Below are 105,237 nucleotides of genomic sequence, written 5' to 3' on the forward strand. Positions count from 1 at the left end.
GGCCCGAGGGAGCTTCACAGCCTGTCGATGTGCCTGGTCAAGGAGGTGCTTCACGGCTCACATGCTAGGCGGCGAGGGTGGTGGTCCCGTCGGTGACCCGGGCGCGCGGGGGCGGACGGGCCGCCCGGCGCGGCGCGGCTTATCGCTTAGGCCGCCGGGTACGGATCGGCTGAACTGGAGAAACGAGAATGGGGGCGATTGATCTCGTTGAGAATATGTGACATATTACTGACGTACCGGGTTGGAAGCGAGGTGAGTCATGCCGGACGTCGTGGTGATCGGTGCCGGAGCCGTTGGCGCCGCCTGCGCCTACTACGCGGCACGCGCCGGGCTGGACGTGGTCGTCGTCGACCGCGGGCCCGTGGCCGGTGGGACGACCGGCGCGGGAGAGGGCAACGTCCTGGTCTCCGACAAGGAGCCGGGGCCCGAGCTGGATCTGGCCCTGCTCTCCAACGGCCTCTGGCGTGACCTGGCCGAGCACGACGGGTTCGAGTTCGAGCCCAAGGGCGGCCTGGTGGTCGCCGAGTCCGGAGGGGTGCTTGACGTCCTCGTCGCCCTGGCGGCCAAGCAGGGGGTCGAGCACACGGTGGTCACCCCGGAAGGGCTCGCCGACTATGAGCCCCACCTGGCCAAGGGTCTGGCCGGAGGTGTGTTCTACCCGCAGGACGCCCAGGTCCAGCCCATGCTGGCGGCGGCCAGGCTGATCCAGAGGGGGGCCGAGCGGTTCGGCCGCGGCGCGCTGATGCTGCGCACCGGCGTCACCGTGACGGGCTTCGTCCGCGACGGATCCCGGATCACCGGCGTCATGACCGATCATGGTGACATCCTCGCAGACGCGGTCGTCAACGCCGCCGGCACCTGGGGCGGTGAGATCGCCGCGATGGCCGGCGTGCACGTCCCGGTCCTGCCCAGACGCGGCTTCATCCTGGTCACCGAGCCCATGGACGAGGTGCTGATCAGGCACAAGGTCTACACCGCGGCCTACGTCACCAACGTGGCCAGCGACTCCGAGGGCCTGGAGACGTCCGCTGTGGTGGAGGCGACCGCCTCGGGCCCGGTGCTCATCGGCGCCAGCCGCGAGCGTGTCGGCTTCGACCGGAGGATCTCGGTGCCGGTGCTGGAACGCCTCGCCCGGCAGGCCGTCGCGCTCTTCCCCGTGCTGGCGGAGCGCCGGGTGATCCGGGCCTACTGCGGGTTCCGGCCCTACTGCCCCGATCACCTTCCCGTGATCGGGGAGGACCCCCGGGCCCCCGGGCTCCACCACGCCTGCGGCCACGAGGGCGCGGGCATCGGCCTGGCCCCGGCCACCGGCCACCTGATCGCCCAGACGCTGACCGGGGTCCAGCCCGACCTGGCCCTGCGCCCCTTCCGCCCGGACCGCTTCGAGGAGGCGCGTTCATGAAGCAGCCGTACAGCCTGGTACGGGCGCGCCCCGAGCCGGAGTTCGAGATCAGTGTGGACGGCGCCCCCGTCCCGGTGATCCCCGGCCAGACCATCGGCGCGGCCCTGCACGGCGCGGGCGTCCGCACCTGGCGGACCACCCGGGTCGCCGGGCGTCCGCGTGGGCTGTTCTGCGGCATCGGCGTCTGCTTCGACTGCCTGGTCACGGTCAACGGCAGCCCGTCCCTGCGGGCCTGCCTGACCGAGGCCCGTCCCGGAGACCGGGTGAGCACCGGCCGCGAGGCCGGACCGCGCCGGCCCGAGGGCGGGCCCGGCGGTGAAGCCGGCGGCGGGTCCGCGGGTGAGCCCGGCCGTGAACTCGGTGGTAAGGCCGTCGGTGAGGTTCACGGTGAGCCCGGCGACGGGCGGAACCACGGCCCGCGCGACGGGCGGGGCACGGTGAACGGCCGATGAGCCACGTTCACGACCTCGCCGTCATCGGCGCGGGGCCGGCCGGGGTGGCCGGCGCGCTCAGCGCCTCCCTGACCGGGCTGGACGTCGTGCTGATCGACGCCGCCCCGCGCCCCGGCGGCCAGTACTTCCGGCACCTGCCCGAGGGCTTCCGCGCCCGCAGGCCCGGAGCCCTCCATCACGGCCTGGACAGGTTCACCCGGCAGTGGGAGGCACTCGGCGAGCGCGCCACCGTGCTCCTCGGTCACCGGGTCTGGGCCGTGGAGCGGGCCGATGAGACGATAACCGTACGGTGCCTGGAGGGGGACCGCGAGGAGCGGCCCCGCACGGTCACTGCGCGCCGGCTGCTGATCGCCACCGGCGCCCACGACCGGCCGCTGCCGTTCCCCGGCTGGGACCTGCCGGGCGTGCTCACCGCGGGCGGGGCACAGGCCCTGCTCAAGGGGAACCTCGTCGTCGCGGGCCGCAGGGTCGTGGTCGCCGGGACCGGGCCCTTCCTGCTCCCGGTCGCCGCCGGGCTCGCCGACGCCGGTGCGGACGTGCGGGGCGTCTACGAGGCCAACGGCCGGTTCGGGCTCGCCAGGCATCCGCTGCTCGCCGCGGGCAAGGCCGGGGAGGCCCTCGGCTACGGCGTTAGCCTCGCCAGGCACCGGGTGCCCTACCACGGACGCCAGGCGGTGATCGAGGCACACGGTGAGGGCGCCCTGACCCACGTCACGGTGGCGAAGCTGGACGCCGCCTGGCGGCCGGTCGCCACCAGGACCGTCGAGTGCGACACCCTCGCCTACGGCTACGGGTTCGTCCCCCAGCTCGAACTCCCGGTCCAGCTCGGCTGCGCGACCCGCGCCGACGCGGACGGCGGCCCCGTCGTGGACGTCGACGCGGGGCTGCGCACCAGCGTGCCCGGCGTCTACGCGGCGGGGGAGTCCACCGGCGTCGGCGGGGCGGTGCTGGCCGAGGTCGAGGGGCGCATCGCCGGCCGCACCGTCGCCGCCGACCTGGGCCGCCGAGTCCGGCCGCTGCCCGTCCTGTCGCGGCGCCGCGAGCGGTTGTCGGCCTTTGCCCGGGCGCTGCTTGAGGCCTACCCGGTACGGCCCGGCTGGCAGGGGTGGCTCCGCCGGGACACGCTGATCTGCCGCTGCGAAGAGGTGCCCCTGTCGGCCGTGCGCGAGGCCCAAGAGCTGGGGGCCACCGACGCGCGCTCCATAAAACTGCTGGCCCGCCCCGGTATGGGCTGGTGCCAGGGCCGGATGTGTGGCTACGCCGTGGCGTGCCTCGCCGGTGAGAACCCTCTGGCGCCCCGGCGCCCGATCGCCCAGCCCGTCCGGCTGGGCGACTTGGCCGCGCTGAACCTATCCCCCTTGGAAGGATGACCGTGATGACGACGACCCGCACGAAACCCTGGCACGGCGTGATGGTGGCCACCGCCCTCCCCCTGGACGAGGACCTCTCGGTCGACCTGGACGGCTACGCCGAGCACTGCCGCTGGCTGGTCGAGAACGGCTGCGACGGCGTGGTTCCGAACGGCTCGCTGGGCGAATACCAGACGCTGACCTCCGGCGAGCGGGCCACGGTCGTGGAGACCGCGGTCGCGGCCATCGGCGGCGACAGGGTCATGCCGGGGATCGCCGCCTACGGCGCGCTGGAGGCGCGCCGCTGGGCCGAGCAGGCCCGTGACGCCGGATGCCAGGCGGTGATGCTGCTCCCGCCGAACGCCTACCGGGCCGACGAGCGGATCGTGATCGAGCACTACCGCGAGGTGGCCAAGGCCGGCCTGCCCGTGGTGGCCTACAACAACCCCCTCGACACGAAGGTGGACCTCACCCCGGCGCTGCTGGCCAGGCTGCACTCCGAGGGCCTGATCGTGGCGGTCAAGGAGTTCACCGGCGACGTCCGCCGCGCCTACGAGATCGCCGAGGTCGCCCCCGGACTGGACCTGCTGATCGGCGCCGACGACGTGATGCTGGAGCTGGCCCTGGCCGGTGCGGTCGGCTGGGTGGCCGGCTACCCCAACGCGCTGCCCCGCTCCTGCGTGGACCTGTACAAGGCGGCCATGGCCGGTGACCTGGCCACCGCGCTCCCGCTCTACCGGGCGCTGCACCCGCTGCTGCGCTGGGACTCCAAGACCGTGTTCGTGCAGGCCATCAAGCTCTCCATGGACCTGGCAGGGCGCAAGGGCGGCCCGAGCCGTCCGCCGAGGCTGCCGCTGGTCCCCGAGGAGGAGTCCGCCGTCCGCGCCGTCACCGAGAAGGTCCTGGCCGAAGGTCTCGGCTAGCCGTCGCCCCCCCGGCCGGGCGTCGTGCGGGCCGCGCCCGGCGAGGGACGCGCCCGGTCGGGGGTCTTGTAGGGTAGGACATCCCTCGGAGGAGAGTCGATGAGGACCAGACGAGTTTTTCATGCGGTGGACTCCCACACCGAGGGCATGCCCACCCGGGTGATCACCGGGGGAGTCGGGGTCATCCCCGGCGCGACCATGGCCGAGCGCCGCCGGTACTTCATGGCCGAGATGGACCACGTCCGGACCCTGCTGATGTACGAGCCGCGCGGCCACTCGGCGATGAGCGGGGCGATCCTGCAGCCGCCCACCCGGCCCGACGCCGACTACGGCGTGCTCTACATCGAGGTCTCCGGCTGCCTGCCCATGTGCGGCCACGGCACCATCGGAGTCGCCACCGTTCTGGTGGAGACCGGGATGGTCGAGGTCGCCGAGCCGGTGACCACCATCCGGCTGGACACCCCGGCGGGGCTGGTCGTCGCCGAGGTGCGGGTCGAGGACGGCGCCGCCACGGCGGTCACCATCACCAACGTGCCGTCCTTCGCCGCCGGGCTGGACCGCACGGTCAAGGTGCCCGGGCTGGGCGAGGTCGACTACGACCTTGCCTACGGCGGCAACTACTACGCAATCCTGCCGATCGCCTCCGTCGGCCTGCCGTTCGACCGCTCGCACAAGCAGGGCATCCTCGACGCCGGACTGGCGATCATGGATGCCATCAACGAGCAGGACGAGCCCGTCCACCCGCTGGACGACGGCATCCGGGGCTGCCACCACGTGCAGTTCACCGCCCCCGGCTCCGACGCCCGGCACTCCCGGCACGCGATGGCGATCCACCCCGGCTGGTTCGACCGCTCGCCGTGCGGCACCGGCACCAGCGCCCGGATGGCCCAGCTCCACGCCCGCGGTGAGCTGGCCCTCGACACCGATTTCGTGAACGAGTCGTTCATCGGCACCCGCTTCGTCGGGCGGCTCACCGGGGAGACGAGGGTCGCGGATCTGCCCGCGGTGGTCCCGGCCATCACGGGCAGGGCGTGGGTCACCGGAACCGCCCAGTACTTCATCGATCCCCGTGACCCGTTTCCCGAAGGTTTCCTGCTGTGATCCCTGTGATGAATCCGATCGAGAGCCGTTCCCCGCACGACCCCACCGACCTCGTCGCCTCCTCCCCCGCCGCGGGGAGATCGGGCGTCGACGCGGCCGTGGCGTCGGCCAGGACCGCGCAGCGCGACTGGGCGGCCCGTAACGCGGCCGTCCGGGCCGCGGCGCTGGCCAGGGCCGCCGACGCGGTGGAGGGGGCGGCCGGCGAACTGGCCGCCCTGGTGGTCCGCGAGGTCGGCAAGCCCGTCGCCGAGGCGCGGGGCGAGGTCGCCCGCTCGGTGTCGATCCTGCGCTACTACGCCCAGCAGGTGTTCGATCCGGTGGGCGCGGTCCACGAGCCCTCGGGGGCCGGGCTGCTGTTCACCCGGCGCCGCCCGCTCGGCGTCGCCGGGCTGATCACGCCGTGGAACTTCCCGCTGGCCATTCCGCTGTGGAAGGCCGCGCCCGCGCTGGCGTTCGGCAACGCGGTCGTGCTCAAGCCCGCCCCGCAGGCGCTGGCGTGCGCGCTGCGCCTGGCCGAGCTGCTGGACCTCGACGCGTTCCGGGTCGTGCCGGGCGACGCCGAGGAGGGGGCGGCGCTGGTGGAGGCCGCCGACGTGGTCTCCTTCACCGGGTCCGCCGCGGTGGGCGCGCTGGTCCGTGCCGCCGCCGTACGGCGCGGCGTGCCGGTGCAGGCCGAGATGGGCGGGCAGAACCCCGCCATCGTGCTGCCCGACGCCGACCTTGAGGTCGCCGCGGCCCAGATCGCGGCGGCGGCGATGGGCTTCGCCGGTCAGAAGTGCACGGCCACCAAGCGGATCATCGCGGTCGGCAACGGCGACGACGTCCGGCAGGCGGTGCTCGCGGCCGTGGCCCGGCTCGGGTTCGGCGATCCGTCCGACCCGGCCGTCGCGGTCGGCCCGCTGATCGACAAGGCGGCCCGCGACCGGGTGGTGGCCGCGGCCTCGGGTGCGGTCGCGTCGGGCGGCCGGATCCTGACCGGTGGCCGGAGCGCCGACGGGCTCGGCGGCTGGTACGCCGAGCCGACGCTGGTGGACCGCCTGCCCGCGGATCACCCGCTCGCCTGCGAGGAGGTGTTCGGGCCGATCTGCGTGGTCCAGGACGCCGCCTCGGCGGACGAGGCGGTGGCGCTGGCCAACGGCGTCCGCTACGGGCTGGCCTCGGCCGTCTACACCCGTGACCTGGACCGGGCCCTGGACATCAGCGCGCGGCTGGACACCGGGCTGGTCAAGGTGAACGCCCCGACCAGCGGCGTCGACTTCTACCTGCCGTTCGGCGGCGAGAAGGACTCCAGCTACGGAGGCAGGGAGCAGGGCAAGGCGGCTCAGGACTTCTACACCTCCACCCACACCGTCACCATCAGCCCGTCACGCTGAAACCGGCCCGCCCGGCCCCGGCACCACCCAGAGGCACCTCCCTTTGCGGAGGTGCCTCTTGACATTTCGGTCCTACCGGCAAAGAAACAGTGTGTGAACGTTAACGGTCTTGTGTCGGCTCTTGACGTGCACATTCTCAACTAGTGCAATGTCACACATCACTCGATGTGAGGAGCCGCACATGCGTGCCATCCCCTTTAAAGCTCTCGCACCGCTGGCCCTCATCGGCCTCCTGACCACCGGATGTGGTCAGGGTCTGCTCGGCGGCGGGGAGGAGACCACCAAGGACGACGGTCCGATCCTTCTCGGCATGCTGATCCCCCAGTCGGGCAGCGAGGCCGCCATCGGTCCCTATATGAGTAACGCGGCACAGCTCGCGGTCGACGAGATCAACGCCAAGGGTGGCGTGCTCGGCCGCAAGCTGGAGCTGAAGACCGCCGACGACGCCTGCGACGCCCAGTCGGCGGCGGCCGGAGCCAACAAGCTGGTCACCGAGGGTGTGAAGGTCTCTGTGGGAGGCTACTGCTCCGGTGCGACGCTGCCCACCCTGCCCATCTTCGGCAAGGCGAACATCCCCATGATCATTCCGGCGGCCAACTCCCAGGAACTGGTCGACCAGAAGCTCAAGCACGTCTTCCTGATCAACGGCACCGGCTCCCAGCAGGCCGCCGCGGCGGAGAAGTGGATGGTCAAGGAGAACGCCAAGAGCGTCGTGCTGATGCACGACAACACCAGCTACTCCAAGGACATCGCGCTCCGCACCAAGGCGCTCCTCGACACCGCGGGCGGCCCCGAGGCCGTGCTGGTGGAGACGGTCACCCCCAAGGAGAGCGACTACAGCGCCAACGTCACCAACGTGCTGGCCAAGAAGCCCGACTTCGTCTACTGGACCGGCTACTTCCAGGAGGGCGGCCTGATCGCCCGCCAGCTCCGCCAGGCGGGATACAAGGGCTCCATCATGGTCGCCGACGGCTCGGTCTCCCCGAAACTGGCCGAGATCGCCGGCGTCGAGGCCGCCGAGGGCGTCTACGCCACGATGACCCAGACCCCGGACACGCTTGAGGGTGCCGAGGGCTGGATCGCGGCCTACAAGAAGAAGTACAACACCGACCCCGGCCCCTACTCCAACCAGGCCTACGACGCCGTCCGGCTGGCCGCGGAGGCGATCACCAAGGCGGGGAGCACCGACGGCACCAAGGTCGTCGCGGCGCTGGAGGCGACCGACGGGTTCCCGATGTTCTCCGGCCCGCTGAAGTTCACCCCCGACCACACCCTGTCCAACGGCGGCTTCCAGATCCTCGTCGTCAAGGGTGGCAAGATCACCCTGCAGGACTCTCTCAAATGACCCAGCTCGTCTGGAACGGTCTGTTCGTCGGCTCGTTCTACGCCCTGGTGGCGTTGGGCTACAGCATGGTCTACGGGATCATCAAGCTGCTCAACTTCGCTCACGGCGACGTGTACATGCTCGGCGCGTTCGTCGGCTTCGCCATTCTCGGCGCGGTCGGCGGCGTGTCGCCCTCGATGGCCCTGCCGGTGCTGCTCGCCGTGCTTCTGGCGACCATGCTGGTCACCGGCCTGGCCGGGGTGGCGCTGGAGCGGATCGCCTACCGGCCGCTCCGCCGCGCCCCCCGGCTCTCCCTGCTGATCACCGCGGTCGGCGCCTCCTTCGCCCTGGAGTACGGCATGCGCGCCGCGGCCGGCCCGGACCCCCGGGTCTACCCGGTACGGCTCGGCGGCACCTCGCTGGAGATGCTCGGCGCCAGGCTGACCCTGCAGCAGCTCGTGCTGGTCGGGGTGGCGGTCGTCCTCATGATCGGCCTCAACCTGCTGATCACCCGGACCCGTGAGGGCCGGGCCATGCGAGCCATCGCGCTGGACCCGCGCACCAGCTCGCTGATGGGTATCGACGTCAACGCGGTGATCTCCCGGACGTTCTTCCTCGGCTCGGCCCTCGCGGGGGCCGCCGGGGTGATGGCCGGAGCCTATTATGGAAAGATTGATTTCCTGATGGGCTTCCTGATCGGGCTCAAGGCCTTCACCGCGGCTGTCATCGGCGGGATCGGCAACATTCCCGGCACGATGCTCGGCGGGCTGCTGCTCGGGCTGCTGGAGTCGTTCGGCACGTTCTGGCTGGGCGGCGAGTGGCGCGACGTCTTCGCGTTCGGGGTGCTCATCCTCTTCCTCACCGTGCGGCCCACCGGCCTGCTCGGCGAACGCGTCACGGAGCGCGTATGACCAGCACCACCAAGGTTCGCCGGGTGGGCGTCGACCGGCCCGTGACCCGGGCGTCGAGGCTGCTGGGCAACCGGTGGGCCGGGCTCGCCGGACTGCTGGTCGCCCTGCTCGCGCCCTTCGTCAACGCCACGCCGTACGCGCTGTCGGTCATGACCAGCGCGGCCATCTTCGTGATGCTCGCGGCCGGGCTGAACATCGTGGTCGGCTACTGCGGCCTGCTCGACCTCGGCTACGTCGCCTTCTTCGCGGTCGGCGCGTACACCAGCGGGGTGCTGGCCACCCGGCTCCACCTGCCGCTGCCGGCCACCGTGCCGATCGTCATCGTGGTCACGGTCATCGCCGGGATCGTCATCGGCGCCCCGACGCTCCGGCTGCGCAGCGACTATCTCGCCATCGTGACACTCGGCTTCGGGGAGATCATCCGGATCACCGCCAACAACCTGGACGTCACCGGCGGCCCCTCGGGCATCTACGGCATCCCGCACCTGACCGACAGTCCGGTGATCTTCTACTACCTCACCGTGGCCGTGGTCTCCCTGGCCGTCCTCGGCGCGGCCCGGCTGGGCCGCTCCCGCCTCGGCCGGGCCTGGCGGTTCGTCCGGGAGGACGAGGACGCCGCCGAGGCCATGGGCGTGCACACCTACCGGGTCAAGCTCGCCGCCTACATCGCGGGCGCCGTCTGGGGCGGCCTGGCCGGGGTGCTGTTCGCCGCCCAGCTGTCCGCGATCTCCCCGACCAGCTTCACCTTCCTGCAGTCCGCGCTGGTCCTGATGGCCGTCGTCCTCGGTGGCATGGGCTCCATCCCCGGGGTCGTCATCGGCGCCGTGGTGATCAGCCTCCTGCCGGAGTTCCTGCGCGACCTCGCCGACTACCGGTTCTTCCTGTTCGGCGTCCTGCTCATCGCCGTCATGCTCCTGCGCCCGCAGGGGTTGTGGCCCGCACGTTCCAAGGAGGTCCCGTGAGCCTGCTGAGTGTGGAGGACCTGCGCCTGTCCTTCGGCGGGCTGCTGGCCATCGACGGGCTCACGTTCTCGGTGGACGAGGCGGAGATCGTCTCCGTCATCGGGCCCAACGGCGCGGGCAAGACGTCGGCCTTCAACTGCGTCACCGGCTTCTACCGCCCGACCTCGGGCCGGATCACCCTGCGCGGCAGGAGCCTCCCGGGGCTCCGGCCGTCCGCGGTCGCCGCGCTCGGCGTCGCGCGCACGTTCCAGAACCTGCGCCTGTTCGGCGAGTTGTCGGTGCTGGACAACGTGCGGGCCGGATCCCACCTGTGGCTCAGGCAGAGCGTCTTCGACGCCCTGCTGCACACCCCCCGCTACCGTCGCTCCGAACGCGAGTGCACCGAACAGGCCCACCACTGGCTGGACTTCGTCGGTCTGCGCGGCGACCGGTACGGCGCCGCGCGGAACCTGCCCTACGGCGAACAGCGCCGCACCGAGATCGCCAGGGCGCTGGCCCGCCGCCCCGACCTGCTGCTGCTGGACGAGCCCGCCGCCGGGCTCAACCACGGGGAGAAGGCCGAGATGCTCGACCTGATCCGGCGGATCCAGGGGCTGGGCGTGGCGATCGTGCTCATCGAACACGACATGGGCCTGGTCATGGAGGTCTCCGAACGCGTGGTCGTGCTCAACTTCGGCAAGGAGATCGCCGACGGCCGCCCCGAGGACGTGCGCCGGAACCCGGCCGTCATCGAGGCCTACCTCGGGAGCGACACCCATGCTTGAGATCCGCGGACTGGACGTCCACTACGGCGGCGTGCACGCCCTGCGCGGCATGTCGCTCACCGTCTCGGCGGGCGAGATCGTCGCGCTGCTGGGCAACAACGGCGCGGGCAAGACCACCACGCTGGCGGCGGTCTCCGGCCTGGTACGGCCCACCGCCGGCAAGGTCCTCTTCGAGGGGGAGGACGTCACCAGGGAGAGAGCGCACAAGATCGCCGCGCGCGGCCTGGTGCACGTCCCCGAGGGCCGCAGGATCTTCAGCACGCTGTCCGTGCACGAGAACCTCCAGCTCGGCGGCTACCTGATCCGCGACCAGGGCGAGATCCGCAGGCGGATCGAGCACGTCTACGAGTTGTTGCCCCGCCTGGCGGAGCGGCGGGCCCAGCAGGGCGGCACGCTGTCCGGCGGCGAGCAGCAGATGCTCGCCGTCGGCCGGGCCCTGGTCACCGGGCCCAGGCTGCTCCTGCTCGACGAGCCCTCCATGGGCCTGGCCCCGCTGGTGGTCGCCTCGGTGATGGAGCTGATCGCCGGCATCAACGCCGAGGGCACCTCGGTGCTGCTCGTCGAGCAGAACGCCACCGCCGCGCTTAAGATCGCCCACCGCGGATACGTGATCGAGAACGGAGAGTGCGTGCTGGACGGCCCCGCCTCCGCGCTCCGCGAGGACGCCCGGGTGGTCGAGGCGTACCTGGGCGGTGGCGGAAACCCCTGATGAAACGGGAGAGCATGATTCACACGATCGACTACCACACCGGCGGTGAGCCCTTCCGGGTCGTCACCGCCGGGGTGCCGGACATCCCCGGCGGCACCGTGCTCGAACGCCGCGAGGCGGCGAGCGCCCCGGGGATCGACCGGGTGCGGCGGCTGCTCTGCCACGAACCACGCGGGCACGCCGACATGTACGGCTGCTTCCTCGTTCCGCCGGACGACGAGGACGCCCACCTCGGCGTGCTCTTCTGGCACAAGGACGGCTACTCCACCGCGTGCGGTCACGGCACCATCGCGCTGGGCGTGCACGCCGTGGAGACCGGCCTGGTCAAGGCCGACCCCGAGGGGGAGACCGACGTCGTGGTCGACGTCCCGTCCGGCAGGGTGACGGCCAGGGTCCGCTGCTCGGCCGGCCGCGTCGAGGCCGTCACCTTCCGCAACGTCCCCTCCTACGTCGTCGCACGCGACGTCGACCTGGGCCCGCTCGCCGGCACCGGCCGGTCCCCGGCGGGTGCCGCCCCCGGCAGGCTCGCCGGGATCAGGGCCGACGTCTCCTACGGCGGAGCCATCTACGCCTCGATCCCGGCCGCCGCGTTCGGGCTGAGCGTGGCCCCCGAGCACCTCACCGAGCTGATCGGGCTCGGCCGGGCCGTCAAGGCCGCGCTGGCGGCTCATCCCGCGGCCCGGCACCCGGACGACGACCGGCTCTCCGGGATCTACGGCGTCGTCTTCCACGACGACCTGGGGCCCGGCCGTCAGCGCAATGTGACGGTTTTCGCCGACGGCGAGGTGGACCGCTCACCCTGCGGCTCGGGCACGGCCGCCAGACTGGCGCTGCTGCACGACGCGGGCTTCACCGGAACCCTCGTCCACGAGAGCATCGTGGGCACCTCCTTCCGGGCCTGGGTGGCCGGGGTGACACCGGAGGGCATCGTCCCGGAGGTGGAGGGCATGGCCTACCGCACCGGGGAGCATCGCTTCACTCTGGATCCGCGCGATCCCGTCGGCACCGGGTTCACGCTCCGATGAGCGCCCTGCCGTACCTCGACGGGGAGACCCTGCGCGCGCTGGTGCCGACCGCGCGGGCCGTACAGGTCCTGGAGGACGCCCTGCGCGGCGGGCTCGACCCCGAGAAAACCCCGCCGCGCCCCATCGTGGAGGTTCCCGCGGGTCAGCTACTGCTGATGCCCGCCTCCTGGGACCGGTACGCGGGCATCAAGGTCGCCGGAGTCGTCCCCGGCAACCCCGCACGCGGGCTACCGCGCATCCAGGGCACCTACCTGCTCATGGACGGGCCGACCCTGGCCCCGCTGGCCGCGCTGGACGGTATCGCGCTCACCTCGCTGCGCACCCCGGCGGTCTCCGCGCTGGCGGTACGCCACCTGGCCGGCCCCGGCGCCGAGACGATGGCGGTCTTCGGCACCGGACCCCAGGCGTGGGGGCACGTCGAGGCGTTCCGCGCGGTCCGGCCGGTGAAACGGGTGACCGTGATCGGCAGGGACCCCCGGAGGGCCGAGGCGCTCGCCGCCCGGTGCGCCGACGAGGGACTCCAGGCGGACACGGCCGCGGGTCCCGGCGCGGCGGAACTCGTCGCCTGCTGTACGACAGCCAGGGTTCCCCTCTTCGACGGTAGGCTCATTCCCGACGGCACTACCGTGGTCGCGGTCGGTTCCCACGAACCGGACGTCCGGGAGATCGACGACGATCTCGTCGCGCGGGCCACCGTGGTCGTCGAGGCCCGCGGTGCCGCCCTCGCGGAGGCGGGGGATCTGATCATCCCACTGCGGAACGGTACGATCACCACTGGTCATCTCGCCGGGAATCTCCGGGAACTGGTCGACGGCCTTGTGCCCCGCGGTTCCGGACCCCGGGTGTTCAAGAGTGTGGGCATGGCATGGGAGGACCTGGTGGTGGCGGCCGCCGCCTACGAGGCGTGGACGAGAGTGAGATGAGAGGCGCGGGAATGGCTCCTTCGGCGGAGGACCGACTCGACCTGCCGGCGGTGGGTGAGCGGCAGAGCCTGCGTGAACAGGTGGCCCACGCGTTGCGGGCCGCCCTGATCACCGGTGAGATGCGGCCCGGCGTGGTCTACTCGGCGCCGGTGCTGGCCGCCCAGTTCGGCGTCTCGGCCACCCCGGTGCGCGAGGCGATGCTCGACCTGGCCAAGGAGGGCCTGGTCGAGGCGGTGCGCAACAAGGGCTTCCGGGTCACCGAGCTGTCCGACCAGGATCTGGACGAGCTCACCGAGATCCGCCGGCTCATCGAGGTGCCCACGGTGGCCCGGCTGGCCGACGTGGGCCGCGCGGAGATCTTCGAGAGGCTCCGGCCGGTGGCCCAGCAGATCGTCGACGCCGCCGAGCGCGGTGACCTGCTCGGCTACGTGGACGCCGACCTCCGCTTCCACGTGGACCTCCTGTCGCTGGCGGGCAACGCGCACCTGGTGGAGGTGGTGCGCGATCTGCGCAAGCGCGCCCGGCTGTACGGCCTCTCCGCACTCTACGCGCGCGGGGCGCTGATGGAGTCCGCCCACGAGCACCTCCGGCTGCTCGACCTGCTCTCCGCCGGTGACGCCGTCGGCTCCGAGCGGCTGATGCACGGCCACATCCAGCACGTCCGGGGCATCTGGGCCAGCAACCCGGAGTAGGCGGCCCGCTCGGCCGCCGTCCGCCCGCCGTACGGCCTCGCGGTGACCGTTGCGGGTTCCGCCGTACGGCCCTTACCGCTGCCCGGATCCGTGCCGCCGGGCCCGTCCGTCCGCTCCGCCCCGCCCGGGCCTGTCCGCCCGGCTCACCCCGGTGACGGGCGCGCGCCGCGGGTCGCGCCCAGGCTGGCGACGACCACGCAGGCGATGGCCGCCCACTCACGCACGTCGAGCACCTCGCCCAGCACCAGCAGCCCGACCATCGCGGCCACCGCGGGCTCCAGGCTCATCAGGATGCCGAACACCTGCTTGGGCATTCTGCGCAGCGCCTCCAGCTCGATCGAGTAGGGGATGACCGACGACAGCAGGCCCACACCGAGCCCGATCATCAGCAGTTCGGGCCTGAGCAGGTCGGCGCCGCCCGTGGCGATCCCCACCGGGGCGACCAGCAGGAACGACACGATCATCGCGAAGGAGAGGCCGGTGGTGCCGGGGAAGTGGCGACCGGCGGCGGCCGACAGCAGGATGTAGCCCGCCCAGCAGGCCGCCGCGACCAGGGCGAACCCGATCCCGGCCCAGCTGATCCGCGACGCCGCCGCTCCCCACGGGGCCAGCAGCGTCACCCCGGAGGCCGCCAGCCCGACCCAGAGCAGGTCCAGGCGACGGCGCGAGGCGGCCACCGCCACCCCGAGCGGGCCGAGGAACTCGATCGCCACCGCGATGCCCATGGGCAGCCGGGACAGCGCCTCGTAGAACGACAGGTTCATCACGCCCAGCGTCACGCCGAACGCCACACCGACCCCGGCTCTGGCGCGGGTCAGCCCTCTCAGCCGGGGCCGGGCGACGGCCCCCATGATCAGCGCGCCCGCCGCGATCCGCAGGAACACCACCGCGCTGGGCGGCAGCTGGGCGAACAGGTCCTTGGCGAAACCCGCGCCCATCTGGACCGACAGGATGGCCAGCAGCACCAGCCCGGAGGGCGGTACCGCGTCGGAGGCGGCCCGCAGCACGGCACCCGGCCTGGCGAGGCCGGGTTTGTACGGCTCAGCGGGCCCATGCAGGGCTTCAGCGGCCACGCGGAACTCCTCGTGTCAGGAACCACACGGTTGTTCACACATTACTAGGCGGCCGGGTCACTCCCAGCGGAACGTCCGCGACGCGAGACCGAGCGAGAGGGCGGCCCAGACCACCAGGACCAGCGCCGGGCCGAGGGGGAGCCCGCCGCCGTCGCCCAGGGCGGAGCGGAGCCCGCCGGTCAGCGCGGTGATCGGCAGCAGCCGCAGCACCGGCTCCACCGAGTCGGGGAAGACCGACAGGGGGAAGACGACCCCGCCGCAGCCGAGCAGGATCAGGTAGACCAGGTTGGCCCCGGCGAGCGTGGCCTCGGCGCGCAGGGTGCCCGCCATCAGCAGGCCCATCCCGCTGAACGCGGCGGTGCCGAGCAGGATCAGTGCGAGCGCGGCCGGCGCGGAGCCCGCCGGACGCCAGCCCAGGGCGATCGCCACGCAGGAGATCAGGGCGACCTGGACGACCTCCACGGCGATCACCGCGAGCGTCTTGGCCAGCATCAGCCCGGTCCGCGACAGGGGGGTGGCGCCCAGCCGCTTCAGCACGCCGTACCGGCGTTCGAAGCCGGTCGCGATGGCCTGCCCGGTGAAGGCCGTGGACATCACGGCCAGCGCGAGCACGCCGGGGGTGATGAAGTCCACCCGGGAGCCGCCGCCGACGTTCACCAGCGGCGCGGCCGAGAACCCGACGAGCAGCAGCACCGGGATGATGAGCGTCAGCAGGAACTGCTCGCCGTTGCGGAGCGTCGCCCGGACCTCCGCCCCCGTCTGCGCCAGCACCATTGCGCGCAGCGGCGCGGCGCCCGGGGCGGGCGTGAGGTCCAGAGGGGCCGAGGGGGTCGGGGGGGTCACTGTGCTCTCCTGTGATCCGGTGCCGGCCGTGCCCGGCGTGCTCTGCGTTCCCGGTGTCCTCTGTCTCCTCGCCGGGGGGTCATCGGAGCTCCCGGCCGGTCAGCTCCAGGAAGACGTCCTCCAGGGTGCGGCGTTCGATGCTCAGGTCGTCGGCGGTGACGCCCTCGGCGGCGCACCAGGCCGTAACGGTCGCCAGCAGCTCGGGCGAGACCTGCCCCTCGATGATGTAGTGCCCGGAGGGCGACTCCTTGGCCGCGCTGCCCGCGGGCAGCGCGGTGAGCAGCTCGTCCAGGGCGAGGCCGGGCCGGGCCCTGAAGCGGAGCTGCCGCTCGGCGCCGGTCAGTGAGTCGGGCGTGCCCTCGGCCACCACCCGGCCGTGGTCGATGATCACCACCTGGTCGGAGAGCTTCTCCGCCTCGTCCATGTGATGGGTGGTGAGCACCACCGAGACCCCGGCGGCCCGCAGGTCGCCCACCAGCTCCCAGCAGGCGTGCCGGGCCTGCGGGTCCAGGCCCGCGGTCGGCTCGTCGAGGAAGACCAGCTCGGGACGGCCGATGACGGCCGCGGCCAGCGACACGCGCTGCTGCTGCCCCCCCGACATCCTCCGGTACGGCGTGCGGGCGTGCCCGGTGAGGCCGAGCCGCTCCAGCAGCGCCGCCGGATCCAGCGGGTCGGCGTGGAAACGGGCCATCAGCCGCAGCCACTCCCCGCAGCGCGCCGCGGGCGGCACGCCCCCGGCCTGGAGCATCACCCCGACCCTGGCCCGCAGCTCCGGACGGGACGGATCGAGCCCGAGGACCCTCACCACGCCGCCGTCGGCTCTGCGGAACCCCTCGCAGATCTCGATGGTCGAGGTCTTGCCCGCGCCGTTGGGGCCGAGGATCGCGGTCACCGCGCCTCGGCCCGCGCTGAGCGTGAGGCCGTCGATCGCGGTCGTTCTGCCGTATCTCTTGACCAGATCGATGATCTCGACGGCTGGGGACTCCATGGCCACGAGTTTAGGGACTGCGCCGGGCGGTCAGGTTGCCGGACCTGCGGCGTGGGACCTCTCATGTCCGGTAAAAGCCTTCGGGCGGATCCCGCCAAGGGTCTTGATCTCCTCCGGGCGCCCCGATCCGCCCGTGCCACGCTGAACGTGTCCCGAATCACGACATGAGGAGGTTCGGCGTGTCCGAGCGGAGCGGCCGTGAATCAGGCGTCCCGTGCTGGGTGGATCTGTCGAGTACGGACGTCACCCTGTCGGTCAGGTTCTACCGGGAGATCTTCGGCTGGGAGGCGGTGTTCGACCCGCGTCCGGAGTCCGGGGGATACGGCCGCTTCACGCTGGGCGGGAAGATGGTCGCGGGGATCGGGCCCAGCTTCGGTGACGGCGTTCCCGCGGTCTGGAACACCTATGTGGCCACCCGGGACGTCGAGGCCGTCGCCTCGCGGGTCCGCGGGGCCGGGGGCAAGGTCGAACTGGAACCCGTGAAGATCTTCGACGAGGGGTCCATGGCGGCCTTCGAGGACCCCTCGGGGGCCCTCTTCATGGCGTGGCAGGCGGATCGGCGCGTGGGCGCGGAGGTCGTCGACGAGCCCGGCGCGCTCACCTGGAACGAGCTGGTGACCCGGGACCCCGCCGTCTGCGAGGTGTTCTACCGGACGGTCTTCGGCTGGGAGGCCGAGGGGGGCGGGCCCGGCGGCGGGCCGTACACCGAGTGGCGGCTGCACGGCCGCCCCGTCGCGGGGATGGCGGAGCTGGGGCCGGTGTTCCCGCCGGACACGCCGCCGCACTGGAGGGCCTGTTTCGCGGTGACGGACGCCGCCGCCACCGTGGCGAGGGTCCTGAGTCTGGGGGGCGCCGTGCTCGCGCCGCTCTCGCGGGCGCCCAGGGGGCGGATGGCGGTGGTGGCCGACCCGCAGTTCGCGCCCTTCGCGGTGATCGAGGCCGTGACCGGAGGGCGGTGACCGCGTTAGAGGAGGCCGCTCCTACCGGCCCGCGTAAACCTCCGGGGGGCGTTATCGCAGATTAGGTAAGGCTTACCTGCGTGATAAATCGCATTCTCCGCATCTTGGGCAACCATTTGTATGCGGGGAAGGAATTAGGCCACACTGATGTTGTGAAATACGTGACCGGGATGCGAGGCACCGAGGAGACCGCCGTTGTGCGGCTCTCCGGCGTGTCCGCCGAGCACGGCACACGCGCGCGTGTCGCCCGGCTCATCCTGGAGCACGGGCCCGTCACCGCCTCCGCCCTCGGCGAGCGGCTCGGGCTCACCTCCGCCGCCGTCCGCCGCCACCTGGACGCGTTGCTGGCCGACGGGCTGATCGAGCCCCGTACGGTCCGCCCCCGCGGTCAGCGAGGCCGGGGACGGCCGGCGAAGCTGTTCGCCATAACCGATGAGGGCCGCAGCGCCTTCGAGCACGCCTACGACGGGCTCGCGGGCAGCGCGCTGCGCTTTCTGGCCGAGCGCGCGGGCGAGCAGGCGGTGGCCGAGTTCGCCCGGTCACAGGTGGCCGGCCTCGTCGGGCGCCTCCGCCGCGAGATGCGCGACGTCCCCGCCGACCAGCGGGTGCGCGTCCTGGCCGAGGCCCTGTCCGCGGACGGTTACGCCGCCTCGGCGAGCAAGGCCGGTCTCGGCGGCGACCAGCTGTGCCAGCACCACTGCCCGGTGGCACACGTGGCCGCGGAGTTCCCGCAGCTCTGTGAGGCCGAGACCGAGGCGTTCGCGCAGATTCTCGGCTCGCCCGTGCAGCGGCTGGCGACCATCGCCCACGGCGACGGTGTGTGCACCACCCATGTGAGTCCTCGCAGGGCGGATGCCGGGCCGGATACGGGGGAGCGGGACGCGCACCGGCAGACAACCGGGGCGGCGCCCTCGGCAACCCATGAAGCGATCGATGAAACGAGCAAGGAGACCGGAAGGTGACTGTCACCGACCGCCCGGAGCTTGAAGGCCTCGGGAATTATAAGTTCGGCTGGGCCGACTCCGACGACGCGGGGGCCACGGCCCGTCGCGGCCTGTCCGAGGAGGTCGTCCGTAATATCTCCGCGCTCAAGAACGAGCCGGAGTGGATGCTCGACCTGCGTCTGAAGGGCCTGCGCCTGTTCGGCAAGAAGCCCATGCCGAACTGGGGCGCGGACCTCGGCGGGATCGACTTCGACAACATCAAGTACTTCGTGCGCTCCACCGAGAAGCAGGCCACCTCGTGGGAGGAGCTGCCCGAGGACATCAAGAACACCTACGACAGGCTGGGCATCCCCGAGGCGGAGAAGCAGCGTCTGATCGCCGGTGTCGCCGCCCAGTACGAGTCCGAGGTGGTCTACCACAAGATCCGTGAGGACCTTGAGGAGAAGGGTGTCGTCTTCGTCGACACCGACACCGCGCTCAAGGAGCACGAGGAGCTCTTCAAGGAGTACTTCGGCACCGTCATCCCGGTCGGGGACAACAAGTTCGCCGCGCTGAACACGGCCACCTGGAGCGGCGGCAGCTTCATCTACGTGCCGCCGAACGTCAACGTGGAGATCCCGCTCCAGGCCTACTTCCGGATCAACACCGAGAACATGGGCCAGTTCGAGCGGACCCTGATCATCGTGGACGAGAACTCCTACGTCCACTACGTCGAGGGCTGCACCGCGCCGATCTACTCCTCGGACTCGCTGCACAGCGCGGTCGTGGAGATCATCGTGAAGAAGGGCGCCCGCTGCCGTTACACGACCATCCAGAACTGGTCGAACAACGTCTACAACCTGGTCACCAAGCGCGCCGTGGCCTACGAGGGCGCGACCATGGAGTGGATCGACGGCAACATCGGCTCCAAGGTCACCATGAAGTACCCCGCCGTCTACCTCATGGGCCGGGGCGCCAAGGGTGAGACGCTGAGCGTCGCCTTCGCCGGCGAGGGCCAGCACCAGGACGCCGGGGCCAAGATGGTGCACCTCGCCCCGAACACCAGCTCCACCGTGATCTCCAAGTCCGTCGCCCGCGGCGGCGGCCGTACCTCCTACCGGGGTCTGGTCCAGATCGAGGAGGGCGCGCACGGCAGCGCCAGCACGGTCAAGTGCGATGCGCTGCTGGTCGACCAGATCAGCCGCTCCGACACCTACCCCTACGTGGACGTGCGCGAGGACGACGTCTCCATGGGGCACGAGGCCACGGTCTCCAAGGTCTCCGACGACCAGCTCTTCTACCTGATGAGCCGCGGTCTGAACGAGGACGAGGCCATGGCGATGATCGTGCGCGGCTTCGTCGAGCCGATCGCCCGCGAACTCCCGATGGAGTACGCCCTCGAACTGAACCGCCTCATCGAACTGCAGATGGAAGGAGCCGTCGGCTGATGGGTCTCGAAACCGCGTCTCCGTCGATTCTGTCGACCCTCCACGAGAAGTCCTCCTACGATGTGGCGGACTTCCCGGTCCCGACCGGCCGCGAGGAGGAGTGGCGCTTCACCCCGCTGTCGCGCCTTCGGGGACTGCACACCGGCGCCGCGGCCTCCGGTGGCGTCGTGGTCGAGGTGGACGCCGCCCCCGAGGTCACCGTGGAGACCGTGGGCCGTGACGACCGGCGGCTCGGCAGGGCCTACGTGCCCGTCGACCGGGTCAGCGCCCAGGCGTACGGCTCCTTCGAGAAGGCCACGGTCATCACGGTCCCGCGCGAGGCGGTCGCCTCCAAGCCGACCGTGATCACCGTGACCGGATCCGGCGAGGGCGCGGCCTACGGCCACACCCTGATCAGGCTTGAGCCGATGGCCGAGGCCGTGGTCGTCCTCGACCACCAGGGCAGCGCGATCTACGCCGACAACGTCGAGTTCGCCGTGGGCGACGGCGCCACGCTCAAGGTCGTCAGCCTGCAGGACTGGGCCGGCGACGCCGTGCACGTCTCCCACCACCACGCCCTGCTCGGCAGGGACGCGACCTTCCGCAGCTTCGTGGTCACCCTGGGCGGCGACCTGGTACGGCTGTCGCCGTCGGTCTCCTACGAGGGGCCCGGCGGCGACGCCGAGCTGACCGGCCTGTACTTCGTGGACGCCGGGCAGCACCTGGAGCACCGCCTGCTGGTCGACCACTCCCAGCCGAACTGCCGCAGCAACGTGACCTACAAGGGCGCGCTGCAGGGCGACGACGCGCACGCCGTATGGATCGGCGACGTCATCATCCGGGTCGAGGCCACCGGCACCGACACCTACGAGCTCAACCGCAACCTCCTGCTGACCGACGGCGCCCGCGCCGACTCGGTGCCGAACCTGGAGATCCTCACCGGCGAGGTCACCGGAGCGGGTCACGCCAGCGCCTCCGGCCGCCTGGACGACGAGCACATCTTCTACCTCCAGGCCCGGGGCATCCCGTTCGAGGAGGCGCGCCGCCTGGTCATCCGGGGCTTCTTCGCGCAGCTCCTGGAGAAGATCGAGCTCGACGAACTGCGCGAGCGGGTGTTCGCCAAGGTCGAGGCGGAGCTTGAGAAGTGACGTTCGAAAAAGTCTGCAAGCTCACCGACATCCCCGACGAAGGCGTGATCGGCGTCGAGGTGGGGGAGACGCCGGTCGCCCTGGTCCGCCGGGGCGCCGAGGTCTACGCCCTGCACGACGTGTGCTCGCACGCCGAGGTGAGGCTGAGCGAGGGCGAGGTCTACGACCAGAGCCTGGAGTGCTGGCTGCACGGCTCGTGCTTCGACCTGCGCTCCGGCAAGCCCACCGGCCCGCCGGCCACCAAGCCCGTCCCCGTCTACCAAGTCAAGATCGACGGCGATGACGTCCTCGTCTCGCTCTCGAAGGAGTCGTAACAGTGTCTGATTCGAGCCGAGTCCGCCCGGGCTCCACCCTTGAGATCCGCGATCTGCATGTCGCCGTGGGGGACAAGGAGATCCTGCGCGGGGTCAACCTCACCGTGAGGGCCGGCGAGACCCACGCCATCATGGGCCCCAACGGCTCGGGCAAGTCCACGCTCGCCTACGCGATCGCCGGTCACCCCAAGTACACCGTCACCGGCGGCCAGGTCCTGCTGGACGGCGCCGACCTGCTGGAGATGTCGGTCGACGAGCGCGCCCGCGCCGGTCTCTTCCTCGCCATGCAGTACCCGGTCGAGGTCCCCGGCGTCAGCGTCTCCAACTTCCTGCGCTCGGCGGTCACCTCGGTGCGCGGTGAGGCTCCCAAGCTCCGCCAGTTCGCCAAGGACCTGAAGTCCGGGATGGACGCCCTGTCCATCGACGCGGCCTTCGCCCAGCGCAACCTGAACGAGGGCTTCTCCGGTGGTGAGAAGAAGCGTCACGAGATCCTCCAGCTCGAACTGCTCGAACCGAAGATCGCCGTTCTCGACGAGACCGACTCCGGCCTCGACGTCGACGCGCTGCGCGTGGTCTCCGAGGGCATCAACCGCTTCCGCTCCTCCGGTGACACCGGGGTGCTGCTCATCACCCACTACACCCGTATCCTGCGCTACGTGAAGCCGGACTTCGTCCACGTCTTCGCGGCCGGCCGGATCGTGGAGCAGGGCGGTCCCGAGCTCGCCGACAAGCTCGAAGCCGAGGGCTACGAGGCGTACACGAAGGTCTCCGCCTGATGAACACGGGCTTTGACGTGGAGAGGATCAGGAAGGACTTCCCGATCCTCTCCCGGGAGCTGCCCGGCGGCAGGCCGCTGGTCTACCTCGACTCGGGCAACTCCGCGCAGAAGCCCACCCAGGTCATCGAGGCCATGCGCGAGCACCTGTCCGCGCACTACGCCAACGTCGGCCGGGCCATGCACGCGCTGGGCGCGGAGTCCACCGAGGCCTACGAGGCCGCCCGCGACAAGGTCGCCGCCTTCGTCGGCGCGCCGAGCCGCGACGAGATCGTCTTCACCAAGAACGCCTCGGAGGCGCTCAACCTGGTGGCCTACGCCTTCGGCAACCCGATCGGCCGCGACCCCAGGTTCCGGATCGGGCCCGGCGACGAGATCGTCATCTCCGAGATGGAACACCACTCCAACATCGTGCCCTGGCAGATGCTCGCGCAGCGCACCGGCGCCACGCTGAGGTGGTTCCCGGTCACCGACGACGGCCGCCTGGACCTGTCGGACATCGAGGAGCTCGTCACCGAGCGCACGAAGATCGTCTCGATCGTGCACCAGTCGAACGTGCTCGGCACGGTCAACCCGGTCGCCCAGGTGCTCGCCAGGGTCCGCGAGGTCGGCGCGCTGATGATGCTCGACGCCTCGCAGTCGGTGCCCCACAAGCCGGTGGACGTCGCCGCCCTCGGCGTGGACTTCCTCGCCTTCACCGGGCACAAGGTCGCCGGCCCCTCGGGGATCGGCGTGCTGTGGGCGCGGGGCGAGCTGCTGGAGGCCATGCCCCCGTTCCTGGGCGGCGGCGAGATGATCGAGGCGGTCTGGATGGACCGTTCGACCTACGCGCCCGCGCCGCACAAGTTCGAGGCGGGTACCCCGCCGATCGTCGAGGCCGTCGGCCTCGGCGCCGCGGTGGACTATCTCTCCGGGATCGGCATGGACGCCGTGGCCCGCCACGAGCGCGAGCTCACCGGCTACGCGCTCGGCGCGCTGGGAGAGATCCCCGGGCTGAGGGTGGTCGGCCCGCGCGACCTCGACGACCGCGGCGGTACGGTGTCTTTCACTCTTGAGGGGATTCACCCGCACGATGTCGGGCAGATCCTCGATGACCACTTCGGAGTGGCCGTACGGGTGGGGCATCACTGCGCCCGGCCGCTGCACCTGAGGTTCGGGATTCCCGCCACCACGCGGGCGTCCTTCTATCTTTACAACACCCCGGCCGAGATCGACGCCCTGGTCCGCGGCCTTCACCACGTGCAGAAGGTGTTCGCCTAGCCATGCCGGAGCAGCCCAGATGATCGCCGAGTCCATGTACCAGGAGCTGATCCTGGAACACTACAAACATCCCCAGGGCCGGGGGCTCCGAGACCCGTACGACGCCGAGGTGCACCATGTGAACCCGACGTGCGGCGACGAGATCACCATGCGGGTGAAGCTGGGCGACGGCGGCAAGATCGAGGACGTCTCCTACGACGGGCAGGGCTGCTCGATCAGCCAGGCCGCCGCCTCGGTGCTGTACGAGCTGACCGCCGGCTCGACGGTGCACGAGACGCTCGCCGTGGTGGAGGAGTTCACCCGGCTCATGCAGAGCAGGGGTCAGATCGAGGCCGACGAGGACGTCCTGGGGGACGCCGTGGCGTTCGCCGGGGTCGCCAAGTTCCCCGCCCGGGTGAAATGCGCCCTGCTGGCCTGGATGGCCTACAAGGACGCGGTCGTGAGGAGTTCCGAATGAGCAAGCCTGTTGAGACGCCGACCACGGCCTACGACGGGGAGGTCACCCTTGACGAGGTCATGGAGGCCCTCAAGGACGTCGTGGACCCCGAGCTCGGCATCAACGTCGTCGATCTCGGCCTGATCTACGGGGTCAACCTCGACGCCGCCGAGGCCGGGACCCCGCCGATCGCCACCATCGACATGACGCTGACCAGCGCGGCCTGCCCGCTGACCGACGTCATCGAGGACCAGGCGCACTCGGCCCTGGACGGCATGGTCTCCGATGTGAAGATCAACTGGGTCTGGCTTCCCCCGTGGGGCCCGGACAAGATCACTGACGAGGGGCGTGAGCAGCTCCGCATGCTCGGATTCAACGTCTGAACCGCCCTCGGCACGGCCCGCGCCCCGCCCGGGTGCGGGCCGTACCGGATTGTGTGAGAGAATGCCCGATGCCGGGAAGAAAAGCCCGGTGCGGAGCGTTGGCTCCGTTGACGGATAAGCGTGCGCCTCGTGCTGGACGCCCCGACTGAACCTGGCACTGCGAACGCCGGGTATGCTTGATCGTGGTTTGACTGCGTGCGGGTAAGCTACACCCGCCCCGTGCGGTGCGCCTCGACTTGCACCGCACTACCGCCCCCACAGTGGGCGTTGATCGAGCGCGGCCTCAGGCCGCGCGTTCCAGGCTCGTCCTTTCGCAGAAGTGACGTGCCCCGTTCTTCTATCGAAAGGCACGAATCTTCGTGACCATGCTTGACGCTGTCCTGCCCGAAATCACCGAGATCTCCGAGGCGCCCGCCGGGCCGTCCGAGTTCGTCCTCCTCGGCCTGCCGAAGCCGCTGGTGACCGGCCTCTCCCGTCAGGGCATCGACAGTCCCTTCCCCATCCAGCGGGCCACGATCCCCGACATTCTGGCCGGTCACGACGTCCTCGGGCGGGGCCAGACCGGATCCGGCAAGACACTGGCCTTCGGCCTGCCCATGATGACCCGCATCGCCGGGGGCAAGGCCCGTCCCGGCCACCCGCTCGCCGTCATCCTGGTGCCGACCCGCGAGCTGGCCATGCAGGTCACCGACGCGCTTGAGCCCCTCGGCCGCGGCCTGTCGCTGCGGATGAAGACCGTCGTCGGCGGCATGTCCATGGGCCGGCAGATCGACGCGCTGCGCCGCGGCGTCGAGGTCGTCGTGGCCACGCCGGGCCGGCTGACCGACCTCATGCAGCAGGGCGAGTGCGTGCTGGACCAGGTCCAGGTGACCATCCTGGACGAGGCCGACCACATGTGCGACCTCGGCTTCTTCCCCGTCGTCAGCGCGATCCTGCAGCAGACCCCGGCCGACAGCCAGCGCCTGCTGTTCTCCGCCACTCTCGACGGCGACGTGGACAAGCTCGTCCGGCGCTTCCTCACCGCCCCGGTGACCCACTCGATGGCCCCGGCCGCCTCCTCGGTCGACACCATGGAGCACCACGTCCTTGAGGTCCACCGCGACGACAAGTTCCCGGTGACCGCCGAGATCGCCAACCGCGAGGGCCGGACCATCATCTTCGTGCGCACCCAGCACGGGGTGGACCGCCTCTGCAAGCAGCTCGCCCAGGTCGGCATCAAGGCCGGCGGTCTGCACGGCGGCAAGCGCCAGAACCAGCGCACCCGCATTCTGGCCGAGTTCAAGGAAGGCCAGATCAGCGTCCTGGTCTGCACCGACGTCGCGGCCCGCGGCATTCACGTCGACAACATCAGCCTGGTGCTGCACGTCGACCCGCCGCAGGACCACAAGAGCTACCTGCACCGCGGCGGCCGTACCGCCCGCGCCGGTGAGAAGGGCACCGTCATGACGCTGGTGCTCCCCAACGAGCGCCGCTCCACCGACGCGATGACCCGTCGTGCGGGCATCAAGCCGTTCCGCCTGAGGGTGACTCCGGGCCACCCGCGCCTGGAGGAGGTCGCCGGTGCGCGCCGGCCCACCGGCGAGCCGATCCCGGTCTGGGAGCCCTCGGCTCCGGCGCCCAAGCAGCGTGAGCGGCGCGGCGGCTTCGGTGGCGGCGGTGGCCGGGGCCCGCGCAGGTTCCGTGACCGTCCCGGTCACGGCGGCGAGGGCCACCAGCCCCGCGAGCGCCTCGCCGGTGACGACAACCGCTCCGGCGAGCGCGGCAACAACGGCAGCGTCAGCGACATGCGGGGCCAGTACCGCTCCGAGCGTCCCGAGCGCCGCTTCGACAGCCGTCCCGACAACCGTCCGGACAGTCGCGGGGGCGCCGGCTACCGCGGTGGCGAGCGCCGTGAGCCGTTCCGCGCCGACCGTCCCGGCGGCGGCTTCCGCGCCGACCGTCCCGCGAGCACCGGCTTGCGCGCCGATCGCCCCGCGGGCGACCGTGACCGCGGTGAGCGCCAGGGCGGCTTCCGCGGTGGCGAGTTCCGCGCCGGAGGCCGTTCCGACGGCCGAGGCCAGCGTGGCGGCGGCCACTACGGCCGCTGATCGTCGCACCGGCCCCCGAAGGGCGCGCGGCTTTCCGGTCGCGCGGCCCCGAAGGGCCAGGTGGATCCCGTAGGAGGGCCGGTACGGCACACGCCGTACCGGCCCTCCGGCGTTCCGCCGACGGCCGCCCGGGACCGGCCGGTGGAGGGCCGATCCGTGTCCGGAGCCTGGACGCGGACCCCCGGAGGTCCGCCGGACCGTTAGGCTTGGCTGCACATCCCACGGAGCCGAGAGAGACCATGAAGACCTTCGAAGAGCTGTACGCCGAGCTGTCCGACAAGGCGCGTACCCGGCCCGCGGGCTCGGGAACCGTGGCCGCGCTGGACGCCGGGGTCCATGCGATCGGCAAGAAGGTCGTCGAGGAGGCCGCCGAGAGCTGGATGGCGGCCGAGCACGAGTCCGGCGAGCGGGCCGCGGAGGAGATCTCCCAGCTCCTCTACCACGTGCAGGTCCTCATGATCGCCAAGGGGATCGGGCTGGACGAGGTCTACAAGCATCTGTGAGCCGGTGAGCCCGGCTCCAGCCGCCCGCAGAGACCGCCACCCAGGTAAGGAAGTCCCGCGTCATGCTCCGTCTCGCCGTTCCCAACAAGGGCGCCCTCACCGAGGCCGCCCAGACCATACTCAAGGAAGCCGGATACCGCCCGCGCAAGGACAGCAAGGAGCTCGTGGTCGTCGACCCCGACAACTCCTGCGAGCTGTTCTTCCTGCGCCCCAAGGACATCGCCGTCTACGTCGGCGAGGGCACCCTGGACGCCGGCATCACCGGCCGTGACATGCTCCGCGACTCCGGCGCGCAGGTCGAGGAGATCATGCCGCTCGGCTTCGGCAGGTCCACCTTCCGCTTCGCGGCCAACCCCGGCGAGTTCGCCTGCGCCGCGGACCTCAAGGGCAGGCGCGTCGCCACCTCCTACGACGGCCTGCTGGAGTCCTACCTCGCCGAGCAGGGGGTGGAGGCCCGAGTGATCAAGCTGGACGGCGCGGTCGAGACCGCCATCCGGCTGGGCGTGGCCGACGCGGTCGCCGACGTCGTGGAGACCGGCACCACGTTGCGCAACATCGGGCTGGAGGTGTTCGGCGAGCCGATCGCCCGGTCCGAGGCCGTGCTGATCAAGCGGGTCGGCGCCGCCGGGACCCAGGGGCTGGAGCAGCTCGTCCGCCGGCTGCAGGGCGTGCTGATGGCGCGCGACTACGTGATGATGGACTACGACATCCGGGCCGAGCGGATCGAGGAGGCCATCGCGCTGACCCCGGGCATGGAGGGCCCCACGGTCTCCCCGCTGCACCGGGAGGGCTGGGTCGCGGTCCGCGCCATGGTGCCGCGCAAGGGACACCAGCAGGTGATGGACCAGCTCTGGGAGATCGGCGCGAAGGCCATTCTGGTCACGGCCATCTTCGCCTGCCGCGTCTGAGCCGCCCGGAGCGCGCCGGAACGTCGCCGCCGAGCCGGGCTTGAACCGGTCGATTCCGGACGCGGGCTGGGGGGTGTTCCTGGGCATCCTCGCGTACAAGGCTGAAAGCGCCGGTCGAGAGCTGATCGCGGTGAACCCCGCCGGCACCTCCCGCACCCGCTCGCGTTGCGGGCACCGCGAGAGAGGGGCCGGTGCCGGCTCTAGGGCGACGGCAGCGTCGCCGCCTCCTCTTCCTCGATCCGCCTGTTCCACTCCTTCTTGGAGGAGCGCCAGGCCTCGTCGTCGCGCCCTGCCCGCCAGTAGCCGGAGATGGACAGCTGGGAGAGCGGGACGCCGCGCTCGGCCCGCAGGTGGCGGCGGATCGCCTTGACGAAGGTGGCCTCGCCGTGCACGAAGGCGTGCAGGACGCCCTCGGGGAAGTCGAGTTCGCGGACGGCGGTGACCAGGGACTCGCCGACCGGCGCGTCGCCGCGGTGGAACCAGGCGACCTTCGCGTCGCCGGCGCAGTCGAGCCGCTGCTCCTCTCCGGGACCGGCCACCTCCAGGAGGACGTGGGCCCTGGAGGCGGCCGGCAGGCGCTCCAGGGAGGTGGCGACGGCGGGCAGCGCGCTCTCGTCGCCCACGAACAGGTGCCAGTCGGCCGCTGGGTCCGGGGCGTAGCCGCCGCCGGGGCCGAAGAAGTGGATCTCCTCGCCGGGCCGTACGGCGGCGGCCCAGGGGCCGGCGAGGCCGCTGTCGCCGTGGTGGACGACGTCGAGTGTCAGTTCGAGCGCCTCCGGGTCCCAGGCCCGCACGGTGTAGGTCCGGGTGGTGGGCCACCGGTCGCGGGGCAGTTCGCGCTGGATCCGCTCCAGGTCGAACGGGGTGGGGTAGGTCACCCCGTGCGGGGCGAACAGGAGTTTCACGTAGTGGTCGGTGAACTCGCCCGCCTCGAAGCCCGCGAGGCCCCGGCCGCCGAGCACCACCCGGATCATGTGCGGGGTGAGCCGCTCGACCCGCTGCACCTCGCCGCGAGTGGTCTTACGTTTGGCTTTGTCCTCTGCCATGCGTCACTCCCGATATCCGTACAACTTAGGTGAGCCTAAGTCGTAGCATACGGCCGTTTAGGCGATAAGGCGGCCTGAGGGGGTGCCGGGTCCGCCCGGGACGGCGGCCGGGGCCGGTCGTGGTGGGAGGGCCGGCCACCGGGTAGTGTCCGGTGCCATGACGTCACGCCCGGCGAAGGGGGGAGGTCGCTGGGTCTCGGTGGGACCCGGGCGCCTCGGTCGCTGGGTCGACGGTTTCGCCGAGCGGCACGGCCCGCCGAGCGTGACGGCCACCGACGAGGTCGTGCTGTTCCAGGGCGCCGACGGCGCGACGGCCGAGTGCCTGGTGCCGTTCCCGCCGCTGACCCCCTCGGGAGGCGGCCCGCTGGCGCGCCTGGTCACCCACGCGCGCAGGGAGCGCAGGGTCGGAGTGCTGCTGGTACGGCTCGGCGGCCACGCGGCCGGGATCTTCCAGGGTGACGAGCTCCTGTCCTCGAAGGTGGGGTCGAGGCCGGTCCACGGTCGCAACGCGGCGGGAGGCTGGTCCCAGCAGCGGTTCGCCAGGCGCCGGGAGAAGCAGGTGGGGCAGGCGCACGACGCGGCGGCGGAGGTGGCGCTGCGCGTCCTCGGCCCGCACCTGGCCGAGCTGGAGGCGGTGATCCTGGGCGGTGACCGGCGCGCGGTGGACGCGCTGCGGCCCGACCGCAGGCTCGCCGGGGTCCTCGCACTGGAGACGGGGCCCTTCCTGACGGTCCCCGATCCCCGGCTGGTGGTGCTCGCCGGTACCCCCGCCCAGTTCCGCGCGGTCCGCATCAGGGTGACCGACCCCACTTGATCAGGGGGAGCCTGGTCCCGCGCGCGCCGTACACTGATCGGTATGCGCACTTCCGATTGACGCCGCCCGGATGAGGCGAGACAGCCGAGCCGAGAGCCGGGAGACACAGGGCGGCGGCGGGTTCGGCCAGAGGTGAGCCTGTGTATTTCCAGTCTGGGAGTGTTCTCCAACCATGATCGTAGCTTCTGACATCGAACTGCGGGCCGGGGCCCGGCTGCTCATCGAGGGTGCGTCGTTCCGGGTCAACCCCGGGGACAAGATCGGGCTCGTCGGCCGTAACGGTGCCGGCAAGACCACGCTGACCAGGGTGCTCGCCGGCGAGGGCATGCCCGCGGCGGGCACCGTCGCCGTCACCGGCGCCGTCGGCTACCTGCCGCAGGATCCGCGCACCGGCGACCTGCAGGTGCTGGCCCGCGACCGGATCCTCTCGGCGCGCGGTCTGGACGAGGTGCTCCGCGATCTGCGGGAGGCCGAGCTCGGCATGGCCTCGGCCGACGACCGGACCAGGGATCGCGCGGTGCGCGCCTACGGGCGCCTGGAGGACCGGCTGCACGTCCTGGGGGGATACGCCGCCGAGGCGGAGGCGGCCTCGATCGCCTCCAGCCTGGGACTGCCCGACCGGGTGCTCGGCCAGCCGCTGGAGACGCTCTCCGGCGGGCAGCGCAGGCGGGTGGAGCTGGCCCGGATCCTGTTCAGCGGAGCGGAGACTCTCCTTCTTGACGAGCCGACAAACCACCTCGATGCAGACTCAATCGGGTGGCTTCGTGATTTTTTACGATCCCATCAGGGCGGCTTGATCATTATTAGCCACGACGTCGGGCTTCTTGAAGCGACGGTAAACCGGGTCCTCCACCTGGACGCCAACCGCTCGACGGTCGACACCTACAACGTCGGCTGGAAGGCGTATCTGGCCCAGCGGGAGACCGACGAGAAGCGCAGGAGGCGCGAGCGCGCCAACGCCGAGAAGCAGGCGTCGGCGCTGATGTCGCAGGCCGACAAGATGCGTGCCAAGGCGACCAAGGCCAAGGCCGCCCAGGACATGCAGCGCCGTGCCCAGCGCCTGCTGGCCGGGCTGGAGGTGGAGCGGCGCAGCGACAAGGTCGCTAAGCTGCGCTTCCCCGAGCCCGCCTCCTGCGGGCGCACGCCGATCAGCGCGGAGGGCCTGTCGAAGTCCTACGGCTCGCTGGAGGTCTTCACCGACGTGGCCGCGGCCGTGGACAAGGGCAGCAGGGTCGTCATCCTGGGCCTCAACGGCGCGGGCAAGACCACCCTGCTGCGGATCCTGGGCGGTATCGAGCAGCCCGACACCGGCGTCGTCAAGCCCGGCCACGGGCTCAAACTCGGGTACTACGCCCAGGAGCACGAGACGATCGACCCGGGGCGGACCGTGCTGGAGAACATGCGCTCGGCCGGCGGGGAACTGGCCGACGTCGAGCTGCGCAAGGTCCTGGGCTCGTTCCTGTTCACCGGCGACGACGTGGACAAACCCGCGAGAGTGCTCTCAGGGGGCGAGAAGACGCGGCTGGCCCTGGCCACCCTGGTGCTCTCCGCGGCCAACGTCCTGCTGCTCGACGAGCCCACGAACAACCTCGATCCGGCCAGCCGGGAGCAGGTTCTTTCTGCCCTGAGGTCCTATTCTGGGGCAATTGTGCTCGTCACGCACGATGAGGGGGCTGTGGAGGCGCTACGACCCGATAGGGTGATCTTGCTACCTGACGGAGTTGAAGACGCTTGGAGCGATGAATTTTCCGATCTTGTGGCACTTGCCTGATCTTAATTTGAGCGGGTACGGATCTTTTCCCATGGAGTAGGTAGCCGATCTCGCTGAAATGACTGATCATGGCGTGAGTAACGCTGCGGAAGTCTGGCACTACAGGAGGTACTCGTGGCCGAGACTCTTAAGAAGGGCACCCGGGTAACCGGGGCCGACCGTGAAAAGCTGGCCGCCGATCTGAAGAAGCGCTACAGCGCGGGTGAGAGCATCCGCGCCCTGGCTGCTTCGACCGGCCGGTCGTACGGCTTCATCCACCGCATCCTGAGCGAGTCCGGTGTGACTCTGCGCGGGCGTGGCGGCGCCACCCGAGGTAAGTCAAAGCGCTGACCCCGCCTCGGAACGCGCGACCGCAGCCGCTCGTCCTCCACGCTGAGACGTCCCGCTCGGGCCTGTAGAACCTCATTCTAGAGAGTCGATAGGCTCGGGCGAGACGCAACGGCGACAGGCGGGAGACCGGGCGATGGCGGAAGCGGCGAATGGGGGAAGTGCGGAAAAGATCTCCTTGGCGGAGATCGGCCTGCGCTTCGAGGTGGACGGCGAGATCGCGACGATCACGCTGGACCGGCCGGACCGGCGGAACGCACAGACGTTCGCCACCTGGTCGGCACTGGCTCACATTGGTGACAACCTGCCGCAGCAGGTGAGAATCGTCGTGGTCCGAGGTGAGGGGCCGTCCTTCTCGGCAGGCATCGACCTGCGGATGTTCACCCCCGAGGGGGTTCCCGGCCAGGGATCGTTCGCCGCGGCCGCGGCACTCGACGACCCGGCCTTCGAGGAGTTGATAGCGCAGGCCCAGCGGGGGTTCCTGTGGTTGAGACGCCCCGGCATCATCTCCGTCGCGGCCGTCCACGGGCACGCGATCGGTGCCGGATTCCAGCTGGCACTCGCCTGTGACCTGCGAGTTCTGGCCGACGACGCCCAACTGTGCATGAAAGAGCCCGCCCTCGGACTGGTCCCCGACCTGACCGGCACCAAGCCTCTGGTCGACCTGGTAGGGCTGCCCAGGGCCATCGAGATCTGCCTCACCGCCCGTCAGGTGGGAGCCCGGGAGGCGGCCAGGATCGGGCTGGCCGAGCTGGTCGTCGCCCCGGAGGAGCTGGCCGGGGCCGTACGCGACCTGACCGCCGCGCTGCTGGCGACCGGCAGGGACGCCGCCACCGCGACCAAGCGGCTGCTCCAGGGCGCGGCCGGCCGCACGCTGGAGGAGCAGAGCGCCGCCGAGCGCCGGGAGCAGATCGTGCGGATCAAGACCTTGTTCGCCGGGAGCTGATGAGGGAATGGGGCGGCCCGTCCCGGTGCTCGCATCGGGTGAGGAGGCCGGATGGCGATGATGGGCGGAGGCTTCGGCCCCCAGATGATGCGTTCCCTGCGGCGCGACAACTCGGTGACCAAGGAGCGGCTCACCCCCGGCACGGTGCGGCGCATCGCGCGATACGCCCGGCCGTTCTCCCGGCACATCTCGGCCTTCCTGGCCCTGGTCGTGGTCGGCTCGGTCATCGTGATCGTCAACCCGCTGCTGATGAAGGCGATCATCGACAACGGGATCATCCCGAAGCGCTCCGACGTGGTGCTCACCCTCGCGGTGGTCATCGCGGCCCTGGCGGTCGTCGACGCCGCCCTCACCCTGGCCCAGCGCTGGTTCTCGTCCCGGGTCGGCGAGGGCCTGATCTACAACCTGCGCACCGAGGTCTTCGACCACGTGCAGCGGATGCCGGTGGCCTTCTTCATGCGGACCCAGACCGGCGCCCTGGTCTCCCGGCTCAACAGCGACGTGATCGGCGCGCAGCGGGCGCTGACGAGCACGCTCTCCTCCGTCGTGTCCAACGTGGTGATGCTGGTGCTGGTCCTGGGCGCCATGCTGGTGCTGTCCTGGCAGATCACCGTCGTCGCCCTCGTGCTGCTGCCGGTCTTCATCCTCCCCGCCAAGTGGGTGGGCCGGAAGATGTCCGGGCTCACCCGCGAGCAGATGGAGCTCGACGCCGAGATGAGCTCCATGATGACCGAGCGGTTCAACGTCGCCGGCGCGACGGTCGCCAAGCTGTACGGCCGGCCCGAGGAGGAGGCCGCCGTCTTCGGGGCCAGGGCCGGGCGCGTGCGGGACGTCGGCGTCACCGTCGGCATGTACGGGACGGTGTTCCGGGTCGCCCTGGGCCTGGTCGCCGCGCTGGCCACCGCCCTGGTGTACGGCGTGGGCGGCCTGCTGGCCGTCGGCGACGTCTTCGAGATCGGCACCCTGGTCGCCCTCGCCGCCCTCCTGATGCGCCTGTACGGCCCGCTGACGAGCCTGTCCAACGTGCACGTGGACGTGATGACCGCGCTGGTGAGCTTCGACCGCGTCTTCGAGGTGCTCGACCTCAGGCCCATGGTCGCCGAGCGGCCCGGCGCCGTGGCCGTCCCCGCGGGGCCCGCCGCCGTCGAGTTCGACGACGTCAGGTTCGGCTATCCGGCCGCCTCCGAGGTCTCGCTGGCCTCGCTGGAGGCGGTGGCCCGCCCCGACACCGGGCCGGGCCAGGAGGTGCTGCGCGGGGTCGGGTTCACCGCCCGCCCGGGCGAGATGATCGCGCTCGTCGGTCCCTCGGGCGCCGGCAAGACCACCATCACGAGCCTGGTCTCCCGGCTCTACGACGTCGGTGAGGGCGCGGTCCGGATCAACGGCCTGGACGTGCGCGACGCCACCCTCGACTCCCTCCGCGACACCGTGGGCGTGGTCATGCAGGACGCCCACCTGTTCCACGACACCATCGGGGCCAACCTGGCCTACGCCAGACCGGGGGCCACCGAGGAGGAGATCTGGGACGCGCTGCGCGCCGCGCACATCGCCGACCTGATCGAAGGGCTCCCCGAGGGGCTGGAGACGGTGGTGGGCGACCGGGGCTACCGGCTGTCGGGCGGTGAGAAGCAGCGCCTGGCGCTGGCCAGGCTGCTCCTCAAGGCGCCCCGGGTGGTCGTGCTCGACGAGGCCACCGCGCACCTGGACTCCGAGTCCGAGGCGGCGGTCCAGCGGGCGCTGAAGAGCGCGCTGGCCGGGCGGACCTCGCTGGTCATCGCGCACCGGCTCTCCACGATCCGCGAGGCCGACCAGATCCTGGTGATCCAGGACGGCCGGATCGTGGAGCGCGGCCGGCACGAGGAGCTGCTGGCCCGCGGCGCGCTCTACGCCGAGCTCTACCGCACCCAGTTCAGCTCGGAGCCGTGACCCGCGGCGGCTCACCGGTAGCCCAGGCGGGTCAGCTCCTCGCGGGCGACCTTCTCCACCAGCTCGGCGTCCGCGCCTCGGAGGCGGGTGCGCCAGACGCCGACCTTCGGCACGCTCCTGCCGTACAGGGCGACCCGGGGCACCCGCGTCTCCAGGAAGGCCGACAGCCCCTCCAGCGCCTCGGCGGGGGAGGCGGCCAGGTCCTCGTAGCGCAGGGTCAGCAACTGCTCGCGGGGAAGCTCCTGGTGCAGCGTGGCCGAGAGCCTCACCGCACTCCGCCAGCGCAGCGCGCACTTGCCCGCCGTGGGCATGGCCTTCCACCGGTCGCCGTGCCGGCCGGAGTTCACACCGAGGAACGGGTTGGGGAACTCGGTCTCCTCGCTCAGCATGGCCGGTTTGAACCACGACAGGGCCACCGGATCGGTCAGCATGTCGGCCACCACGTCGCGGCCGTCCCTGATCAGCTGGACGAACCTGGCGTCCGGGAACGCCTGCAGCAGCACCGAGGCGCTGTAGATCAGGTCGGGGCTGGCGTCGCCGAACCGGGCGATCGCCCCCGGGGTCGCACACGGGCCCGCCCCGGTCACGCCGCCCGCCTCCCGGCAGGGGGCGGGACACTCCAGGCACGCGCCGGGGACGATCTGCCAGGACTCGGCCAGGGCGTCGCGCAGCACCCGGGTGGCGCCCATGCCCCGGCGGGTGATGGACGGGCGCCGGGCGAAGGCGTACACGACGTGGGCCACCGAGGCGCGTCCCATCGTGACGTGGAAGCCCGGGGAGCGCTTCAGGGCACGGGCAAGCAGGTCCGAGCCGGAGTGAGGGGCGGCGAGCACGAACACCGGCTGGCGGACCTTGATGCCGTTGACCACGAGGATGTGGGTCGGAGGTCGCATATGTGAGCCCAGTGTGGCACCGTTTGGGGAGTGAGCGAACCGGCCGCGCCCATTCACGCAGGGCCGGGCGGGGCGATCGTCCCGCCCCGGCTCCGTCCCGGCGACGTGGTGGCGGTCGTCGCCCCGTGCGGGCCCCCCGATCCGCCGCGCCTGGCACGCGGCGTCCGGGCCCTGGAGGGCATGGGCCTGAAGGTCGTCGTCGGGGCCCGCGTGTTCGACCGTGACCGCTATCTGGCCGGATCGGACGCCGGGCGGGCCGCCGATCTGCTGGAGGCGTGGTGCGACCCCGCCGTGGCCGGGGTGCTCTGCGCCCGGGGCGGCTACGGCGCCACCAGGATCCTCGGCCTGCTCGACTGGGAGGCGATGCGGGCCGCGGGCCCCAAGGCGCTGGTCGGCTCCAGCGACGTCACCGCGCTGCACCGGGCGTTCGCCGTCGAACTGGGTGTCGCCTCGTGGTTCGGCCCGATGCCCGCCTGCGCGACGATCAGCGATCCCGGCGGTCCCGAGTCCGTCACCTTCGGTCACTTCGGCGACGCCCTGTTCGGCACCCCCGCGCCGATCTCCGGCGACAGGGTGATCGTCCCGGGCAGGGTGACCGCCCCGGTCGTCGGCGGCAACCTCACCCTGCTGGCCGCGCTCTGCGGCACGCCGTACGGGCTGAGGTCGCACGGCCGCATCGTGCTGCTGGAGGACGTCTGCGAGGCGCCCTACCGGATCGACCGGATGCTCACCCAGTTGCTCGGGTCCGGGGCGCTTGAGGGGGCCGCGGGGTTCGCCCTGGGCTCCTGGGTGGACTGCGGCGACCCCTACCCGACGTTGGAGGAGCGGCTCGCGCCGCTCGGGGTGCCGGTGATCGCCGGTCTTCCGGTGGGACACGGGGCCCCACAGTTCAGCGTGCTGTTAGGGGCACTTGGTGCTATTGATGCAGAATCGTGCTCTCTGACCGGCTCAATCACCGGCCCTCCGGAGGCAGTCTAGGTGCGGACCTAGGAGGAGACCGGCAGAGGGGATGGATGCGTGAGGCTGTTCCGGCGGCATCGTAACCGGCAGACCGGTGGACCCGCACGTCCGGTCGAGGAGGTCGATCTCGACTCCCTGCTCGCACTGGTCGCCGACACCCTCGGCTACACCTGTGCCTTCGCCGCCGACGGCGGCACGCTCACCCTGTCGGGTCCCCGCCGGGTCGTGGTACGGCTGGCCGGCCTGCGGACCGAGGCCCGCAGGCGCTCGCGCGAGGACTGGCCGGTGCTCGTCTCCGAGCATCTGGCCCACGCCCTGGCCGCGATGGACGAGCCGTTCGACGCCTGCGACCTGGCCCGGGTCCGCCCCCTGCTGCGGACCCGCATCCAGCGCGACGACGACCTGGGCCCGGCCCGTGTGGTCGGCCGTCACCTCACCGCCGACCTGGTGGAGGTGCTCACCGTCGGGCACGGCGCCGCCAGGCGCCCGATCCGCCCGGAGGAGGTCGGCTGCTGGCCGATCACCGCCGCCCAGGCGCTGGAGGAGGCCCTGACCAACGCCCACAGGGAGGAACGGCTCACCGTCGCCGAGGCCGACCTCGGTGGCGTGCCGGTCCGGTGGCTGAGCGGCGCCACGGCGAGCGTCGCGGCCCACCTGCGCCGCCTGGGCGACTATCTGCCCGTGCCCGCGGACGGCGCGCTCGTGGCACTGCCCGACCCGGCCACGATGATCGTCCACCCGGTGGAGAGCATCGGCGTCGTCCGCGCGATCGAGCGGCTCCGGCTGTTCGCCCAGCGCGAGTGCGACCGCCTGGCCGACGCGCTCAGCCCGCAGGTCTACTGGTGGCGCGACGGCCGCCTCGCCCTCATCCGGGCCGATCTGGTCCGCCACGGCGGCCAGACCCGGCTGGTGGTGGCGCCGCCGCCGGAGTTCGCCAGGATCCTCGCCGCCCTGGCCGCCCGGCCCGGCCCCGGGGACGCGGAGACCACCGGGGGCTGAGAGGCCGGCGCGAGAGGGACCGGCGCGAGGCGGCGGCAACATCACCGGTCCGCCGCGAACCGTAGGATGGTGCCCTCCCGCCCCGCACTCACCCCGGCGATCCCTCCGCGCATCCGGATCGTTCCCCGCGTGCCCGTTGCGATGGGACGCGGCCTGCGAATGCGGGATGATCGGGTCCGCATCTAGGAGGAGTGGGAAATGGCGCAGTGGTGCCTCGGTGTCGATCTCGGGACGAGCTTCTCCGCCGGGGTCATAGCCGCCGAAGGACGCTTCGACATCCTGGAGGTCGAGGGGGAGCGGCGCATTCCCTCCGCCGTCATGCTCGACGAACGCGGAACGCTGGTGGCGGGCCGGATCGCCCAGCGGGGGATAGCGATCAGCCCGGAACGCGTCGAACGCAACCCCAAACGCTATGTCGGCCGGGGCCGGATGCTGCTGGGCGGGGTCCCGGTGGACGTGGCCGACGCGATGGCGGCGCTGCTCGAACTGTTCGTGACCGAGGGCCGGCGCCGGTTCGACGGGGCGGCGCCCGACTGCATCGCGCTGACCCATCCGGTCGCCTGGGCCGCCGACCGCAAGGCCGTGCTGCTGGAGGCCGCCAAGAAGGTCGTGCGCGGAGTGCGGATCGTGCTCATCGACGAGCCCGTCGCCTCGGCCCGCTACTTCGCCACCGCGGGATGGGCGGACGCCGGATCCCACCTGGCCGTCTACGACCTCGGTGGCGGCACCTTCGACGCCGCCGTGCTCACCGTGGACGGCAGTGACTTCAGGGTCGTCGGCGAGCCGGGCGGCAGTGACGAGATCGGCGGAGAGGGGTTCGACGAGCGGGTCTTCACCTTCCTCGGCACGCAGATCGAGCGGCTCGACGCCGAGTGGTGGCAGCAGGTGACCACCAACCCCGAACGCCGCTACGTGAGCTACGCCGCCGACCTGCTCAAGATGTCCAGGGAGGCCAAGGAGGCCCTGTCGAAGTTCGAGACCTCCTCCCACTACGTGGTCGGCATCAACGAGGACGTGCACATCGCCAGGGACGACCTTGAGGATCTGATCGGCGGGGAGATCCTCAAGACCGTCGGCATCCTCGGCGAGACGATCCGCGGCGCCGGCATCCGGGAGGACGAGCTGGCCGCGGTGTTCATGACCGGGGGCGCCAGCCGCATGCCGCTCGTCCAGCAGGCCGTGCGCGACCGGCTCGGCGACCGGGTGCGGACCTACGACGACCCGAAGATCGTCGTCGCCTACGGCGCCGCGCAGCTCGCCTGGAAGCTCAAGGTCGAGCACCCCGACCGCGCCCCCGGCCAGGCGGGCGGTCCCACCGGAGGTCACCGGGCCCTCACCCCGGCGGGCGCGACCGGGGGACATCCGGTCTCCGCCGGTCCGGGCGCCACCGCCGGGCACCCGGCCGTCACCGGTGGGGAGGGCCGTCCCGCGGCCTCCGGCGGGCCCGCCGTCCACGGCGTCGAGAAGGTGATGGACGGCGTGCTGGAGGCGCGCGCCGAGGCCGGCCGGGTCTTCGTCCATCAGGCGTTCGACAGCGGACATCTCCTGCGCAGGCTCGACGGGATCGAGGGGCGCCACGACCGCGAGTTCGGCTTCGGCAGGCTGGTGGAGTGGGGCGCCTCGGGTGAGGGCGTCGTCGCGGTGGAGCAGGTCGGACCGGCACAGGTGCTGGTCCGCACGCTCACCCCCGACCTGGCCGTCCGCGGTACCCACCCGCTCCAGGTGTGGGGCAACCCGGCGGTGATCGCCCACGGCCGTACGGCGTGGGTCTTCTTCCAGTCCAGGCAGCCCACTCCGGTCGACACCGCGGTGGGCCTGCCCTGGGGGGAGACCGGGCATCTGGCGATGATCGAACTGGACCTGGGCGGCGGATTCCTCTTCCAGCCGCCCCAGCTCCGCGACCTGGGACCCTACGCCCAGTGGTTCCTCAACGAGGACAACCGGCTGCGGCGCCTCGTCGACCAGGAGGGGCCCAGCGGCACCGAGCCGTCGCCGTCGGTGGGCGCGCCGGGCTGCACCGTGGTGCTCGGGCAGTTCAGCAGCAACAAGCCGATGTTCCAGAACAGGCACCACGACTTCAGGCCGTGGCAGGTGCTCTGCCTGGTCGACCCCGGCGGCGTCGTGCGCCCGACGGTGAGGGAGCCCCGGCGCGGATGGCTCCACCAGGTCGTGCTGCACAACGGCAGGTGGTTCACCTCCAGCTCGGCGGGCCTGGAGGTGGACGCCGCGAACGGTCGGACCAGGCTGGTCATGCCCCGGCCCCGGGCCGGCGCCCTCCGCTGGTTTCCCGCGGGCTCCCAGATCTACGCGGTCGGCGCGGAACAGGTGAGCCCCGCCCGGGGCTGGTCGGTCGGGATCTTCGATCAGCGGTCCCACACTCTGGAGTTCCTGATGGGCAAGCAGTCGGCGACCCTGGCCGGTCACCTCACGTCCAGGCACCGCTGGGAGCGCCCCCGCCTGGTCGCGGACGGCGACTCGATGTGGATGACCATGCTGGACGCGGGCCGGAGCAGGCTCCTGCACGTCACCCCCGGCGGGGCGCGGGAGGTGCACCGCACGCCCGGGCTGTTCGAGCCGGTCGCCCGGGTCCCCACCGGCCTGCTCTGCCTGCACCGCCCCGGGGACGCGGCCGGGACGACCCGCGACCGGCCGGCCACCCTGGTGCACCTGCCGCTCTGACGGAGAGGCGGGGCCGTCAGGCTCTGACCGGGGCGCCCGGAGCGGCGGGGGTGGCAGGAGCGGCGGGGGACGCCACCGTGGCGCCCAGGGCGGCCACCGCGGTGGCGAGTTCCCCGCGCAGCTCGTGACCGCGGGCGGTGAGGGCGTCGATCGCCGCGATGCGATCCTTACCCGACTGCCGTGCCCGCAGGCGGTCGGCGGCCGAGCGGGCGGAGGCGGACTTCAGCTCCGCGCGCCTGCCCTCCAGCTCCTTGCGCCGCCGCAGCAGGCTCTCGTCCGCGGCCTGCTCGACACCCACCCGCCAGGTGGCCACCATCCGCTCAAGGTCGAGCGTCATCTCCCGGGAGACGACCGCGAACTGGTCGCGGAGCGCCCCCCTGATCGCCGCCTGGCTGCGCTGCACCTTCTCCAGCGAGCGCCGTCCCATGAAGATGGCCGCGCCGAGCGCCGGGGCGACCAGGATGAAGCCCACCGGGCCGAGCAGGGCCGCGGCGAGGCCGCCGAACGACAGCCCCATCGACACCGAGGGCAGCACGTCGCGCACCATGTCCACGTTGACCGGGTCGTCGGCCGCCTGGTCCCCCTTGACCTGGACCTGCGTCAGGTTCGGCATCGCCCGCCGGTCCGCGGCCAGCTCCACCGGGTCGAGGCCGAGATCACCGGCGAAGGAGTTCAGCGTGGTCCTCGCCAGGGTCTCCACGTCGTAGACGATCTGCGTCCAGGCGGCCTCCAGCGACCGCTGGGCGCTCTCCGGCAGCTCGGTCATGTACTTGTCCAGCTGGGCCTGGCTCTTCAGCGTGGCGATCGCGTTCTCGTACGGCTGGCGGATCTCGGCCACCCGCGCCGCCACGATCCCGGCCACCTCACGCCCGAGGAAGGTGTTGGCCACCGCGCCGGCCCTGCGTCGGGCGCTCAGCTCGGCCAGCCCCGTCAGCTCGGTGTCCACCTCGGCGAGCCGGGTGGTCACGTCGCCCTCGTCCTCGGAGCCGACGGCGACGTCGTCCCCGGCGCCCGTGGCCAGCGAGCCCAGCACGGACAGCGCGGCGGCGACCACGGTGGCGCCGCGGGCGGACTCCCTGCCCTCGGCGAACCCGCGCAGGTGCCGCTCCAGCACGTCCATGCCGCTGCGGGCCCGCAGCGTGTCGGCGCGCTCCCGCCGTCCCTCCCGCCGTTTGACCTCGGCGGCCTCGGCGAGCTTGGAGCTCACCGGGATCCAGGGCGCCTCCAGCAGCGCCTTCAGCGTCGCGGCCCTGCCCGGGGCCGCGGCGATCGCCTCGGTGACGAAGGTCCGCAGCCGGGCCTTGTTCTCCTCCTGCAGGCGCTGCCAGTTGGCCGAGTCCTCCACCTTGGTCAGCACGAACGCGATGGCCTGGACCCGCTCGGCGGCTTCGGCGAGGAACTCCAGCTCGTGCCTGAGCACGGGCTGGTCCTGCGCGCTGAGCGTGAAGAGCAGGGCGTCGGCCCTCTGGAGCATGGCCACGGTCACCTGCCGGTGTCCCACGGTGAGGCTGTCCACGCCCGGGGTGTCGAGCAGCCGCAACCCGTCGAGCAGCGGGTTGTCGAGGGTGATGTCCACGCTGACCACGTCGCGGCGCTTGCCGGCGTCGCCGCGCATCGAGGCGTAGTCGGGGATCGACTCGACGGTGATCGGAGTCTGGACGAGCCCCTGCGCGGTGCTGCGGTGCACGACCGCGGCCGTCCCGGGGCCCCGCCGCAGGGACAGAAAGCAGTTGGTGGCCACGTCGGCGTCGACCGGGAGCAGGTCGGGGTGGCCCACCAGCGTGTTGAGCAGGCGGCTCTTGCCGCGTTTCTGCGCTCCGGCGACCACGATGTCGGTGCACTCGTCCTTCCACCTGGCCGCGCTGGCGGCCAGCACCTCGGCCAGGTCCGGCCTGCCGCACCGGCCGGCCAGCCCGTGGACCTCGTTGGCGTAGCGCAGCAGCCGGGCCACCGGGCTCGCCGGGTCGGGGGTCGTCATGGGCTCTCCTGTCGGGGGTCTGCCGGTGTCATCCGGTTTTCACGGACCGTCTTTTCACGGACCGTCCTGGTGGTAGCGCGACCAGACGGTCTCGCAGGTCTCGCAGAGGATCTCGGCCGCCCGTCGCTGCCGCAGCGAGAGCGGCCGGTGGGTGAGGATCCGGAAGCGGGCGGCCAGGGCGGCGCCGTAGCCCGCAACCTCGGCCCGGGGGGTGCCGGGCGGAGCACCGAGCTGTGTGGCCAGCTCGGTGCCCGAGAGCAGGAGGTCCAGCGCCCTCCGGTCGGCGGCGGGGAGCATCGGGGAGGAGCGCAGCGCCTCGACCTCGGCCGGGTCAACCCGGATCGCCGGGAGCGGGTCGCCGCCCCCGGCGCCCTGGCCGGCCTCCGCGGCGGAGGCCCCGACGGCCAGATCCTCCAGGACGGTCAGCACGTCCCTGGCCCGATGGCCGCCGGTACGGCCCTCGCTCATCATGGCGAGCGTGCGCCAGCGCATCGAGGCCGCCGTGGCCGCGGCGGCGATCTCCGCGGCGGAGGCCCCCGAGGGCAGGCCGAGCTGTTCCGCCGGGGTGTCGTGGCGGGCCATGCGGAGGAGCTCGCCGGTCATCCCCTCGTTCAGGACAAGTGTTCCCCTGCCCAGCGCCTCGGCCGCGGCGAAGATCCGCAGGCCGCCCAGGGCGGTCGCTATCGGCCTGTTCTCGTCGAGCTGGGCCGCCAGGGCCTCCAGGACGGCGCGGTCCGAGCCCAGCGCGGGTGAGCGGGCGATCCGGCGGAGCCTGGTCAGCGCGTCGAGGGCCTTCAGCTGGTCGGCGCGGCGGGTGAAGTGGGCGATGCCCGCGGCCACGGAGCCGGTCGCCGCCCGCCCCGCCGAGGAGTATCCCGACCGCTCCAGCAGGTGGGCGGTGAGGGCGGCCGGGTCCGGGGCCTCGCCCCGCCGGAGCGCGCCGACCGCGGTGGCGATGCCGTAGCGGTGCAGCCGTTGCACCAGGCGGTGCCGTACCTCGGCGGGCACCGGCAGGCCGGCGGCCGTGCGGAAGTCGTCCAGGTCGAGGAGCCAGTCCTCCAGGTCGTCCTCGTCGAGCCCGGCCAGCAGGGACAGCGCCTCCGTCTCGTCGGCGTCCAGCGGGCACGCGCGCGCGGTCTCGGCGAGCAGCCCGATCACCGGGACCACGTCGAAGACGGAGGTGCGCAGGTCCTCGTAGCCCTTGGCGGCCAGCCGCCTGGCGGTCGGCCAGGGGTCGTCCTCGTCGCCGCGCCGGTCGACCTGGCCGAGCACGGCGAGGGTGTTGACGCAGCTCATGCCGCACGCGTCGGTGAGGCCGCGGAACTCGGCGAGGGTGGTGTCGTCGAATTTCTGAACGTAGCGGAGCACGTAGATCATCGCCTGGGCGCGATCGTCCTCCTCACCGGAGCCGAAGAGCATGCTCCGGGCCGCACGCTCGTTGGCGGCCGTCACCGTGTTCATCCCGGGGGTGTCGACGATGGTGACCGCGCGCAGCGACGGCAGGTCCAGAGCGACGCGCAACCGGCGGATCCCGGCCACGTCCACGCCCAGCTCGGTGGGGAGCCGGTGGCCGGGGAGCAGCCGGGAGTGGGCCACGCCGCCGTCTGTGAGCTCGATCGTGATGCGGCCGTCGTCCTCGCCGTACTCGTACTGGGTGACCACGAAGGTGCACTCGCCCGCGTCCACCGGGGCGACGGGCAGGCCGAGCAGCGCGTTGACCAGCGTCGACTTCCCGCTGCTCACCGCGCCCGCCACCGCGATCCGCAGCGGCGCATCAAGGTCGGCGCGCACCTGCGACACCCGCTCGCGCAGCTCCGCCCCGGAGAGTTTGGCGAAGGTGGTGTCGCACAGGTGACGCAGCAGGTCCGCGGGTCTTGCCGTCACCTGTGGTGACCCGGGCCTCGGATTATCACGGTCCAATATCATGACGAGCTACCTCATACCGGGCAATCGTGCGGCGTGGTGTCATTGGCTGATTTTTTACACTCGGGGAGGATGTGTGACCGATGACCAGCGCGCCGCCGAGCAGTGCAGCCGAGGACGAGGGCCTTCTGCTCGCCGCGGCTCGGACGGGTGACGAGGCAGCCTTCGCCGAGCTGTGGGCCGCGGCGAGCCGCCCGGCCTTCGGGGTCTGCTACCACCTGACCGGAAACCGCGCCGACGCGCTCGACGCGCTGCAGGAGACGCAGCTCGCCGCCTGGCGGGGCCTGGCCGCCTTCCAGGGCAGGGCACCCTTCCGGGCCTGGGTCCTCGCCATCGCGCGCAACGCCGCCCACACGGTGGTCCGGCGCCGTCCTCCCGGCGGGCCGCTCCTCGCCGAGCTGATCGAGGAGCCCGCGGTCGCCGGCTCCTTCGAGGACGCCGTCGCCCGGCTGGCCGACCTGCGCCGGGCGCTGGCCACGCTGCCCGCCCCCCAGCGGGAGGCGCTGCTGCTCTGGGCGGGCGGGCTCACCTACGAGCAGGTGGCCGTCTCGCTTGAGGTGCCGCTCAGCACGGTGAGGACCTGGATCCACCGGGCCAGGCGGAGGCTGCAGGCCGGTCTCGCCGGAGGCTGAACCTCTCACGGCGCCGTTCCGCCCCCGGATGACTCGTGGCGGTAGACGGCGACCTTGGGCACCCGGATCACGTGGTCACCGTCGGCGTATCCCCGCTTTACGGTCTCCGCCACCACGCCGTGCAGCTCGGGCCGTGCGGTCGGCTCGGTGCCGAACGCCTCGTGCAGGCGCGGGTCGAAGCGCCGCCCGTCCGCGACGATCTCCCGCACCCCGGCCCGGTGCAGCGCGTCCAGGAGCGTGCCGGCGAGCCGGGGATGCCGCTCGGCGATCTGGTCCAGGCAGCCGATGCAGGACTCCACCAGCGCCGCCCGCTCCGGACGGCCCTGGGCGAAGAGGCGCTCCACCTGCTGGGTCAGCGCCTGGCTGATCCCGCTCCCGGCGACCTCGGCCAGGGCGTCCTCCAGCGGGCCGGCCTCGGCCGGCCCGGGCGGTCCGGATCCGGGAGGTCCGGAGGCGGCGGGCGGCCCCGGCGCGGGCGGTCCCGGTGGGGGCGGCGTCGGCATGGACGGCTGCGGCGTGGGCGGCTGCGGCGGCGCGTACGACGCCGGCGCCGAGCCCGGAGGGCCGGGCGCGCCCGGCCAGACGGCGGCCCCCGGCGCGGTCCGCCGGCTCCGCCGCCACAGGTGGACACCCGTACCGGCCACCACGAGGGCCCCCGCCGCCAGCGCGAGCGCCAGTGACAGCGGAACCCGCGGCGCTCCCGGCGGAGCGAACCCGTCCTGCGCCCCCGCCCCGCCGGGAGCGACCCCGCGCCCCCTGTCGTCCCGCAGCGGCCGGACGCCCTCCTCGTCCGCGAGGCCGGGCCGGACCGGCGCCGGCGACGTGACGGCGGTGGCAGCCCTCCCGTCGGCCCCTCCCGCCACCGCGCCGCAGCCGGTCAGCGCCGGCCCGGCCAGGAGCAGCAGGGGCAGGAGCGCGCGTCGGTCTGTCATCGGATGTCTTTCTCGTCGGCGGCGCCCGTGTGACCCGAGTCCGGGTCCCCCCTGGTGGGATCACACGGGCCCGTACCGGGGCGTGTGATCAGATGGTCGGGAAGGGGCCCTGGGTCTGGGTGTAGTCGGCGACCCCGTCGCCGTCGAGGTCGACCCGGGCCTCGTCGATGTAGCCGTCGCCGTCGTTGTCGAGGTAGACGACGTCGGTGACGCCGTCGCCGTCGGTGTCGTAGCGCTCCTCGTCGGCGTAGCCGTCGCCGTCGACGTCGATCAGCTGGGCGTCGGTGCTGCCGTCCCCGTCGTAGTCGACCAGGTCGGTGGTGGTGACGTCGAAGTCGCTCATGGTGGTTCCCTTCAGATCGTGTTCATCAGATGAGAGTGACGACCGCGATGATTTGTTGCACCCGGAGAGGAAGTTTTTTCCGGTCCCCGATCCGCCGTTCCCGGCCTCCTGACGCGCCGGGCCGCCGGTTCTCCCGGCCGGCGGTCTCAGCCGAGCAGCCGGGCCGTGTGGATCAGCGGAACATGGCTGAAGGCCTGCGGAAAGTTGCCGACCAGGCGGCCGTGGCGGGGGTCGTACTCCTCGGCGAGCAGGCCGACGTCGTTGCGGAGCGTCAGCAGGCGTTCGAACAGCTCGATCGCCTCCCGCCTGCGCCCGATCATCGCCAGCGCGTCGGCCATCCAGAAGCTGCACGCCAGGAACGCGCCCTCGCCGCCGGGCAGGCCGTCCACGTCGTTGGCGGTACTCGCCGGGTAGCGCTGTACGAAGCCGTCGACCATCAGCTCGCGCTGGACCGCCTCCACGGTGCCGATCACCCGGGGGTCCTCGGGCGGCAGGAAGCCGACCGCCGGGATCAGTAGCAGTGAGGCGTCCAGCTCGGCCGAGCCGTACGACTGGGTGAAGGTCCCCCGCCCGGTGTCGAAGCCCTTGTCGCAGACCTCGGCGTGGATCCGGTCGCGCAGCTCCCGCCAGCGCTCCGCCTGGCCTGGCCGGGCGAAGTGCTCCACCTGCTTGACGGCCCGGTCCAGGGCGACCCAGCACATCACCTTGGAGTGGGTGAAGTGCCTGCGCGGGCCGCGGACCTCCCACAGGCCCTCGTCGGGCTCGTCCCAGTGGGTCTCCACGTATCCGATGAGCTCGCGCTGGATGGTCCAGGCCCGGTGGTCCGGCTCCATGCCCGAGACCCGGGACATGTACAGGGAGTTCATCACCTCTCCGTAGACGTCCAGCTGGAGCTGGGTGACCGCGCCGTTGCCGATCCTGACCGGCCGGGAGTTCTCATACCCCGGGAGCCAGTCGAGCTCCAGCTCGGTCAGCCGGCGTTCCCCGGTCACGCTGTACATGATCTGCAGGTCCTGCGCGCGGCCGGCGATCGCCCGCAGCAGCCACGCGCGCCAGTCGCGGGCCTCGTCCAGGTATCCGGCGCCGACGAGGGCCTCCAGGGTCATGGTGGCGTCGCGCAGCCAGCAGTAGCGGTAGTCCCAGTTGCGGACCCCGCCGAGGTCCTCCGGCAGCGAGGTGGTCGGGGCGGCGACGATGCCGCCCGTGGGGGCGTAGGTGAGCGCCTTGAGTGTGATCAGCGAGCGGACCACGGCCTCGCGCCACGGCCCCCGGTAGGCGCACTGGTTCACCCACTCCTCCCAGAGCGACTCCGTCTCGGCCAGTTGCTCGAAGGGGTCGATCTCCACCGGCTTGGCCTCGTGCGAGGGGTGCCAGGTGAACACGAACGCCAGCCGGTCGCCCTCGGAGACCTGGAACCTCGCCTTGTGCGCGTAGTCGCCGCCCTGCAGCGGGACGGGGGAGTGCAGCCACACCGAGTCGGGGCCGCCGACGGCCTGCAGCAGGCCGTCGGTGCGGCGCACCCAGGGCACGATCCGGCCGTAGTCGAAGCGGATGCGGATCTCGGTGGCCATCTCCACCGTGCCCGTCACGCCCTCCACGATCCTGACCAGGTCGGGGTTGAGGTGCCGGGTGGGCATGAAGTCGGTGACCCGGACCGTGCCGTCCGGGGTGTCCCACTCGCTCTCCAGCACCAGCGAATCGCCCTTGTAGCGCCGCCGGGTGGCCAATGGCCGCTGGGCGTCCGCCGGGCCGAGCCACCACTGCCCGTTGTGCTTGTCGCCGAGCAGCGCCGCGAAGCACGCCGGCGAGTCGAACTGGGGCAGGCAGAGCCAGTCGACGGAGCCGTTGCGGCCGATCAGGGCAGCCGACTGCATGTCGCCGATGAGCGCGTAGTCCTCGATCCGCATGTGCTTGACGCTAACGCCTCCGGGGCCCGTACCTCAGCCCTTGGGCCGCGTCCGCGGCATGAAGAACTGACTCAGCGGCCCGATGGCCAGGGCGAACACCACGGTGCCGAAACCCACGACGCCGCCGAGTAACCAGCCGGCGGCCAGCACCGTGACCTCGATGAGCGTCCGGGCCGAGCGGATGGACAGGCCGAGGCGGTTGAGGCCGGTCATCAGGCCGTCGCGCGGGCCGGGGCCGAGACCCGCGCCGATGTAGAGGCCGGTCGCCGCCCCCGTCGCGACGACGCCGAGCAACAGGTAGGCCCAGCGCGCCACCAGCGGCTCCGGAGCCGGGACCAGCCACATGGCGGCGTCGGCGAACAGGCCGAGGAGGACGACGTTGCTGACGGTGCCGATGCCCGGTCGCTGCCTGAGCGGGATCCACAGCAGCATGACCAGGGCGCCCACCAGGATGATCCACGTGCCGATGGACAGGCCCAGGTGGATGGAGAGGCCCTGGTGGAACACGTCCCAGGGGCTGCCGCCGAGGCGGGACTCGATCTGCAGGGCGATGCCCACGCCGTAGAGCGCCAGACCGGCGTACAGGCGGAGCAGGCGGTTGGGGAACGATCCAAACGTGGGAAGAGAGAGTTCGCTCATAGTGCTGTCAATCGTCCAGGTCGCCGTCGCCCGTCAAAAGGGCCAATCATGATAAGTGGCCTTATGCTGGTCTAGGTGGACCGATATCTGAGCGGGCCCCAGCTTGCCCGCCTCGTGGCGATCGACCCCGGCGCCCGGCCGTACTACAGGGCGCTGGCCGAGGCCGTGCGCTCGCTGATCCTCGACGGACTGCTGCCCGTGAGGGTGCGGCTCCCGGCCGAGCGGCACCTGGCCGAGGCCCTGGGCGTCAGCCGTACCACCGTGACCGCGGCCTACGACCGGCTCCGCGAGCGGGGCTACCTGGAGAGCAGGCAGGGCGCGGGAAGCTGGACCGCCCTGCCCGACGCCGGTTCGCTGGGCGCGGAGAACCCCTGGATCGCCGCCGCCGACGACGGGCTGCTGCCGTTGCACTCCGCGGCCCCGCTGGCGGCCTCGACGCTCCCCGCGGCGATCGCCTTCGCGGGCGAGCACTACCCGCGCCACATGCTCGGTCCGGGCTACGACCCGGTCGGGATCGCGCCGCTGCGCCAGGCGATCGCGGACCGCTACACCGCGCGCGGCCTGGCCACCCGGCCCGAGCAGATCCTGGTCACCGCGGGCGCCCAGCACGCGATCCACCTGCTGACCACGATGCTGCTGCCGGCGGGCGCCCCGATCCTGCTGGAATCACCCACCTACCCGCACGCGATCGACGCGGCCAGGCTGCGCGGCGCCAGGATCGTCTCCGTCGGCATCCCCGACGACGGCTGGCACCTCGACCTTCTCACCTCCGCGATGCGCCAGTCGGCCGCCCGCCTCGCCTACATCGTCCCCGACTTCCAGAATCCGACCGGGCACCTGATGGACGACGCCACGCGCGCCGGTCTGGTCGGCGCGGCCAGGAAGTACGACACGACGCTGATCGTGGACGAGAGCTGGAGCGAGCTGGCGATCGACGAGGTGCCCCGGGTCGCGCCGCCGGCCGCGTTCGACACCGACGGGCGGGTGATCTGCGTCGGGTCGGCGTCCAAGCTGTGGTGGGGCGGGCTGCGCATCGGCTGGATCCGGGCCGGTGCCGCCCTGGTCCGCCGCCTGGCCGTGCTCCGCGCGGCCGTGGACATCGCCAGTTCCCTGTTCGAGCAGCTGGTGGTGACCAGGTTGTTCGAGGACATCGAGGAGACCAGGGCGGAGCGCCGCCGGACCCTCGGCGCGTCCCGGGCCGCGCTGGTGGCCGGGCTGGCCGAGCACATGCCCGACTGGAGCTTCACCGTCCCCCGGGGCGGCGGATCGCTCTGGGTGCGGCTGCCCGGCCCGTCGGGCACCGCGCTGGCCGACGCCGCGGCCTGCCATGGCGTACGGCTCGCCCCCGGCACCTGGTTCGGCGTGGACGGCACGCTGGAGGGACGGGTGCGCCTGCCGTTCACCCAGCCGCCGCAGGTGCTCACCGAGGCCGTGGGCCGCATCGCCGAGGCCAGGGTCAGGGGCCCGTACGGCACGCGTCCGGCCCCGCCACTCACCCCGGCGCTGTGAGGGGCCGCCGCGATCACGGCAGGACCCCCGTCCCGCGGTCCTGCTCGTCCCGGGGCCCCGTGCCGTCAGTCTCGCGCGACCCCCCTGGCCAGCGGCGCGCGGAGCCGGAGCCGCATGGCCGCGATGCGCAGCCCGAAGGCCAGCACGGCCGCCGACAGCGTGGCCGGCCAGCCGTGCAGGTCGAGGGTGTAGAGCGCGGCCATGATCGCCGAGCCGAGCATGGCGGGCACCGCGTACAGCTGACGGTCGTACAGCAGGCTGGGAATCTGGCCTGCCAGGACGTCGCGCAGGACTCCGCCGCCGACCGCCGTGGTGACGCCGAGCAGGGCCGCGTGCAGCGGGCTGAGGCCGTGGTTCATCGCCTTCTCCGTGCCGACCGCGCAGAACAGGCCCAGGCCCGCGGCGTCGAGCACGTCCACCGCGGGCATCACCCGCTGCACATGCGGATGCCAGAAGAAGACGATCGCCGTGGCGGCGACGGGGACGAGCACGTAACCCGTGCTGAAGAAGGCCGCGGGCCGCACGTTGAGGATCAGGTCGCGCAGGATTCCGCCGCCCAGCGCGGTCATCTCCGCCAGCACGGCCATGCCGACCACGTCCAGCCGCTTGCGGACGCCCACCAGCGCGCCGGAAAGGGCGAAAACAAAGATTCCGACGAGGTCGAGCAGCTGGTTCACCGGTGAATCATCCCATGACCGGCTTTATGTGTTCTCCGCGGCCCGCTCCGGCCCGGCGGCCTCGCCGTCCTCCCGCATCATGTTCCGGAGTCGGGGGACGTACAGGAAGAGCACCACGCCGGCGGCGACGGCGATCGCCGCCAGGCTGAGGAAGTACGCGGGCTCCGACAGGTGCTCCTTCAGCCGGCCGGTCTGCCCGCCCACCGCGTCGCCCACGGAGACCGCGATGAACCAGACCCCGAGCATCTGGCTCTTGAACGCCTGGGGGGCGAGCTTGGTGGTGACCGAGAGCCCGACCGGGCTCAGCGCCAGCTCTCCGAAGACCTGGACGAGGTAGACCAGCACCAGCCACCACACCGACACCCGCCCACTCCCGGCCAGCTGGGCGGCCAGGGCCATGACCACGAAGCTCAGGCCCACCATGAGCAGCGCGAAGGCGAACTTCTGGGGGGCGGTCACCCGGTCGCCCAGCTTGACCCAGAGCGCCGCGAAGACCGGCACGAAGATCATGATGAACAGCGGGTTGAACGACTGGGTGGTCGCGGGGGTGATCCGGACGCCGAACAGCGACAGGTCGGTGTGGTTCCCGGCGAAGAACAGCAGTACGGTCGGGGCCAGATCGTAGATCATCCAGAAGATGGCGGCGGCCGTGAACAGCCAGATGTAGGCCCGCATCCGGGAACGCTCGCCGTCGGTCAGGTTGTGGTCGCCGAGCAGGATGTAGGCGAAGTAGGCCACTGGGACGATCATGATGGCCACCGTCACCGCCAGCGCGAAGGCGTCGAGGGTGAGCGTGCCCGAGGCCGTCCAGAGCGCCAGCCCGGTGGCGACCACGGCGACGGCGACGACCACGGCGAGGCCGAGGTGCCCGCGCTCGCGGGGGGTCAGCCGGTGTCCGGGAGCGTCGCCCACCCCCCGCAGGTGGCGGCGGCCCAGCACGTACTGGACCAGGCCCAGGGCCATGCCGACCGCCGCGGCCCCGAACCCCAGATGCCACCGGTCACCCGCCGCGAGCCAGCCGACCACGAGGGGGGCGACGAAGGCGCCCAGGTTGATGCCGAGGTAGAAGATGGAGAACCCCGCGTCCCGGCGCGCGTCGTCGCTCTCGGGATAGAGCTTGCCGACCATCGCGGAGATGTTCGGCTTCAGCAGCCCCGTCCCCATGATGATGAGCAGCAGGCCGAGCGCGACGAAGACGCCCGTCCTGACGGGTACGGCCATGCTGATGTGGCCGCACATGATGGTGAGACCACCCCACAGCACCGCCTTGCGGGCGCCGAGGATCCGGTCGGCGATCCAGCCGCCGGGCAGGGCGACCAGATAGATGAGGGCGCCGTAGATGCCGACGACCGCCTGGGCCGTGCTCTCGCTCAGCCCCAGCCCCCCGATGGCAGGGGAGGCGGCCATGAAGGTGGCCAGGATGGCGCGGAGGCCGTACCAGCTGAAGCGCTCCCACATCTCGGTGCCGAACAGCGTGGCGAGGCCGCGAGGATGTCCGAAAAAGGACTTCTCATCGGTGCCCGTCCCCGATGTCATGATGCCTCCCGGCGGCATGAGGTGACCGGACGCTAACTCTACGTACACGTCCGGTCACCGTGCCGCCGCGGACTGTGGATTGTGGCGCCTCCCGTCGTCCGCGGGGTCTTGTTCCGGGGAAGGACCGTGTGGTGCGATGCATGCCACTCATGCAGGTGAGCCGTCTCAGGAGGCGCGTCCATGGCCGGTGTCCTTGAAGAGCGTGCGGCGATCGAGCGGGAGATCGCGGGCCGTACCGTCTGCGCCCAGCTCAGGGAGGCCGCGGAGCGCGATCCCCTCGCGCCGGCCTACTCCGACCCGGCCGAGGGGGGCTGGACGACCCTGACCTACGCCGAGGCCCGGCAGCGGATCCTGGAGATCGCCGCCGGCTTCGCGGCGCTCGGGCTGCGGCCGGGGGAGGCGGTCGCGCTGATGATGGTCAACCGCAGCGAGCACGTCCTGGCCGACCTCGGCGCGGTGCACGCCGGCGGCGTGCCCTGCTCCGTCTACTCCACCTTCGCCCCGGAGCAGGTGGCCTTCGTCGCCGGCGACGTCGGCGCGAGGATCGCCGTGCTGGGCGGCCCGGCCGATCTGGCCAGGTGGGAGCCGGTGCTGGCGGACCTTCCCGGACTCCGCACGATCGTCATGCTGGAGGGTGCCCCGCCCGGCGACCCCTTCGTCACCTGGGACGACCTGCTGGCCCTGGGGCGGGCGAGGCTCGCCGAGGACCCGGCCGCGATCGACGCCCGGTGGCAGGCGGTGACCGCCGAGGACGTCCTGACGGTGCTGTACACCTCCGGCACCACCGGCAACCCCAAGGGCGTGCCGCTGACCCACGCCAACGTGTTCTTCGAGGTCGTGGCGACCGACCGGATGACCAGGCTGCCCGAGAAGGGCACCCAGATCTCCTACCTCACCTACGCGCACATCGCCGAGCGCGTGCTCAGCCTCTACCTGCCGCTGTTCAAGCTCTCCCACGTCTACTTCTGCACCGACCCCGCCCAGCTGGGCGCCGTCCTCGGCCAGGTCAGGCCGGTGCTGTTCTTCGGCGTCCCGCGCGTCTGGGAGAAGATGGCCGCCCGGCTGCGGGCGCTGCTGTCCGCCCAGCCGCAGGAGCGGCAGGAGAGCGTGCACCGGGCCATGGCCGCCGGGCTGGCCTACGTCGAGGCCCGCCAGTACGGGCGGACGCCCTCCGCCGAGGTCCTGGCGGCCTACCGGCGGGCCGACGCCGAGCTGCTGTCGATCATCCGCTCGATGATCGGCTTCGACAACGCCGGCTGGCTGGCCACCGCGGCCGCGCCGATGCCGAGCGACGTCCAGCGCTTCTTCGCCGGGCTCGGGCTGTGCCTGCTCGACGTGTACGGCATGACCGAGACGACGGGCGCATTCACCGCCAACGCCCCGGACCGTTTCAAACTCGGTACGGTCGGCCCGGCCGGTCCCGGCGTCGAGGTGCGCATCGCCGAGGACGGCGAGATCCTCACCCGCAGCCCCGCCAACGCCCGGGGCTACCTGAACCGGCCCGAGGCGACCGCCGACCTGCTGGACGAGGACGGCTGGCTGCACACCGGGGACGTGGGCTCCGTCGACGAGGACGGCTTCGTCAGCATCGTCGACCGTAAGAAGGAGCTCATCATCACCTCGGGCGGCGAGAACATCTCCCCGGCCAACATCGAGAACCACCTCAAGGAGCACCCCCTCGTCGGCCAGGCCCTGGCCTACGGCGACGGCAGGCCGTACCCGGTGGCGATCCTCACCCTCGACGGCGAGGCGGCTCCCGGCTGGGCGCTGAGCCGGGGCATCGCGTTCACCACCCTGTCCGAGCTCGCCGGCCACCCCGACGTCCTCAAGGCCGTGGAGAGCGCGGTCGCCGCGGCCAACGAGAGGCTGGCCCGCGTCCAGCAGGTCAAGCGCTGGTGCCTGCTGCCGGCGGAGTGGACGGCCGAGACCCAGGAGCTCACACCGAGCCTGAAGCTCAAGCGCCGCGTCGTCCACGCCAAGTACGCCGAGGTCATCGACGGCCTGTACCGGAGCTGATCCCGGCCGGCGTACGCGCCGGCGCGGTGATCACGTGCCTTTTCCGGGCCGGCGGCCCGTCCGCCGCGCCGGTACGGCGGGCGGTATCGCCGGCCTGACCGGCGCGGGTGGACGCCGACGCTCCGGATGGGGAGGACGGCGTTTTGCCCAATGGGGCGCGTGTCCTCTCCTCGGCCATTACCGGGCGCTTCCTAGCGTCCTGGTTCATGAGAGTCCTTATCGCGTTACTGGTCGCGGGGGTCACGGCCTCGTCGGTACCCGCCGAGGCGGCGCCCACGGCCGGGGATCCGGTGATCCGCTCCGTAACCCTGAGCCCGGGCGCCCCGGTGGTCGGCCCGGCCGGAGCGGTACGCCTGGTGATCGAGGTGGTCGCGCGCGGGGTCGCGGACCCGGCCGGGGTGACGATCGAGGTCGAGCCCGGCGCGCCGCCCAGGTCGGGGCCCGGATCCGTCCCCGCCCCTCGACCCGTCCCCGCCCCTGAGCCCGGACCCGTTCCCGGGCCCGGCCCGGTTCCCGTGATCGACTGGGGCTCCGCGGCGTCGATCCCGCCCCACACCGCCACGCCCTCGGTGACCGGGCCGGGACTCTCCGGCCCCGGTGGCAGGCCGGCGGGCGCGTCCCCGGCGCCCAGGCCCGTGTCGCGGGCCGAGTGGGGCTGGGAGACCTGGCGGTTCCTGCCGGACAGGGAGCTGACCCGGTGGTATCCCGCCGGGCGGTGGACCGTCACGGTGACCGCCAGGGGGACGGGCGGGGCCAGGACCATCCGGCACGCCGGGTTCCGGCTGAGGCGCGAGACGAGGTTCAGCGCGGTTCAGGCGGTCGGCAGGGGCTCCGACGTGCGGGTCAGGGGCGTGCTGAACCGGGTCGACCCGCAGGGTTACCTGGACTACGCCCCGTTTCCCGGCAAGCCCGTCGAGATCCTGTACCGGCAGGCGAGGGGGAGCGGCTGGGAGCGGGTCGCCTCGGCCACGACGGACCCGCAGGGCCGCTTCATCACGACCGTGACGGACCGCCGGGGTGGTGAGTGGCGGATCCGGTTCGCCGGGACGGGGCACTACGCCGCCCGGCTGAGCACCGTCCACCAGATTCGTCCATAAGGCCATTCTTAACCACTAAAACGGCAGAGGATCGCGATGCTGTTCCGCGCCGGCGGCGAGAGCAGGTGGGAGTACGTCGAGACGGTCCAGATCGGTCATGACGGGCGTTTCCACACCGACGTCCCGGTCTACACCTCCGGCTCCTCCCCGGTCCTCCCGCCCCCTTGCGACGTTCCGTGTCTCCGGTACGACGTTTCCGGTACGGCCCCGGCGTGCCCGGGGCCGCACCGCCCCGCCGTCAGGCCAGCGCGTGCACCGCCGCGCCGAACAGGGCGGGCATCCGGTGGGCCGCCGGGACGATCAACCTCGCGGACGTCCGGTGCCGGCGGGCCTCCAGCAGCGCCCCGGTGAGCAGCCGGTGACGGCGCGACAGGCGGAGCCAGGCGCTCTCGTACGAATGCGGAGCACCCGCCCGCAGGCAGCGCACCAGCGCCTCCGCCGACAGCAGCGCCAGCGACACCCCCTCACCGGTGAGCGCGTCGATGTAACCGGCCGCGTCGCCGACCAGCAGCACCCGCCCGGCGACCCGGGAACGCACCCTCCGGCGCAGCGGCCCCGCACCCCGCACCGGGGTCGCCGCGGGCCCCTCCAGCCTGGCCGTGAGGGCGGGGAAATCCGTCAGATGCTCGCGGTAGCCCCGCCGCCGCGAGCTCAGCACGGCCACGCCGACCAGGTTCTCACCCACCGGCGTCACATACGCCTCGCCGTCCGCGGCCCAGTGCACCTCGACGAAGTCCGTCCAGGGCGCGACGGGATAGTGCTGCCGCAGGCCGTACCGGCGCGGCCGGCGATCGGGTAGTTCCAGCCCCAGCAGGGCCCGCAGCGGGGAGTGCAGGCCGTCCGCGGCCACCAGCCAGCGGGCCCGCAGCCCCGCGGCCTCCACGGTGTGATCGTCCTGCCGTACCCCGTCCACCCGGCCGCAGACCACCTTCACCCCCACCTCGGCCGCGCGGCGGGACAGCGCGGCGTGCAACGCGGTGCGCCGTACCCCCAGCCCGTGACCGGCGCGGAACGGCGCCTGAGCCTGACGCCTGCCGTCCAGGTAGCGGATCCCCCGCAGCGCCCGGCCCTGCACCGGCACGCCCAGCGACCACAGCGCGGCGGCTCCGCTGGGCATCAGCCCCTCGCCGCACGCCTTGTCCACCGGGCCGGGCCGAGGCTCGACCACGACCGCCTCCATGCCGGCCAGCGCGGCGTGGATGGCGGTGGCCAGGCCCGCGGGGCCTCCGCCGGAGATCAGGACGTCGATCACGCCGACGCCCGCCCCGGAGACGAGGCCGGTGCCTGGTCCGGGTCCGGGACGAGCGTGGCCAGAGCCGCCTCCTCACATCCGACCCTCACCACCATGAGCGCGGCGTTGAGCACGGTGAAGGCCACCGCGGTGACCCAGGCGCCGTGCACCAGCGGCAGCGCCGCCCCCTCCACGGCCACCGCCACGTAGTTGGGGTGTCGCAGCCGGCGCAGCCGGTAGGGGCCGCGCGTCACCGGCGGCAGCCCCGGAACCACGATCACCTCGGTGTTCCAGCGCCGCCCCAGCGCGGCGACGCACCACCAGCGCAACCCCTGCGCGGCGACCACCAGGGCCAGCATCGGCCAGCCGAGCGCCGGAACGAAGGGCCGGCCGGCCAGGGCCGTCTCCAGCACGCACCCGGCCAGCAGGGCGGTGTGCAGGACGACCATCCACGGATAATGGCCGCGCCCGTACACCACCCCGCCGCGAGCCAGACTCCAGCGCGCGTTACGGCGGGCGATCACCATCTCGGCAAGGCGCTCCACCCCGACCAGCAGGATGAGCGGGAGATACCACGACACCTGATCCCCTACCAGCGCAGCAGAACGAGCTCGGAACAGAAACCGGGGCCCATCGCGATCAGCAGCCCCGGCGTGCCCGGCGGCGGTGGCCGGAGGGCGAGGGTGTCCCGCAGGACGTGCAGCACGGAGGAGGAGGACAGGTTGCCCACCTCGGCCAGCGAGCACCAGGTCAGATCCAGCGCGCCCTCCGGCAGCCGGAGCGTCTCGGCGACGGCCTCCAGCACCTTCGGGCCCCCGGGATGGCACACCCAGGCCGTCACGTCCTCCGCCCGCAGCCCGTGGCCGGAGAGGAAACCGTGCACGTCGTCGGCCAGATGGGTCCGCACCACGTCCGGGACGCTCGCGTCGAGCACCACCCGGAAGCCGGTGTCGCCCACGTCCCAGCCCATCACGTGCTCGGAGCCGGGATACAGGCGGCTCCGGGTGGCCACCACGACCGGTCCCGGGGATCTCGGGCCCCCGCCGCGGCCGTACGGCACGGCGGCGTCCGCGGCCTCTCCCCGCCCGCCGTGACCGTCCGGCGCCGGGGCGTCCACGGTTCCCTCTCGCCCCTCACGGGTGTCCGGCGAGGCGGGGTGGGCGGCCCCGTTCCCCGGCTCCCGTCCGTCGCCGCAGGCCACGACCGCCGCGGCGCCGTCGCCGAACAGCGCCCCGGCGACCAGGTTCGCGGTGGAGGCGTCACCGCGCTGCAGGGTCAGCGAACACAGCTCGACGGAGAGCAGCACGGCCACGTGGTCCGGCCAGCCGCGCAGGTAGTCGTGGAGACGGGCGATCCCGGCCGCCCCCGCCACGCAGCCGAGCCCGAACACCGGCACCCGCTTCACATCGGGGCGGAGCCCGAGCCGACCGGCCAGCCTGGCGTCCACCGACGGCGCGGCCACGCCCGTCACGGAGGTGAACAGGATCATGTCCACGTCCCGGGGGGTGAGCCCGGCGGCCTCCAGCGCGCCGCCCACCGCCTCGGCGCCCAGCTCGACGGCGGACTCGACGAAGGCGGCGTTGGCCGTCCCGAAACCGTCCAGCTTGGCGTACTGGTCGAGCGGAAGCGCCAGATGGCGGAAGCGCACCCGCGCTCCGGCGTGCAACCGGTCGAGCAACCGCCGGTCGGCCCCCTCGGGCAGGCACAGCCGCGCGAACGCGTCGGTGATCTCGCTCTGGGGGTAGCGGTTGGGCGGGAGCGCACCGCGGACAGCAGCGATTCGCGTCATGTGGTGAATTACCCCCCGAGCAGCGGACGGTACGGACACCTGCCTTGTGCCCATCTGCGCGTACGGCATGCCTCAGCAGGCCGGCGGCGTCACAGCGCCACCACGCCCACCATCGCTTCCACGACGGGCGGCCGGTCGGGTGGCCCTATGGTCGGATGGTGGGGTGAGCGGTTCCACGGCGGATGGACAGACGGGCGGATCCATTACCAAACGGGTAGTTTTATGATCAAATGGGTGATTTTGTGACGAGCGGGCAGGCGGGTCGGGAAGGGACGCGCGGCCGAAGCCGGGGTGCCGGACTCCCGGCCGCGGCGGCGCTGGCACGGGCCTGCCACCCCGGGCCGACCGCGGCGGTCACCACCCTGGTGACCGCGCTGGCCGTGGCGAGCGGCCGTGACACGGCCGGATGCGTCCTGGTGGCCGCGGCCGTGCTCGCCGGTCAGCTCTCGATCGGCTGGTGCAACGACGCGGTGGACGCCGGACGGGACGCCGCCGCCGGCCGTACCGGCAAGCCGGTCGCAGCCGGCACGGTGAACGTGCGGGCGGTGTGGACCGCGGCCGTCGCGGCCCTGGCGCTCTGCGTGCCGCTCTCCCTGGCCTCCGGGCCGGCGGCCGGGGCCGTCCACCTCACCGGTGTCGCCGCCGCCTGGGCCTACGACCTGGGACTGAAGGCCACCGCCCTGTCGTGGCTGCCCTACGCGGTGGGGTTCGGCGTGCTGCCGCCGTTCGTGACCCTGGGCCTGCCGGGCAGTCCGTGGGCCGCCTGGTGGGCGGTCCTCGCCGCGGCGCTGCTCGGCTGCGGGGCGCACCTGGCCAACGTGCTCCCCGACATCCCCGCCGACCTCGCCGCCGGGGTCCGGGGCTGGCCCCAGCGGCTCGGCGCCGCCCGGGTCCGGGCGCTGATCCCGCTGCCGCTGCTCCTGGCGACCGGGCTGCTCGTCTTCGGCCCGCCGGGACCACCCGGCACGGCGGGCTGGGCGGCGCTCACCGTGGCCGGGACGTTCGCCGCCGCGGGGCCCCTGCTCGGAGGACGGTCACCCCGGATCCCCTTCGCGGCGGCCGTCGCCGTGGCGGCGGCCGACGTCGCCCTCCTGCTCACCCGGGCCACCGCGATCACCGCCCCCTGAGCGGCCGCCACCGCCCGCACCGCCCCTTCCGCGGTTCCGTGCTCTTCTTATGGTCCTTTCCGGGTTTCCGCGCCGAGTTTCACGCCGATCCGGCGAACCGGTGACGGCAGGGCACCGGGCGTACGGCGATCAGCCCTTGTAGTTGAAGACCTGGTGGAGGGTGTGCCGGATCTCGACCAGATCCTTCTGGTCCTCCATCACCTGGTCCACGTCCTTGTACGCCTCGGGGTGCTCGTCCACCAGGGCGGCGGCCCGGTCCGCGTTCCAGGTACGGCCGCGCATCGCCTCGGCCAGGGACTCGACGGACAGCTCCTGCTTCGCCCTGCTCCGCGACATCCTGCGGCCCGCCCCGTGGGAGCAGGAGTGGTACGACGACGCGTTGCCGAGACCGCGCACGATGTACGAGCGGGTGCCCATCGAACCCGGGATCACACCCTCGTCGCCGGTGTCGGCCTTGATGGCCCCCTTACGGGTGATCCACAGATTCCTGCCGCGGTGCTTCTCCTGCTGCGTGAAGTTGTGGTGGCAGTTGATGGTGCGGACCCGGGAGCCTTGGCCGACGACGCGGAACAGGGCGTCGGTCAGCACCCTGTCCATCCGGGCCCGCGAGGCCATGGCGTAGCGCTGTGACCAGAGCATGTCCTCGATGTAGGCGGTGAACTCCGGGATGCCCTGCGCCAGATAGGCCAGGTCCGGGTCCTCCAGCCCGATGAAGTGGCGCCTCATCAGCCTCTTGGCCTCGGCGATGTGCCTGGTCGCCAGCTGGTTGCCGATGCCGCGAGACCCCGAGTGCAGCACCGTCCAGACCCGGTCGTCCTCGTCGAGGCAGACCTCGACGAAGTGGTTGCCGGACCCGAGCGTCCCGAACTGGAGCGACACCGTCTTCTCCTGCTTGGAGGTCAGGTCGGTGTGCGGCAGGCCGAGGTCGCTCAGCGCGCGGTCCACGGCCCGGTCGTCGTGGCCCTTGCCGACACCCGCGGGAATCCGCTTCTCCACCAGTGGCATCAGGGCGTCGAGGGTGTCGGGGAGGTCGGCGGCGGTGAGTGTCGTCCGGGTCGCGACCATGCCGCAGCCGATGTCGACACCCACCGCGGCCGGAATGATCGCCCCTTCGGTGGGAATCACCGATCCGACCGTGGCGCCGATGCCGACGTGCGCGTCCGGCATGAGGGCGACATGGCCCGCCACGAACGGCAGGCGGGCCGCACGGGCGGCCTGCTCGATCGCACCCCGATCGATGTCACTCGCCCATGACAGCAGATTCGGCGCTGGCTGGTTCGGCATGATAAATCTCCTCATCGGGTGAGATCAGTCTGCCGATGTTCACGATGAGATCCCACTGATTATTGGCCGGCCGATTGCCGACCGGACCGGATTCATTCGAACGGCCCCGGCCATTTGACGGCGGCGGAGTCCGGTCGGGTACGGCGCGCGGTCCGTTCGCCCTCGCGGACGGAGTGTCCTGCTCGGGGCCCGCGAGGCCGGCTCGATGTGGTCGGCCGGCGTCCCCGCCCTCGCGGAGCCGTCCGCTCAGTCGGGTCCGGGGTGCCCGGGGGACGATTCCCGAGGCGGGACGGGTCTGTCGGGGGGATGGTTTTCGGGGGTGGGGGCCGGGTCGGGCGCGGGCTCGCCGGGGGGTTCCACGGGGTGTCCCGCCGGCTGCTGCGGGCGGGACCTTCTGGCCCTCTCCAGGCGCCGGTCGGCGACAAGGGTGCGGCGGAACAGTACGGCGACCACGAGGAGGATCAGGCCCGAGCCGACGAGGAAGGGGACGGTCTGGACCGCGTCCTCGCCGGTTCCGGGGTCCCGCGCGGGAACATCGAGGACCCGGCTCGGGGCGTCTCGGCGTGTCCCGGAGGTCGCCGTCGCGTCGCCCGCACTTCCCGCCCCGGCGGAAAACACCGAGGGAGGTGTGGATTCCGGGTTTCTTGAAATGATATTTGTGGATTTCCTTTCCCGGGAAAGGGTGTTGAGTGGCCCTGGGAATCTGCCGGGATAATTCGGAGACGTTTCTCCGGCGCTCATTCGCGGTGCCGTCTCTTCGGTGTCTCCGGTGCTTCCGGCGAGGGCGGGCCGGTGCTGGGGGCTCCGGGTGTGGCCGCCGTACGCGGCCGACGGCACCTCGCTGAGCGGGCCGGACGGGAGGTCGGTGGTGTGGGCGGGCGTGGAGGAAACGGCCATGAGGATGGGGGCCGCGAGGATCAGCTCGCGTATGAGTCTGCCCGGTACCAAGCTCACGTCGGTCCGGCTCCCTTCGCGCTGCGGAGGTTGTCGCTACGGATTATGAGCGTGTCATCTGCGCTTTCCGTGACACGGTGGACGCTTGACACCAAAGTGTTACGCGATAAATAGACATATATCCATGAATCGCCTGAATGGCTGCTGGTTAATTGCGGATGCGTTCATCGGGGCGGTGGAGTGGCCGGTGAAACAGGGGCCCCGGGAAGGGGGCGTGGCACGGTTGGCCCGGACGGTGGGCCCCCGTGCCCGCGGGCGGGGACGCCCGTGCCTGGTGGGGTGGGTGACGCCTTCGGGGAATCAACCGCCCGGCGATGATGTTGTCGCCCAGAGGGAGTCCGATTTGTCGGCTAGGTGGGTGTGGCCTCTAGGCTGGCCTTTTGCCCGAATCGGGACATGTAGCCGGATCGGGATGTATGGGAGGAGGTGACGCCCCGTGTTGCAGGACTCGTTCGGCCGGGTGGCGACTGATCTGCGGGTGTCCCTCACGGACCGCTGCAACCTGCGGTGCTCCTACTGCATGCCGCCCGAGGGCCTCGACTGGCTGCCCAAGCCCGAACTGCTGACCGCCGACGAGATCGTCCGGCTGGTCACCCTCGGAGTCGAACGGCTGGGCATCACCGAGGTCCGCTACACCGGTGGCGAGCCGCTGCTCCGCCGGGAGCTGGTGGACGTCGTGGCCCGCACCGCCGCGCTCGGTCCCGGCCCCCAGGTCTCGCTGACCACCAACGGCATCGGGCTCGCCCGGCTGGCCGCGCCGCTCGCCGAGGCGGGCCTGGACCGGGTCAACGTCTCCCTTGACACCCTCGACCGGGAGACGTTCACCAGGCTCGCCCACCGCGACCGGCTGACCGACGTGCTCGACGGCCTGGCCTCGGCCGCCGCGGCGGGGCTGCGCCCCGTCAAGGTCAACGCGGTCCTGATGCGCGGGATCAACGACCACGAGGCCGTCCCCCTGCTCCACTACTGCCTGGAGCGGGGGTATGAGCTCCGGTTCATCGAGCAGATGCCGCTCGACGCCCAGCACGGCTGGCGCCGGGAGAACATGGTCACGGCCGACGAGATCCTCGCGAGGTTGCGGGACTCCTTCGACCTGACGGACGACGACCCCGTGGAGCGTGGCAGCGCCCCGGCGGAGCTGTTCCTGATCGGCGGCGGACCGGCCAGGGTCGGGGTGATCGGTTCGGTGACCCGCCCGTTCTGCGGCACCTGTGATCGGGTACGGCTCACCGCCGACGGCCAGATCCGCAACTGCCTGTTCGCCACCGAGGAGTCCGACCTGCGGGCCGCGATGCGCTCCGGCGCGGACGACGACGAGCTCGCCGGGCGCTGGCTGGCCGCGGTGCGGACCAAGAAGGCCGGGCACGGCATCGACGATCCGTCCTTCCTGCAACCGGCCCGCCCGATGTCGGCCATCGGCGGATGACCGTGCGGCACGACGCGTGCGTCCTGGCGGGCGGTCTCGCGAGACGGCTCGGCGGGCGGGACAAGCCCGGCCTCCGCGTCGGCGGGCGTCCGCTGATCGAGTCGGTGGCGGCGGCCGTACCGGAGGCGGAGAGGCTGGTCGTCGTCGGAGCGCGCCGCCCCGGCCTGCCCCGGGCGATCTTCCGGCGGGAGGATCCGCCCGGCGGTGGCCCCGTTCCGGCGCTGCGGGCCGGGATGGCCGAGGTGACCGCGCCGTGGGTGGCGCTGCTCGCCGCGGACCTGCCGTTCCTGACGGCCGGGCACGTGTCGGCCCTGCTGGTGGCCGCGGCGGAGGCGCCGGGGGCCGGAGCGGTGCTCGTCGACGACGACGGCCGGGAGCAGTGGCTCGCCGGTGTCTGGCGTACGGCGGAGCTGGCCCGCGCCCTGACCGGCTACGAGGGGCGGTCGCTGCACGGACTGCTCGCCCCGCTGACCCCCGCCGGACTCCGTCTTCCCGGCAGGCCCTGGTTCGACTGCGACACAACCGATGATCTGCGGCGTGCCCGGGGCGGTGAGCCGGGGGCCGGTGCCGGGGGAGGCGGCGGAGACGTGGGCGCCGGGGGCGGAGGATGATCCGGAGGTGAGGGGTGACCCGGAGGCGGAGGGTGACCACGGACGAGGAGCGAGAGACGAGGAGTGACAGTTGAACGTGCTGGCCGAATGGACCGAGCTGGTCTGCCGGGAGCTGGGGGTCGACCCCGCGAGGATCGACAGGGACGAGCTGCTTGACCTGACCAAGGAGGTCGCCCACGGGGTGACCCGCCCGGCCGCGCCGCTGACCGCGTATCTCCTGGGGCTGGCCCAGGGGGCGGGATCGGCGCCGCAGGACGCGGTGGAACGGCTGACCGCGCTGGCGCGCGACTGGGCGACGGCGGTCCGCGAAGAGGGCGAAGAGTAAAAACCTGGGAAAAGGGCGACGCCGGGTGGTTACGGGGGCAAACCACCCGGCGTCGCTTCATCGGCGTTCCGACGGGGGCCCGGAACGCCGGCACCAGTGCCCCGACGGGGGACCAGGGCACTTGGTTAAAGCGTACACCTCCAACCCCTGCGATGCGTCAAGAGTTAGTCACGACCCGATCTCGCGTCGGTGGCGTGGTATCTCGTTCTGACTGTCATCCGTAACGTCGAAGGCACGCGGAGCCTCGCGCTGAGGGGCGTTGGCCCCGATCACGGCAACGTATGGCAAAAAGATGGCTCCCGCGAAAAGCAGCAGCCGTACGGGCAGCGGGGCGGGCACGGTGAAGGCCAGAACCAGGCATATCAGCCGGATTCCCATCTTGATGAAATAGCTCTTCTCGCGCTTGCCGATGTCCTCGCTCAGCGACGGCTGGGCATCGGTCACCTGATGCACCACCTGCCGCCTGGGCCATCTCTTCACCCCTCCAACCTAGACCTGGTCTCCGGCGGGTGTGAAAGTGCATGCGACCATGGCCTTCGGCAAGGAGGATGCGATGACGGATCGTACGTACCGGGTGACCGAGATCGTGGGCACGTCAGAGGAGAGTGTCGAGGCGGCCGTCCGCAACGGTGTCCGGCGGGCCGCGCAGACCCTGCGCCATCTCGACTGGTTCGAGATCACCGAGGTCAGAGGGCATATCGTCGACGGTGAGGTCGGCCACTTCCAGGTCGGCATGAAGGTGGGCTTCCGTCTTGAGGACACCTGACCCCCGCTGGGGTGCCCGCCCCGTGTTCCTGGCGGGCGCCCACGCGCCCGGGCGGCCCCGATCGTCTCGGAGGCGATCGGGGCCGCCCGCGGAGCGCGGGACTAGTTGGCCTGGCTGACCGTCGACATGTTGAAGTCGGGCACCCGGATCGGGGGCATGACGGTGCGGGTGAAGTAGTCGTTCCACTCACGCGGCAGGGTCTGCTCGGTGGCCCCGATCTCGGTGAGGCGGCGGAGCAGGTCCACCGGGCTCTCGTTGAAGCGGAAGTTGTTCACCTCGCCCACGACCTCCCCGTTCTCCACCAGGTACACGCCGTCCCGGGTCAGCCCGGTGAGCAGCAGACTCTGCGGGTCCACCTCGCGGATGTACCACAGGCAGGTGAGCAGCAGGCCGCGCTCGGTGGAGGCGATCATCTCCTCCAGCGACCGGCCGCCCTCGGGACCCGTCATGATCAGGTTGTCGATCGCCGGGGTCGCCGGCAGTTCGGTCAGCTCGGCGGAGTACCTGGTCTGCAGCAGGCCGGCCAGCGTGCCGTCGGCGATCCAGTCCGTGGGCGCCAGCGGCAGGCCGTTGTCGAACACCGAACTCTGCCGGCTGGAGGCGTGCGCCACCACGAACGGCGCGCACTCGACGCCCGGCGCGACCGGGTCGCTGTGCAGGCGGATCGGGAGGGAGGACAGCGTCTCCCCGACGCGGGTGCCACCACCCGGCCTGGAGAAGACGGTGCGGCCCTCCATCGCGTCCCTGGCCCCGGCCGTCCAGTACAGGTAGATCATCAGGTCGGCCACCGCGGTCGGCGGCAGCAACGTCTCGTAGCGCCCCGCCGGCAGGTCGATCCGGTTCTTCGCCCACTCCAGGCGCCGCGCCAGCGAGGCGTCCAGCGCGGCCACGTCCACGTCGGAGAAGTCGCGGGTGGCCACCCCCGTCCACGCCGAGCGCTTCATGTCGGGCGACTTGGCGTTGAGCTCCAGCCGGCCGGTGGGCTGGGTGTGACGGAGCCGGGTCCCCGTCGAGGTGCCCACGAAGGTGGTGGTGACGATGTGCTCGGCGAAGCCGTACAGTTTGCGGCCCCCCGCCTCGGCCGCGGCGAACGCCTCGCCGAGCGCCGGGGCGAACGCGCCGAACACGCCGACGGAGGTGGGGACGGCGGGCAGATCCCAGTCGGCGCAGCGGGTGCCCTCGATCAGCGGCCGGGCGTCCTCGGACGGCTGGGCGTCCTCCGCCGCGTGGTCGGCCGCCGCGACGACGTCGGCGAGCTGCTCGGGGCGGACCGCCGCCCGCGACACCACACCCACCCCTCGGCCCGCGATCGAGATCACGGTGAGCTGCGAGGAGCGGGCCACGCCGTTGGTGGTGAGCGTGTTGCCCGCGAACCGCAGGTTGGCGCTGGAGCCCTCATCCACGATCACGATGGTGTCGTCGGCCGTGGAGAGGTCCAGAGCCTTCTCGATCATCTCCTGGGGGCTCATGCCACCTGCCCCGTGCCCTTCGGCTCGCCCGCTCACTTGCCACTCTCCTGCAGGGTGTTGAGGATGCGTACGTCGTGGAAGAGGGCCGACGGGCAGCCGTGACTGACCGGGGCGACCTGGCCGGGCTGGCCCTTGCCGCAGTTGAACGCGCCGCCCAGCACGTAGGTCTGCGGCCCGCCGACGGCGGTCATCGACCGCCAGAAGTCGGTGGTCGTGGCCTGGTAGGCGACGTCACGGAGCTGACCGGCGAGCCTGCCGTTCTCGATCCGGTAGAACCGCTGCCCGGTGAACTGGAAGTTGTAGCGCTGCATGTCGATCGACCAGCTCTTGTCGCCCACGACGTAGATGCCGCGCTCCACCCCGGAGATGAGCTCCTCGGTGGACGGCCCACCGGGGGCGGGCAGCAGCGAGACGTTGGCCATGCGCTGAATCGGCGTGTGACCGGGGGAGTCGGCGAAGGCGCAGCCGTTGGAGGCGCCCAGGCCCTTCAGCCGAGCCATCCGCCGGTCGAGCTGGTAACCGGTGAGGACGCCGCCGGAGACGATGTCGAACCGCCTGGTCGCCACCCCCTCGTCGTCGTAGCCGATCGTCGACAGCCCGTGCTCCACCGTGCGGTCGCCGACGACGTTCATCATCGGCGAGCCGTACACCAGGGTGCCGAGCTGGTCGAAGGTGGCGAAGCTGGTCCCGGCGTAGGCCGCCTCGTAACCGAGGGCCCGGTCCAGTTCGGTGGCGTGCCCGATCGACTCGTGGATCGTCAGCCACAGGTTCGACGGGTCGACGACCAGGTCGTACAGCCCGGCCTCGACGGAGGGGGCCTTGAGTTTCTCGGCCAGGTGCTCGGGGATGCGGGCCAGCTCGCCGGGGAAGTCCCAGGCGGTGCCGGTGAGATACTCATACCCCCGGCCGACCGGCGGGGCGAGCGTGCGCATGGACTCGAAGCGGCCGTCCTCGACCCGCATCGCCTCCAGCTGGGGGTGCAGCCGTACCCGCTGCTGGGTGGTGGAGGTGCCGGCCGTGTCGGCGTAGAACTTCTGCTCCTTGACCTGCATCAGCGCCGCCTGGACGTGGTCCACGCGAGGGTCGCCGAGCAGGCCGCCCGACCAGTCGGCGAGCAGGGTGACCTTGTCGCGCATCGGCACCTCGAACGGGTCGAGGTCGTACGCGGAGACCCAGGTGACGTCGGAGTGGACCGGCTCGGGGGCCAGCTCGACGGGCTCGCGGTTGACGGCGGCCGAGACGACGGCCACCTCCACGGCCTGTTCGGCGACCCGCACGGCAGCCTCGGGAGTGAGCTCGATGCCGGCGGCGAAGCCCCAGGTGCCGTTCTTGACGACCCGTACGGCGTAGCCGAGGTCGTCGGCGTCGCTGGAGCCTTCGAGCCGGGCGTCGGACAGGCGCAGGGTCTCCGCGCGGATCCGTTCCAGCCGGAAATCCGCGTGCTCGGCGCCGAGGTCACGTGCGCGTTGCAGGGCTGCGTCCGCCAGCCGCCGCATGGGCAGGGCGAGGAAATCGGGATCGATCTGGCGCATGTCAACGATCCTAACCCTGTGATCTTGTTCCTCACGGACAAGTGGTTTACCCCCGGGTAGCCGATAGCGTCGGAGACATGGCTCGATCTGTTCTCGTAACCGGCGGCAATCGCGGCATCGGCCTCGCGATCGCCCGTGAACTCGCCAGGACCGGTGACGCCGTCGCCGTGACCTACCGCTCAGGACAGCCCCCGGAGGGCCTGTTCGGCGTGCGATGCGATGTGACCAGCACGGCCGATGTCGATGCGGCGTTCGAGAAGGTCGAGGCCGAGCACGGCCCGGTCGAGGTGCTCGTCGCCAACGCGGGCATCACCAGGGACACGCTGCTGCCGATGATGAAGGAGGAGACCTTCACCGACGTCATCGACGCCAACCTGACCGGCGCCTACCGGGTGGCCAAGCGCGCCACGCGTGGCATGCTCCGGCTCAAGCGCGGCCGGATCGTGCTGATCTCCTCGGTGGTGGCCATGCTCGGCTCGGCCGGGCAGAGCAACTACGCCGCCTCCAAGGCCGGGATGATCGGCTTCGCCCGGTCCGTGGCCCGGGAGCTGGGCTCGCGGGGCATCACGGTCAACGTGGTCTCGCCGGGTTTCGTGGAGACCGACATGACGGCCGAGCTCGACGCCGCGCGTCAGGAGCAGATCCGCAAGAGCATCCCGCTGGGCCGCTACGCGTCCGCCGAGGAGATCGCACGCGTGGTCAGATTCCTGGCCGGCGAGGACGCCGCCTACATCACCGGGGCCGTGATCCCGGTCGACGGCGGCTTGGGAATGGGGCACTGAGCATGGGAATCCTCGAAGGCAAGCGCATCCTGGTCACCGGTGTGCTGACCGACGCCTCCATCGCGTTCTCCGTCGCCAAGCTGGCGCAGGAGGAGGGCGCGCGGGTGGTGCTGACCGGGTTCGGCCGGCTCAGCCTGGTCGAGCGCATCGCCAGGCGGCTGCCCGAGCCGCCGCCGGTGATCGAGCTGGACGTGCAGAGCACCGAGCACCTCGACTCGCTGGCCGACCGGGTCGGCGAGCACCTGGACGGGCTCGACGGCGTGGTGCACTCCATCGGCTTCGCCCCGCAGAGCTGTCTCGGCGGAAACTTCCTGAACACCTCGTGGGAGGACGTGGCGACCGCGCTGCACGTCTCGACCTACTCGTTCAAGTCGCTGGCCGTCGCCTGCCTGCCGCTGATGAAGGAGGGCGGCGCGGTCGTCGGGCTCGACTTCGACGCCAGCAGGGCGTGGCCGGTGTACGACTGGATGGGCGTGGCCAAGGCCGGTCTGGAGTCCTGCTCCCGCTACCTGGCCCGCGACCTCGGCAAGCACGGGATCCGGGTCAACCTGGTGGCGGCCGGGCCGCTGCGCACCATGGCCGCCAAGAGCATCCCGGGCTTCAAGGAGTTCGAGGACAGCTGGCCGGAGAAGGCGCCGCTCGGCTGGGACCTGGGTGACACCGTGCCGGCGGCCAAGGCGTGCCTGGCGCTGATGTCGGACTGGTTCCCGGCCACCACCGGTGAGATCGTGCACGTCGACGGCGGCGTGCACGCGATCGGCGGCTGAGCGGCCCGCGCCCGGGACGGCTCAGGCCGTCCGGTGCCGTCTCGCCCGGAGTGGCTCAAGCGGTATCGACTTCTCGCCGGCCCGCCTGGTGTACAGCAGGCGGACGGCGAGGATCGCCGCGACCAGCAGCCCCGCGGTCAGCGCGGTGCCCAGGGGGTCGGGTGACCGGGTGGGCGTGACGGCTCCCCGCAACCTCTGCACGACCGGGCCCGCCGGCCAGAGCAACTCCAGCCGGGGCGCCTCGGCGTCGATCACCGGCGGCCCGTCGGAGACCGCCGGCCCGTCCTCGTCCGCGGTGTCCGTGTGGGGAAGGGGCCGCGGCGGGCGCGGGTGCTCCTGCGGCGGCACCGGCCCGCCGTCGCGGTGGGGCCGCTGCCTGGCCCTCCGTGAGGGGCTGGGGCGCGGTGACGCCGACGGCCGCGCGGTCTCCTCGGGTACGGCCGCCTTTCCGGGGACGTCCGTCTCCCCGGGGGCGGAGGTCGCCGACTCCCCCGGGCACGTGGGGGAGTCCACCATCGGCGAGCAGACCTCGTCGAGGCTTTTGGGTGTCAGATCGCCGTCCTTGACCTCCAGGGCGGGGGTCTTGGCATCCGGCGTCGGGGCCGTGGTCGGCAGGGTGCCGTCCAGGTCGGTCCCGGCTGTTTCCGTGGTGGATCCGGTGCCGGCTGGCGGAGGCGGGCCGCCTCCGGTGAGCCCGTTCACCACGTTGTTGACGGTGCCCACGGCCCTGCAGAGTCCGCCGGTCACCCCTCCCAGCAGGCCACCCCCACCGCACTCGTCCATCAGGGTGGCGGCGCTCGCGGGCCCGGCCACGATGGTGAGGAGCACGCCCCCCAGCGTCAGCACCAGCGCGCCGGCAGAGATCGCAGTTCGCAATTGTCCCCCTTGCACATTGACGACGGAACCTCGCCGACACCCAGGTGCCCCTCCCGTCACCATTGACAGTTTTGTGGGGAGGTCGCGGTTTTCCAGGTAAAGTTGCGATTCGGTATCGAGTAGTGATACGCGAGATAGATTCTTGTTCTGGTGCCGACGGGTCCGGCCTCAGTCGGCCGAGACGTCGTCCAGCGCCTCTCTGATCTCCATCGGCAGAGTCAGGTCCTCGGCCTGAAGGACCCCGGCCAGCTGCGCGTGGGTGCGGGCACCGACGATGGCGGAGGTCACCCCCGGCTGATCGCGGACCCAGGACAGGGCGACCGAGAGCGGTGAGACGCCGAGCCCCTCGGCCGCGGTCGTCACCGACTCCACGACCCGGCGGCACCTCTCGTCCAGATAGGGGGTGACGAAGTCGGCGAAGTGCGGGGTCGCGGCCCGGGAGTCGGCGGGGATCCCGGTCCGGTACTTTCCGGTGAGCACCCCCCTGCCGAGCGGTGACCAGGCCAGCACCCCGGCGCCGATGTACTCGGCCGCCGCGATCAGCTCGCGTTCGGCCTCCCGGGCCAGCAGCGAGTACTCGACCTGGGCGGCCACGATCGGCACCCGGCCGGGAACCGTCCGCTGGCCGACGGCCGCCGCGGCGAGCTGCCAGCCGGTGTAGTCGCACACCCCGGCGTAGGCGGCCCGGCCGGAGGAGACGACGGCGTCCACCGTGGCCAGGGTCTCCTCCAGGGGCACGTCCGGATCGAAGGCGTGTAGCTGCCACAGGTCCACCTCGTTGACCCCGAGCCGGGTCAGCGAGGCGTCGATGGCGGCGATCAGGTGCTTCCTGGAGGCGTTGCGCGGCCGGCGGCCGGCGGGGGTGAGCACGGCCTTGGTGGACAGCACCAGTTCCGAGCGTGGCACCGTGTCGCGGATCAGCCGTCCGAGCAGCCGCTCGGCCTCGCCGCCCGTGTAGACGTCGGCGGTGTCGATGAGGGTGCCACCGGCCTCGGCGAACGCCCGGAGCTGCGCCGCGGCCTCCTCCGCGCCGGTGTCACGTCCCCATGTCATCGTTCCCAGCCCGAGGCGGGACACCGACAGGCCGCTCCGGCCCACATAGCGCTGCTCCATGATCCGGCCAGGGTACCGCCCGGCCAGTTAAAAGTAGTGGAGTGAGGGCTGCAAGACTTGCCCGTGTGACGACCTTGCTGCTGGCCAGACACGGCCTGACCCACCTCACCGGCCCGGTTCTGGCCGGCTGGACCCCCGGCGTTCACCTCAGCGAGGCCGGGCGGGCCCAGGCGGAGGCGCTGGCCGTACGGCTGGCACCGCTGGAGCTGGACGCGATCGTCTCCAGCCCGCTGGAGCGCTGCCAGGAGACCGCACAGGCCGTCGCCGGGGGGCGGCGGGCGCGGGTGCTGACCGACGACCGGTTCGGGGAGTGCCGGTACGGCGACTGGACGGGGCGCCCGATCGGCGAGCTCGCCGGGGATCCGCTCTGGAAGGTGGTGCAGAGCCATCCGAGCGCCGTGACGTTTCCCGGTGGAGAATCCCTATCCGCCGTGCAGCACCGGGCGGTGAGCGCCGTCAGGGAGTGGAACGGGCGGCTGGGGCCGGACGCGGTCTATCTGGTCTGCAGCCACGGAGACGTGATCAAGGCCATCGTGGCCGACGCGATGGGCTTGCATTTGGACCAGTTTCAGCGCATAACAGCCGATCCTGCGTCGCTCACCGCGATTCGCTACACCCCCTTGCGTCCCTTCGTGCTCAGGCTGAACGATTTAGGGGGAGATGTTGCCGGTCTCCGGCCTCCGGAGGGTTCGGAGGCCGGGGACGGGGGAGAAAACCTCACCGGGAGCGACGCCGCAGTCGGCGGTGGAGCCGGGACCACGTAAGGTCGGGGCTATGCCGGTCTTCGACTACGACCCACCCGAGAGATTCGTGGCCGGTGCCGTGGGGCAACCGGGGTCACGGGCGTTCTTCCTCCAGGCTCGGGGCCGGGGTCGCCTGACCACCGTCGGGCTGGAGAAGTTTCAGGTCGCCGCGCTGGCCGACCGGCTGGACGAGTTGCTCGACGAGGTGCTGAGGCGGAGCGGCGGCAGCGCCGGGGTGCCGGCCACCGCTCCCGCCGCGCTCACCGACAACGGTCCGCTCGACCTGCCGATCACTGAGGACTTCAAGGTGGGCACCATGGCCCTGACCTGGGACTCCGACACCTCGCAGGTGGTGATCGAGGCTCAGGAGGTCGCCGCGGAGGACGAGGCGTTCGAGCCGTCCCCGCTCGCCGGTTCCTCGCTGCTGCGCGTGCACATCAGCGCCGGTGCGGCCAGGGCGTTCACCAAGCGTGCCCTGGCGCTTGTGGCGGCCGGTCGGCCGCCCTGCCCGCTCTGCGGTCGGCCGCTCGACGCGGAGGGACATATTTGTGTGCGGCTCAACGGTTACCGGGGTAGTAGCGCTTCACCGGGTGAAGGAGGCGAATGAGCGCCGAGAGTGAGTTCACGCTGAGTGCGGTGCCCGCGGCGGAGTTGGACGACGAGACCGCTCTGCGTCTGCTCCGTGACGGCCGGCTGGAGGTCGCCGGCCGTCTGGTCGAGGCGACCAACATGACGCTCTACTGTTCGGTCCGGCTCGGCGACCTCACGGCGGCCTGCGTGTACAAGCCCGTGCGCGGGGAGCGCCCGCTCTGGGACTTCCCCGACGGCACCCTCGCCGCCCGCGAGGTGGCCGCCTTCGAGGTCTCGGCGGTGACCGGCTGGCGGATCGTTCCACCCACCGTCTACCGTGACGGCCCCTTCGGCCCCGGGATGTGCCAGCTCTGGATCGACGCCGACCCCGAGGCCGACCTGATGGTGCTGATCCGCAGCCGCCAGCCCGCCCTGCGGCGGATGACGGTCTTCGACGCCGTCGTCAACAACGCCGACAGGAAGGGCGGCCACCTGCTGCCGCTCGTCGACGGGCACGTCTACGGCGTCGACCACGGCGTCTCCTTCGCCGCCGAGGACAAACTCCGCACCGTCCTGTGGCAGTGGCGCGGCAAACCCCTGTCCCGTGAGGCCGTGAACGTCCTCGCCCGCCTGGAGCGCGACCTCGACCAGGGGCGCCTGGGCCACCGCCTCCGTGAGCTCCTCACCCGCGCCGAGGTGGAGGCGACCTGGTCCCGGGTCCGCAGGCTCCTGGACACCGGCCTGCACCCCCTGCCGTCACGGGACTGGCCCGCCATTCCCTGGCCCCCGATCTAAGAGCGCTCCAGGCGGGGGCGATACCCTGCCGGGCATGTGCACGGTTGTCGTCAGCATCGATCCGGACGCCGAGGTCCCACTGATCCCGGTCGGTGCGCGTGACGAGTTCACCGACCGGCCGTGGATTCCCCCGGGCCCGCACCGGCCGGGCCTGATCGGCGGGCGCGGCCTCAGGGCGGGCGGGACCCGGCCGACCGGCGACCCCCGTGATCCGGCGCCCTTCCGCCGAGTCCCGCCGGAATGACCGGGCGCGTCCCGGTGGTTGAGAAAGTACCCCTTACCACCCACCGCCCCGGTCCGATCGGGGTGGTCTGTCTGCTGGATAGGCTCAACATATGCGATCGTGGTCTGTGCCGAAGGTCCCTCCGCTTCCCGGTGCCGGTGTTCCGCTGCGGCTGTTCGACACCGCGGCGGGAGAGATCGTCCCCACCCGGCCGGGGCCCACGGCGCGGATGTACGTCTGCGGCATCACGCCCTACGACGCCACCCACCTGGGGCACGCCAACACCTATCTCGCCTTCGACCTGGTCAACCGCGTCTGGCGAGACGCCGGTCACCAGGTCCACTTCACCCAGAACGCCACCGACGTGGACGATCCGCTCCTGGAGCGGGCCGAGCAGACCGGGCTCGACTGGCGCGAGCTGGCCGAGCGTGAGATCGAGCTGTTCCGGACCGACATGGAGGCGCTGCGGATCCTCCCGCCGCGTGAGTACGTCGCGGTGACCGAGGTGGTCGACCAGGTCGCCGAGCTCGTCGAGCGCCTGCGCGACAAGGGGGCCACCTACGACCTCGACGGGGACGTCTACTTCGACGTCGCCGCGGCGCCCAAGTTCGGCGCCGTCTCCGGATACTCCGAGGATCTGATGCTCACCCTGTCCGGCGAGCGGGGCGGCGACCCCGGCAGGCCCGGCAAGAAGCACCCGCTCGACTGGCTGCTCTGGCGCGCCGAACGTCCTGGAGAGCCGTCCTGGCCCTCGCGCCTCGGCCGGGGCAGGCCCGGCTGGCACGTCGAGTGCACCGCGATCGCCCTGGCCAACCTCGGCAGCGGTTTCGACGTGGCGGGCGGTGGCTCCGACCTGATCTTCCCGCACCACGAGTGCGGCGCCCACGAGGGGCATGTCGCCTCCGGCGAGTGGCCCTTCGCCAGGGCCTACGTGCACGCGGGCATGGTGGCCCTGGACGGCGAGAAGATGTCCAAGTCCAAGGGCAACCTGGTCTTCGTCTCCAGGCTCCGCGGGCAGATCGATCCGATGGCCGTCCGGCTGGCCCTGCTGGCGCATCACTACCGCGCCGACTGGGAGTGGACCGCCGACCAGTCGGCCTCCGCCGAGGCGCGGCTCGCGCGCTGGCGCTCGGCCGCCGGGCTGCGGACCGGCCCCGAGGCGGGGAGCGTGCTTGAGGAGGTCCGTGCCCGGCTGGCCGACGACCTGGACGCCCCCGGAGCGCTCGCGGTCATCGACGGCTGGGCCGAGCGGGCGCTGGCCGGGGACGGCACCGACCCGCGGGCGCCCGCACTCGTCGGGGACGTCGCGGACGCCCTGCTGGGCGTCGAGCTCTGAGAGGGCCGCCCGGCGTCGAGCTCTGTCTGAGAGCGCCGTTTCGGCGGCGGGCGCCCTGAGAACGCGCCCGAAGGGGCTCCTGATCCGCCCGGGGAGGGCGGCAGGGGCCCGGAGGGGGGCGGCGGTGGACGTCTCCGAGGGGGAGCGCCGGGAAAGCATCTGGGCCCGCACCGCCGAAGCGGTGCGGGCCCAGACTGAAGCGTGCAGATCAGGTCAGCTGACCTGATTTCCTGAGTTCAGATCAGAGAACCTGAACCTGGTCGGCCTGCGGACCCTTCTGGCCCTGCGTGGTGACGAAGCTGACACGCTGGTTCTCCTCCAGGCTGCGGTAGCCGCCGGAGTTGATGGCCGAGTAGTGCACGAAGACATCGGCGGTGCCGTCGTCCGGCGCGATGAATCCGAAGCCCTTTTCGGCATTGAACCACTTAACGGTGCCCTCAGACAAAACTACTTCTCCTCATTGGGAGCCTCACCGAACCGCCAGGTCGGCGGCTCGGGGCTGCGTTGCGGACCCTACCATGCACCCGCGGAAACCATCCGGAGAAAGCTGGAATGCCCGCTGTCGGCGGACCTCATTAAGCACTTGAGATGATAAGGCTGGACTGAGAACTACGACTGCAACCAAGGAAGTCTATCGAAGTGGACTCCGAGAAGCAAGTCACGGGATGGCGGCGAGGAAGCGCTCCCTCTCGTCCTCCGGGAGCCGGTCGACGAAGAGGACGCCGTCGAGATGATCGGCCTCGTGCTGGAGGACCCGGGCGAACGTGCCCAGCGCCCGGAGGGTGACGGGCTTGCCGAACATGTCGCGGGCCCGGACGGTGGTCATGTAAGAGCGCTCCAGAGGCCACCAGAGGCCGGGGGCCGACAGGCACGCCTCGTCGGCCGTGATCTTCCGCTCGGACAGCTCAAGACGCGGGTTGACCAGGTGGCCGGACCTGCCGTCCAGCTCGTAGACGACGACCCGGAGCGGGACGCCGATCTGCGGGGCGGCCAGCCCCGCGCGGCCGGCGCCAGCCCGCACGGTGGCCTGCAGGGACTTGACCAGCCCGCGCAGCTCGCGGTCGAAGGTGGTCACCGGCTCCGCCACGGTCCTCAGCACCGGATCGGCGAACAGTCGGATCGGCTGAACGGCCACGCGCACTCCCCGAGGCGACGAAATGACACGAACAAGGTTCCCATTGTCGCATCGCCTCAATCGCGGCCGGCGCGATCATCCGGGGGCGAGTGGCGCCTCGCCTTCCCCGCGGACGCGTTCCAGCCTCAGCTCCCGGACGATCTCCTCGGCGCTGTCGTCCCGCGAGGGCAGGCAGTCGGCGCCGATGAACGTCTCGTAGTAGGCGTGCCGGAAACACCCGGCCAGCAGCAGCCGGGCGCTGGCGAGCGGGTCGACCTCGGGGGAGATCCGGCCCGCCCGCCGCTCGGCCGTCAGGTACTCGGCCAGCGGCACCACCTCCGACATGAAGCCGATGTCGCTGTCGCGCATCGCCTCGCGGAAGCGGACGGTGACCGAGGGCGAGGTGAAGGCGGGCAGCGCCGCGGTCTGGACCTCGGAGTAGTAGTCGATGCCGGCCCGTGTGATGGGCAGCAGGTTGTCGTTCACCCGCCCCTTGCCGACGAGATACATCAGATCGTCGAGAATGCGGAGCCAGACGGGCAGGCGGTCCTGGAGCAGGGCGAGGAACATGTCGACCGCCTGCCCGGGGGAGGTGCCCGGCAGACGTGGATACGAGGGGGCGTTCTCGCCGTCCTCACGTTTCATGAATACGGCCATCTCAAGAACGCGGCGTCGCGTTTCCTGTGCTTTCTGGTGCGGATCGAGCTGTGGAGTGGCCATGGTCGCCCTAACGTGCGCTGTCACGCGGACAGTGTTCGGCGCGGTGACGGGGCCGTTCACCGGTTTTACAGAGGGTGTGTTTCTTCCGGAGGCGCGGTCGTCGCAGACCGGTCTGCCGACTACCGGTCCGGTGCAGTCCAGGCGGACCCGGATGGGCACCGATTATCACTCTAGACCAGTTAAAAAAGGAGTAAATAACTATAACTATGTTCTGTGTGTTTCGGTCATGGCCGGCGCGCTGTACTCAGCCGTCGCCGTCACGGTCGCGGCGGCGGAGATAACGCTCGAACTCCGCGGCGATGGCGTCGCCGCTCGCCTCCGGCAACTCGGCGGCGTCCTTGCGCTCCTCAAGCTCCTTGACGTACTCGGCCACCTCGGTGTCCTGGGACGCCAGCTCGTCCACGCCGTGTTCCCAGGCGCGTGACTCCTCCGCCAGCCCGCCCAGCGGCATCGGGATGTCCAGCAGGTCCTCCATGCGGCTCAGCAGCGCCATGGTGGCCTTGGGGTTGGGCGGCTGGGCGACGTAGTGCGGCACCGACGCCCAGAGCGAGACCGCGTGCACCCCCGCGTTCCCCAGGGCGTGCTGGAGCACGCCGACGATGCCGGTCGGGCCCTCGTAACGGCTCAGCTCCAGGTTGATCGCCCGGGCCAGGCCCTCGTCGGTCGCCGAGCCCACGATCGGCACCGGACGGGTGTGCGGGGAGTCGTTGAGCAGCGCGCCGAGCAGCACCGCCAGCTCCACCCCGAGCTCGCGGCAGGCCGTCACGATCTCCTCGCAGAACGCGCGCCACCGCATGTTGGGCTCGATGCCGTGCAGCAGCACCACATCGCGGTCGGCGCCCGGCGGCCGGGCCACGGACAGCCTGGTGGTCGGCCAGGTGATGGACCGGGTCAGGCCCTCGCCCATCTCCACGACGGGGCGCGTCACCTGGAAGTCGTAGTACTCCTCGGGGTCGAAGGAGACCAGCGGGGTCGCCTTCCACTCGTTTTCGAGGTGCGCGATCACTCCGCTCGAAGCCTCGCCCGCATCGTTCCACCCCTCGAACGCGGCGATCAGCACCGGCTCGACGAGCTCGGGTAGACCTTCGAGTTCGATCACGCGCGGCCTCCTTTATGCCTCGCCGTACTATCCCGCTAAGCCTATGCGGTGAGGGGGGGCTTTACGTCACCTTCCTCAGGTGGTGTGACCGGGCGGGGTGTTCCGGCCGGCCTGTCGTGACACGCCCGAGGGGGCCGGTCCCGGCGGCGGGAGGCCGGTGCCTGCCGGGCCGCCGCCGGAGGGCATCAGGCGGCATTTCGCCCGAAGTATTGGACTAAATGGTCAATTGGTGCCGTGAACGGTAACGGCGTGGAGCTTCCCAGTACTCTTGTCCCCATGACAAGCACCCCGTCTTTCCGTGAAGTCCTGGCCGAGCGAGTGATGGTCGCCGACGGGGCCATGGGGACGATGCTTCAGGCCCACGACGTGACCCTCGACGACTTCGAGGGTCACGAGGGCTGCAACGAGGTTCTCAACGTGACCCGGCCCGACATCGTCCGCGCCGTGCACGACGCCTACTTCGAGGTCGGCGTCGACTGCGTCGAGACCAACACCTTCGGGGCCAACCTGGCCGCCCTGGGGGAGTACGACATCCCCGAGCGCGTCTTCGCCTACTCCGAGGCCGGGGCCCGCATCGCCAGGGAGGCCGCCGACCGCTGGACGACCCCCGACCGGCCCCGTTACGTGCTCGGCTCGATCGGTCCGGGCACCAAGCTGCCCACCCTCGGGCACAAGCCGTACGCCGTGCTGCGCGACGCCTACCACGACAACGCGGCCGGTCTGATCTCCGGCGGCGCCGACGCGCTGATCATCGAGACCGCCCAGGACCTGCTCCAGGTCAAGGCCGCCGTGATCGGGTCCAGGCGGGCCGTCGCCGACGCCGGCCGGGATGTGCCGATCATCGCCCAGGTGACCATCGAGACCAACGGCGCGATGCTGCTCGGCTCGGAGATCGGCGCGGCGCTCACCGCGATCGAGCCGCTCGGCGTCGACGTCATCGGGCTCAACTGCGCCACCGGCCCCGCCGAGATGAGCGAGCACCTGCGCTACCTCGCCCACCACGCGCGCGTGCGTCTTTCCTGCATGCCCAACGCCGGTCTGCCCGTGCTCACCTCCGACGGCGCCTACTACCCGCTCAGCCCGCAGGAGCTGGCCTCCGCCCACGAGACCTTCGCCCGCGACTACGGTCTGTCGCTCGTCGGCGGCTGCTGCGGCACCACGCCGGAGCACATGCGCCAGGTGGTCGAGCGGGTGCGCGGCAGGGAGGTGGTGGCGCGCCGTCCGCGCCCCGAGGCCGGGGCGGCCTCGCTCTACCAGAGCGTCCCCTTCCGCCAGGACACCTCCTACCTGGCCATCGGTGAGCGCACCAACGCCAACGGCTCCAAGGCGTTCCGCGAGGCGATGCTCTCCGCGAACTGGGAGGAGTGCGTGGAGATCGCCCGGACGCAGGCCCGCGAGGGCGCGCACATGCTGGACCTGTGCGTCGACTACGTCGGCCGCGACGGCGCCGACGACATGAGGGAGCTGGCCTTCCGCTTCGCCACCGCCTCCACGCTGCCGATCGTGCTCGACTCCACCGAGCCCGCCGTGCTGGAGGCCGGCCTGGAGATGCTCGGCGGGCGCGCGGTCGTCAACTCGGTCAACTACGAGGACGGCGCCGGCCCCGAGTCGCGGTTCTACAAGATCATGAAGCTGGTCCGCGAGCACGGCGCGGCCGTGACCGTCATGGCCATCGACGAGCAGGGACAGGCCCGCACCGCCGAGGACAAGGTCAGGATCGCCGTCCGGACCATCGAGGACCTCAAGCGCGACTGGGGGATGAGGGTCGAGGACATCATGGTCGACACCCTCACCTTCCCCATCGCCACCGGTCAGGAGGAGACGCGCCGCGACGGCCTGGAGACCATCGAGGCGATCAAGGAGATGAAGCGCCGCTACCCCGGCGTGCAGACCGTCCTCGGCCTGTCCAACATCTCCTTCGGCCTCAACCCGGCCGCGCGCATCGTCTTGAACAGCGTTTTCCTCAACGAGTGCGTGAACGCCGGCCTCGACTCGGCCATCGTGCACGCCTCCAAGATCCTGCCGATGTCGCGCATCCCCGAAGAGCAGCGCCAGGTCGCCCTGGACATGGTCTACGACCGGCGCCGTGAGGGCTACGACCCGCTGCAGCGGTTCATGGAGCTGTTCGAGGGCGTGGACGCCGCCTCGGTCAAGGCCGACAGGGCCGCCGAGCTGCTCGGCCTGCCGCTGTGGGAGCGGCTCAAGCGCCGCATCGTCGACGGCGAGCGCAAGGGCCTGGAGGCCGACCTTGAGGAGGCCCTCGCCCGGCGCCCGGCGCTGGAGATCGTCAACGACGTGCTGCTGGACGGCATGAAGACCGTCGGCGAGCTGTTCGGCTCCGGTCAGATGCAGCTGCCGTTCGTGCTGCAGTCGGCCGAGGTGATGAAGATCTCCGTGGCCTACCTCGAACCCCACATGGAGCGGGTCGACGGGGAGACCAAGGGGCGCATCGTGCTGGCCACGGTCAAGGGCGACGTGCACGACATCGGCAAGAACCTGGTGGACATCATCCTGTCCAACAACGGCTACGAGGTCGTCAACCTCGGCATCAAGCAGCCGGTGTCGGCGATCCTGGAGGCGGCCGAGGAGAAGAAGGCCGACGTCATCGGCATGTCCGGGCTGCTGGTGAAGTCCACGGTCGTCATGCGGGAGAACCTGGAGGAGATGAACTCCCGGGGCATCTCGGAGAAGTACCCCGTGCTGCTCGGCGGTGCCGCGCTGACCCGTGCCTACGTCGAACAGGACCTCGCCGAGATCTTCCGGGGCGAGGTCCGCTACGCCCGCGACGCCTTCGAGGGGCTGCGCCTGATGGACGCCTTCATGGCGGTCAAGCGCGGCGAGGAGGGCGCGACCCTGCCCGCGCTGCGCGAGCGGCGCGTCAAGACCGGTGCCAAACTGGCCAGGACCCCGATCGAGGACCTGCCGGCCCGCTCCGACGTGGCCGTCGACAATCCGGTCCCGAAGGCGCCCTTCCACGGAGACCGCCTCGTCAAGGGCATTCCGCTCGCCGACTACGCCGCGTTCCTGGACGAGCGGGCCACCTTCATGGGCCAGTGGGGTCTCAAGGCGGCGCGGGGTGGCGTCGGGCCCTCCTACGAGGAGCTGGTCGAGACCGAGGGGCGGCCACGCCTGCGGATGTGGCTGGAGCGGATGCAGACCGAGGGCCTGCTGGAGGCGGCCGTCGCCTACGGCTACTTCCCGTGCGTCAGCGACGGCGACTCGCTGATCATCCTGGACGACGCGGGCAACGAGCGGACCCGGTTCACCTTCCCGCGTCAGCGGCGCGACCGGCACCTGTGCCTGTCCGACTTCTTCCGCCCGAAGGAGTCCGGCGAGGTCGACGTGGTCGCCTTCCAGGTCGCCACGATGGGCAACAAGATCTCCGAGGCCACCGCCGAGCTGTTCGCCAAGGACGCCTACCGCGACTACCTGGAGTTGCACGGCCTGTCGGTGCAGCTCACCGAGGCGCTGGCCGAGTACTGGCACGCGCGGGTCCGCTCCGAGCTCGGGATCGGCGGCGACGAGTCGCTGGAGGACATGCTGAAGGTCAACGTCAACGGCTGCCGTTACTCCTTCGGCTATCCCGCCTGCCCGCACCTGGAGGACCAGGTCCAGCTCATGGGGCTGATCGACCCCACCAGGATCGGCGTGAACCTGTCGGAGGAGTTCCAGCTCCACCCGGAGCAGTCGACCTCCGCGCTGATCGTCCACCACCCCGAGGCCAGTTACTTCAACGTCTGACCACGAGGGGACCTCGGGGGACTTTCCGGGACATGGACGCGGTGCTCTTCGACATGGACGGGCTTCTCGTGGACAGCGAGAAGGTCTGGTTCCAGGTCGAGACCGAGGTGATGGGGCGGCTCGGCGGCGAGTGGGGCCCCGCCGACCAGGCGCGCCTGGTCGGCGGCTCCATGAGGTCCACGGTGGCCTACATGCTCGGAGTCTCCGGCTCGGGCGCCGATCCGGAGCGTGTGGCGGCCTGGATGCTGGAGGGCATGACCCGCAGGCTCGCCGGCGGCGTGGAGCTGATGCCCGGCGCCGCCGAGCTGCTCACCGCCGTACGGCGGGCGAGCCTGCCCACCGCGCTGGTCACCTCCTCGGCGCGCCCGATCGCCGAGGCGTGCCTGGACGGCATGGGCAGGCACCACTTCGACCACGTGGTGACCGGCGACGACGTCACGAGGGCCAAACCCAGCCCCGAGCCCTACCGGAGGGCCGCCCGGCTGCTGGGCGTGGCCACGGCCCGCTGCGTCGCGCTGGAGGACTCCCCGAACGGGGTGGCCTCGGCCACCGCCGCGGGCTGCCGGGTGGTGGCGGTGCCGAGCGTGCTGCCGATCCCGGCCGCCCCCGGGCGCCTCGTCGTGAGGTCGCTGCGGGAGGTCGACGTCCAGGTGCTCCGGAGGCTGTCGGCCACCGGCTCGTGACGCCCGGCCGGGACGCCCCGCGGCCCGCCGGGCCCTGAGGGGAACCGGCCCCGGGATACGGCGGGCCGGGTCCCCGAGGGGAAACCCCCTCGCCGAGGACGGCGACCCCTAGGGGACGGGCCCCTCCTCCCGGAGGAGGAACGACTCCGCCCCGGCGTGCCAGGATGGATCGGGTAAGCCGATACGAGGGACGGTCCATTATGACGTTCGACCAGATCGCCTGGTTGCCGCTCTGCGCCGGGATGACCGGGGTGGGGCTGGTGCTGAGTTTCCTGCTGATGCGACGCAGGGGGGCCGTGGCAGGGGTGCGCGGCGTGGCCTGGTCGCTGCTGCCGCTGGCGGCCTACCTGACCGGTGCGCTGCCCGCCCTGTGGCAGGTCGGCACGGCGGTCACCGGGTTCTTCGCGGGACTGGTCCTCAGCCCCACGGTGTGGGCCGGGGTGGCCGTGACCGGGCTGTCGGCGCTTTTGTTCCTGGTCTCCGGGGTGCTGCGCCGCCGCCGCCCCGCCGGGCCGCAGGCCGCGCCGGTGACCGGCGGCGGCGCTCGGCCCGGTGTTCCCGCCGCGCCGGGCGCCGTCGCCCAGACCCGGCCTCAGACCGCGCCCCAGCCGGCCCGGTCGCAGCCGCGCAAGGCCGCGCCCGCCGCGAAGCCGGCCGCCGACGACGACTTCTCCGATATCGAGGACATCCTCAAGCGGCGCGGAATCGGGTGACGCTCCGTCACCTTCCGGTGCAGTGTCACGAATCCGAGACACAAGCCCAACGGCTCCCAGACATTCTCCTCAAGATCAGAACAAATGAATTTCGCGTGAATCACAGTTGAGCCACATAGCGCCTCCGGGGACTAGTCAGCGCAGATCAGCCCATAGATTCTGCGTCACGGGACCGTGAAAACAGTCCATAGACTTCATTACGCGCTACCCAACCCGGGGCGCGTTTTCGGACAACGTCGTCTGGGATCCAGGGGGCTACTGTATGACCGCACCGCTCGATGTCTCCGGCCAGGCCATGGAGGCCCAGCCCGAGGCCGTTCTCCAAGGGGCGGGCGGAAAGGCCATCGAAGGCCGTTCGCTCGGTCGGATCGCGTGGATACGGCTCAAGCGTGACAAGGCGGCGATTCTCGGCGCCTTCATCGTGGTCTTCCTGACCTTGATAGCGCTCTTCGCCGAGCGCCCCTTCGGCGGCCTGGTCGCGCTGTTCGGTGACTCGCCGAGCGTGCCCAACAACGACCTCATCGATCCGCTGACCAGTGCCCCGATCGCCCCCTGGGGCGGGATCAGCCTGGAGCACCCGTTCGGCCTGGAGCCGGTCAACGGCCGCGACCTGTTCGCCCGGATCCTCTCCGGCGCCCAGATCTCGCTGCTGGTGGCCTTCCTGTCCACCCTGCTCTCCGTGGTGATCGGCGCGCTGCTTGGGGTGTTCGCCGGCTTCTTCGGCGGATGGGTCGACACGGTCATCAGCCGGCTGATGGACGTCTTCCTGGCGTTTCCGCTGCTGCTGTTCGCGATCGCCATCGTGGGCGCGCTGCCCGACCAGGCCCTCGGGCTCAAGGGCAACGGCCTGAGGATCGCGGTGATCGTGTTCATCATCGGCTTCTTCAGCTGGCCCTACATCGCGCGCATCGTGCGCGGCCAGACCCTGTCGCTGCGCGAACGCGAGTTCGTCGACGCGGCACGGTCGCTCGGCGCGGGGAACTCCTCCATCATCTTCCGCGAGATGCTCCCGAATCTGGTGGCGCCGATCCTCGTCTACGCGACGCTCCTCATCCCCACCAACATCCTGTTCGAGGCCGCGCTGTCGTTCCTCGGCGTGGGCGTGAACGAACCCCAGGCCTCCTGGGGAGGCATGCTCACCCGGGCGGTGGACTACTACCAGATCGCCCCGCACTTCATGATTGTTCCGGGTCTTGCGATCTTTATCACCGTGATGGCCTTCAACCTGCTGGGCGACGGGCTCCGGGACGCCCTCGATCCGCGCGCCCGGTAGCGAAAACCCGACTGTCTCTCCATATCACCATCACTCATGACAAGGGGTGTACCACCACGATGAGGAAGACCAACGCCCTCGCGCTCGCCGCACTGGGTACCGCGCTGACCATGGGTCTCGCCGCTTGTGGCGGCTCGGCCGGTGGCGGTGGCAACACGTCCTCCGGGAACAACGCCACCGGCGGCGCGGCCTCCACGGCCAAGCACAACGACGCGTACACCAAGGTCGTCAACCCGTCCGAGGCCAAGGGCGGGACGCTGAAGTTCGCGCTGTCGGACGAGCCCGACTCGATGGACCCGGGCAACACCTACTACGCCTGGAACTGGAACTTCTCGCGGCTGTACGCCCGCCCGCTGATGACCTACACCGCCCAGCCCGGCGACGCCGGTCTGAAGCTGGTCCCGGACCTCGCGGAGGGGCCCGGCGAGGTCAGCGCCGACGGAAAGAGCTGGACCTACAAGCTCAAGAAGGGCATCAAGTACGACGACGGCACCGAGGTCAAGGCCGCCGACGTCAAGTACGCCATCGCCCGCAGCAACTTCACCGACGAGCTCACCGACGGTCCGAAGTACTTCGCGCAGTACCTCGACGCCGGTGGTTACAAGGGTCCCTACAAGGACAAGGACCTCAACGACTTCAAGGGTGTCGAGACCCCGGACGACCACACCGTCGTCTTCAAGCTCAAGGCCCCGTTCTCGGAGTTCGACTTCCTGGTCGCCAACCCGCAGTCCGCGCCGGTCCCGCAGGCCAAGGACACCGGTGTCGACTACGAGAAGACCGTCGCCTCGACCGGCCCCTACAAGTTCGAGAGCCACGAGGTCGGCAAGCAGCTCAACCTCGTCAAGAACGAGAACTGGGACCAGTCCACCGACACCACCCGCAAGCAGCTGCCGGACCGCATCGAGGTGCAGTTCAAGCAGAACGCCGAGGACATCGACAACCGCCTGATGGCCGGGCAGATCCAGGTCGACCTGGCCGGTACCGGCCTGCAGTCCGCGGGCAGGGCGAAGGTCGTTCAGGACGCCGCCAAGAAGGACTCCACGGACAACCCCTTCACGCCGTTCAACCGCTACGCGATGCTCTCCACCGCGGTGAAGCCGTTCGACAACATCGACTGCCGCAAGGCCGTGCAGTACGCCACCGACAAGGTCGCGACCCAGGCGCCGTGGGGCGGCCCGCTCGGCGGCGAGATCGGCACCACCGCGATGACCCCGACCACGGTCGGCTACAAGCAGTTCGACCTCTACCCGAACGGCGCCGACCACAAGGGCGACGTGGCCAAGGCCAAGGAGCACCTGGCGGCCTGCGGCCAGCCGAACGGCTTCGAGACCAACATCGCGGTCCGCGGCGACCGTACCAAGGAGGTCCAGGTCGCCGAGGCCCTGCAGGCCTCGCTGGACCGGGTCGGCATCAAGGCCACCATCAAGAAGTACCCCTCGGGTGACTGGAGCGCGCAGTACGCCGGCAAGCCGGACTTCGTGCACAAGAACAACCTGGGCATCATGATCGCGGGCTGGGGCGCCGACTGGCCGTCCGGCTTCGGGTTCCTGTCGCAGATCGTCGACGGCCGGTTCATCAAGGCCTCCGGCAACTACAACATGATGGAGCTCAACGACAAGACGGTGAACGAGCTGCTCGACAAGGGCATCCAGACCACCGACGCCGCGGCCCGCAACGAGATCTGGGCCGAGGTCGACAAGAAGGTCATGGAGTCGGCGGCGTTCATGTCGTTCGTCTACGAGAAGACCCTGATCTTCCGGCCCTCGAACCTCACCAACGTGTACGTGCACCCGGCCTACGGCATGTACGACTACACGTGGCTCGGCGTCAAGCAGTAGTCCTTCTCTAGCTAGCCAAAGGCAGGTGAAGGCCTGACGGTGCCCGGGAGCGACCCTCCCGGGCACTCCGGCCGAACGATCGTGGTCGCTTTCATCGTCCGCCGCGTGATCGCCGCCGTACTGATGCTCGCCGTCGTCAGCATGGCCACCTTCGCGATCTTCTTTCTCATCCCGCGCGCCCTGGGGCAGACCCCCGAGGGCATGGCGTCGCGTTACGTGGGACGGGACGCCACACCCGAGGCGATCCAGGGGGCAGTCAAGCGGCTGCATCTGGACGATCCGCTCATCGTGCAGTACGGGCGGTTCGCCAAGGGCATCGTCGCCGGTCAGGATTACTCCCTTGGCCCCAAGAAGGCCGAGTGTCCCGCGCCCTGCTTCGGCTTCTCGTTCAACAACAACCAGCCGGTCTGGCCGACGCTCCTCGACCGTCTCCCGGCGACGCTCTCGCTCGCCCTGGGCGCCGCCGTCATCTGGCTCGTCACCGGGGTCGGCATCGGTGTCGTCTCCGCGCTGAAACGCGGCAGCGCGCTCGACCGGGCGGCCATGACGGTGGCGCTGGCCGGCGTGTCGCTGCCGATCTACTTCACCGGACTGGTCTCCCTGTCGGTGTTCGCCTACACGCTGGGCATCTTCCCCGGCGGAGGCAGCTACACCCCCGTCACCGAGAACCCGGTCATGTGGTTCCAGTCCCTCGTGCTGCCCTGGATCACCCTGGCCTTTCTCTACGCGGCCCTGTACGCCCGGCTCACCAGGGCGGGCATGCTGGAGACCATGGGCGAGGACTACATCCGCACGGCCCGCGCCAAGGGTCTCAAGGAGCGCACGGTCGTCACCAAGCACGCCCTGCGCGCCGCGCTGACCCCGATCCTCACCATCTTCGGCCTGGATCTCGGCCTGCTGCTGGGCGGTGCGGTGCTCACCGAGAGCACCTTCTCCATCCAGGGCATCGGCAAGCTGGTCATCGACGCGATCCGGGGCAACGACCTGCCCGTGGTGCTGGGCGTCACCCTGTTCGCGGCGTTCTTCATCGTGCTGGCCAACCTCATCGTGGACGTCCTGTACGCGGTGGTCGACCCGAGGGTGAGGCTCTCATGACGACTCCACCCGGCTCCTTCCTGGAGCTGCGCGACCTGCGCATCCACTTCCCGACCGAGGACGGCCTGGTCAAGTCCGTCGACGGTCTGTCGTTCAAGCTCGACCGGGGCAGGACCCTGGGCATCGTGGGCGAGTCCGGCTCGGGCAAGAGCGTGACCAGCCTGGGCATCCTGGGCCTGCACAAGGGCGGCCGGGCCAGGATCTCGGGTGAGATCTGGCTGGACGGCGAGGAGCTCGTCACCGCGAGCCAGGACCACGTGCGGTCGCTGCGCGGCAAGAAGATGGCGATGATCTTCCAGGATCCGCTGTCGGCCATGCACCCCTACTACTCGGTGGGCGCCCAGATCATCGAGGCCTACCGGGTCCACCACAACGTCAGCAAGGCGGTGGCCCGCAAGCACGCGGTCGACCTGCTCGGCCGGGTGGGCATTCCGCAGCCCGACAAGCGGGTGGACGACTTCCCCCACCAGTTCTCGGGCGGCATGCGCCAGCGCGCGATGATCGCCATGGCACTCTCCTGCGACCCCGAGCTCCTGATCGCCGACGAGCCCACCACGGCTCTCGACGTGACCGTCCAGGCCCAGATCCTGGACCTCATGACGGACCTGCAGCGCGAGTTCAACTCCGCGCTGATCATCATCACCCACGACCTCGGCGTGGTGGCCGAGCTGTCGGACGACATCCTGGTGATGTACGGCGGCAAGTGCGTCGAGTACGGTTCCGCCGAGGACATCTTCTACCGGCCCGAGCATCCCTACTCGTGGGGTCTGCTGGGATCGATGCCCCGGCTGGACCGCGAGCCCACCGAGCGCCTGCTCCCGATCAAGGGCACCCCGCCCTCTCTGATCAACGTGCCGTCCGGCTGCGCCTTCAACCCCAGGTGCGCCTTCGCCGACCGTACCGAGGGCAGGTCCACCTCGCAGGTGCCCGAGCTCCTGGAGACCGAGGGCGGCCACCTGGTCCGCTGCCACCTGCCCCGCGCGCGGCGGCGGTCCATCTGGGACAACGAGATCAAGCCGATGTTGGAGAGCACGTGAGCGAGCGTAGCCAGCGAGCCGACGGGCGCACGGGATGCCCGCGATTGACGGAGGAGGCCGCGTGACCTCGGTCGAGAACAGGGAGGCCGCCGCCGCGGCCGACCCCGACGTGCTGCTGTCCGTTCAGGGCCTCCAGAAGTACTTCCCGGTGACCAAGGGCCTGCTCCGCCGGCAGGTCGGCGCCGTCAAGGCCGTCGACGGGGTCAGCTTCGACGTCCGCAGGGGGGAGACGCTCGGCCTGGTCGGCGAGTCCGGCTGCGGCAAGAGCACCACCGGCCGGCTGATCACGCGCCTGCTGGAGCCGACGGCCGGCCGGATCGTCTTCGACGGGCACGACATCACCCACATGTCCCCGTCGAGGATCCGCCCGCTCCGCCGCGACGTGCAGATGATCTTCCAGGACCCCTACTCCTCGCTCAACCCCCGCCACACGGTCGGCGCCATCGTCGGCGCGCCCTACCGCATCCAGGGCATCAAGACCGAGCAGGGCACGAAGAAGGCGGTCCAGGAGATCCTGGAGCTGGTCGGGCTCAGCCCCGAACACTACAACCGCTACCCGCACGAGTTCTCCGGCGGCCAGCGCCAGCGCATCGGCATCGCCCGCACGCTCGCGCTCAAGCCCAAGCTCATCATCGCCGACGAGCCGGTCTCCGCGCTGGACGTGTCGATCCAGGCCCAGGTGGTCAACCTCCTGGAGGACCTGCAGAACGAGCTCGACCTGACCTACGTCATCGTCGCGCACGACCTGTCGGTCATCCGGCACATCAGCGACCGGGTCGCGGTCATGTACCTCGGCAAGATCGTCGAGCTGGCCGACCGCAAGTCCCTGTACGACTCGCCCATGCACCCGTACACCACCGCCCTGATGTCGGCGGTTCCGGTGCCCGACCCGGCCCGCCGCAAGGACCGCGAGCGCATCCGGCTCCAGGGCGACGTGCCCAGCCCGCTCAACCCGCCGCCCGCCTGCCGCTTCCACACGAGGTGCTGGAAGGCCCAGGCGGTCTGCAAGACGGTGGAGCCGCCCCTCGCCGAGCTGGTCTCCGGTCACCAGGTCGCCTGTCACTTCCCGGAGAACGCCCCGGGTGCGAGCGAGCCCCTGCCCGCGGGGACCGTCTCCGCCTGACCCCCGGTCCACGTCCGCCCCCGTATGGCTCGCGCCGGCCGTACGGGGGCGGGCGTCTGAGGATTTCATCCTTGCCGCGCCGGCGCCAGGCCGGGTTTTCCGCACGCCTTCCCGGGACGGCCTCCGATGGGCCTAGGGGATGGCCCCCGGGGTGATCAGGCCGGTCTCGTAGGCGAGGACCACGGCCTGGACCCGGTCGCGGAGGCCGAGTTTGGTGAGCACGTTGCCGACGTGGGTCTTGACCGTCGTCTCGCTCACCACCAGTTCGGCGGCGATCTCCGCGTTGGACATGCCCCGGGCGATCAGCCGGGTCACCTCCAGCTCCCGTTCGGTCAGCCGGTCCAGCCGGGCCGGGGTGGACTGCTGGTGGGCCGAGGGCAGGCGGGCCCCGAACCTGTCCAGCAGCCGCCGGGTGACGCTCGGCGCGACGATGGCCTCTCCCGCCGCGACCACCCGGATGGCCTGCACCAGGTCGTCCGGCGGCACGTCCTTCAGCAGGAAGCCGCTGGCTCCGGCGCGCAGCGCCTCCACGATGTACTCGTCCAGGTCGAAGGTGGTCAGCACCAGCACCCTGGGCACGTACGCGCCGGCCGCGGCCTCCCTGACGATCCTGCGGGTCGCCTCGATGCCGTCCACGCCCGGCATCCGGATGTCCATCAGCACCACGTCGGGCAGCAGTGCCCGCGACTGGTCCTGGGCGGCCTTGCCGTCCCCGGCCTCGCCGACCACGGTGATGTCTGATTCGGCCTCCAGGATCAGCCGGAAACCGGTGCGCAGCAGAGGCTGATCGTCCACCAGCAGCACTCGGATCGTCATCGCACGTCCTTGAGGGGAAATCGGGCATGGACCTCGAATCCGCCCTCTGGACGTGGGCCGATCCTCAGAACTCCACCATAGAGGGCGACACGCTCGCGAATGCCCACCAGTCCGTGACCGGCCCGCCCACCGGCCACGGGGGCGGCCCCGGCGCCCCGGCCGTCGTCCTCGACCCGTACGGCCAGCTGGCCGGCCTCGTGCCGCACCGTGACCCGGGCCCGGGCCCGGGGACCGGCGTGCCGCAGGCTGTTGGTCAGCGCCTCCTGAACCAGTCGATAGGCGGCCAGGTCGACACCGGGGGGCAGGGGGCTCCGCTCGCCCTCGATCCACAGCTGGGTCGACAGGCCCGCCTCGCGCATCTGGGCGACCAGCGCGGGGATCTCCCCCACGCCGGGCTGCGGGTTCCGCTCGGCGGGTGTGGCGTCGGTCCTGAGCACGCCCACGAGGTTGCGCATCTCCGCCATCGCGGTCCGGCCCATCTCCTCGATCGCCGACAGCGCCTCCCTGGCCCCGTCGGGGTTGGTGGACAGCACCCGGCGCGCCGCGGACGCCTGGACGGTCATCACGCTCACGTGGTGGGCGACCACGTCGTGCAGCTCGCGGGCGATGCGGGAGCGTTCCTCGGCCCTGGCCGCCCGCGTGTCGGCCTCCCTGGCGCTCTCCACGCGCTCGGCCCGGTCGCGCAGCTCGGCGAGGTAGGCCCGCCGCAGCCGGGCGCTCCGGCCGACGATCCACAGGGTCACGGTGACGACGGCCACCAGCAGGTGGGTGCTCCAGTCGCCGAGCGCGCCGGTCAGCGACGCGGAGACGACGTGGCAGGCGAAGCTCCACACCAGCCCGCACAGGCTGAGCGCCAGGCCGCGGTGGGCGGCGGCCGTGTAGACCAGCACCAGAACGGCGGGCCAGAGCAGGGTGCCGCTCTGCCCCAGTGTCGCCAGCGTGACGCATCCCAGCCCGGCCAGCGACAGCATCAGGAACGGCCGTCGGCGGCGCAGCACCACGGTCAGGGAGCCGGTCACGAGCAGGACGAGGGCCGCCCCTCCCGGGCCCCCCAGGCGGCCGTCCGGGGCGTCGAGGAGGACGGGAAGGTATGCGCAGAGCACCGCGGTGACCGCCAGCGCCGCGGCCAGGACGGTGTCGGGGATCAGCGGGCGGTCGTGGAGCCAGGCCCGCAGCCGGCCAGGGGGGTTGCGCACACAATCAATGTAGGCGTCCCATTCCCGGGGCCACCCTGCTGCAGGCGGATATCCTCCCTCATCCCCGCGGATGACGCGGCGATCCGGCGTGGATTCCCGGGGACGCCCGCGCCGGGTCCGCCGGGGGCCGGCCGGATCCGCGCCCGCGTGGTGGACGGGACCGTGGTCGCGTCACCGGGCGCGACGGGGCCGGATCCGCGCCCTCGTGGCGGGCCGCCCACGGGTGGTGACGTCTCCGCTCCTGGCGCTCAGAGCTCGTCGGTGGCGGCCCTGGGCGTGCGGCGGGTGCTGCGCACGGTGTCGCCCGGCTGCCGTTCGGGCAGCGGCGGAGGGGTGCCGCCGAACTCCGGGCACAGCTCCTGGTAGTGGCACCAGCCGCACAGCCGGCTGGGCCTGGGGCGCCACTCGCCGGTCTCCAGGGCCCGCTCGATGGCCGACCAGAGGGCGCGCACCTTGCGCTCGGTGGCGCGCAGGTCCGCCTCGTCGGGGGCGTAGCGCAGCACCTCGCCGTCGCCGCCCAGGTACATCAGCTGGAGCAGGCGGGGCACCGAACCGCGCAGCCGCCACAGTGTCAGCGCGTAGAACCTCATCTGGAACAGCGCCCTGGCCTCGAAGGCGGGCCCCGGCGCGCTGCCGGTCTTGTAGTCGACCACCCGGACCTCGCCGGTGGCCGCGACGTCCAGCCGGTCGATGTAGCCGCGCAGCACCAGGCCGTTGTCGAGCGCCGCCTCCACGTACAGCTCCCGCTCGGCGGGCTCCAGGCAGGTGGGGTCCTCCAGGGTGAAGTAGCGCTCCAGCATGGCGCGGGCCTGGGCCAGCCACTCGGCCCGCTCCCGGTCGTCCGCGAACATGTCACCGTAGGCGGGCTCCTCGGTCAGCAGCCGGTGCCACTGCGGCTCCAGCAGCTCCAGCGCGGCGGCCACCGTACGCGCCTGGGCCGGCAGGTCGTAGAGACGCTCCAGCACCGAGTGGACCATCGTGCCGCGCACCGCGGCGGGCGACGGCGGCTCGGGCAGCCGGTCGATCACCCGGAACCGGTAGAGCAACGGGCACGTCATGAAGTCACCGGCGCGGGACGGCGACAGCGCTCCGATGATCGTGGGCTCGGTCAGTGACATGTCCGCACTGTAGGTCACGGTGACGACAGTTTGGACCCGAGGTGGCCTCGTGGCGTCTGCGAGTGGCGCGATGGCGCGTAGCATCGAGGCTTGAAGACCACGTGAGCGAGGAACGGTGAGTCAGCGGTGAGCAGTGAGAGCCCGCGCGAGGACAGCCCAGGACTGCGGATGGGACGGCCGTTCGGCATTCCGGTGTACGTCTCGCCGACCTGGTTCATCGTGGCCGCGTTCATCACCTACACCTTCCAGCAGCCGGTGAGCTCCATGCTGCCCGAGCTGAGCGTCCCGATCACCTATGTCGTCTCGTTCGTCTTCGCGGTGCTGCTGTACGTGTCGGTGCTCCTGCACGAGCTGGCCCACTGCGTGGTCGCCAGGATGTACGGCCTGCCGGTCCGCCGCATCACGCTCTATCTGCTCGGCGGCGTCTCGGAGATCGAGCGTGAGCCGGACACCCCGGGCAGGGAGTTCATGGTGGCCTTCGCCGGGCCGCTGCTCTCGCTCGGGCTGGCCGCGATCGGGTTCGCCGCCTACGGCCTCTTCGACCTGTCCGGCGTCCTCGGCGTCCTCATCCTGCAGCTGTGGGTGGCCAACCTGATCGTCGGGGTGTTCAACCTGCTGCCGGGACTGCCGCTCGACGGCGGGCGCATGTTGCGCGCCGGGGTCTGGAAGGCCACCAGGAACCCCGGTTCCGGCACCGTCGCCGCCGCCTGGGTGGGCCGGGGGCTGGCCGTCACCCTGATCGCGGTCCCGGTCGGCCTGGCCCTGGTCAGCGGGCAGGCGCCCAGCCTGAGCATGCTCGTCTGGTCGATGCTGCTGGCCTCCTTCATCTGGTTCGGCGCCTCGCAGGCGCTGCGCGGTGCCCGGGTGCGGGCCCGTATCCCGCAGGTGAACGCCCGGGTCTTGGCCCGGCGGGCCATCCCGGTGACCGGTGACGTGCCGCTGGCCGAGGCGCTGCGCCGGGCCGCGGAGGCCCAGGCGGGGGCGATGGTGGTGGTCGACCACGAGGGCCGCCCGACCGGGATCGTCAACGAGGTCGCGGTGGAGGCCACCCCGGAGAACCGCCGCCCCTGGGTGACGGCCGGCTCGCTGGCGCGCAGCCTCGAACCGTCGATGGTGCTGGCCGCCGACCTGTCGGGGGAGTCCCTGATCGAGGCCATGCGGGAGGCGCCCGCGGGGGAGTACCTCCTGGTGGAGCGGGGCGGTGAGATCTTCGGTGTGCTGGCCACCTCGGATGTGAACCGGGTGTTCAGCGGGGTCTGAGCGAACCTGGGGTATCTTCCGGCCTCCAGCCGGACGCGGACCGATACGGCCGGGTGGTTCGGTCGAAATTAAACCTTTTGTCGCACTCGTTTTCGGCCTGCGTCAGGACTAGTGTTCTGGCCAACTGAACCGGTCGGCGACGGAGCTCAAGGGACGCACAATCGGCACCCCCCAACACGCCGGCCCCGGCCGGTGCCCTCACTCCGGAGCCGCTCGGCACGGCCGGACGGAGCGATTCGCCGGGACGCGCCCGGACACCCCTCCTCCGGTCCGCCGCTCGGAAGGACCGGTCTATCCTGTTCGGTTTGCTGACGCTCGTTCCTGAAGGGCTTCTGCTGTACTTTTTGCTACGGGCCGATGTGGTCGATGTCTTGATCCGATGCCCCCCGCCGCGTTCTGGACGTGTTTCACCGTCGTCCGGGCCCGCGTATGGCTGGTGGCGAACGGGCCGATGCGAGTGCCGTTCATTCGATGGCGTTTTCGGGGAGGGAGAGTTCTGTGACCGACGAGGGCTTCGGAGTGGTGCGTCCGCTTCCGGGCAACGGGCTGGTCGCCCATGTGAGTGGCCTGCTGCTGGTGTGTGACGCGGCCGAGGCCGTCGAGGCGGACCTGCTGGCGGCCCTGCGGGAGACCGCGGCGTCCGGCGGGGACGGCCGCGCGCTGGCCCGCCGCGTCGCCCAGGTGCTGGCCGTGGTGATGGGTGAACCGGTGGCGTGCGCCGTCGCCGGCTCCGTGTCCGACGGGGTGGCCGTGCTGGTCAGCGGCCCGGCGTTCGCGTCGGTCACCGGTTCGGGAGGCGAGGTCCGGCTGGCCGGGCGTGACGCGCTCACCTGGTCCGACCGGCTGGTACCCGGTCCGGTGACCCAGGTGGAGTTGCGTCTTCCCGAGGCCGGGGAGGCGCACCCGCTCGCCCGGCTGGACAGTGGTGTGATCACCGGCGGCGGTGTCCGGTGCGACCCCGCCGAGGCCGGGGCGGCGCCCGGGGACGCCCCGCCGCGGGAGTCCTCCAAGGAGTCTCCGGTGGAGTCCGGGAGGGAGCAGCCCCAGCGGGCCGCCGGGCGACCGGCGCCGCCGGTGGAGTCCGCCCCGCCGGCCGAGCCCCAGTCCGCCTCCCCGTCCTCCCGGCCCACTTCGTCCGCCTCGTCCTTGTCGTCTCCTTCCCCCTCCTCCCCGTCCCTCCCGTCCCCCTCGTCCGCCGCCGGATCCGCCGACTGGCCCGCGCCCGTCCCCGGGCAGCCGGAGTGGCCGGCGCCCCCGGTGGAGTCCGTCCCGCCCGCCCCCTATCCGATGGGCCCCCCGGAGCGCTACGCCACCGCCCCGCCCGCGCCGCCGGAGCCCGCCGTGCCGCAGGCGTGGCACTCCGAGTCCGCGGGGCTCCAGCCGCAGGGGCCGGTTCCCGGCCACGTCCCGGCCGTGATCCAGCACGGGGACGGGGAGAGCGGTGGCGGCGGCGACGTCCGCGACCAGCCGTTCGAGTACGAACCACCGGCGCCGGGCGGCCCGCAGGGCGCCCCCGAGCCGCAACCGCCGGCGCAGCCGGAGCCCCATCCCGAGTCACGGCCGCTGGTCTACGGGGTGGACTGCAAGAACGACCACTTCAACGACCCGCGCGTGCCGTACTGCGCGGTCTGCGGCATCGCCCTGGTGCAGCGCACGCTCGTCCCCTACAAGGGGCCGCGCCCGGCGCTGGGCGTGCTGCTGCTGGACGACGGCACGACGCTCCGCCTCGACACCGACCACCTGGTCGGCCGCGACCCCGAGCGGGCCCCCGAGGTCGCCGACGGCTCGGTTCGCCCGGCCAAGGTCACCAGTCCCGACGGTTCGGTCTCCCGCCGTCACCTCCGGGTGGCGCTGGACGGCTGGGACGTCAACCTGGTGGACCTGGGGTCGGTCAACGGCACCCAGATCCAGCCGCCGGGCGACCCCAACTTCTACGACATCCCGCCGAACGAGCCGGTGGTGATCCTGCCGGGCACCACCGTGCGGGTCGGCGTCTCCCGCACGATGCGCTACGAGTCGCACCGCAACCGTTAGGGGGTCCATCCGGGGAGCAGGGGTTCTGTCCGGGGGCCGGTGACGCTCCGTTACGCGCCGCCGGTCCGAAGCCGGTCCAGTTCGGTGCCGAGCAGCCGCTCCAGGAGGTCGGCGCCGAGTCTGTCGGGGTAGAGCAGCCGGTGCACGCTCAGCCCGTCCACCAGGGCCAGCAGCCGCTCGGTGACGTCGCCGAGCTCCTCCGAGGTGCGGATCTCCCCGGCCTCCGCCGCCGCACCGAGCAGGCCGCGCACCAGGCGGCGCAGTTCCTCGGCCCGGGCGCGCTGCGCCCGCAGCGTCGCCGGGCTGGTCAGGCTCCGGCTCCAGAACCCGATCTCCAGCCCGCTCTCCCCGGCGCGCTCGTCGTCCAGCGGCAGGTTGCCCATGAGCAGCTCGTGCAGCGCGGCCATTCCGCCGCGACCGGCCGGCCCGCCGCGACCGGCCGGCCCGCCGCGGAACCGGTCTGCGACGCGGCGGTGCGAGGAGCGCAGCGCCGACAGCATGATGTCGTCCTTGTCGGCGAAGTAGTGGGTGAGCACGCCGTTGGAGTAACCGGCCTCCCTGGCGATCGCCCTGATCGTCGCCGCCTCGATCCCCTCTCTCAGAATGATGCGGCGGGCCGCCTCGACGATCTCCTCGCGGCGGCCCGCATGATCCACGATCTTCGACATCTCGATCCCTTCCCGGATCCCGCTCGCCGGTACGGTATGCGGACGTCCCGCCATTATTCGCGCAAAACGTGAGGAGGGCTCGTCGCGTCTGCCGCTGGCCTCGGCCCGCACCGTGGACGTGCTCGCCCGGCCCGTGGAGCCGATCCCGGCGCGACTACCGCCGAGGGCGGAGCCGGCACCACTGCAGATCGTCCAGGCGCGTGCCGTCCGGGCCGGGCAGCAGGCCGCGCAGGAGGGCCTCCCGGGAGAAGCCCGCGCGTTCCAGCACCCGTTGTGAGGCGATGTTCTCCGGTGCGGTACCCGCGACGATCCTGTCCAGGGAGGTGTGCTCGAAGGCCCACTCCACCAGCAGGGTCACCGCCCGGGTGGCGAACCCCCTGCCACGGAACTCCGGCAGCATGCTGTAGCCCGTCATGGCCTGGCCCAGCGGCGGGATGATCATGCTGAGCTGGATGTGCCCGGCGAAGGCGTCCGTCACGGCGTCCCGGACGGCCAGCTCCAGCCGGTCGCCCGTCAACCGGCGCATGCCCGCCTCGCGGCAGCGGGTCTCGCTCTCCACCGGGTCGGGAGCCTCGGGAGGGACGCTGTAGTGCATGACGTCGGGCAGGTTCCGCATGGCGTGGTAGTCGCCGGAGTCGGCCGCCGCCAGCGGCGCCAGCCGTACCACCCCGTCGGACAGCGAGCCGCCGGGGAAGCCGGGCAGGAACGGCCGCACCGGGTCACCGCCGTCGCCGCACGGCCTGGCGAAGGCCACCAGATCGCCGCGGGTCCCGTCCCGCCGTGTCTCGGCCGAACGGCGCACGCCCTCGTGCCGGAAGCCCGAGGCCATCGCGACCCGATGGGCGGTCAGGTTCTCCACGTCGGCCAGCATCTCCACCCGCCGCACCCCGTGGGCGAAGGCCCACCCGGCGAGCGCCCTGACGGCCGCCGTCGCCACCCCGCGCCCCCGCGCCCACGGCGCCACCAGGCAGCCGATCTCGCCGTTGCCCCTGAGGTCGGGCGTCCCGAGCTCGACGGCGCCCGCCCACTCGCCCGTTCCGGCGTGGGCGACGGCGAACGAGGCGCCACCGGATCTCCACGTCCGCTCGGCGGCGCTCAGCCGGTCGAGCGCGTCGGCGTGGGTGTACGGCACCGGCACGGACGGCAGGAAGCGGGAGACCAGGGGGTCGGCGCAGGCGCGGGCGATCGGCTCGGCGTCGGCGCCGACGGGGGCGCGCAGGACGACGGGGCCGGCCGGGATCACATCTCGGGGAAACATTCCCAAGTGCTATCAGTTGCGGCGTACGCGGACCAGTTGTTTCCCGGCCCCCCGTGAGGGCCCGGCCTCCGGGACGGGACGGGCCGCCGCCGTACGCCGATAACCTTGCGGACATGGGTTTTCGCAGGCATGGGCCGTTTCTGGCCGGGGATCAGGTGCAGCTCACCGATCCCAAGAACAAGCGTCACACGGTGACGCTTAAGGAAGACGGGGTCTTTCACACGCACAAGGGTGCGATTCCGCACAGCGACCTGATCGGGCAGCCCGAGGGGTCGGTGGTGCGCTCCTCCGGCGGGACCCAGTATCTCGCGTTCAGGCACCTCCTGCAGGATTACACGCTGTCCATGCCGCGCGGTGCCGCGGTCATCTATCCGAAGGACTCGGCGCAGATCGTCGGCATGGCCGACATCTTCCCCGGCGCGCGCGTCGTCGAGGCCGGGGTCGGCTCCGGCGCGCTCACCTGCTTCCTGCTCCGGGCCGTCGGTCAGGAGGGCACGGTCACCTCCTACGAGCGGCGCGAGGACTTCGCCGAGGTCGCGACCAGGAACGTGGAGAAGTTCTACGGTGGCCCGATGGAGCAGTGGCGCCTGGTCGTCGGTGACTTCGTGGACGCGCTCGACGAGAGCGACGTCGATCGGATCATCCTCGACATGCTCGCCCCGTGGGAGTGCGTCGACGCGGCGGCCAAGGCCCTCACACCGGGGGGTGTCATCTGCTGTTATGTGGCGACTACGACCCAGTTGTCCCGCACGGTGGAAACTCTGCGCGAACACGGGAGTTTCACCGAGCCCCATGCGTGGGAGACCCTGATTCGCGACTGGCATGTCGAGGGCCTCGCCGTACGGCCCGATCATCGGATGGTCGGCCACACCGGGTTTCTCGTCACCGCCCGCCGCATGGCGGACGGGGTGACGCCGCCACCCCGTCGCAGGCGTCCGGCAAAGGGGGCATATGGCGAAGAGTCCGCGACTCCCACTACTTGATGACGATTCAGCCACGAGGGTGGGTCAGGACGTGACACGGGAACAGATTTCCGTGTTCTTATGCTCCATGGACTAAACGTGCCATAAGGGATTATTCAGTGCCTACTTAATGTAGCCATACGAACACCGCTCGGTCAGGTAAGGGACAGCCCCCAGATGGGTAGGGTTTTGAGTAGTCGGTCTCGACTGGGAAGGAGGTGACGCCGTGGCAGCTCGCGACGACGCTGAGGCTCGAGCCGCGCAGCGCGAACGGGAGGTCGCTGACCTCACAACACAGGTCTCCTTCCTGCAGGAGGAGATCACCGTGCTACGTCGGAAGCTGACGGAGTCTCCTCGGCAGGCCAGGGTCCTCGAAGAGCGTCTCCATGAAATGCAGGCGAATCTCACGGCCGTCACCGGCCAGAACGAGCGCCTGGTGGCCACCCTCAAGGAGGCCAGAGACCAGATCGTCGCGCTCAAGGAGGAGGTCGACCGGTTGGCGCAGCCGCCGTCCGGGTTCGGCGTGTTCCTTGAGTCCAGGGAAGACGGCACGGTGGAGGTCTTCACCGGTGGCCGCAAGCTTCGAGTGAACGTCAGTCCGGCGGTGGAGGCCGAGACGCTCCGGCGCGGCCAGGAGGTCATGCTCAACGAGGCGCTCAACGTGGTCGAGGCCCTCGGCTACGAGGAGCTCGGCGAGATCGTGATGCTCAAGGAGCTCCTGGAGGACGGCCAGCGCGCGCTGGTGATCTCACACGCCGACGAGGAGCGGGTGGTGAGACTGGCCGAGTCGCTGCTCGACCAGCCGATCAGGGCCGGTGACTCGCTGCTGCTGGAGCCGCGCTCGGGTTACGTCTACGAGCGCATTCCCAAGTCCGAGGTCGAGGAGCTCGTCCTGGAGGAGGTGCCCGACATCTCTTACGAGGAGATCGGCGGGCTCATGCGGCAGATCGAGCAGATCCGGGACGCGATCGAGCTGCCCTACCTGCACGCCGACCTCTTCCGCGAGCACAAGCTCCGCCCGCCCAAGGGCGTGCTGCTGTACGGCCCGCCCGGCTGCGGAAAGACGCTGATCGCCAAGGCCGTCGCCAACTCCCTGGCCAAGCAGGTCGCGGAGAAGACCGGCCAGTCCGGCAAGAGCTTCTTCCTCAACATCAAGGGTCCCGAGCTGCTCAACAAGTACGTCGGCGAGACCGAGCGGCACATCCGCCTGGTCTTCCAGCGTGCCAGGGAGAAGGCCTCCGAGGGCACTCCGGTGATCGTGTTCTTCGACGAGATGGACTCGATCTTCCGGACCCGCGGCTCGGGCGTCTCCTCCGACGTCGAGAACACCATCGTTCCCCAGCTCCTGTCGGAGATCGACGGCGTCGAGGGCCTGGAGAACGTGATTGTGATCGGCGCCTCCAACCGCGAGGACATGATCGACCCGGCGATCCTGCGGCCCGGCCGCCTGGACGTCAAGATCAAGATCGAGCGGCCGGACGCCGAGGCGGCCAAGGACATCTTCTCGAAGTACCTCGTGGAGGATCTCCCGCTCCACCCCGAGGACCTCTCCGAGCACGGCGGCAACCGCGGGGGGACCATCTCCGGCATGATCCAGCGGGTGGTCGAGCGTATGTACACCGAGAGCGAGGAGAACCGTTTCCTTGAGGTGACCTACGCCAACGGCGACAAGGAGGTCCTGTACTTCAAGGACTTCAACTCCGGTGCCATGATCCAGAACATCGTGGACCGGGGCAAGAAGATGGCGATCAAGCAGTTCCTTGAGTCCGGGCAGAAGGGCCTGCGGATCCAGCATCTGCTGGCGGCCTGCGTGGACGAGTTCTCCGAGAACGAGGACCTGCCCAACACCACCAACCCCGACGACTGGGCCCGCATCTCCGGCAAGAAGGGCGAGCGGATCGTCTACATCCGCACCCTGGTGACGGGCAAGCAGGGCACCGAGGCCGGCCGGTCCATCGACACGGTGGCCAACACCGGCCAGTACCTCTAGCCCCTGCCGGTGGCCCCCTGGCCACCGGCACCTGTCGGCACCTGCGAAGAACGGCACCACGGAGAACGGCACACGGAGGCGGCGCCTCCCCTCGGCCCGAGGGGAGGCGCCGCCTCCGTCGCGTGTGGGGAGAACGCGCCGGACGGCCGGGCGGAGTATGGCAGGCTGGATGTCACTAAGGCCTCTTCTGTACCGATTGGCAGATTCTTGCCCACTTCCCGCCCCACTTCCCGCGCCGCGCGCCTCACCGAGATCGACCTGCTGCGCTTCGTCGCGGCCGCCGCCGTGCTCGCCTTCCACTTCGTGGAGTTGAAGGCGTGGGGCGGCGTCGAGTTCGCGGGGCTGAGGAAGGTCAGTGTCCTCGGGGTCTACGGCGTGCAGCTCTTCTTCATGATCAGCGGTTTCGTGATCCTGATGAGCGTCTGGGGGCGGACGGCGGGGGAGTTCGCGGTCTCCAGGGTGGCCCGCCTCTACCCGGCCTACTGGCTCAGCGTGGGCGTCCTCGGTGTGCTGGCCCTGACCGGTCTGTACGGCCCGGGCCTCAAGCCCTGGGAGATCCTGGCCAACCTCACCATGGCCCAGCAGGGCCTGCGGATCCCCGACCTGGGCGTCGTCTACTGGACGCTCTGGGCCGAGCTGCGGTTCTACCTCCTGATCGGGCTGTTCGCGCTGGTGGGCGTCACCTACCGGCGCTGTGTGATCTTCCTCTCCGCCTGGCTGTTCCTGGCGCTCACCGCGACGGCGACCAAGAGCGCGCTGCTGGAGTTCCTGTTCATGCCCTGGTGCGCCCACTACTTCATCGCCGGTATGGCCCTGTATCTCGTTCACCGGTTCGGGTCCTCGGCCGTTCCCTGGGCACTCGTCGGGGTCTGCTGGATCCTCGCGGTGGTCCGCGCGGTCACCGAGGGCGGGGTGCGGGTGCGGGAGTACGTGGGGCAGGCCGCCGGGCCGTACCTGATCATCGGGGTGCTGACCGCGATCTTCGTGACGATGGGCCTGCTGGCCCTGGGCAGGCTGGCCCGGCTGCGCCGCCGGCCGGCGTTGGCCACCCTGGGCGCGCTCACCTACCCCCTGTACCTCCTGCACCACCCGGTCGGCGCCCTCCTGGTCGCCCCGCTCGCCCCGCACCTGCCCAAGGGGGTGGTGCTCGCCGTCGCCGTCGCGGCGGCCCTGCTGGTCGCCCATACCGTGAGCCGGTGGTTCGAGCCGTGGGCCATGGGACGGCTGAGAACCGCGCTGACCGCCTCGCTCGCGGCGATCCGCCGCGAAAACGAGATCCCGGAGGACGGAACCCGGATGATCGAACTGCCGTCAAAGGTGCGTGCGTGAACATCTCGGTCCGGTCGCTCCATGACCGGCACGGCGGTCCGGGGGAACGGTCGGCTCGGTGAGCTCGACCTGCTGCGGTTCGTCGCGGCCATGGCGGTCGTGGCCTTCCACTACTTCATCGCCTTCGCCTCCGTCTGGGGGGATCGTCCGGCGAGGCTGTTTCCGGCGATAGCCCCGCTGTCCGGTCTGGGCGTCCTCGGTGTCGAACTGTTCTTCATGATCAGCGGTTTCGTGATCCTGATGAGCGTCTGGGGCAGGGGGCTGGGCGCGTTCGCGCTCTCGCGCCTGGTGCGGCTCTTTCCCGCCTACTGGCTCAGTGTGGGCGTGGTCGCGGCGGTCTACGGGCTGACCTCGGTCACCGCTCTCGACCCCAGGCTGAGCCCGCGGGACTACCTGGTCAACCTGACCATGCTCCAGCGAGCGGTGGGCGTCCTGGACGCGAACGGCGTCTACTGGTCTCTCTGGGCCGAGCTCCGCTTCTACCTGCTGATCTCGGTTCTGGTGATCACCGGGGTGACGTTCGGGCGCTGCCTGGTCTTCATGGGCTGCTGGCTGCTGGCGGCCGGGTTCTTCGCCGCGAGCGAGAACGAGTGGGCGCAGCTGATCGTGATGCCCAGGTACGCGCCGTACTTCGTGGCGGGCATGGCCTTCTACCTGATGACCCGGTACGGGCCCCGGCTGGTTCTGTGGTGCGTGGCCGGGGTCAGCGGCGGGCTGGCGGTCAACTCGGCCCTGGAGCGGGTGGCCGGCCGGATCGAGGCGGTGGGCTACCAGGCGATGCCGGTGCCCGGCTGGGCGGTGGTGGTCACCGTGGTCGGCTTCTACGCGCTCCTGGCGCTGGTGGCGCTGGGCCGGCTGCACCGGCTGCGCGGGCGTGCCCTGGTCGTCCTGGGCGCGCTCACCTACCCCCTCTACCTCTTCCACCCGACGGTCGCGGCCGTGCTCGTGCCCGCCCTGCGGGACGTCCTGCCACCCTGGCTCACCGGACTGATCACCACGCTGGTGGCGATGGCGCTCTCCTACCTGGTGTACCGGGTGGTCGAGCGGCCGTTCCAGGAGTTCGTCAAATCCCGGCGGCGCCGGCGGGCCGTACCGGCCGCCCCGTCCGGTTCCCCGGCCCCCGCCGCGCCCGCCGCCATGCCCGGTCCCGCGCCTGTTTCCGGGTCCGGGGCCGCCTCTGGGCCGCCGTCTCCGCCTGAGATCTCCGCGGCAGGCGAAAAGGCCTATGTGCCATAACTGTCCGGCCACCGGGCATAGTGAAGGGTCTAGGGTCGGGGATACAGACGATGGAGAAACCAGTCCGAACGAACAGAGGGTGCGCATGACGGTACGGCGGGTGATGGGCATCGAGACCGAATACGGGATCTCCGTGCCCGGACAGCCGGGGGCCAACGCGATGGTGACCTCCTCCCAGGTTGTGAACGCCTATCTGGCGGCCTCGGCCGCCAGAACACGGCGGGCGCGCTGGGACTTCGAGGAGGAGAACCCGCTGCGCGACGCCCGGGGGTTCGATCTGTCCAGGGAGCTGGCCGATCAGAGCCAGCTCACGGACGAGGACCTGGGGCTGGCCAACGTGATCCTCACCAACGGGGCCCGGCTGTATGTGGATCATGCCCATCCCGAATACTCCACGCCCGAGTGCACCAATCCGCGGGCCGCGGTGATCTGGGACAAGGCGGGGGAGCGGGTCATGCACGACGCCGCGGTCCGCGCCTCGGCGATCCCGACCAACGCTCCGATCCAGCTCTACAAGAACAACACCGACAACAAGGGCGCCTCCTACGGCTGCCACGAGAACTACCTGATGAGGCGGGCCACGCCGTTCGCCGACATCGTCAGGCACCTGACGCCGTTCTTCGTCTCCCGGCAGGTCGTCACCGGCGCAGGCAAGGTCGGCATCGGCCAGGACTCGCGCGGCGAGGGCTTCCAGCTCAGCCAGCGGGCCGACTTCTTCGAGGTCGAGGTGGGGCTGGAGACCACGCTCAAGCGGCCGATCATCAACACCCGCGACGAGCCGCACGCCGACCCGGAGAAGTACCGCAGGCTGCACGTCATCATCGGCGACGCCAACATGTCGGAGATCTCGACCTACCTGAAGCTGGGCTCGACGGCGCTGGTCCTGGCCATGATCGAGGACGGTTACTTCACCCGCGACCTCGTGGTGGACAACCCCGTCCAGGCGCTGCGCGCGGTCTCCCACGACCCGACGCTGAAGTACGAGATCTCCATGCGCGACGGCCGCAGGCTCACCGCGGTCCAGCTCCAGATGGAGTACCTGGAGCTGGCGCGCAAGTACGCCGAGGAACGCAGCGGCAACGGCGTGGACGAGCCGACCAAGGACGTCCTGGACCGCTGGGAGTCGGTTCTCACCCGCCTGGCGGAGGACCCGATGCAGCTGTCACGGGAGCTCGACTGGGTGGCCAAGCTGGAGTTGCTGGAGGGGTACCGCACCCGCGACGGCCTGCCGTGGTCCCATCCCCGCCTGCAGCTCGTCGACCTCCAGTACTCCGACATCCGCCCCGACCGCGGCCTGTACAACCGGCTGGTGGCCCGCGGCCGGATGCAGCGCCTGGTGACCGAGGACGAGGTCCAGCGGGCCATCGAGGCCCCGCCCAGCGACACCCGGGCCTATTTCCGGGGCCGCTGCCTGAGCCAGTTCAGCGAGTCGGTGGCCGCCGCCTCCTGGGACTCGGTCATCTTCGACATCCCCGGTCGCGAGTCGCTGCAGCGCGTCCCGACCATGGAGCCGCTCCGCGGTACCAAGGCCCACGTGGGTGAGCTGTTCGACCGCTGCCGCACCGCCGCCGACCTGGTGACCGCCCTCACCGGCGAGCAGTGATCGTCGCCTTTGGGGGAGGCGCCCGGCCGGGCGCCTCCCCCAACTCGCGCCTTACCTGTGCGTTGAACAGTGGAAGATTCGATTCTTCGCTCATGCGTCCATCATGTGAGGCGATTTGGACCGGC

General features: G+C 71.3%; 96 protein-coding genes and 1 pseudogene (1 of these 97 cut by a window edge). 65 read left to right on the forward strand and 32 right to left on the reverse strand.

The genetic code is table 11. The features are described 5' to 3' along the window. On the reverse strand, nucleotides 1–18 hold the 5' end (the start) of the coding sequence (locus ACWEF2_RS16465; RefSeq protein ID WP_453815990.1) for a COX15/CtaA family protein. The gene continues 942 nt to the left of window position 1, outside the view; 18 of the gene's 960 nt are visible here — the first part of the coding sequence; the start codon lies at nucleotides 16–18; its stop codon lies off the left edge, out of view. A gap of 241 nt (nucleotides 19–259) precedes the next feature. Between ACWEF2_RS16465 and ACWEF2_RS16470 the strand changes: the two genes are divergently transcribed. The 14 genes from ACWEF2_RS16470 (at nucleotide 260) to ACWEF2_RS16535 (ending at nucleotide 13,910) form a co-directional block, all read left to right on the forward strand. Then, nucleotides 260–1,402, forward strand: a complete 1,143-nt coding sequence (locus ACWEF2_RS16470; RefSeq protein WP_453815992.1) for an NAD(P)/FAD-dependent oxidoreductase — start codon at nucleotides 260–262, stop codon at nucleotides 1,400–1,402. Further along, on the forward strand, nucleotides 1,399–1,854 hold the full coding sequence (locus ACWEF2_RS16475) for a (2Fe-2S)-binding protein (protein ID WP_453815994.1): 456 nt from the start codon (nucleotides 1,399–1,401) through the stop codon (nucleotides 1,852–1,854). Before ACWEF2_RS16470 ends, ACWEF2_RS16475 begins: the two co-directional genes overlap by 4 nt. After that, nucleotides 1,851–3,224 (forward strand): FAD/NAD(P)-dependent oxidoreductase, encoded by a 1,374-nt coding sequence (locus tag ACWEF2_RS16480; protein WP_453815996.1) that lies wholly within the window; start codon nucleotides 1,851–1,853, stop codon nucleotides 3,222–3,224. Before ACWEF2_RS16475 ends, ACWEF2_RS16480 begins: the two co-directional genes overlap by 4 nt. A gap of 5 nt (nucleotides 3,225–3,229) precedes the next feature. Then, nucleotides 3,230–4,126, forward strand: a complete 897-nt coding sequence (locus ACWEF2_RS16485; protein ID WP_453815998.1) for a dihydrodipicolinate synthase family protein — start codon at nucleotides 3,230–3,232, stop codon at nucleotides 4,124–4,126. Nucleotides 4,127–4,225: 99 nt separating this feature from the next. Beyond that, the gene (locus ACWEF2_RS16490) at nucleotides 4,226–5,227 is read left to right on the forward strand and encodes a proline racemase family protein (RefSeq protein WP_355596430.1); all 1,002 of its coding nucleotides are present in this window, start codon (nucleotides 4,226–4,228) and stop codon (nucleotides 5,225–5,227) included. Beyond that, a complete protein-coding gene (locus ACWEF2_RS16495) occupies nucleotides 5,224–6,600 on the forward strand; it encodes an aldehyde dehydrogenase family protein (RefSeq protein WP_453816001.1) in 1,377 nt (458 codons plus the stop codon). The genes ACWEF2_RS16490 and ACWEF2_RS16495 overlap by 4 nt, the downstream gene beginning before the upstream one ends. Nucleotides 6,601–6,781: 181 nt before the next feature. Beyond that, nucleotides 6,782–7,945, forward strand: coding sequence for a branched-chain amino acid ABC transporter substrate-binding protein (locus ACWEF2_RS16500; RefSeq protein WP_355596434.1), 1,164 nt, complete (start codon nucleotides 6,782–6,784; stop codon nucleotides 7,943–7,945). Then, nucleotides 7,942–8,835, forward strand: a complete 894-nt coding sequence (locus ACWEF2_RS16505) for a branched-chain amino acid ABC transporter permease (RefSeq protein ID WP_355596436.1) — start codon at nucleotides 7,942–7,944, stop codon at nucleotides 8,833–8,835. The genes ACWEF2_RS16500 and ACWEF2_RS16505 overlap by 4 nt, the downstream gene beginning before the upstream one ends. Then, nucleotides 8,832–9,797, forward strand: coding sequence for a branched-chain amino acid ABC transporter permease (locus tag ACWEF2_RS16510; protein WP_453816004.1), 966 nt, complete (start codon nucleotides 8,832–8,834; stop codon nucleotides 9,795–9,797). Before ACWEF2_RS16505 ends, ACWEF2_RS16510 begins: the two co-directional genes overlap by 4 nt. Then, nucleotides 9,794–10,561 (forward strand): ABC transporter ATP-binding protein, encoded by a 768-nt coding sequence (locus ACWEF2_RS16515; protein ID WP_355596440.1) that lies wholly within the window; start codon nucleotides 9,794–9,796, stop codon nucleotides 10,559–10,561. The genes ACWEF2_RS16510 and ACWEF2_RS16515 overlap by 4 nt, the downstream gene beginning before the upstream one ends. Beyond that, a complete protein-coding gene (locus ACWEF2_RS16520) occupies nucleotides 10,554–11,270 on the forward strand; it encodes an ABC transporter ATP-binding protein (protein ID WP_453816007.1) in 717 nt (238 codons plus the stop codon). The genes ACWEF2_RS16515 and ACWEF2_RS16520 overlap by 8 nt, the downstream gene beginning before the upstream one ends. 14 nt (nucleotides 11,271–11,284) lie before the next feature. Then, nucleotides 11,285–12,295: a proline racemase family protein gene (locus ACWEF2_RS16525; RefSeq protein WP_453816008.1), complete on the forward strand. Its 1,011-nt coding sequence runs from the start codon at nucleotides 11,285–11,287 to the stop codon at nucleotides 12,293–12,295. Next, complete coding sequence (locus ACWEF2_RS16530) at nucleotides 12,292–13,218, forward strand: ornithine cyclodeaminase family protein (protein ID WP_453816010.1); 927 nt, start codon at nucleotides 12,292–12,294, stop codon at nucleotides 13,216–13,218. Before ACWEF2_RS16525 ends, ACWEF2_RS16530 begins: the two co-directional genes overlap by 4 nt. Next, on the forward strand, nucleotides 13,215–13,910 hold the full coding sequence (locus ACWEF2_RS16535; protein ID WP_453816012.1) for a GntR family transcriptional regulator: 696 nt from the start codon (nucleotides 13,215–13,217) through the stop codon (nucleotides 13,908–13,910). Before ACWEF2_RS16530 ends, ACWEF2_RS16535 begins: the two co-directional genes overlap by 4 nt. Nucleotides 13,911–14,053: 143 nt before the next feature. Here the strand turns inward: ACWEF2_RS16535 and ACWEF2_RS16540 are convergent, their stop codons facing one another. The 3 genes from ACWEF2_RS16540 to ACWEF2_RS16550 form a co-directional block, all read right to left on the reverse strand. Beyond that, a complete protein-coding gene (locus ACWEF2_RS16540) occupies nucleotides 14,054–14,983 on the reverse strand; it encodes an EamA family transporter (protein WP_453816014.1) in 930 nt (309 codons plus the stop codon). A 57-nt stretch (nucleotides 14,984–15,040) separates the two neighbouring features. Next, nucleotides 15,041–15,826, reverse strand: coding sequence for an ABC transporter permease (locus ACWEF2_RS16545; protein ID WP_453816016.1), 786 nt, complete (start codon nucleotides 15,824–15,826; stop codon nucleotides 15,041–15,043). Between the two features lie 79 nt (nucleotides 15,827–15,905). Beyond that, nucleotides 15,906–16,814, reverse strand: coding sequence for an ABC transporter ATP-binding protein (locus ACWEF2_RS16550; RefSeq protein WP_453816018.1), 909 nt, complete (start codon nucleotides 16,812–16,814; stop codon nucleotides 15,906–15,908). A 179-nt stretch (nucleotides 16,815–16,993) separates the two neighbouring features. Between ACWEF2_RS16550 and ACWEF2_RS16555 the strand changes: the two genes are divergently transcribed. The 13 genes and pseudogenes from ACWEF2_RS16555 to ACWEF2_RS16615 form a co-directional block, all read left to right on the forward strand. Further along, a complete protein-coding gene (locus tag ACWEF2_RS16555; protein ID WP_453816020.1) occupies nucleotides 16,994–17,773 on the forward strand; it encodes a VOC family protein in 780 nt (259 codons plus the stop codon). Between the two features lie 170 nt (nucleotides 17,774–17,943). Further along, nucleotides 17,944–18,735, forward strand: coding sequence for a helix-turn-helix transcriptional regulator (locus ACWEF2_RS16560; RefSeq protein WP_453816154.1), 792 nt, complete (start codon nucleotides 17,944–17,946; stop codon nucleotides 18,733–18,735). Beyond that, nucleotides 18,732–20,144 (forward strand): Fe-S cluster assembly protein SufB, encoded by a 1,413-nt coding sequence (sufB, locus tag ACWEF2_RS16565; RefSeq protein WP_453816022.1) that lies wholly within the window; start codon nucleotides 18,732–18,734, stop codon nucleotides 20,142–20,144. The genes ACWEF2_RS16560 and sufB overlap by 4 nt, the downstream gene beginning before the upstream one ends. Next, nucleotides 20,144–21,271 (forward strand): Fe-S cluster assembly protein SufD, encoded by a 1,128-nt coding sequence (gene sufD, locus ACWEF2_RS16570; protein ID WP_453816024.1) that lies wholly within the window; start codon nucleotides 20,144–20,146, stop codon nucleotides 21,269–21,271. Before sufB ends, sufD begins: the two co-directional genes overlap by 1 nt. After that, a complete protein-coding gene (locus ACWEF2_RS16575) occupies nucleotides 21,268–21,585 on the forward strand; it encodes a Rieske (2Fe-2S) protein (protein ID WP_355596460.1) in 318 nt (105 codons plus the stop codon). The genes sufD and ACWEF2_RS16575 overlap by 4 nt, the downstream gene beginning before the upstream one ends. Nucleotides 21,586–21,587: 2 nt before the next feature. Further along, nucleotides 21,588–22,361 (forward strand): Fe-S cluster assembly ATPase SufC, encoded by a 774-nt coding sequence (gene sufC, locus ACWEF2_RS16580; RefSeq protein WP_453816027.1) that lies wholly within the window; start codon nucleotides 21,588–21,590, stop codon nucleotides 22,359–22,361. Continuing rightward, on the forward strand, nucleotides 22,361–23,620 hold the full coding sequence (locus ACWEF2_RS16585) for a cysteine desulfurase (RefSeq protein ID WP_453816029.1): 1,260 nt from the start codon (nucleotides 22,361–22,363) through the stop codon (nucleotides 23,618–23,620). Before sufC ends, ACWEF2_RS16585 begins: the two co-directional genes overlap by 1 nt. Nucleotides 23,621–23,639: 19 nt before the next feature. Next, entirely contained in the window at nucleotides 23,640–24,077 is a 438-nt protein-coding gene (sufU, locus tag ACWEF2_RS16590) for a Fe-S cluster assembly sulfur transfer protein SufU (protein ID WP_355596466.1), read from the forward strand. After that, on the forward strand, nucleotides 24,074–24,439 hold the full coding sequence (locus ACWEF2_RS16595; RefSeq protein ID WP_355596468.1) for a metal-sulfur cluster assembly factor: 366 nt from the start codon (nucleotides 24,074–24,076) through the stop codon (nucleotides 24,437–24,439). Before sufU ends, ACWEF2_RS16595 begins: the two co-directional genes overlap by 4 nt. A 365-nt stretch (nucleotides 24,440–24,804) precedes the next feature. Next, a complete protein-coding gene (locus ACWEF2_RS16600; protein WP_453816032.1) occupies nucleotides 24,805–26,526 on the forward strand; it encodes a DEAD/DEAH box helicase in 1,722 nt (573 codons plus the stop codon). 239 nt (nucleotides 26,527–26,765) lie between these two features. Further along, entirely contained in the window at nucleotides 26,766–27,029 is a 264-nt protein-coding gene (locus ACWEF2_RS16605) for a phosphoribosyl-ATP diphosphatase (RefSeq protein ID WP_355596472.1), read from the forward strand. A gap of 62 nt (nucleotides 27,030–27,091) precedes the next feature. Then, nucleotides 27,092–27,937, forward strand: coding sequence for an ATP phosphoribosyltransferase (gene hisG / locus ACWEF2_RS16610; RefSeq protein WP_453816034.1), 846 nt, complete (start codon nucleotides 27,092–27,094; stop codon nucleotides 27,935–27,937). A gap of 73 nt (nucleotides 27,938–28,010) precedes the next feature. Beyond that, nucleotides 28,011–28,109: pseudogene (locus ACWEF2_RS16615) on the forward strand (zinc ribbon domain-containing protein); the annotation flags it as partial. 28 nt (nucleotides 28,110–28,137) lie between these two features. Here the strand turns inward: ACWEF2_RS16615 and ACWEF2_RS16620 are convergent. Further along, a complete protein-coding gene (locus tag ACWEF2_RS16620; RefSeq protein WP_453816036.1) occupies nucleotides 28,138–28,983 on the reverse strand; it encodes a siderophore-interacting protein in 846 nt (281 codons plus the stop codon). Between the two features lie 199 nt (nucleotides 28,984–29,182). Between ACWEF2_RS16620 and ACWEF2_RS16625 the strand changes: the two genes are divergently transcribed. The 5 genes from ACWEF2_RS16625 to ACWEF2_RS16645 all read left to right on the forward strand — a co-directional run bounded on the left by ACWEF2_RS16625 (nucleotide 29,183) and on the right by ACWEF2_RS16645 (nucleotide 34,767). Next, a complete protein-coding gene (locus ACWEF2_RS16625) occupies nucleotides 29,183–29,797 on the forward strand; it encodes an acVLRF1 family peptidyl-tRNA hydrolase (protein ID WP_453816038.1) in 615 nt (204 codons plus the stop codon). A 172-nt stretch (nucleotides 29,798–29,969) separates the two neighbouring features. Then, nucleotides 29,970–31,568, forward strand: coding sequence for an ABC-F family ATP-binding cassette domain-containing protein (locus ACWEF2_RS16630; protein WP_453816040.1), 1,599 nt, complete (start codon nucleotides 29,970–29,972; stop codon nucleotides 31,566–31,568). Nucleotides 31,569–31,682: 114 nt separating this feature from the next. After that, on the forward strand, nucleotides 31,683–31,898 hold the full coding sequence (locus ACWEF2_RS16635) for a helix-turn-helix domain-containing protein (protein ID WP_030507271.1): 216 nt from the start codon (nucleotides 31,683–31,685) through the stop codon (nucleotides 31,896–31,898). Nucleotides 31,899–32,031: 133 nt separating this feature from the next. After that, entirely contained in the window at nucleotides 32,032–32,841 is an 810-nt protein-coding gene (locus tag ACWEF2_RS16640) for an enoyl-CoA hydratase/isomerase family protein (RefSeq protein ID WP_453816042.1), read from the forward strand. Nucleotides 32,842–32,892: 51 nt separating this feature from the next. Next, nucleotides 32,893–34,767 carry an ABC transporter ATP-binding protein gene (locus ACWEF2_RS16645; protein WP_453816044.1) on the forward strand — a complete coding sequence of 625 codons (1,875 nt, stop codon included), beginning with the start codon at nucleotides 32,893–32,895 and terminating at the stop codon, nucleotides 34,765–34,767. Nucleotides 34,768–34,778: 11 nt separating this feature from the next. Here the strand turns inward: ACWEF2_RS16645 and ACWEF2_RS16650 are convergent, their stop codons facing one another. Next, nucleotides 34,779–35,660 (reverse strand): sulfotransferase family protein, encoded by an 882-nt coding sequence (locus ACWEF2_RS16650; protein WP_453816046.1) that lies wholly within the window; start codon nucleotides 35,658–35,660, stop codon nucleotides 34,779–34,781. 30 nt (nucleotides 35,661–35,690) lie between these two features. Between ACWEF2_RS16650 and ACWEF2_RS16655 the strand changes: the two genes are divergently transcribed. The 3 genes from ACWEF2_RS16655 (at nucleotide 35,691) to ACWEF2_RS16665 (ending at nucleotide 40,298) form a co-directional block, all read left to right on the forward strand. After that, nucleotides 35,691–36,638: a S66 peptidase family protein gene (locus tag ACWEF2_RS16655; protein WP_453816048.1), complete on the forward strand. Its 948-nt coding sequence runs from the start codon at nucleotides 35,691–35,693 to the stop codon at nucleotides 36,636–36,638. Nucleotides 36,639–36,677: 39 nt separating this feature from the next. Further along, entirely contained in the window at nucleotides 36,678–37,619 is a 942-nt protein-coding gene (locus tag ACWEF2_RS16660) for a hypothetical protein (protein ID WP_453816050.1), read from the forward strand. A gap of 198 nt (nucleotides 37,620–37,817) precedes the next feature. After that, a complete protein-coding gene (locus ACWEF2_RS16665) occupies nucleotides 37,818–40,298 on the forward strand; it encodes an Hsp70 family protein (protein WP_453816052.1) in 2,481 nt (826 codons plus the stop codon). A gap of 16 nt (nucleotides 40,299–40,314) precedes the next feature. On the opposite strand, the gene ACWEF2_RS16670 is transcribed toward ACWEF2_RS16665, so the two are convergent. Further along, on the reverse strand, nucleotides 40,315–42,276 hold the full coding sequence (locus ACWEF2_RS16670) for a dynamin family protein (protein WP_453816054.1): 1,962 nt from the start codon (nucleotides 42,274–42,276) through the stop codon (nucleotides 40,315–40,317). A gap of 54 nt (nucleotides 42,277–42,330) precedes the next feature. Next, nucleotides 42,331–44,160 (reverse strand): dynamin family protein, encoded by a 1,830-nt coding sequence (locus tag ACWEF2_RS16675; protein WP_453816056.1) that lies wholly within the window; start codon nucleotides 44,158–44,160, stop codon nucleotides 42,331–42,333. A 122-nt stretch (nucleotides 44,161–44,282) separates the two neighbouring features. Here ACWEF2_RS16675 and ACWEF2_RS16680 point away from each other — a divergent pair, with 122 nt between their 5' ends. Continuing rightward, entirely contained in the window at nucleotides 44,283–44,831 is a 549-nt protein-coding gene (locus ACWEF2_RS16680; RefSeq protein WP_453816058.1) for an RNA polymerase sigma factor, read from the forward strand. A 5-nt stretch (nucleotides 44,832–44,836) separates the two neighbouring features. Here the strand turns inward: ACWEF2_RS16680 and ACWEF2_RS16685 are convergent, their stop codons facing one another. The 4 genes from ACWEF2_RS16685 to yczE form a co-directional block, all read right to left on the reverse strand. Further along, the gene (locus tag ACWEF2_RS16685) at nucleotides 44,837–45,763 is read right to left on the reverse strand and encodes a nucleotide exchange factor GrpE (protein WP_453816060.1); all 927 of its coding nucleotides are present in this window, start codon (nucleotides 45,761–45,763) and stop codon (nucleotides 44,837–44,839) included. A gap of 88 nt (nucleotides 45,764–45,851) precedes the next feature. Continuing rightward, nucleotides 45,852–46,106, reverse strand: a complete 255-nt coding sequence (locus tag ACWEF2_RS16690; RefSeq protein ID WP_453816062.1) for a hypothetical protein — start codon at nucleotides 46,104–46,106, stop codon at nucleotides 45,852–45,854. A 146-nt stretch (nucleotides 46,107–46,252) separates the two neighbouring features. Further along, nucleotides 46,253–48,013: a glycoside hydrolase family 15 protein gene (locus ACWEF2_RS16695; RefSeq protein WP_453816064.1), complete on the reverse strand. Its 1,761-nt coding sequence runs from the start codon at nucleotides 48,011–48,013 to the stop codon at nucleotides 46,253–46,255. Between the two features lie 33 nt (nucleotides 48,014–48,046). After that, nucleotides 48,047–48,652 carry a membrane protein YczE gene (gene yczE, locus ACWEF2_RS16700; protein ID WP_453816066.1) on the reverse strand — a complete coding sequence of 202 codons (606 nt, stop codon included), beginning with the start codon at nucleotides 48,650–48,652 and terminating at the stop codon, nucleotides 48,047–48,049. Between the two features lie 75 nt (nucleotides 48,653–48,727). On the opposite strand from yczE, the gene yczR reads away from it, so the two are divergent. Beyond that, nucleotides 48,728–50,161 carry a MocR-like transcription factor YczR gene (gene yczR, locus ACWEF2_RS16705; RefSeq protein ID WP_453816068.1) on the forward strand — a complete coding sequence of 478 codons (1,434 nt, stop codon included), beginning with the start codon at nucleotides 48,728–48,730 and terminating at the stop codon, nucleotides 50,159–50,161. 65 nt (nucleotides 50,162–50,226) lie between these two features. Here yczR and ACWEF2_RS16710 read toward each other — a convergent pair whose 3' ends face one another. Both ACWEF2_RS16710 and ACWEF2_RS16715 read right to left on the reverse strand, forming a co-directional pair. Further along, nucleotides 50,227–50,838 (reverse strand): trimeric intracellular cation channel family protein, encoded by a 612-nt coding sequence (locus ACWEF2_RS16710; RefSeq protein WP_453816069.1) that lies wholly within the window; start codon nucleotides 50,836–50,838, stop codon nucleotides 50,227–50,229. Nucleotides 50,839–50,862: 24 nt separating this feature from the next. After that, nucleotides 50,863–52,374 carry a peptide MFS transporter gene (locus tag ACWEF2_RS16715; protein ID WP_453816071.1) on the reverse strand — a complete coding sequence of 504 codons (1,512 nt, stop codon included), beginning with the start codon at nucleotides 52,372–52,374 and terminating at the stop codon, nucleotides 50,863–50,865. 180 nt (nucleotides 52,375–52,554) lie between these two features. Here ACWEF2_RS16715 and ACWEF2_RS16720 point away from each other — a divergent pair, with 180 nt between their 5' ends. Both ACWEF2_RS16720 and ACWEF2_RS16725 read left to right on the forward strand, forming a co-directional pair. After that, on the forward strand, nucleotides 52,555–54,390 hold the full coding sequence (locus ACWEF2_RS16720; RefSeq protein ID WP_453816073.1) for an AMP-dependent synthetase/ligase: 1,836 nt from the start codon (nucleotides 52,555–52,557) through the stop codon (nucleotides 54,388–54,390). A gap of 206 nt (nucleotides 54,391–54,596) precedes the next feature. After that, nucleotides 54,597–55,487, forward strand: coding sequence for a hypothetical protein (locus ACWEF2_RS16725; RefSeq protein ID WP_453816074.1), 891 nt, complete (start codon nucleotides 54,597–54,599; stop codon nucleotides 55,485–55,487). Between the two features lie 238 nt (nucleotides 55,488–55,725). On the opposite strand, the gene ACWEF2_RS16730 is transcribed toward ACWEF2_RS16725, so the two are convergent. Genes ACWEF2_RS16730 through ACWEF2_RS16740 form a run of 3 tightly spaced genes read right to left on the reverse strand, consistent with a single transcriptional unit; the run spans nucleotide 55,726 to nucleotide 58,507 of the window. Further along, complete coding sequence (locus ACWEF2_RS16730) at nucleotides 55,726–56,739, reverse strand: NAD(P)/FAD-dependent oxidoreductase (RefSeq protein ID WP_453816076.1); 1,014 nt, start codon at nucleotides 56,737–56,739, stop codon at nucleotides 55,726–55,728. After that, complete coding sequence (locus ACWEF2_RS16735; RefSeq protein ID WP_453816078.1) at nucleotides 56,736–57,299, reverse strand: isoprenylcysteine carboxyl methyltransferase family protein; 564 nt, start codon at nucleotides 57,297–57,299, stop codon at nucleotides 56,736–56,738. The genes ACWEF2_RS16730 and ACWEF2_RS16735 overlap by 4 nt, the downstream gene beginning before the upstream one ends. An 8-nt stretch (nucleotides 57,300–57,307) precedes the next feature. Further along, nucleotides 57,308–58,507, reverse strand: a complete 1,200-nt coding sequence (locus ACWEF2_RS16740) for a type III polyketide synthase (RefSeq protein WP_453816080.1) — start codon at nucleotides 58,505–58,507, stop codon at nucleotides 57,308–57,310. Between the two features lie 242 nt (nucleotides 58,508–58,749). Between ACWEF2_RS16740 and ACWEF2_RS16745 the strand changes: the two genes are divergently transcribed. Further along, complete coding sequence (locus tag ACWEF2_RS16745) at nucleotides 58,750–59,634, forward strand: UbiA family prenyltransferase (protein WP_453816082.1); 885 nt, start codon at nucleotides 58,750–58,752, stop codon at nucleotides 59,632–59,634. Nucleotides 59,635–59,763: 129 nt separating this feature from the next. Here the strand turns inward: ACWEF2_RS16745 and ACWEF2_RS16750 are convergent, their stop codons facing one another. Then, nucleotides 59,764–60,918, reverse strand: coding sequence for an RtcB family protein (locus ACWEF2_RS16750; RefSeq protein ID WP_453816084.1), 1,155 nt, complete (start codon nucleotides 60,916–60,918; stop codon nucleotides 59,764–59,766). Nucleotides 60,919–62,308: 1,390 nt separating this feature from the next. On the opposite strand from ACWEF2_RS16750, the gene moaA reads away from it, so the two are divergent. The 3 genes from moaA (at nucleotide 62,309) to ACWEF2_RS16765 (ending at nucleotide 64,234) form a co-directional block, all read left to right on the forward strand. Next, nucleotides 62,309–63,298 (forward strand): GTP 3',8-cyclase MoaA, encoded by a 990-nt coding sequence (gene moaA, locus ACWEF2_RS16755; RefSeq protein ID WP_453816086.1) that lies wholly within the window; start codon nucleotides 62,309–62,311, stop codon nucleotides 63,296–63,298. Next, nucleotides 63,295–63,909, forward strand: a complete 615-nt coding sequence (gene mobA / locus ACWEF2_RS16760; RefSeq protein ID WP_453816088.1) for a molybdenum cofactor guanylyltransferase — start codon at nucleotides 63,295–63,297, stop codon at nucleotides 63,907–63,909. Before moaA ends, mobA begins: the two co-directional genes overlap by 4 nt. 76 nt (nucleotides 63,910–63,985) lie before the next feature. Next, entirely contained in the window at nucleotides 63,986–64,234 is a 249-nt protein-coding gene (locus tag ACWEF2_RS16765; RefSeq protein ID WP_453816156.1) for a DUF6457 domain-containing protein, read from the forward strand. A 168-nt stretch (nucleotides 64,235–64,402) separates the two neighbouring features. On the opposite strand, the gene ACWEF2_RS16770 is transcribed toward ACWEF2_RS16765, so the two are convergent. Beyond that, nucleotides 64,403–64,678, reverse strand: coding sequence for a DUF3099 domain-containing protein (locus ACWEF2_RS16770; RefSeq protein WP_453816090.1), 276 nt, complete (start codon nucleotides 64,676–64,678; stop codon nucleotides 64,403–64,405). A gap of 109 nt (nucleotides 64,679–64,787) precedes the next feature. Here ACWEF2_RS16770 and ACWEF2_RS16775 point away from each other — a divergent pair, with 109 nt between their 5' ends. Then, nucleotides 64,788–65,000, forward strand: coding sequence for a dodecin (locus ACWEF2_RS16775; RefSeq protein WP_355599133.1), 213 nt, complete (start codon nucleotides 64,788–64,790; stop codon nucleotides 64,998–65,000). A gap of 101 nt (nucleotides 65,001–65,101) precedes the next feature. On the opposite strand, the gene ACWEF2_RS16780 is transcribed toward ACWEF2_RS16775, so the two are convergent. Together ACWEF2_RS16780 and ACWEF2_RS16785 are read right to left on the reverse strand one after the other, a co-directional pair. Beyond that, nucleotides 65,102–66,469, reverse strand: a complete 1,368-nt coding sequence (locus tag ACWEF2_RS16780; protein ID WP_453816092.1) for a metallopeptidase TldD-related protein — start codon at nucleotides 66,467–66,469, stop codon at nucleotides 65,102–65,104. A 32-nt stretch (nucleotides 66,470–66,501) separates the two neighbouring features. Next, a complete protein-coding gene (locus ACWEF2_RS16785) occupies nucleotides 66,502–68,001 on the reverse strand; it encodes a TldD/PmbA family protein (protein WP_453816094.1) in 1,500 nt (499 codons plus the stop codon). Between the two features lie 77 nt (nucleotides 68,002–68,078). Between ACWEF2_RS16785 and fabG the strand changes: the two genes are divergently transcribed. Together fabG and fabI are read left to right on the forward strand one after the other, a co-directional pair. Further along, on the forward strand, nucleotides 68,079–68,783 hold the full coding sequence (gene fabG, locus ACWEF2_RS16790) for a 3-oxoacyl-ACP reductase FabG (RefSeq protein WP_453816096.1): 705 nt from the start codon (nucleotides 68,079–68,081) through the stop codon (nucleotides 68,781–68,783). A gap of 2 nt (nucleotides 68,784–68,785) precedes the next feature. Beyond that, a complete protein-coding gene (fabI, locus tag ACWEF2_RS16795; protein ID WP_453816098.1) occupies nucleotides 68,786–69,550 on the forward strand; it encodes an enoyl-ACP reductase FabI in 765 nt (254 codons plus the stop codon). 21 nt (nucleotides 69,551–69,571) lie between these two features. Here fabI and ACWEF2_RS16800 read toward each other — a convergent pair whose 3' ends face one another. After that, entirely contained in the window at nucleotides 69,572–70,426 is an 855-nt protein-coding gene (locus ACWEF2_RS16800; RefSeq protein WP_453816100.1) for a hypothetical protein, read from the reverse strand. 168 nt (nucleotides 70,427–70,594) lie between these two features. Beyond that, a complete protein-coding gene (locus ACWEF2_RS16805; RefSeq protein WP_453816102.1) occupies nucleotides 70,595–71,539 on the reverse strand; it encodes an aldo/keto reductase in 945 nt (314 codons plus the stop codon). A 65-nt stretch (nucleotides 71,540–71,604) separates the two neighbouring features. Between ACWEF2_RS16805 and ACWEF2_RS16810 the strand changes: the two genes are divergently transcribed. The 4 genes from ACWEF2_RS16810 to mshC all read left to right on the forward strand — a co-directional run bounded on the left by ACWEF2_RS16810 (nucleotide 71,605) and on the right by mshC (nucleotide 75,206). Beyond that, nucleotides 71,605–72,303: a histidine phosphatase family protein gene (locus tag ACWEF2_RS16810; RefSeq protein ID WP_453816104.1), complete on the forward strand. Its 699-nt coding sequence runs from the start codon at nucleotides 71,605–71,607 to the stop codon at nucleotides 72,301–72,303. A gap of 10 nt (nucleotides 72,304–72,313) precedes the next feature. Then, nucleotides 72,314–72,889, forward strand: coding sequence for a DUF3090 domain-containing protein (locus tag ACWEF2_RS16815; protein WP_453816106.1), 576 nt, complete (start codon nucleotides 72,314–72,316; stop codon nucleotides 72,887–72,889). Continuing rightward, nucleotides 72,886–73,647 carry an SCO1664 family protein gene (locus tag ACWEF2_RS16820; RefSeq protein WP_453816108.1) on the forward strand — a complete coding sequence of 254 codons (762 nt, stop codon included), beginning with the start codon at nucleotides 72,886–72,888 and terminating at the stop codon, nucleotides 73,645–73,647. Before ACWEF2_RS16815 ends, ACWEF2_RS16820 begins: the two co-directional genes overlap by 4 nt. A 335-nt stretch (nucleotides 73,648–73,982) precedes the next feature. Then, nucleotides 73,983–75,206 carry a cysteine--1-D-myo-inosityl 2-amino-2-deoxy-alpha-D-glucopyranoside ligase gene (mshC, locus tag ACWEF2_RS16825; RefSeq protein WP_453816110.1) on the forward strand — a complete coding sequence of 408 codons (1,224 nt, stop codon included), beginning with the start codon at nucleotides 73,983–73,985 and terminating at the stop codon, nucleotides 75,204–75,206. 241 nt (nucleotides 75,207–75,447) lie between these two features. On the opposite strand, the gene ACWEF2_RS16830 is transcribed toward mshC, so the two are convergent. From ACWEF2_RS16830 to ACWEF2_RS16845, 4 genes are all read right to left on the reverse strand, one after another. After that, on the reverse strand, nucleotides 75,448–75,651 hold the full coding sequence (locus ACWEF2_RS16830; protein ID WP_355599145.1) for a cold-shock protein: 204 nt from the start codon (nucleotides 75,649–75,651) through the stop codon (nucleotides 75,448–75,450). A 213-nt stretch (nucleotides 75,652–75,864) separates the two neighbouring features. Further along, nucleotides 75,865–76,341, reverse strand: coding sequence for a peptide deformylase (def, locus tag ACWEF2_RS16835; protein ID WP_453816112.1), 477 nt, complete (start codon nucleotides 76,339–76,341; stop codon nucleotides 75,865–75,867). A 75-nt stretch (nucleotides 76,342–76,416) separates the two neighbouring features. Next, the gene (locus tag ACWEF2_RS16840; RefSeq protein ID WP_453816114.1) at nucleotides 76,417–76,965 is read right to left on the reverse strand and encodes a hypothetical protein; all 549 of its coding nucleotides are present in this window, start codon (nucleotides 76,963–76,965) and stop codon (nucleotides 76,417–76,419) included. Nucleotides 76,966–77,284: 319 nt separating this feature from the next. Next, complete coding sequence (locus ACWEF2_RS16845; RefSeq protein WP_453816116.1) at nucleotides 77,285–78,139, reverse strand: PAC2 family protein; 855 nt, start codon at nucleotides 78,137–78,139, stop codon at nucleotides 77,285–77,287. Between the two features lie 276 nt (nucleotides 78,140–78,415). Between ACWEF2_RS16845 and metH the strand changes: the two genes are divergently transcribed. The 8 genes from metH to ACWEF2_RS16885 all read left to right on the forward strand — a co-directional run bounded on the left by metH (nucleotide 78,416) and on the right by ACWEF2_RS16885 (nucleotide 89,642). Next, nucleotides 78,416–81,880, forward strand: a complete 3,465-nt coding sequence (gene metH / locus ACWEF2_RS16850) for a methionine synthase (RefSeq protein ID WP_453816118.1) — start codon at nucleotides 78,416–78,418, stop codon at nucleotides 81,878–81,880. Between the two features lie 32 nt (nucleotides 81,881–81,912). Then, nucleotides 81,913–82,563 (forward strand): HAD family hydrolase, encoded by a 651-nt coding sequence (locus ACWEF2_RS16855; protein ID WP_453816120.1) that lies wholly within the window; start codon nucleotides 81,913–81,915, stop codon nucleotides 82,561–82,563. Between the two features lie 200 nt (nucleotides 82,564–82,763). Continuing rightward, entirely contained in the window at nucleotides 82,764–83,276 is a 513-nt protein-coding gene (locus ACWEF2_RS16860) for a cellulose synthase (protein ID WP_453816122.1), read from the forward strand. 262 nt (nucleotides 83,277–83,538) lie between these two features. Further along, complete coding sequence (locus ACWEF2_RS16865; protein ID WP_453816124.1) at nucleotides 83,539–84,549, forward strand: ABC transporter permease; 1,011 nt, start codon at nucleotides 83,539–83,541, stop codon at nucleotides 84,547–84,549. A 59-nt stretch (nucleotides 84,550–84,608) separates the two neighbouring features. Continuing rightward, nucleotides 84,609–86,387, forward strand: coding sequence for an ABC transporter substrate-binding protein (locus tag ACWEF2_RS16870; RefSeq protein ID WP_453816126.1), 1,779 nt, complete (start codon nucleotides 84,609–84,611; stop codon nucleotides 86,385–86,387). 81 nt (nucleotides 86,388–86,468) lie between these two features. Further along, entirely contained in the window at nucleotides 86,469–87,482 is a 1,014-nt protein-coding gene (locus ACWEF2_RS16875) for an ABC transporter permease (RefSeq protein WP_453816128.1), read from the forward strand. After that, nucleotides 87,479–88,519 (forward strand): ABC transporter ATP-binding protein, encoded by a 1,041-nt coding sequence (locus tag ACWEF2_RS16880; protein WP_453816130.1) that lies wholly within the window; start codon nucleotides 87,479–87,481, stop codon nucleotides 88,517–88,519. Before ACWEF2_RS16875 ends, ACWEF2_RS16880 begins: the two co-directional genes overlap by 4 nt. Before the next feature lie 61 nt (nucleotides 88,520–88,580). Continuing rightward, nucleotides 88,581–89,642: an ABC transporter ATP-binding protein gene (locus ACWEF2_RS16885; RefSeq protein WP_453816132.1), complete on the forward strand. Its 1,062-nt coding sequence runs from the start codon at nucleotides 88,581–88,583 to the stop codon at nucleotides 89,640–89,642. A 132-nt stretch (nucleotides 89,643–89,774) separates the two neighbouring features. On the opposite strand, the gene ACWEF2_RS16890 is transcribed toward ACWEF2_RS16885, so the two are convergent. From ACWEF2_RS16890 to ACWEF2_RS16900, 3 genes are all read right to left on the reverse strand, one after another. Continuing rightward, nucleotides 89,775–90,458, reverse strand: a complete 684-nt coding sequence (locus ACWEF2_RS16890) for a response regulator transcription factor (protein ID WP_355599156.1) — start codon at nucleotides 90,456–90,458, stop codon at nucleotides 89,775–89,777. Next, nucleotides 90,455–91,654, reverse strand: a complete 1,200-nt coding sequence (locus ACWEF2_RS16895; protein WP_453816134.1) for a sensor histidine kinase — start codon at nucleotides 91,652–91,654, stop codon at nucleotides 90,455–90,457. The genes ACWEF2_RS16890 and ACWEF2_RS16895 overlap by 4 nt, the downstream gene beginning before the upstream one ends. 248 nt (nucleotides 91,655–91,902) lie before the next feature. Then, nucleotides 91,903–92,772: a RecB family exonuclease gene (locus tag ACWEF2_RS16900; RefSeq protein ID WP_453816158.1), complete on the reverse strand. Its 870-nt coding sequence runs from the start codon at nucleotides 92,770–92,772 to the stop codon at nucleotides 91,903–91,905. Nucleotides 92,773–92,940: 168 nt separating this feature from the next. Here ACWEF2_RS16900 and ACWEF2_RS16905 point away from each other — a divergent pair, with 168 nt between their 5' ends. Next, entirely contained in the window at nucleotides 92,941–94,032 is a 1,092-nt protein-coding gene (locus ACWEF2_RS16905) for a site-2 protease family protein (RefSeq protein WP_453816160.1), read from the forward strand. A 498-nt stretch (nucleotides 94,033–94,530) separates the two neighbouring features. After that, nucleotides 94,531–96,066, forward strand: a complete 1,536-nt coding sequence (locus tag ACWEF2_RS16910) for an FHA domain-containing protein (RefSeq protein ID WP_453816136.1) — start codon at nucleotides 94,531–94,533, stop codon at nucleotides 96,064–96,066. 50 nt (nucleotides 96,067–96,116) lie between these two features. Here ACWEF2_RS16910 and ACWEF2_RS16915 read toward each other — a convergent pair whose 3' ends face one another. Then, nucleotides 96,117–96,734 carry a TetR/AcrR family transcriptional regulator gene (locus ACWEF2_RS16915; RefSeq protein ID WP_453816138.1) on the reverse strand — a complete coding sequence of 206 codons (618 nt, stop codon included), beginning with the start codon at nucleotides 96,732–96,734 and terminating at the stop codon, nucleotides 96,117–96,119. 154 nt (nucleotides 96,735–96,888) lie between these two features. Next, nucleotides 96,889–97,992: a GNAT family N-acetyltransferase gene (locus ACWEF2_RS16920; protein ID WP_453816140.1), complete on the reverse strand. Its 1,104-nt coding sequence runs from the start codon at nucleotides 97,990–97,992 to the stop codon at nucleotides 96,889–96,891. 113 nt (nucleotides 97,993–98,105) lie between these two features. Between ACWEF2_RS16920 and ACWEF2_RS16925 the strand changes: the two genes are divergently transcribed. The 5 genes from ACWEF2_RS16925 to dop all read left to right on the forward strand — a co-directional run bounded on the left by ACWEF2_RS16925 (nucleotide 98,106) and on the right by dop (nucleotide 105,112). After that, nucleotides 98,106–98,975, forward strand: coding sequence for a tRNA (adenine-N1)-methyltransferase (locus ACWEF2_RS16925; RefSeq protein WP_453816142.1), 870 nt, complete (start codon nucleotides 98,106–98,108; stop codon nucleotides 98,973–98,975). Between the two features lie 205 nt (nucleotides 98,976–99,180). Beyond that, complete coding sequence (gene arc, locus ACWEF2_RS16930; RefSeq protein WP_355599163.1) at nucleotides 99,181–100,944, forward strand: proteasome ATPase; 1,764 nt, start codon at nucleotides 99,181–99,183, stop codon at nucleotides 100,942–100,944. Nucleotides 100,945–101,151: 207 nt separating this feature from the next. Further along, nucleotides 101,152–102,273: an acyltransferase family protein gene (locus tag ACWEF2_RS16935; protein ID WP_453816145.1), complete on the forward strand. Its 1,122-nt coding sequence runs from the start codon at nucleotides 101,152–101,154 to the stop codon at nucleotides 102,271–102,273. Nucleotides 102,274–102,294: 21 nt separating this feature from the next. After that, nucleotides 102,295–103,509 (forward strand): acyltransferase family protein, encoded by a 1,215-nt coding sequence (locus tag ACWEF2_RS16940; RefSeq protein WP_453816146.1) that lies wholly within the window; start codon nucleotides 102,295–102,297, stop codon nucleotides 103,507–103,509. An 85-nt stretch (nucleotides 103,510–103,594) separates the two neighbouring features. Further along, entirely contained in the window at nucleotides 103,595–105,112 is a 1,518-nt protein-coding gene (dop, locus tag ACWEF2_RS16945; RefSeq protein WP_453816148.1) for a depupylase/deamidase Dop, read from the forward strand. Nucleotides 105,113–105,237: the final 125 nt, after the last annotated feature.

This window comes from Streptosporangium sp. NPDC004631, assembly GCF_053601935.1.

Excerpts from the sequence above, each read along its gene's own strand:
- ACWEF2_RS16670 (WP_453816054.1), bottom strand. The coding sequence starts at position 42,276 with ATGACGACCCCCGACCCGGCGAGCCCGGTGGCCCGGCTGCTGCGCTAC.
- sufU (WP_355596466.1), top strand. The coding sequence starts at position 23,640 with ATGATCGCCGAGTCCATGTACCAGGAGCTGATCCTGGAACACTACAAA.
- ACWEF2_RS16695 (WP_453816064.1), bottom strand. The coding sequence starts at position 48,013 with ATGCGGATCGAGGACTACGCGCTCATCGGCGACATGCAGTCGGCTGCC.
- ACWEF2_RS16685 (WP_453816060.1), bottom strand. The coding sequence starts at position 45,763 with ATGACAGACCGACGCGCGCTCCTGCCCCTGCTGCTCCTGGCCGGGCCG.
- mobA (WP_453816088.1), top strand. The coding sequence starts at position 63,295 with ATGACCGTGCGGCACGACGCGTGCGTCCTGGCGGGCGGTCTCGCGAGA.
- ACWEF2_RS16785 (WP_453816094.1), bottom strand. The coding sequence starts at position 68,001 with ATGCGCCAGATCGATCCCGATTTCCTCGCCCTGCCCATGCGGCGGCTG.
- ACWEF2_RS16860 (WP_453816122.1), top strand. The coding sequence starts at position 82,764 with ATGACGTTCGACCAGATCGCCTGGTTGCCGCTCTGCGCCGGGATGACC.
- fabG (WP_453816096.1), top strand. The coding sequence starts at position 68,079 with ATGGCTCGATCTGTTCTCGTAACCGGCGGCAATCGCGGCATCGGCCTC.
- ACWEF2_RS16485 (WP_453815998.1), top strand. The coding sequence starts at position 3,230 with ATGACGACGACCCGCACGAAACCCTGGCACGGCGTGATGGTGGCCACC.
- yczE (WP_453816066.1), bottom strand. The coding sequence starts at position 48,652 with ATGAGCGAACTCTCTCTTCCCACGTTTGGATCGTTCCCCAACCGCCTG.
- ACWEF2_RS16855 (WP_453816120.1), top strand. The coding sequence starts at position 81,913 with ATGGACGCGGTGCTCTTCGACATGGACGGGCTTCTCGTGGACAGCGAG.
- dop (WP_453816148.1), top strand. The coding sequence starts at position 103,595 with ATGACGGTACGGCGGGTGATGGGCATCGAGACCGAATACGGGATCTCC.
- mshC (WP_453816110.1), top strand. The coding sequence starts at position 73,983 with ATGCGATCGTGGTCTGTGCCGAAGGTCCCTCCGCTTCCCGGTGCCGGT.
- ACWEF2_RS16690 (WP_453816062.1), bottom strand. The coding sequence starts at position 46,106 with ATGAGCGACTTCGACGTCACCACCACCGACCTGGTCGACTACGACGGG.
- ACWEF2_RS16940 (WP_453816146.1), top strand. The coding sequence starts at position 102,295 with ATGACCGGCACGGCGGTCCGGGGGAACGGTCGGCTCGGTGAGCTCGAC.
- ACWEF2_RS16645 (WP_453816044.1), top strand. The coding sequence starts at position 32,893 with ATGGCGATGATGGGCGGAGGCTTCGGCCCCCAGATGATGCGTTCCCTG.
- ACWEF2_RS16720 (WP_453816073.1), top strand. The coding sequence starts at position 52,555 with ATGGCCGGTGTCCTTGAAGAGCGTGCGGCGATCGAGCGGGAGATCGCG.
- ACWEF2_RS16505 (WP_355596436.1), top strand. The coding sequence starts at position 7,942 with ATGACCCAGCTCGTCTGGAACGGTCTGTTCGTCGGCTCGTTCTACGCC.
- ACWEF2_RS16470 (WP_453815992.1), top strand. The coding sequence starts at position 260 with ATGCCGGACGTCGTGGTGATCGGTGCCGGAGCCGTTGGCGCCGCCTGC.
- ACWEF2_RS16620 (WP_453816036.1), bottom strand. The coding sequence starts at position 28,983 with ATGGCAGAGGACAAAGCCAAACGTAAGACCACTCGCGGCGAGGTGCAG.
- ACWEF2_RS16900 (WP_453816158.1), bottom strand. The coding sequence starts at position 92,772 with ATGTCACTGACCGAGCCCACGATCATCGGAGCGCTGTCGCCGTCCCGC.
- ACWEF2_RS16750 (WP_453816084.1), bottom strand. The coding sequence starts at position 60,918 with ATGCCGAACCAGCCAGCGCCGAATCTGCTGTCATGGGCGAGTGACATC.
- ACWEF2_RS16865 (WP_453816124.1), top strand. The coding sequence starts at position 83,539 with ATGACCGCACCGCTCGATGTCTCCGGCCAGGCCATGGAGGCCCAGCCC.
- ACWEF2_RS16585 (WP_453816029.1), top strand. The coding sequence starts at position 22,361 with ATGAACACGGGCTTTGACGTGGAGAGGATCAGGAAGGACTTCCCGATC.
- ACWEF2_RS16595 (WP_355596468.1), top strand. The coding sequence starts at position 24,074 with ATGAGCAAGCCTGTTGAGACGCCGACCACGGCCTACGACGGGGAGGTC.
- ACWEF2_RS16480 (WP_453815996.1), top strand. The coding sequence starts at position 1,851 with ATGAGCCACGTTCACGACCTCGCCGTCATCGGCGCGGGGCCGGCCGGG.
- ACWEF2_RS16605 (WP_355596472.1), top strand. The coding sequence starts at position 26,766 with ATGAAGACCTTCGAAGAGCTGTACGCCGAGCTGTCCGACAAGGCGCGT.
- ACWEF2_RS16560 (WP_453816154.1), top strand. The coding sequence starts at position 17,944 with ATGCGAGGCACCGAGGAGACCGCCGTTGTGCGGCTCTCCGGCGTGTCC.
- metH (WP_453816118.1), top strand. The coding sequence starts at position 78,416 with ATGACAAGCACCCCGTCTTTCCGTGAAGTCCTGGCCGAGCGAGTGATG.
- ACWEF2_RS16525 (WP_453816008.1), top strand. The coding sequence starts at position 11,285 with ATGATTCACACGATCGACTACCACACCGGCGGTGAGCCCTTCCGGGTC.
- ACWEF2_RS16920 (WP_453816140.1), bottom strand. The coding sequence starts at position 97,992 with ATGTTTCCCCGAGATGTGATCCCGGCCGGCCCCGTCGTCCTGCGCGCC.
- ACWEF2_RS16915 (WP_453816138.1), bottom strand. The coding sequence starts at position 96,734 with ATGTCGAAGATCGTGGATCATGCGGGCCGCCGCGAGGAGATCGTCGAG.
- fabI (WP_453816098.1), top strand. The coding sequence starts at position 68,786 with ATGGGAATCCTCGAAGGCAAGCGCATCCTGGTCACCGGTGTGCTGACC.
- ACWEF2_RS16775 (WP_355599133.1), top strand. The coding sequence starts at position 64,788 with ATGACGGATCGTACGTACCGGGTGACCGAGATCGTGGGCACGTCAGAG.
- ACWEF2_RS16725 (WP_453816074.1), top strand. The coding sequence starts at position 54,597 with ATGAGAGTCCTTATCGCGTTACTGGTCGCGGGGGTCACGGCCTCGTCG.
- ACWEF2_RS16535 (WP_453816012.1), top strand. The coding sequence starts at position 13,215 with ATGAGAGGCGCGGGAATGGCTCCTTCGGCGGAGGACCGACTCGACCTG.
- ACWEF2_RS16780 (WP_453816092.1), bottom strand. The coding sequence starts at position 66,469 with ATGAGCCCCCAGGAGATGATCGAGAAGGCTCTGGACCTCTCCACGGCC.
- ACWEF2_RS16630 (WP_453816040.1), top strand. The coding sequence starts at position 29,970 with ATGATCGTAGCTTCTGACATCGAACTGCGGGCCGGGGCCCGGCTGCTC.
- ACWEF2_RS16490 (WP_355596430.1), top strand. The coding sequence starts at position 4,226 with ATGAGGACCAGACGAGTTTTTCATGCGGTGGACTCCCACACCGAGGGC.
- hisG (WP_453816034.1), top strand. The coding sequence starts at position 27,092 with ATGCTCCGTCTCGCCGTTCCCAACAAGGGCGCCCTCACCGAGGCCGCC.
- ACWEF2_RS16715 (WP_453816071.1), bottom strand. The coding sequence starts at position 52,374 with ATGACATCGGGGACGGGCACCGATGAGAAGTCCTTTTTCGGACATCCT.
- ACWEF2_RS16840 (WP_453816114.1), bottom strand. The coding sequence starts at position 76,965 with ATGAAACGTGAGGACGGCGAGAACGCCCCCTCGTATCCACGTCTGCCG.
- ACWEF2_RS16740 (WP_453816080.1), bottom strand. The coding sequence starts at position 58,507 with ATGACGCGAATCGCTGCTGTCCGCGGTGCGCTCCCGCCCAACCGCTAC.
- ACWEF2_RS16805 (WP_453816102.1), bottom strand. The coding sequence starts at position 71,539 with ATGGAGCAGCGCTATGTGGGCCGGAGCGGCCTGTCGGTGTCCCGCCTC.
- ACWEF2_RS16550 (WP_453816018.1), bottom strand. The coding sequence starts at position 16,814 with ATGGAGTCCCCAGCCGTCGAGATCATCGATCTGGTCAAGAGATACGGC.
- ACWEF2_RS16665 (WP_453816052.1), top strand. The coding sequence starts at position 37,818 with ATGGCGCAGTGGTGCCTCGGTGTCGATCTCGGGACGAGCTTCTCCGCC.
- ACWEF2_RS16820 (WP_453816108.1), top strand. The coding sequence starts at position 72,886 with ATGAGCGCCGAGAGTGAGTTCACGCTGAGTGCGGTGCCCGCGGCGGAG.
- sufD (WP_453816024.1), top strand. The coding sequence starts at position 20,144 with ATGGGTCTCGAAACCGCGTCTCCGTCGATTCTGTCGACCCTCCACGAG.
- ACWEF2_RS16600 (WP_453816032.1), top strand. The coding sequence starts at position 24,805 with ATGCTTGACGCTGTCCTGCCCGAAATCACCGAGATCTCCGAGGCGCCC.
- ACWEF2_RS16500 (WP_355596434.1), top strand. The coding sequence starts at position 6,782 with ATGCGTGCCATCCCCTTTAAAGCTCTCGCACCGCTGGCCCTCATCGGC.
- ACWEF2_RS16815 (WP_453816106.1), top strand. The coding sequence starts at position 72,314 with ATGCCGGTCTTCGACTACGACCCACCCGAGAGATTCGTGGCCGGTGCC.
- ACWEF2_RS16890 (WP_355599156.1), bottom strand. The coding sequence starts at position 90,458 with ATGACGATCCGAGTGCTGCTGGTGGACGATCAGCCTCTGCTGCGCACC.
- ACWEF2_RS16640 (WP_453816042.1), top strand. The coding sequence starts at position 32,032 with ATGGCGGAAGCGGCGAATGGGGGAAGTGCGGAAAAGATCTCCTTGGCG.
- ACWEF2_RS16475 (WP_453815994.1), top strand. The coding sequence starts at position 1,399 with ATGAAGCAGCCGTACAGCCTGGTACGGGCGCGCCCCGAGCCGGAGTTC.
- ACWEF2_RS16530 (WP_453816010.1), top strand. The coding sequence starts at position 12,292 with ATGAGCGCCCTGCCGTACCTCGACGGGGAGACCCTGCGCGCGCTGGTG.
- ACWEF2_RS16680 (WP_453816058.1), top strand. The coding sequence starts at position 44,283 with ATGACCAGCGCGCCGCCGAGCAGTGCAGCCGAGGACGAGGGCCTTCTG.
- ACWEF2_RS16650 (WP_453816046.1), bottom strand. The coding sequence starts at position 35,660 with ATGCGACCTCCGACCCACATCCTCGTGGTCAACGGCATCAAGGTCCGC.
- ACWEF2_RS16520 (WP_453816007.1), top strand. The coding sequence starts at position 10,554 with ATGCTTGAGATCCGCGGACTGGACGTCCACTACGGCGGCGTGCACGCC.
- ACWEF2_RS16925 (WP_453816142.1), top strand. The coding sequence starts at position 98,106 with ATGGGTTTTCGCAGGCATGGGCCGTTTCTGGCCGGGGATCAGGTGCAG.
- ACWEF2_RS16880 (WP_453816130.1), top strand. The coding sequence starts at position 87,479 with ATGACGACTCCACCCGGCTCCTTCCTGGAGCTGCGCGACCTGCGCATC.
- ACWEF2_RS16870 (WP_453816126.1), top strand. The coding sequence starts at position 84,609 with ATGAGGAAGACCAACGCCCTCGCGCTCGCCGCACTGGGTACCGCGCTG.
- ACWEF2_RS16510 (WP_453816004.1), top strand. The coding sequence starts at position 8,832 with ATGACCAGCACCACCAAGGTTCGCCGGGTGGGCGTCGACCGGCCCGTG.
- ACWEF2_RS16905 (WP_453816160.1), top strand. The coding sequence starts at position 92,941 with ATGGGACGGCCGTTCGGCATTCCGGTGTACGTCTCGCCGACCTGGTTC.